This window comes from Tsukamurella sp. II2bb, assembly GCF_057815145.1.
Genome location: NZ_JBYPZI010000001.1, coordinates 889,126 through 1,000,484, shown reverse-complemented (window position 1 = coordinate 1,000,484; position 111,359 = coordinate 889,126). Strand labels below are relative to the sequence as shown.

The following is a 111,359-nucleotide window of genomic DNA, read 5'->3' as shown; positions in this document are numbered from 1 at the left end:
CCCTGGCGGTTCAAGGTGTTGACGCTGTCGACCTTGACGCCGAAGACCTTCTCCACGGCGATCTTGATCTGCGTCTTGTTCGCGTCCGGGTGCACCACGAAGGTGTACGTGTTCTCCTCGATCAGGCCGTAGGCCTTCTCGGAGATCACCGGCGCGAGCAGGATGTCCCGCGGGTCGGCGGGGATGGTTGCGGTAGCCATCAGGCGTTCGCCTCCTCGGTCTTCGTCGCGGACGCGATGAACGAACCCAGGGCCTCGCGGCTGAACACCAGGTCATCGGCGTCGAGGACGTCGTAGGTGTTGAGCTGGTCCGGGTAGATCCACTTCGCGTTCGGCAGGTTCTGGACGCTGCGCTGCGCGGTCAGGTCCTCACGGCCGACGACCACGAGGAACTTCTTGCGCTCCGACAGCGCGGCCAGGAACAGGCGGGCCGACTTCGTCGACGCGTCCTGGCCGGCCACCAGCTCGGTGACGACGTGGATGCGGTCCTCGCGAACCCGGTCGGTGAGGGCACCGCGCAGGGCGGCGGCCTTCATCTTCTTCGGGGTGCGCTGGCTGTAGTCGCGCGGCTGCGGGCCGTGGACGGTGCCACCGCCGGTGAACTGCGGAGCGCGGGTCGAGCCCTGGCGGGCGCGGCCGGTGCCCTTCTGGCGGTACGGCTTCCGTCCACCGCCGCGGACCTCGCCGCGGGTCTTGGTGGAGTGGGTGCCGGCGCGCGCAGCGGCGAGCTGCGCGACGACCACCTGATGCATCAGGGCGATGTTGGGCTCCACGTCGAAGATCTCGGCGGGGAGGTCGACGGTGCCGTCGACCTTGCCGTCGGCGGTCTTGACATCGAGAGTCAGCTTGCTCATGCGCGAGCACCACCCTTCACGGCGCTACGGACCATCACGAGGCCGCCCTTGCGACCGGGGATGGCGCCCTTGATCAGGATGACGCCGGCGTCGGCGTCCACCTTGAACACGGACAGGTTCTGCGTGGTCACCTTGTCGGAGCCCATACGGCCGGCCATGCGCACGCCCTTGAAGACGCGGCCGGGGGTGGCGCAGCCACCGATGGAACCGGGGGCACGGTGCACGGCCTGCGCGCCGTGGCTGGCGCCGAGACCGGCGAAGCCGTGGCGCTTCATGACGCCGGCGTAGCCCTTGCCCTTGCTGATGCCGGTGACGTCGACGAAGTTTCCGGCCTCGAAGACGTCGGCGCCCAGCTCCTGGCCCACCTCGTAGTCGGCGGCGGCCTCGGCGTCGGCGAGCCGCAGCTCGGCGATGTGGCGACGCGGGGTGACACCGGCCTTGGCGAACTGGCCCGAGACGGGCTTGTTCACCTTGCGGGGGTCGATCGCGCCGAAGGCGATCTGCACGGCGTCGTAGCCGTCGGTGGCCTGGGTACGGATCTGGGTGACCACGTTCGGCCCGGCCTTGACGACGGTGACCGGGACGACCCGGTTGTTCTCGTCGAAGACCTGGGTCATGCCGAGCTTGGTGCCCAGGATTCCCTTGATCTTGTTCTCAGTCATATCGATTCTCCGCAGCCGCTTACTGGATGTTCACGTCGACGCTGGCCGGCAGGTCGATGCGCATGAGCGCGTCGACCGTCTTCGGCGTCGGGTCCAGGATGTCGATCAGCCGCTTGTGCGTACGCATCTCGAAGTGCTCGCGCGAGTCCTTGTACTTGTGCGGCGAACGGATGACGCAGTACACGTTCTTCTCCGTCGGCAGCGGCACGGGACCGACCACACGGGCGCCGGTGCGGGTCACGGTCTCGACGATCTTCCGAGCAGACGCGTCGATCGCCTCATGGTCATAGGCCTTGAGCCTGATGCGGATCTTCTGTCCCGCCACGCTGTGTCCTCTTCCGTCAAGTGTTCAAACGTATTGCCAGACACACGGACAGCTGAAAAACCTGCGGGAACGCATCCCGCGTGAAGTCGATCGACGCTGTTCATGTATCAAATTGCTCCGGTCCACGCGGTCGGGCGTGTCGCGCTGGCGCTCATGCTCCGCCGGGTGATCCGGTGGCTCCCGCGAGGGGTGCCGGGCGATACCGTAGCCGGTGACCCGGTCCACAGGGGACCGCGCCGCCCGACAAGGCAACCCGACCAGTATGCACTGCTCCGACGTCTTCTTCAAATCGAACCGGTCCATCTGCTCCGTGCGATTCGCGTCACACCGGCCGCCGAGCCGCTCTGTAGCATTGGCGATCATGACCGAGCAGCGCGTCGCGCCGAAGCTGGGCGCGCTGATCCTGGTGGGGTCGTTGGGCGCCGGGCTCGTCGGCTGCACCGTCGACCCGGGTGGGGCGCCGCCGGCCCCCTCCCGCACGGCCGCCTCGTCGGCCCAGCCGGTTCCGCGCGCGGCAGCGGCGGTGCGCGACGACGCGGTCCGCTACCGCTACCCCGCGCCCGGCGCCGATCCCCGCCAGAACTACGGCAACCTCTACCTCCCCCGCGGCACCCACGCGCCGCACAGCGTGCCCGTGGTGGTGCTGATCCACGGCGGAGGCTGGAAGAACAGGTCCAGCGCCGGGTACATGTCGGACGTGGCGCGGGCGCTGCAGGCCGCGGGCCTCGCGGTGTGGAACATCGAGTACCGCCGCGTGGGTTCGGGCGGCGGCTGGCCGACGACCTTCACCGACGTGGGCCACGCGGTCGACTTCGTGCCGACGCTGGCGGAGTCCGCGCCGGCGCTCGACCCGTCGAACGTGATCCTGGTGGGGCACAGCGCCGGCGGACAGCTCGCCGCGTGGGCCGCGTCCCGGCGCACGCTGCCCACGGGCTCCCCCGGGGTGACGTGGCCCGCGGGCGGCGGCCCGGCGGTGGTCCCGCGGGCCTTCGTCTCGATGGCGGGCGTGCTCGACATGCGCACGTCCTCGCGGCTCAACGACCACGTGCGCCAGGCGCTCGGCGGCATGCCCGACCAGGTGCCGGAGCACTACGCACTGGCGAACCCGATCCAGCGGATCGATCCGCTCATGCCCTCGGTCGCGATCCACGGATCGAAGGACACGGTCGTGCCCGTCGCCGAGTCCGAGGAGTTCGTGGCCGCGGCGCGGGCGCTCGGCGCACCGTCGCTGCTGGTCGAGCTCGAGGGCGCGAATCACGGAACGCCCGTCACCGTCGGCTCGCCCTACTGGCCGACGATCCTCGACACCATCGTCCGGGTGTCCCGCAACGGCTTCGACGCGCTGGCCGCGAACCCGCCGCGCTGATCCGCGGGGTAGCTCCGCGGCGTAGCATCGGGCCATGTCCACCGGCCCGCAGCAGTTCACGGAGTTGATCTCGCTGGAGCAGTGGTGCGCCTTGGGGGAGGACGCGTCCGGCCGGTCGGAACTGCAGGAGGGGGTCCTGATCGTGTCGCCGAGGCCGAGACCCGCCCACCAGGACGCGATGTTCGCACTCGCCGTCCAGCTCACCCCGCAGATCCCTGAGGGTTTCCGCGTCTCGCTCGACGTCGACGTCGTGCTCGATCCCACGACGCCCGCAACGGTCCGGGCGCCGGATCTGGTGATCCGTCGGGACGCCCCGGCGCGGCTGCTGTATGCGGCCGATGTGCTCCTCGCCGTGGAGATCCTCTCCCCCGGGAGCCGCGGAACGGACCGTGTGATGAAGCGTTACGAGTACGCGGCGGCGGGGATCGAGCACTACTGGATCGTCGACGTGGACGAGGGGTCGCTCGAGGTCCTGACGCTCGGGGACCGCGGGTACACAGGCGTCATCCGCACCGGCCCGGTCCGGGTCTCCGCTCCGTTCGACCTGCAGGTCGACCCCGGGGCGCTGGGCTGATACCCGGCACAGCCTCCTTACGCCCACCCACCCGAGGACTCCGTCAGCGGTGCGCCGTCGAACTTACCGTGCAGTAAGATAGGCGTCATGACCGACACCACCACGTACAAGATGTGGCGCACGCTCAGCGACAAGCCGCTCGGCAAGCTGGCCTTCTCCGCCGCGGCGTCACTCAAGGCGCCGTACTTCGCCTCCGTGACGCCGTACATCTCCGAGATCGAGTACGGCCGCGCGGTGGTCCACGGGCCCAAGTGGTGGTTCGTGCAGAACCACATCGGCACCTTCCACGCCATCGCGGCCTGCAACCTCGCCGAGGTGGGCATGGGCATGGTGATGGAGGCGTCCACGCCGGGCACCCACCGCTGGCTGCCGAAGTCGATGACGGTGGACTACCTCGCCAAGGCGGAGTCCTCGCTCGTCGCCACCGCGACCCTCGCCGAGGAGATCGACTGGGACGCGATCACCACCGGCCGCGACGTGGTCGTGGACATCGCCGTCCGGGATAAGAAGGGCACCGAGGTGGTGCACGCGCGGATCACGACCTGGGTCACACCGAAGCCCTCGAAGTGAGAACATTCCGCAACTCACGTCTCATGCGCTAACCTGCGCATCATCGGCCACTCGGTTTACAGGCGCGGTGGGGTGTGGCACGCTACCGTCGCACAGTCTTGCGCCTACCCGAGGAGGACCATGCGCCGCATCATCACGTCGTTCCCGAAGGCTGCCGCGGCATCCGTGGCCGTCCTCGGCGGCGTCGCCGCGCTCCTCCCCGCCGCCGCGCAGGCGGAGCCCGTGACCACGGTCGTCCCCGGAACCTCGGTGCTCACCGTGACCAAGCTGGTCGGCAACGTGGCCGACGGCCGCGGCTGCACGGTCGGCTTCATCGGGCAGCGCCCCGACGGCACCCGCGTGGGCCTCTACGCCGGTCACTGCGGCTCGCAGGGCCAGCAGGTGGTCGTCGACGGCCGGATCGTCGGCGTGAACACCGGCTCGTCGGCGCCCCGGCTCACCAAGACCGACATGTTCGAGGTGCCCGATGCCCCCGACTGGGGCGTCTTCACCCTCGACCCCAAGCTCGCGCAGGCCGCCCCCGGCGGACGGATCCGGCCCAGCACCGTCGGCACCGCGCGCGCGGGCGACGCGGTCTGCAGCCAGGGCGTCTCGTCGGGATGGCGCTGCGGCTCCGTCGTCAGCGTCGACGGTGGCTACATCGCCACCACGATCCCCGTGCAGGTCGGCGACAGCGGCGGCCCGCTGATCCGCACCTCCGACAACGCCGCGCTGGGCATCGCCTCGCGCGCCGCCACCTTCGACGGTCCGCTGCGCCGCAGCGGCTCGCTGTTCTACGACCTCAGCTCCGTGCTGCGCGCGACCGGCACGTCGCTGGTCGTCGGCTGAGTCCTACTCGCTGAACCAGGCGCGCACCGAGCTCGGTCCCCAGAGCAGGATCGGGACCAGCACGGTCGCGATGAGGCCGGAGCAGGTGGCACCGAGGATCACCGCCGTCGCGGTCGCGACGATCAAGGCCGTCCGCGTCCGCGTGGCGAAGAGCAACCCGGCGCCGACCAGCGCGACCACGGAGCAGAACACCCAGAGCCCGCCGAGCGCGGGACCGACCCCGTCGTCGGAGAAGCCCGTGATGCCGAGCAGCAGGCCGAAAGCGCCGCCCAGGATCAGCAGTACCGCCGCGACGATCGCCTGCCAGGGCAGTTTCGACGGTGCGGTGCCCGCCTGCGCGGGTGCCGCACCGAAGGCGGGGAACGAGGGCTGCGAGCCGTAGGCCGGCGGCCCCTGCTGCGCCGCCGCGCCCTGCTGCGCGGCCGCGCCGTACGGGGCCGCACTGTGCTGAGCCGCCGTGCCGTACTGGGCCGCGGCGCCGTACTGGGCCGCCGGACCCTGCACGGTGTTGCCGTAGGGCGTCGACGTCTGAGCCGGGGGCGGGGTGTGCAGCGTGGGCGCGGACTGGTGTGGCGCCTGGGCGTGCCGCGGCAGCGCCCCTGAGCCGACCTGGCGCGCTTCCGCCTCGAGCGCACGGGCGAAATCCGTGCAGGTGCGGAACCGGCCCGCGGGCTGCGGCGACATCGCCGTCGACAGCACCCGGTCCAGCGGGGCGAGGCGCGGGTCGGCGTCGGCGGCCCGGGGCACCTCGCCGCGCATCTTCCGGCTGATCACCGCGCCGGGCGTGGTGCCCGCGAAGGGGCTGCGGCCCGTGAGCAGGGTCAGGGCCGTCGCCGCGAGGGCGTACTGGTCCGTGCGACCGTCGACGGTCTCGTCCGCCAGCTGCTCCGGCGCCGCGTAGGTCACGGTGCCGACCGCCGTGTTCGTGGCGGTGAGGCCGGCATCGTCGTCCATGCGGCGCGCGATGCCGAAATCGGCCAGCAGCACGCGGCCGCTCGCGTCCGCGCCCGACTCCGCGAGGAGGATGTTCGCCGGCTTCACGTCCCGGTGGATGAGCCCCTTGCCGTGGGCGTGGTCCAGCGCCGCGGCGACCTGCGTGATCACCGAGACGACGTCGGCGACGGGCAGCCCGTGCGGATGCCGGTCCCGGACCAGCTGGTCGAGGTCCACGCCGGCGACGTAGTCCATCGACAGCCACAGCTTGCCGTCGGCCTCGCCGCGGTCGTGCACGCCGACGATGTTCGGATGGAACAGCGTGGCCGCGAGGTCGGCCTCCCGGTTGAACCGGACGCGGTAGGACTCGTCGGTCGAGAGATCCTGCGGCAGGATCTTCAGCGCCTCCTGCCGCGGCAACCGCGGATGCGCCACCAGGTAGACCTCACCCATTCCGCCCGCGCCCAACCGGCGGACCACCCTGAACCCGGCGAACTCGTCGCCCCCCTGCATCGCCATGCGCGAATCCTAGCGCCCCCGCCGACCGGTCCCGGCGCGCTCAGTCGCGCCAGAGCGTGTCCGGATCGACCGGCTCGGCCGACGGTGCCGTGGGCGACGCAGCGGGAGTGCGGGAGAAGCGGGGAGCGGGCATCGGCGCCATAGCTCCCCCGACCTCCTGCAGGGTGCCGCGCGCCTTCATGTGCGGGTGGTTCGGCGCCTCCTCGAAGGTCAGGATCGGCGCCACGCAGGCGTCGGAGTCGAAGAAGATCTCCGCCCACTCGTCGCGGGTTTTCGTCTTCAGCGCGGCCTCGAGCGCGGCGCGCAGCTCGGGCCACCGGGCTTGGTCGAGCTGGTAGGGCAGGTCCTCCTGCTTGAGTCCCAGCTTGTGGAGCAGCTCGGCGAAGAACTGCGGCTCGATCGCGCCGACGCTGACATACTTGCCGTCGGCGGTCTCGTAGGTGTCGTAGTAGGGCGCGCCGCCGTCGAGGGGGTTCACGCCGCGCTCGTCGCTCCAGATCCCCTGGCCGCGGAAGTCCCACTGCATCTGCCCGATGAGGGAGGCACCGTCGACCATGGCGACGTCGATGACCTGCCCCTTGCCCGAGGTGTTGCGCTCGTAGAGCGCGGCGAGCACGCCGAAGACGAGGAACATCGAGCCGCCCGCGAAGTCGCCGACGAGGTTGAGCGGCGGCACCGGACGCTCGCCCTGGCGGCCGATCGCGTGCAGCAGGCCGGTCAGCGAGATGTAGTTCATGTCGTGACCCGCGCGCTGCGCGAACGGGCCGTCCTGGCCCCAGCCCGTCATCCGGGCGAAGACGATGCGGGGGTTGCGCTCGAGCACCACGTCGGGGCCGAGGCCGAGGCGCTCCATGACGCCCGGGCGGAAGCCCTCGACGATCACGTCGGCGCGGTCGATGAGCTCGAGGATCTTCTCGATGTCCTGCGGGTTCTTCAGATCCGCCTCGACGATCGTGCGGCCGCGCTTGACGCCCTGCGGCTTGCCCGTGAGCCCGGCGACGCCGATGCCCGGCCGCTGCACCGAGACGACGTCGGCGCCCTGGTCGGCGAGGAGCATGGCGGCGTGCGGGGCGGGCCCGAGACCGGCGAACTCGACCACCTTCAGTCCCGCGAGAGGACCCTGCTTCGTATCAGTCATGAATGCACGCTAACTTGCCCGTAACCTGGGGGCGTGACCTGGCTCTCGATTCACGACCCCGACGGTGACCTCCGCGCGACCCTGATCCTCGCGCACGGCGCCGGCGGCAACCGCGATCAGGCGATGCTGCGCCTGCTCGGCGAGGAGCTCGCGGGGCGCGGGGTCCGCACCATCCGCATCGACCTCCCGTTCCGGCGGGAGCGCCCGAAGGGGCCGCCGTCCCCGTCGGGCCAGGCCGCCGACCGGGCCGCTTTCGCCGAGACGGCCCGGCTCCTGGAGATCGACGGGCCGGTCCTGTGGGGCGGGCACAGCTATGGCGGGCGGATGGCCTCGATGGCGGTCGCGGAGGGCGCCTCCGAGCACCTGCCGGGGCCCGACGGGCTGGTGCTCCTGTCCTACCCCCTGCACCCGCCGGGACGGCCGGAGAAGGCGCGCACGGCGCACCTGCCGGGCATCACCGTTCCGACGGTGCTGGTGCACGGCAAGCGCGACCCCTTCGCCTCGCCGGAGGAGTTGGCGGAGGCCGCCGCGCTGATCGCCGGTCCGACCACGATCGTGGAGGTCGCCGCCGCGCACGACCTGGCACCCGCGAAATCCGGCGCCCCGGCCAAAGCCGCCGACGCGATCGTCGCGCTCCTCGATCAGCTGAAGGCGTAGTCGCTCAAGGGGAAGGTGCGGGCGTCGCGGCGGGCGCCGAGCACGGAGCTGGGCCGCAGGAGCGTGGCCTCACCGTGCGGGTCGAAGTAGTAGCTGCGACTGCCCTCGCACGCGCCGCGCTGGAAGACCGACCGCCCCAGCCGCCCGCTCATCCGCTCCAGGAAGCGCGCGTTCGCCTGCTCGGTCACCTCGACGGTGCGCGCTGCCCGACGGTCGATCTCGTCGAAGACGCGCCGCAGGTGCACCATCTGCGCCTCGATGGTCCAGAAGTAGCTCAGCCCGGTGTAGCTGTACGGGCTGTGCAGGCTGAAGAAGTTGGGGAACTTCGGCACCGCCATGCCCTCGTACGCCTGGAACCGTCCCTCGCGCCAGAACTCGCCGAGGTCGCGCCCGTCCCGGCCGGTCACCTCGATCGCGGGGAAGTTCTTCTCCCACAGCGAGAACCCGGTGGCGAGCACCAGCGCGTCGAGCTCGTGGACAGTGCCGTCGGCCATCTCGATGCCGTGCGACAGCACCCGGCGGATCGACCCGGTCTCCAGCGTCACGTTCGGGCGCGCGAAGGTCGGGAAGTAGGTGTTGGAGAAGGTGGGACGCTTGCAGCCGAAGGAGTACGACGGGGTGAGCGCGGCCCGGGTCTTCGCATCGCGGACCTGGGCGAACATGTGCGCCTTGGCGAGCAGCGCCGCGACGTCGTTGAACCGGTGGCCGTACTGGTAGTTGAGCACGCCCACCGTGTTGAGCACCTCGAGCGCCGTCGAGTTCGCCAGGCGCGCGGCGCGCTGGGTGAACGGCAACCGCCCGAACAGCGTCTTGACCGGCCCGGGCACCGGGAAATCGACCTTGGGCACCACCCAGATCGGCGTGCGCTGGAAGACGGTGAGGTGGCCCGCGATCTTCGCCAGCTCGGGCACCAGCTGCACGCCCGTGGCGCCGGTGCCGATGACGCCGATCCGCCGGCCGTCCAGGTCCGCGTCGTCGTCCCACTGCGCGCTGTGCACGACGGTGCCGGCGAACTCGCCGATGCCCTCGATATCGGGCAGCTTGGGCTGGCTGAGGAAGCCGGTCGCGGTGATCAGGTAGCGGCTGCGGAGCTTCTGCTCGAGCCCGCCGTCGCGGACGACGGTGACCTCCCACTCGCCGGCCTGCGCGTCCCACCGCGCGGCCGTCACGTCGACCCCGAATCGCATGTGCCGGCGCAGGCCGTACTTGTCGGCGACCCGGCTCGCGTAGGCCTTGAGCTCCGCGCCGGGCGCGTACAGGCGCGACCAGTCCGGATTGGGCTCGAAGGAGTACGAGTAGGTCACCGAGGCGATGTCGACGGCCAGGCCCGGATAGCGGTTGACGTGCCACGTCCCGCCCAGATCGTCCTCGCGCTCGAGGATGACGACGTCGCTGCGGCCGCGGCCGAGGAGTTCGATCGCGGCGCCCATTCCGCCGAATCCCGCGCCGACGATGATCACGTCGTGAGCCATGCCCACTCCCCTTCTCCGCACGTTCTCCTTCAAAATCTACACCAGTGTAGGACCGGGGCGGAGCGCGCGGCACCGTCGGGAAACACCGGGCCGCGCCGTGGCGATGAACCGGACAGAAGCCGACACAACGAGGAGAAAGCCATGCACCTCACCCGCATCGCCCTGTCCGCCGGCACTGCCGCCTTCCTCGCCGCTGCAGCCCTGGCGGCCCCCGCTTCCGCTGACGACCCCGTCCGGCAGGTCGAGATCTGCCGCGGCTATCCCGCCGCCGTGCTGGCCACCGCCGGGCAGGCGTGGCGCAGCGGCCCCGACCACATGCCCGTCGCCGTCCCCGGCCAGATGGCGATGTCGGTGAGCCGCTCCGCCACCCTCGTGCCGCCGCCTCCGGGCTCCAACCTCGACGTCACCGTCGACTGGCGCAACACGCGCACCGGGCAGTCCGGGACGGTGCATCAGGTGGGCGCGCTGGGCAGCGGCGGCGGGTCGGCCTACTTCCCGTTCGTGCCCACCGGCGCCGGAACGATCCAGCTCAAGGTCCGGGCCGTGGCGAACATCGGCTTCCCACTGCCGGGCGCGTGCCGGGGCTCGTACACCGTCCGCTGACCGCCTGTGCGGGATAGTGGCCGCTGGGCGAGCACTATCCCGCACAGGTCGGGCCGATAACCTGGACGCATGAGCCTGACCCCCCATTCGAGCCGCAGCCAGATCGTCACCGTCGCCGAGGTGATCGACGAGACCGCGCTCGCGAAGTCCTTCGTCTTCGATGCGGAGTGGGACTACCGGCCGGGGCAGTTCGTGACCGTCCGCGTGCCGTCGGAGCGGACGGGGCCCGACGGTGCAGTGGCGCGGTCGTATTCCCTCTACACGTCCCCGTTCGACGACGGTAAGCCGGGCGTGACGGTCAAGCGGACCGTCGACGGGTACGCCTCGAACTGGTTGTGCGACAACCTGACCGTCGGCTCCGAACTGGAGGTGCTGCCGCCTGCGGGGGTCTTCGTGCCGGAGAGCCTGGACGTGCCGCTGCTGCTGCTCGCGGCGGGGAGTGGGATCACGCCGATCATGTCGATCCTGTCGGCGGCACTGACGGCCGGGACGCAGCCGATCACGCTGCTGTACGCCAACGCCGACGCGGCCAATACCATCTTCCGGGAGGAGATCGCACGGCTCGAGGCCGAGCACGAGCGGCTCACGGTGATCTGGTGGATGGAGGACGAGCGCGGCATCCCCGACGCCGACATGCTGGCCGCGCTGCTCACGCCGTACCACTCGCGCAACACCTACCTGTGCGGCCGCGACGAGTTCATGGCGGCCTGCAAGGAGGCGTGCCGGGTGATCGGCACCCCGCGCGAGCAGGTGCATCAGGAGATCTACGCCTCGCTCACCGGCGACGCCTTCGCCGACATCGTGCCGCACGAGGTCGAGGTCACCGCGGACTCGCCGGAGGTCACCGTTCACAACCTGGGCGCGACCTTCACCGTCGCCTGGCCCGAGGGCGAGACGCTCGTCGACGTGCTCATCAACAACGGCCACGACGTGCCCTACTCCTGCCAGTCCGGCGAGTGCGCCACCTGCCTGTGCAAGCTGACGAAGGGCACCGTCGAGATGGCGGTGACCGACGGTCTGGACCCCGAGGACGCCGAGGACGGCTACATTCTGGGGTGCCAGGCGAAGCCGACGTCGCCGGAGTTGGAGGTCGAGTACTGATGCGGATCCGTGGAGCGGTGCTGGAGGAGATCGGGCGGGCGCGTCCGTATGCGCAGTCGTCGCCGATCTCGGTGGGCGAGCTCGAGCTGGCGCCGCCCGGGCCCGGCGAGCTGCTGGTGCGGATCGAGGCTGCGGGACTGTGCCACTCGGATCTATCGGTGGTCGACGGTAACCGCGTGCGGCCCGTGCCGATGCTGCTCGGTCACGAGGCGGCCGGCATCGTAGAATCGCTCGGTGCGGACGTGTCCGGGGTGGCAGTCGGCGATCGCGTGGTGATGGCCTTCCTCCCCCGCTGCGGGGAGTGCGCGAATTGCCGCACCGACGGCCAGCTTCCGTGCACGCCCGGCAGCGTGGCCAACAACGCCGGCGAGCTGCTGGGCGGGGGCCGGCGGCTCTCGCGGTCCGGCGGCGAGGTGCACCACCACCTGGGCGTGTCCGGCTTCGCCACGCACGCCGTGGTCGATGCACGGTCGGTAACGCGCGTGGATTCCGATGTGCCGCCGGAGATCGCGGCGGTCCTCGGCTGCGCCGTGCTGACCGGCGGCGGCGCCGTCCTCAACGCCGGCCGTCCCTCCGACGGCGACGATGTGATCGTCATCGGGCTCGGGGGCGTCGGCATGGCCGCCATCCTCACCGCCCTGTCCCTCCAGGCCGACGGTGCCGTCGGCCGCGTGATCGGCGTCGACGCCCAGCCCGCCAAGCTGGACGCCGTGCGCGCGCTGGGCGCCGATGCCGCTTACACGCCAGAGGAATTGGCCGCGGAGGGGGTTCGCGCTCCGGTGGTCATCGAGGCCGCCGGGCACCCGCGGGCGTTCGAGGCCGCCGTCGCGGCGACGGCCGTCGGCGGGCGGACGGTCACCGTCGGGCTGCCCAATCCCGCTGCGCGGTCCGAGATCAGCCCCCTCGTCCTCACCGCCGAGGCCCGCACGATCATCGGCAGCTACCTGGGTTCCGCAGTGCCGCAGCGCGATATCCCGCGGTACGTCGAGATGTGGCGCGCCGGAAGACTTCCGGTGGAGAAGCTGATCAGTGGCGTGATCACGTTGGACCAGATCAACGAGGGCATGGACTCCCTCGCCGACGGCACCGCCGTCCGCCAGGTGATCAAGTTCTGATCACCGCTCCGCGTGGCGGTGTGCGGAGCACCTTAGGGCCCGCACACCGCACCGAAAGCCGATTGAACATCGGGTCCGTGGAATCACGACACGTCGGCGCATCCTGAGCCTGCCTCAACGAAGGCGACGCGGGTTCCACCCTACTTCGTTCCGGCGCACACAAGACTTATGACGTTCGCGACACTGCCAGCAGATCGGCCCATCCTCGTCTCTTGATGCTCCAGATCAGCGCATCGGACGGATCGGCGGTCTGTAGCCAACCCCACACCGCCTGCCTTTGCACTTCCTCAGGACGGGAAGCCACCCCAAGTTTCGTCAACAGTCGCGCCACCGACCGGATCTGCGCAGACCCTGGCTCAACCCCGTGGGGGATATCCGAAAATCGGAAAGTCGATGCCATCAGCCCACCACCTCTGCGATCAGGACAGGCACGACGCCTGCTCGCTCGACACCTACATATCGTACAACCGGACTGTCCAGTAGGACCTCCTGCTGCTCGATCAGCTCACGCACGTCGGATCCGATCCCAGCGATCCATGCAGCGTTCGTGCCGACCGGAAGACGAAGACGGATGAGCACCGGTCCACCGCTTCCCGACGGCTTAACAAACTGCTGCTCGACGATCACTCGCTCCCCCGATGCCGCCGCAAAGCCAGGCCATTCGGATTCAGTACCCACGAGGTCTCGGAGCCGGTCCGCAGGCGTGCCGAGCGCCGACATGGAACTCCGATTCCCTCGCCAAACGTCGACCTCACGTGTGAGCTGCGACGAGGCGATGACGTTCGCAAGATCATCGTGGACACGGCGGACCTCAGGACTCGGATGCAGGTCAAGACCGCGCGCGAACCGCTGCAGCGAAGGCGGGACGAATCTCCGCAGCAGCTCTGGGGCTCGGCTCCATCCCGCCCTCCCTGGAGGGGCTCGGCCTGGTGTCGTGCCAGCGCATCATCCGGTCACATGTCGTGTCGTTCAGCGCTCTGCGCCAGCTGCGATTCGGAGCCGGTCCGGCCGGCGACGCCGCGTGCCGGGCTCTCCTCGCCGCGTTCGCCCTCGCCGGCCTAGCCCGGTCGAACGCCGAGCTCAACCTCCGCGCGAACTGCAACCTGCGCGAGGCCGCGGCGCCCGAGACCAAGCTCGATGCCCGCTACGGGAACACGGTCGACCTCTCTCCCATCGAGATCGACCTCGCCGACGCCCTCCTCACCGAGGCGATCGCCCACGCCCGCAAGGAGGCGGGGATCCGCTGGGAGGGGCAGGTTCTGGAGGTCACCGGCAACGAGCTCGTCGTGAACAACATCGACGCCGAGGCGGAGGCGTAACCGTGCGTGCTCCCGGTATCCGGGCACGGTTCCCGCTGGGGGTGTACATCGGCCATCGTCCGGACGGTTCCCCCGACCCGTTGCCCTCAACGCTGCGTCTCCATGCGGCCCTCGTCGCTTCCGCATGCACGGGCTCGACCGCGGTGTTCGACGGTGGCCGGCTCGTCCGGTCCGCCTCAGCGACGCGCGCGCTCGAATGGCTCGAGGACAACCCACCGGACTATGTCGAACTTCCGCCGTGTCTTGAGAACTCGCCCACCGACATCACCTTCCGTGACCAGGGTGTGATGGATGGCGTAGGCAAAGATCCGGACAGGAAGAAGGCGCCTCGAACGTTCGGATCGGGAACCGCGGTGTCCGCACCGATCGGCTGGGGGTGGAAGGAGTTGCCCGACGAGGTCGCGACCGCGCTCGGCGATCTCTGCGCGGACGTGCCGTGTCTCGGCGAGACGGATTCCGCGGCGATCCTCGAGGTCGGCGAGATCGCCCCCACACACCGCCGGGTCGAACGACCGTCGGCGTTCAACCGGGTCGCCACCCGCATCGCCAGCCCGATTCCGGGACGCCTCACCGAGCTCGACGAGCAGCATGAAACAGCACGCCCCACCAGGCGCCCCACCGCCGCGGGCGATCGGTGGACCAAGACGGAATCACCCGCTTCCGCCCTGCCGACCCACCACCGGTCTGTCGACATCGGCTACGACCTGATCGAAGCCGCGCCACCGCGCCCCGCCCCCTGGGATCGTGCCGTTCATATCGCCATCGACACCGAGATCGGCGGCCTGGAGCGCGTCGACTGGTCGGTGGCACTGCACCGCGCGATGGTCAAGGCCCTGGATACCGAGGCTGCGTCGATCGTGACCGGCAAGTACGTCCGCGGGGTGACCCCACCCGCCAACCGAGTGGCGATCCAACCCGTCGACGAGTCGATCATGGACCTGTCGACCTACGATCTCGGACCGGGACTCCTGGTTCTCGTTCCCGCCGGCGACGGCGCCCAGGGCCTCGACGATCCCATGGAGACAGTTCGCCGCGCGCTCAGCGGAGTCACCCGCCTGTATCGGCGCAACGGCGTCACGATCCGGCTCGGCCGGCAGACCGTCGTCGACGCGCGGACGTTCTGGAAGGAACCCGCACGGTCGACCGTCCGGGAGTGGGTGAGCGTGCCCGCGGTGGTACCGGAGACGCGGCGCCCCCGCCGCGGTGCGCGACAGTGGACGCTGGCCGATTCGGCAAGGCTGTCCCTCGGTTTCGTATTCCGGGATCACTTCAAGGTGCCCGACGATGTCCCTGCGGAAGCCCGGTACGCATCCCTCGCTGATCAGGTCGCGGCACAGGGCGTGGACGTCGTCACGACCGCGATCATCCCCGACGCAGATGTACATCGATACGCCCACAAGCTGCCCGACGGTGTCGTCGCGCAGCCCTATCGGCTCCGCCTCCGCGGCGGCGGCCTGGTTCCCGAGCAGGCGATCCTCGCCGTCGGACAGAGCCGGCACCTGGGCGGCGGCCTGCTGGTTCCGGTCGACGTGCCCGCTGCGGTCGCCGAGGCGTGGGGAGACGTTCGATGAGCCTCGAGCCGAGCGAGTTCGCTGCGTTCTTCGCGGCGGTGAACAACGGAAACTCTCCATTCGATTGGCAGCAAAGACTTTTCGACTTCCTCCTTGAGAACGGCCGATGGCCCGACGCGATCAATGCCCCGACGGGCACTGGCAAGTCGAACGTCGTCGACGTGCACATCTTCGCGAACGCCCTGCGTGGGTGGGGTTTTGACGTCCGCCTACCACGACGAATGGCGGTAGTGGTGAACCGGCGCGGCCTGGTCGACGCACACGAGCAACGTGCTGCGGAGATCATCGAGCAGCTGGACGCTGCGGATCCCGGATCGATCCTGGCACGCGTATCGGAAGGGCTGCGCCGCCTGCGCCGAGAATCGGAAAACGGGACGAACGTGGTACTCGCGCGAATCCGCGGTGGCACTGCACTGGACTCGACGTGGCTCGACGATCCGACCGCGTGTGCGGTCATCTGCGCGACGCCGGACATGTGGGGCAGCCGACTGCTGTTCCACGGCTACGGGACGTCCCGGCTCGCGCGGCCTCGTGAGGCGGGCATCCTCGCCTTCGACAGCGTGATGATCCTCGACGAGGCCCATCTCAACGAACAGTTGCACCTCACCGCTACGCGGACTTCGGAGCTGCTCGCCCGGTACCCGGTTCCCGTGCCGCCCTTGCAGGTGGTGTCGACCACCGCGACCCAGGAGACTGCGGACGCGATCGTGATCGGGGTCGATGACGCTGACGTCGAGAAGAATTCGCCCCTCCGGTCCCGCCTCACGACGCCGAAACAGGTGACCTACACAGCCTCCCCGAACTGGCATCCGAAACGCATCGTCGACAAGTACATCGACGACATCGTCGACGCAGTGGTAGCGATGACCGAGCACCCCGAGATCAACGGGACCGTCGGGTGTGTTGTGAATCGCGTCGAGACAGCGGTGAAGGTCGCGGCGAAGCTCGAGGGGTGCTTGAAGGGCAGGGACCGCGAAAAAGTGCTCAGCTGGGTCGGCCCGATGCGCCGGCTGGACCTGCGGCGGTACGAGGACGAGTACGAAGGCGTCTTCACCCCCTCGGGCAATGCGAAGGTCGGCGTCGTCGTCGCCACCCAGACGATCGAGGTGGGCGTCAACGTCGACTTCGTCGGCATGGTCACCGAATTGGCGCCGGGGGTCGCCCTCGCCCAGCGAGCAGGTCGCGTGAACCGGCTCGGTAGACGAAAGGCCGGTCCGGTCGTGGTCGTCGGACCTGAAGCGCCACCGATTGAGGACGCCCTCCCGTACTCCGCAGACGAATTGGCAGCGGCGCACGAGTGGGTGCTCAAGCGTGTCGAAACACCGGAAGGAATCAGCCCGTGGGCTATCCACGGCACACCGCCGCCGCCCGCACGCCGGCGACGCGATGTCTTCAGCCGGCTCGAATCGGGTGACGTCTACGCGCTGGCACCGACGAGTGAGATACGACCGGCCCGGCCCGAACTCGATCTGTGGCTGCACGACTCCCTCGAGAGCGACACTCCTCTGTGCGGAATCGTGCTACGCGGCGGACTTCCCCGCGACGGTGGTCGTCCACTTCCGGCCGATTCCTTGGACGCGCTCGCCGTCTTGCGAGCGACTCCTCCCGACCCCGTGGAGGTCTTCCCGACACCGGTCTACCGTGCGTTGAAGATCTGCGCGGCGCTCCGGGAGAACCCGCACAGCCACAGCCGCGCGTTCCGCTACCGCGACGGTGCCGTCGACGTGGTCGATGTGCTCGATCCGAAGACCGACAGCCCCGACATCGCCCCGGGGGACGTCCTGATTCTCGACGCCGATCACGACATCGTCCTCGCCAACACGATCGTCGATTATGGGCAAGGGAAACCGGAGCCATACACGGTCTGGGGCCGCTTCGACGACGAGGACGTCCGGGTACGCCTCGTCTGGCGCGACGACTCCCCGAGCCTGTTCGCCGAACTCGACGATATCGCGCACATCGTCGCCGAGACGGATGACGAGGACGAGATCGCGGACCTCGCGAATCGACAACAGGAGGTGCTCGCCGACCACGGCTACTCCGACTATCAACTGACCGTAGGCTCTCCGTTCGCGAGTGATGACGAACCGACCATCCCGTGGATCGTCCTCCGGCCCAACGAATTCGTGCGCGACAACGAAGAGATTAGGCAGACCTGGACGGGTCGTGGCGCCGTCCTGCTCGACGATCACGCGAAGTCGGTCGCGACGCGCGCACGCGAGATCGCTGAGAAGGTCGGCCTGCCGGCGCACCTGCAGCGTGTCCTCGAGTTCGCCGGACTTCATCATGACGACGGCAAGCGTGACTTGCGCTTCCAACACATGCTCGGCGGAACGCAATCCGTTCCTCTCGCGAAAAGCGGCGGGAGCTCCAGCCGCCGGACGACGACCGCGAAGACGCGCACCGGCCTGCCACCGGGCTGGCGCCACGAACAGCTGTCCGTCGCCTACACCCGGATCGCCGCACCCGATGTCGAGGACCCCGAGCTGCTCCTACGTCTGGTGGGAACCAGCCACGGCTGGGGGCGCGCCGGGTTCCCGCACAGCGGCGACGAACTCGTGCACCCTGAAGCCGACGATCCGCTACGGGTAGCCGCTCGCGAGCTGTTCACCGCCGGCGCGTGGGAGGAACTGATCGACGCCACCGACCGTGCCCACGGCCCGTGGGCGTGCGCCTACTACGAGGCCCTGCTCCGCGCCGCGGACTGCGGCGTGTCCAAGGAGGGATCATGACCGAATTCGTTCTCGCATCGGACTATCGAAGCGCGCTCAGCCATTTCGCCGGGTACGGGCTTGCGGCGATCCTCGAGGACAGTGGGGTGCGAGGCCTCCGGATGTTCTGGTCCGACGGCGACGTGCCTCGCCTCGTACTCACGGGAGCGGGTGACCCACTCGACGTGGCCAGCGCGGTCCGCGACCACGCCTCGGCACACTCAGTCCCCTCGTCGTGGGTGCAGCGCATTTTTCAGGTCCAGGGTGAGAACAAGCAGTCCGAAGTCGGCCTGTTCAGTCCTCGCATCGCCAGCCCGGCGAACGCCGTCGCGTGGAATGCTCTGTACGACAAGCGTCACGAGTCTCAGGATCTCCCGGAGAACTCCGGATGGCTGGATTCGCTGATGCTGCAGGCGCTAGGCGAACCGGCGCACTGGTTGGTGGGCACGGATCTGAACGAGCCCGATCGCGGTGCGTCGCGCTGGGAGATGAAGACCCGCAATCGCGGTGAGGACTTCACCAGGAATCGACTCGCGAAACTCGCAGCGACCGTATCTGCTCGCACCGCAGAAGCCGTCCTCGCGGGTCTCACCGGCGAATCCATCGTGGACGAGGCCGGCAAGAACTCGGATTCATCGCGTTCAGCCACGGGGCTCGCTCGGCCGGGCATCGTCGATAATGCGATCGCGTGGTGCGCGCTCTGGGGAATCTCATGGTTCCGATTGACGCCGCGCGTGAAAGTGCAGGCGTTCACGCCGGGCGCAGTTCCGCAGAATCGCGTGCATCCGCACAAGATGGCGTTGCCGTTGGTCACAGAGGCGACCTCTCCGGCGCGTCTCCGGCGAGTTCTCCGCTCGGCGGCGTTCGATACCTACGCGTTCGGCGAGGACGGGTCGACCGCACGGGCCGCCGCCGCGGAAGAACTGCGCCGATCCGGTGTGAACGGCTGCGTTGTGTTCCCGATCGAAGTAGCCGGCAGTAGCTCCGCACCCGAAAGGATCGTCTTGTCCGGAATGTACAACCCGATATAGGCTGCCTCATGGCCGACCACACGACTGAATTGCCGATCAGCTTCGTCGCTCACACGGTGTTCTGCGAGAGGCGAGCCTGGTTGGAAGCCGCTGGCGAGCGGGTCGTCCACTCGAATATCGAGGCCGGCTTGGCAGCTCATTCCGTGGTCGATCAGCCTTCCCATAACCGGCATCGGACGACTTCCGTCGATGTCTCCCTACCCGAACTCGGACTCACGGGCAAGTGCGACGTCGTACGAGCGTCCGATGCCGGCTCGGTCACTCTCGTCGAGTACAAGTCGACACCTGCGCGGCGCATCGCCCAGGTCACCGAAGCGAACGTCGTGCAACTGGCCCTGCAGCGGCTCTGCCTTGAGGCCGACGGCGTGTTGGTACTCGGACAAGAGGTGTACTTCACCAACCATCGTCGCGCGGTTCAGGTCGATCTCTCCCACTCGGATTTCGACGAGGCGCGGGCGTGGGTTGCGAGAACCCGGGAGATCGTTACTTCCGCGGAGGCACCCGAGCCGCTTGTGAACGATCCGCGGTGCGGATTCTGCTCGCACGTCTCGGTATGTCTACCCGACGAGCATGAAGGGCGATCCAAAGCTCGTCGGATCGCCGTCTCCAATCCACTGGGTGAGATTCTCCACCTCACCACGCCCGGTAGCCGCGCATTCCTCCGCACCGGCAGGTTGGTCGTGGAGAAGTCACGGGAGGAGCTTGCGAGTGTCCCGCTCGAACGAGTAGTCGGCCTGGTGGTGCACGGAAACGTGGACGTTTCGAGTGCGCTGATCAGAGAACTCCTCTGGCGCGGATACTCTGTAGTGTGGTGTTCGGGGTACGGCCGAGTCATCGGCGCGGCTCGCTCGGCCGAGTCCCCGAACGGACTGCCTCGAGTTCGCCAGCACGTCGCGTCAGAATCAGGGCACCTCGAACTCGCCCGGGAATTCGTCAGTGCGAAAGTCTCGAATCAGGCGACTCAGCTCCGCCGGAACGCTCGCGGTGACGTGCGCGACGCCGTCGCTGGGATTCGGGATCTCGCTCGGCGTAGCTCGTGCGCCGCGGACATCCCGCAGCTGTATGGCCTCGAAGGAGATGCTGCCGCGATCTACTTCGCACATTTCACGACGATGCTCGGCCCGGGCGCAGACCCGGATTTCGCAGACGGCTGGCGTGGCCGAACAGGGCGCTCTGCTACCGACCCCCTCAACGTCCTGCTGAACTATGCGTACGGCCTACTCCTGGGCGACGCGATCCGCGCGATCCACGCGTGCGGACTCGATACGCACGCCGGATTCCTGCACAGCGCCGTTCGAAACAAGCCCGCCCTGGCTCTTGACCTCCTCGAGGAATTTCGCGCACCAGTCGCAGACTCTGCGGTGCTCGGGGCGATCAACAACGGCGAACTGACAACAGAGGATCTCGCAGGGATCGTGGGGAAGCCGCGTATCACCGAGCGAGGGCGGAAGACGCTCACCTCGGCCTACAGGAGACGGGTCCAGCAAGAATTCACGCACCCGACGTTCGGATACACGATCAGCTGGCAACGAGCGCTGGAGGTCCAAGCACGGATGATACTTGGGGTCATCGACGGGACCGGCACCGCCTACAAAGGAATCCGCACGCGATGACGCGGCAGGACGTTCGGCGAACCCTCATCGCATACGACATCGCAGACGACCGTCGCCGCACCCGCCTGGCAGCGCTTCTCTCCACGTACGGAGATCGCGTGCAGTACAGCGTGTTCGTCGTCGATACAACGCCCGGCCACTTCATCCGGCTCAGGTCGGCGATGGCGAACCTCATCGTCCCCGCGGCAGACTCGCTTCTGTTCTGCGACCTCGGGCCCGTGAACTCCTTGTCCACCCGCCAGTTCGAGTTCGAGGGCCGGTATCGCCCCATTACCGGTGACGACAGCTTCGTCGTCTGAGATCACCGCAAGCGCTCCGATACTCCGCACCCACTCGGTGACGTCTCGCCGCGGATCGACGCTGGTCAGCGGTTCGCCAGCACAGCTGTCGCTCTGCGAGCGAAGTTGGATCGGCGTGTCAGTCCAGGCCTCTCGCCAACGACATGTAGTTCAGCAGGTCAAGGCGCTACTATCAGGGAGGCTCCGTCGGCGACCTCGGTCGCCGGCTCTTCGTTGAGGCGGATGCGCGAGTCGTCGACCATCTCGTGGTACTTCTCGGCCGTCGGCGACCTCGGTCGCCGGCTCTTCGTTGAGGCGCCGACCCGCCGCACTGGACGGAGACCGTCGGTGCGTGGCCGTCGGCGACCTCGGTCGCCGGCTCTTCGTTGAGGCTCGCAGATGCAGCCTAGAACGTCAGAATGCCCTCACGTCCGTCGGCGACCTCGGTCGCCGGCTCTTCGTTGAGGCCTCGTGCAGGACACCCACGAGTTCACCACCTACCTCCGTCGGCGACCTCGGTCGCCGGCTCTTCGTTGAGGCGCGATCCGGTACCGGCCCGGCACTGTGCTGGCCGCCCGCTCCGTCGGCGACCTCGGTCGCCGGCTCTTCGTTGAGGCGCAGAGACGAAGCGCCGCAACGGCAACGAGGTCTCCCGTCGGCGACCTCGGTCGCCGGCTCTTCGTTGAGGCTTCTTCGCGAACGTGGTGGGGTCGATGCCGTCGCCGCCCTCCGTCGGCGACCTCGGTCGCCGGCTCTTCGTTGAGGCACCCGAATAGCTGTGACGGGATGGCACGCCCTCGAATACCGTCGGCGACCTCGGTCGCCGGCTCTTCGTTGAGGCAGGAAATCCACGTACTGGCCGGACGTCAGGCGCCGGCCTCCGTCGGCGACCTCGGTCGCCGGCTCTTCGTTGAGGCGACGGCCTGAGGACCGCGAACGCGCAGCGCAGCAGCGTCGCCGTCGGCGACCTCGGTCGCCGGCTCTTCGTTGAGGCTTCCATCCGTCCACTGGCGCCTTTGTTATCCCTCATGCCGTCGGCGACCTCGGTCGCCGGCTCTTCGTTGAGGCGCCAGCGGGCAGGGCTACGAGGTCGTCGGCGCTGAGCCGTCGGCGACCTCGGTCGCCGGCTCTTCGTTGAGGCCACGCGGATGGTATCCGTCCACACCGCGTGCCTCCCAACCGTCGGCGACCTCGGTCGCCGGCTCTTCGTTGAGGCCACACCGATCACGAGGATGTGCTGGTCATCAAGCACACGGTCCGTCGGCGACCTCGGTCGCCGGCTCTTCGTTGAGGCTGGCCGTACGCGGTGTGCGGTACCTGCGGCCGGGAGAGCCGTCGGCGACCTCGGTCGCCGGCTCTTCGTTGAGGCGAGCTCGCGGCCTACTTCATGGCTCGGCACACGGCAACCGTCGGCGACCTCGGTCGCCGGCTCTTCGTTGAGGCCGAGCTCGGTGGAGCTAATCAGCCTGGCAGGCACGAGGCCGTCGGCGACCTCGGTCGCCGGCTCTTCGTTGAGGCGAGCTTGACTCGCTAGCTCCGGTCGTTACCGCTCGTGCCCGTCGGCGACCTCGGTCGCCGGCTCTTCGTTGAGGCGAAGACAACAGTGGCGTGGACGGCCCGACAGGCACCGTCCGTCGGCGACCTCGGTCGCCGGCTCTTCGTTGAGGCCAGGCATCGAATCATCATCGAAGCCCTTTTTGTGCCGTCGGCGACCTCGGTCGCCGGCTCTTCGTTGAGGCCGCCACCCTTCTTCGCGGCAGCCGCGTCCTGAGCGGCCTCCGTCGGCGACCTCGGTCGCCGGCTCTTCGTTGAGGCGAGACTCATCATCATACCCACTGTCGTGAAGACCTAGGCCGTCGGCGACCTCGGTCGCCGGCTCTTCGTTGAGGCGCGGTAGAGAAGCTGCTGACCGCGCCCCAGCACATCGAGGACCGTCGGCGACCTCGGTCGCCGGCTCTTCGTTGAGGCCAGGAATGAAGCCCTGAACTCATTTGAATAAGGCTCACCCCCGTCGGCGACCTCGGTCGCCGGCTCTTCGTTGAGGCAGCGCTGGGGACCAGCTCCTCGGGTCGCAGGTGATCGGCCGTCGGCGACCTCGGTCGCCGGCTCTTCGTTGAGGCGAGACTCAACCCTCCCAGTGACTTTCTGGCGTCACCAGCCGTCGGCGACCTCGGTCGCCGGCTCTTCGTTGAGGCAGCCGCAGGTTGTCCCGGCCGGCCCGCAAGAGCGCGGTCCGTCGGCGACCTCGGTCGCCGGCTCTTCGTTGAGGCACGGGATGAGCAGGTTCAGCACCGAGCGGATCGAAGCCACTCCGTCGGCGACCTCGGTCGCCGGCTCTTCGTTGAGGCGACAATCGCCGGGGTCAGCTCGCCGTGTCTGGCGTACGTGCCGTCGGCGACCTCGGTCGCCGGCTCTTCGTTGAGGCGTGGCGACGTGCCACCAGCCGCCCGTAGTGCGCTTCTCCCGTCGGCGACCTCGGTCGCCGGCTCTTCGTTGAGGCAGCTCGCTTCGCTCGCTCTGGTGCGCGCGGGCGCGCAGCCGTCGGCGACCTCGGTCGCCGGCTCTTCGTTGAGGCTCGGCGCGGGCCTTCTCGGCGGCGGCGATGGCCGTCTCGGCCGTCGGCGACCTCGGTCGCCGGCTCTTCGTTGAGGCGACTTCCCTCCGCCGCCGGAGGTGGTCGAGCCGCCGGTGCCGTCGGCGACCTCGGTCGCCGGCTCTTCGTTGAGGCAGGGAGCCGCAGACTCCAGACCCGCCGTGGGTGGCCGTCGGCGACCTCGGTCGCCGGCTCTTCGTTGAGGCCGCGACGGGGCCGCGTTCTACGAGGTGGTCCGCATGGATCCGTCGGCGACCTCGGTCGCCGGCTCTTCGTTGAGGCCTGACCCTGTCCGGGCACGGCGTGCAACCCGTGTGGGTGCCGTCGGCGACCTCGGTCGCCGGCTCTTCGTTGAGGCAAGAAGCAGGTCTGCGACTACCAGGCCAGCCTGGGCGCCGTCGGCGACCTCGGTCGCCGGCTCTTCGTTGAGGCACGGTGTTCGGGCCGGCGGGGGATTCGTTCTCCGGGGTGCCGTCGGCGACCTCGGTCGCCGGCTCTTCGTTGAGGCAAGAATCCGTTCCTACCTGCGGAAGTGCAGTGGCCCCGTCGGCGACCTCGGTCGCCGGCTCTTCGTTGAGGCATGACGAGCGCGGAAGCGGTGGCGGCGTCCTGGTGCTCCTGTCCGTCGGCGACCTCGGTCGCCGGCTCTTCGTTGAGGCCGGCAGATCTGCGCGATCGGCGTCGACGGCAGCTCGGGCCGTCGGCGACCTCGGTCGCCGGCTCTTCGTTGAGGCCAGCTCCACGTCGGCTGGGACGCCTGGCGCCGCCCCGTCCCGTCGGCGACCTCGGTCGCCGGCTCTTCGTTGAGGCGCGCTGCCGATGAGCTACGGCCGTTCGCGCACCGTCGGCCGTCGGCGACCTCGGTCGCCGGCTCTTCGTTGAGGCGTGCAGTACGTCGCGCGGCTCGCCGCGCAGAACGCGCTGAACCGTCGGCGACCTCGGTCGCCGGCTCTTCGTTGAGGCGAGCGCCGACGGCACCGTCTACAGCCGGGGCTTGGCTCCGTCGGCGACCTCGGTCGCCGGCTCTTCGTTGAGGCGACCTGCGCGGGTCACGACGGTGTGATGTTGACCTCCCCGTCGGCGACCTCGGTCGCCGGCTCTTCGTTGAGGCCCCGAGACGATCCGCGATCACGTAGTTCGAGAAATCCGTCGGCGACCTCGGTCGCCGGCTCTTCGTTGAGGCTGTCGGATCGCCACAACCCGAAGAAGGAGAAGAATGATGGCCGTCGGCGACCTCGGTCGCCGGCTCTTCGTTGAGGCCGCTTGCGACCGCCCAGGTCGCTACCCCGGTGTGCCGACCCGTCGGCGACCTCGGTCGCCGGCTCTTCGTTGAGGCTCAACCTTCGCGGTGATAGCTTCAGCGTCAGGTTTGTCCCGTCGGCGACCTCGGTCGCCGGCTCTTCGTTGAGGCAGGTCAGCGCCCACATGAGGTGCTGCGGGAAGCTGAACCCCGTCGGCGACCTCGGTCGCCGGCTCTTCGTTGAGGCATCGTCTTGACGATCGCGTCCATCAGCTCCTTGGGGTCGCCGTCGGCGACCTCGGTCGCCGGCTCTTCGTTGAGGCAACAACTACATCCGCACTGCAACAGTGGAGGACGCGTTCCGTCGGCGACCTCGGTCGCCGGCTCTTCGTTGAGGCAATCCGATTGCGCACCTCGGGCAGGACGGCGCTGGGGACCGTCGGCGACCTCGGTCGCCGGCTCTTCGTTGAGGCACGTCGCGCCAGGTATCGCCCTCGCCGAGGCCGTCGCCGCCGTCGGCGACCTCGGTCGCCGGCTCTTCGTTGAGGCCCCAACGGCAAGTCGGTCGAGTTCATCGAGCCGCAGGACCGCGCCGTCGGCGACCTCGGTCGCCGGCTCTTCGTTGAGGCTCAAAACCATCGTGTCCAGGTTGTGTTTGGACTAAGACCGTCGGCGACCTCGGTCGCCGGCTCTTCGTTGAGGCGAGTATGCGACGGTGGCACGGGAATTCGGGCTCGCACCGCCGTCGGCGACCTCGGTCGCCGGCTCTTCGTTGAGGCCAGACGCCGCAGTGGTACGCGCTCGGAGTCAAGGAGAGCCGTCGGCGACCTCGGTCGCCGGCTCTTCGTTGAGGCGACGACGCGCTGCACGGGTGGGAGCGCGTCGAGATCCAGACCGTCGGCGACCTCGGTCGCCGGCTCTTCGTTGAGGCGCGACCGATCCGGTGATTCGACGCCGACGCGCGCGGGCACCGTCGGCGACCTCGGTCGCCGGCTCTTCGTTGAGGCGGATCCACGCAGGCTGGCGTCGTCGTCACCACCGACCACGCCGTCGGCGACCTCGGTCGCCGGCTCTTCGTTGAGGCCAGATCACCTCGCCCTTCGGCCCGCGCAGCGGCGCGCCGCCGTCGGCGACCTCGGTCGCCGGCTCTTCGTTGAGGCCGGTGAGTGAGGCGGCTCATTGAGCACCGCCTGTCGGTGCGCCGTCGGCGACCTCGGTCGCCGGCTCTTCGTTGAGGCCTGTGCCCCACCTCCGCGACGGCTTCTACCTCGACGACCGTCGGCGACCTCGGTCGCCGGCTCTTCGTTGAGGCGACTCGAACTTGGATGATCCGGTTGAGTTCATGGCGTCCGTCGGCGACCTCGGTCGCCGGCTCTTCGTTGAGGCAGCACATGGCGTCCGATCCCGTGTGCGTCGGCTGGCGCCGTCGGCGACCTCGGTCGCCGGCTCTTCGTTGAGGCCGCTAATCGACGTCTCCTTGGAATGCCGAGCACGTGGCCGTCGGCGACCTCGGTCGCCGGCTCTTCGTTGAGGCATGCCAAAGCAAGGGATGAAGACATGAACGACACGATCACCCGTCGGCGACCTCGGTCGCCGGCTCTTCGTTGAGGCCTTGGCTTATGGCGCGCGTGCGGGAAGGTAGGTTGCCCGTCGGCGACCTCGGTCGCCGGCTCTTCGTTGAGGCGAAAAGACTCTGCCGGAGGAATACGGCCCATACGTGGCCGTCGGCGACCTCGGTCGCCGGCTCTTCGTTGAGGCCGATCGAGAAGCCGACGGCCGGGCCGCGCTCGCCCTGGAGCCGTCGGCGACCTCGGTCGCCGGCTCTTCGTTGAGGCCTGACGGAGTCGCTGGCGGTGTGGAACGCGGCGGCCACCGCCGTCGGCGACCTCGGTCGCCGGCTCTTCGTTGAGGCGCCGAAACCTTCGCTGAACGGTTCCGCGGCACCCCCGGCCGTCGGCGACCTCGGTCGCCGGCTCTTCGTTGAGGCCGAGGCAGTCAGCCCTATGCCCCCCTTCGAGATTTCAACCGTCGGCGACCTCGGTCGCCGGCTCTTCGTTGAGGCTGGAACGTTCGCCTGCGGCCCGAGGGGGTCGCGGGTGAGCCGTCGGCGACCCCGGTCGCCGGCTCTTCGTTGAGGCGACGCGTGGCAGGACGCCATCAAGGCCACGAGCAAGGCGCCCGTCGGCGACCTCGGTCGCCGGCTCTTCGTTGAGGCGGTAACGACCGGCGCGCACCGTCGCGGGGCGTCAGCGTGACCGTCGGCGACCTCGGTCGCCGGCTCTTCGTTGAGGCTTCTGGTAGATAGCTGGCTCGACGCGGGTGCCCCACTCGACCGTCGGCGACCTCGGTCGCCGGCTCTTCGTTGAGGCATCGACGAGCACGGCCGCCTCCACCTCACCGGCTACACACCGTCGGCGACCTCGGTCGCCGGCTCTTCGTTGAGGCTTTCCGCCAGCGGCCTGCTCGACGAAGTGCGGGAGCAGCCCGTCGGCGACCTCGGTCGCCGGCTCTTCGTTGAGGCATCGACGAGCACAGCCGCCTCCACCTCACCGGCTACACACCGTCGGCGACCTCGGTCGCCGGCTCTTCGTTGAGGCTTTCCGCCAGCGGCCTGCTCGACGAAGTGCGGGAGCAGCCCGTCGGCGACCTGGGTCGCCGGCTCTTCGTTGAGGCTGCCACCCACGGACGTAGGCCCGGGCGTAGGCCTGAGCCGTCGGCGACCTCGGTCGCCGGCTCTTCGTTGAGGCCGACGGTACTGCCGCGCAGGGCGGCGCGGTTGAGGAGCAGCCGTCGGCGACCTCGGTCGCCGGCTCTTCGTTGAGGCTCGCTCGGCGCCGTCGGCACCACGCGATGGCTGCGGCAGCCGTCGGCGACCTCGGTCGCCGGCTCTTCGTTGAGGCCTACGGGAGGCTACCGAGGGCGTACCGGTGTCCTGGGCCGTCGGCGACCTCGGTCGCCGGCTCTTCGTTGAGGCGCGATCGAGGGCTGCCCGCCCGGCCTGTGGGGCGGCCGCCCGTCGGCGACCTCGGTCGCCGGCTCTTCGTTGAGGCACTTGCTTTCCCCCGCCCTTCTTCAGGAGGACTGGGCTCAGCCGTCGGCGACCTCGGTCGCCGGCTCTTCGTTGAGGCTTTGGAACGCGATCCGCCACCGCCCCAACAGGAAGCAGCCGTCGGCGACCTCGGTCGCCGGCTCTTCGTTGAGGCTGGCTGACGACCGCGCTCGTGTGCGAGCTCGCCGCCAGCCGTCGGCGACCTCGGTCGCCGGCTCTTCGTTGAGGCATGCCGCCGTTGACCACCGTCAGGGTGCCGTCATCGGCCCGTCGGCGACCTCGGTCGCCGGCTCTTCATTGAGGCGCGCATCGGCTTCGCGGTGAGCGCGCTGATCCACTTCTCCCGTCGGCGACCTCGGTCGCCGGCTCTTCGTTGAGGCGGAGCGGGCGTCCCTGGCCGCACGCTGAGCAGCCCATCCGTCGGCGACCTCGGTCGCCGGCTCTTCGTTGAGGCAACATCTAGGACGCCATGAAGCACGACTCACACTTTGAGCCGTCGGCGACCTCGGTCGCCGGCTCTTCGTTGAGGCTCGGAATCGCATTCGTTGACTACCTCCGAAGCCTCGCGCCGTCGGCGACCTCGGTCGCCGGCTCTTCGTTGAGGCGGAAAGTGCATCGGCGCTATGGTCGCCATCGTGGTTCCGGCCGTCGGCGACCTCGGTCGCCGGCTCTTCGTTGAGGCGGCGTGCAGTGCATCGGAGGCGGCGAGGGCGGAGGCAAGCCGTCGGCGACCTCGGTCGCCGGCTCTTCGTTGAGGCGACGAGCGCCTAGGCATGTGGGCGAGGGGAGCAGGACACCGTCGGCGACCTCGGTCGTCGGCTCTTCGTTGAGGCCGGTCCCAACGCTAGTGGTTTCAGTCAGATTCGACAGTTCCGTCGGCGACCTCGGTCGCCGGCTCTTCGTTGAGGCCCCACCTAGGTGGCACCGGATCATGACCGGAGTAGGGCCTCGGTCGCCGGCTCTTCGTTGAGGCGCGAGGACTACGCGGCGCGCGTTGTTTCGCTGGTGCCCGTCGGCGACCTCGGTCGCCGGCTCTTCGTTGAGGCGCGGCGGGCCCCGTGCGCGCGGGTGGGGAGGGGCCCTCCCGTCGGCGACCTCGGTCGCCGGCTCTTCGTTGAGGCGTCCCGGTGTCCGCTGGTGCCGGTTCGGGGGTGCCCGTCGGCGACCTCGGTCGCCGGCTCTTCGTTGAGGCCGGTAGCGGGCCATCATCTCCTCGTAGAGGCCGCGGATCCGTCGGCGACCTCGGTCGCCCGCTCTTCGTTGAGGCTCTGAATATTCTCAACGAGCACAAGGGCCAGCTGATCCCGTCGGCGACCTCGGTCGCCGGCTCTTCGTTGAGGCCGGTAGCGGGCCATCATCTCCTCGTAGAGGCCGCGGATCCGTCGGCGACCTCGGTCGCCGGCTCTTCGTTGAGGCTCGACGCCGCGGATGATCGGCTCAACGGGCACGAGCGCCGTCGGCGACTTCGGTCGCCGGCTCTTCGTTGAGGCTTCGAGCAGTCGGTGCACGCGGTCACGAACATCGGGCCGTCGGCGACTTCGGTCGCCGACTCTTCGTTGAGGCGAGAAGCTGGAGCCCGGTGACGTGGCCGGCGGGAAGCCCGTCGGCGACTTCGGTCGCCGACCTTCGCTACCGCAGTCGAAGCAGGTCAAGCATTCAAGGTTATGCCCATAACCTTGAACACTGCCGGAATCGATTCAAGGTTAAGACCTCGTGATCACTCCGCCGGACGGGGCCAGTCGGTGGGACGTTGCTGGGCGTCGAGGCCACCGTCGGCGAAGAAGACGGAGCCGACGCAGTAGCTGGACTCCGGGCCCAACAGGAACGCCGCCAACGCGGCGATCTCGTAGGGCCTCCCGGCGCGGCCGGCGGGGATGAGGTCGAGGAAGGCGTCCATGGCGGCGCCGAGATGCGGGTCGTCGCGGCCGGCGCGGGTCATGGGGGTGTCGATGAGCCCGGGCGCGATGGCGTTGAGCCGGATGCCCTGCCGCACGTACTCGGCGGCGTGCGTGCGCACGAAGTACGCGAGCGCGGCCTTCGTCGCGGGGTAGGCGAGCACGGAGGCGTACTCGCCGTAGGAGTCGGCGAGGTCGGCGGCGGCGTGCTCGTCGCCGCGCAGGCACGCCTCGGCCAGCTCCAGGGGCCAGCCCGGCTGGGTGGTGGTCGAGTTCAAGCTCACCAGCAACGCCGCCGACGGCCCGCGCGCCAGCAGGGGCCGCAGGCCCACCAGCAGATCGACGGAGCCGAAGTAGTTGACCGCCACGAGCGACGAGCCCGCCCGCCCCGTCGCGGGGCCGAGCCCGGCGAACGCCGCGAAGCCCGTCAGCGGCGCCGACCCCACCAGTTCACCGATCCGGGCCACCGCCTCGAATCGGCCCCCGGGCGTCCCGAGGTCCGCCTCGACGTCGGTCCCGTGCAGGTCGACGCCGATCACCCCGTGCCCGGCGGCGTGCAGCCGCTCCGCCGTCGCCCGCCCGAGCCCCGATCCGGCTCCCGTGACCACGTACATGCCCATGAACCTCAATCCTTCCCCCGGCGAACGGTCCTGCGACAAATCGGATGACAGCCCTCCCCGACCGGTTTAGCGTGAAGCCACGCCGACGAGAGGAGAACACCATGACCGCCGACGGTATCGCCGACAAGTTCAAGGAAGCACTCGAACGCAAGAATGCGTCGAATCGTCAGGGCTCCGCCCACCTGGACGGGGCCGCCAAGCCGCAGACGCCGCACGGCTCCGAGAGCCACCAGCAGCAGTTCCGCCGCAAGAGCGGATAGCGCAGCTACACGGTTCCGAGCAGCCGCCGCCGGGCGTCCTGATACTCGGAATCATTGATCCGGCCCGCCGCACGCAGGCCGTCGAGCTCGTTCAGGCGCTCGGTCAGCGTGCGGCTGTCGGGGCCCTGCCCGGCCCCGGCCTCCGCGGCGCGGGCGTACTGCCGGACGATGCCCATCACCTCCTGCCGCAGGGCCGGGTCACCGCCACGCAGGTCGACGGTGCCGCGCGCCCCGATCCCGTTGCGCCGCAGCACCTCGAGGATCCGGATCAGGGGCTCCGGCTGTCCGCTCAGGTCGTAGGTGCGGCCGTCCTCCGTCGAGGAGAACTGCGCGGGCACCGAACCCGCCACCATCGCCGATGCGTCCCAGTCGATCTCGAACTCCTGCGTCACCGGGTCGACGAGGACCGCGAGCACCCGGCGGTGCAGCAGGCCCTGCGCCACGATGGGCACGGTCTTGCGCACCAGCGCGTCGAAGGTCGGAACCCCGTCGCCGTGGATCCGCAGCCCGATCCGCATCACCGGCTGGTCGTTGATCTCGACGCTGGTCTGCTCGATCGACGTGATGTCGGCCAGCGCCATCCGTCCCGTCGTCATCATGCGGGCGATCTTCTCGCGCCGGTTGTCCGCGTTGTAGGCGATCGCGAAGGCGATGAGCACGTTGAGGACGGTGACCCCGGCGCCCGTCCAGAACATCCACTGCAGCGAACGATCGCCGATCGCGAAGTAGACGACGAGAAAGATCGGCCCGACGATCCCGCACAGCATCATGAACGCGAGGGTCTTCAGGAACGTGACGACGAAGCCGTGATCGGCGCGCGCGTTGCTCATGGCGAGCAGGATACGGTCACGCGGTCACGGGTAGGTCTTGTATCGATCCCAATGGCGGGTGCACAGGTACTGCGCGGCGTAGAAGACGAACTGCTGGCGCTCCCACAGCGGGTACGCCCGCTCGTCGTTGTAGAGCGCGCGCGTGGCAGCGACGGTGCTCGTCGGGTACCGGTCCAGGGACGCGCAGGCGCGGTAGCCGAACCGGATCGTCTGCGCGTCGGTCGTCCGGTTCCCGAAGGGCTTGGTGAAATCGTGGAGGTTGCTCGTGACCACGAGGAATCGTCCCTCGTCGAGCCGGCCGTCCGCGTGTGCCGGCGCCTGCGCCAGCGCGGCGATCCCCACCGCCGCGATCCCCGCCGCCAGGGCCCTCGTCAGCTTCGGCATCCGTGGTCTCTCCTCGCCTCCGGTGGGACCGCGCCCCACGTGTAGACGGATTATCCCCCGATGTCCACCGTTCGCGCACGGACTCCCCCAATCAGGGTGCCGATGCCATGAGAATCTCCCGTGGAATCGATCTCGATTCGGCGTCGGACGCCGTCCCACGGTGGCGCGATCGTCGTTCGGCCGCCAGTCTGGGCAGACGACGAAAGGGGTCGATGACGATGATGCAATACCTGTCCGCGGGCGACACCTGGGGGATTCCGAGCGCCGACTTCCTCGTCGGCTACCTGCTGCTGTGCGTGCTCACGACGATCGCCGTGCTGGTCGCCCGCAACGGCCGCCGCGCGCCGCGGCACCGGATCGCGGTGCTGAGCCCCGTCGAGACGGGGATGCTGATCTCGGACGGGAACGCCGTGGTCGCGGCCCTCGCACAGCTCCGCGCGGCCGCCATCGTCGACGGTGCGGGACGCACCGTCCGGCCCCTCACCTACGCGGATCGGGCCCACCTCGACTGGTTCGTCCGGTGCGTCGCGGAGCGGATCGAGATGCGCTCGACCTCCCTGGTCCGGGACCTCGAGGCGCCGCTGCGGCAGCTCCGCTCGGGCCTCGTGCGCGATGGTCTGCTGCGCGCGCGGCCCCGGTCGGCGGGCCCGGCCCTGCTGCTCCTGCCGGTGATCGCGCTCGGCGTCGTCCGCATCGTCGCCGGCGCCGCCGACGGTAAGCCCGTCGGCTTCCTCGTGGCCGCCGTGGTGGCGATGACGGTGCTGTTCCTGGTCCTGGCGCTGCGCACTCGCAGGCTCACGCCCGCCGGGCGCCGCGAGCTCGCGGCGGCGCAGCACCGCCACGCCCACCTGCACCCGCGGCTGAAGCCGTCGATGCGGACCTACGGCGCCGCGGCCGCGGCGTACGCGGCGGCACTGTTCGGCGTCGCGGGCCTCGCTCAGCTCGATCCCACCCTGGCGGCCGGCGCCTACGCGGCGGAGGCCGGGGCCATGACGCCGTCGTTCACCATCGGCGGCGGCTCGCCCGGCTGCGCCTCGACGAGCTTCAGCGGCTGCGGCTCGTCGAGCTGCTCGTCCTCCTCCAGCAGCAGTAGCAGTTGCGGCGGCGGAGGCGGCTGCGGCGGGTGAGCCCGGCACCGTCGGGCCCGGGAAACCGCACCCGGATATGCGAAACGGCGCCCCTCCCTCGCGGGAGAGGCGCCGTTCGACGCAGCTACCTAGATCACTTGACGATCTTGGTGACGCGGCCGGCACCGACGGTGCGGCCACCCTCGCGGATCGCGAAGCGCAGGCCCTCGTCCATGGCGACCGGCTGGATGAGCTTGACGCTCATCTCGGTGTTGTCGCCGGGCATGACCATCTCGGTGCCCTCGGGTAGGGTCACGACGCCGGTCACGTCCGTGGTACGGAAGTAGAACTGCGGACGGTAGTTGTTGAAGAACGGGGTGTGGCGGCCGCCCTCGTCCTTCGACAGGATGTACGCCTGGCCCTCGAACTCCGTGTGCGGGGTGGTGGTGCCCGGCTTCACGACGACCTGGCCGCGCTCGACGTCCTCGCGCTTGAGGCCACGGACCAGCAGGCCGACGTTGTCGCCCGCCTGGCCCGAGTCGAGCAGCTTGCGGAACATCTCGATGCCCGTGACGGTGGTCTTGGTCGACTTCTCGCGGATGCCGACGATCTCCACCTCCTCGTTCACGTTGATGATGCCGCGCTCGACGCGACCGGTGACGACGGTGCCACGACCGGTGATCGTGAAGACGTCCTCGACCGGCATCAGGAAGGGCTTGTCGGTCTCACGCTCGGGGTCCGGGATGGACTCGTCGACGGCGTTCATCAGCTCGACGATCGACTCGGTCCACTTCGGATCGCCCTGCAGGGCCTGGTAGCCGGAGACGCGGACGACGGGGGCGTCCTCGTCGAACTCCTGCGAACCCAGCAGCTCGCGGACCTCCATCTCGACGAGCTCGAGGATCTCCTCGTCGTCGACCATGTCGCACTTGTTCAGGGCGACCAGGATGTAGGGCACGCCGACCTGGCGGGCGAGCAGCACGTGCTCACGCGTCTGGGGCATCGGGCCGTCGGTGGCGGCCACGACCAGGATCGCGCCGTCCATCTGCGCGGCACCGGTGATCATGTTCTTGATGTAGTCGGCGTGACCCGGCGCATCGACGTGAGCGTAGTGGCGCTTCTCGGTCTGGTACTCGACGTGCGAGATGTTGATCGTGATGCCACGAGCCTTCTCCTCGGGCGCCTTGTCGATCTGATCGAACGCCGAGGCCTCGTTGAGGTCCGGGTACTTCTCGGCCAGAACCTTGGTGATGGCAGCCGTCAGGGTGGTCTTGCCGTGGTCGACGTGACCGATGGTGCCGATGTTCACGTGCGGCTTGGTCCGCTCGAACTTCGCCTTCGCCACTTGATGTCCTCCTGGACTTGAGTGCTTGCCGGGCCGGTTGCCCTGCAAGGGTGATTTTCTTTCGGTTGGTTTCGACGCCGAGGCGCCAGGCCCACAAGGAGCCGCGCTCCGGAGAGCGGGGAGATTACTCCCCGTTCACCTTCGCGATGATCTCCTTCGACACGTTCGCCGGAACCTCGGCGTACGAGTCGAAGACCATGGAGTAGTTCGCCCGGCCCTGGGTCTTCGACCGGAGGTCGCCGATGTAGCCGAACATCTCCGACAGCGGGACCTGAGCCTTCACGAGGCGGGCACCGCTGCGTTCCTCCATGGCCTGGATCTGGCCACGGCGGGAGTTGAGGTCGCCGATCACGTCACCCATGTAATCCTCGGGGGTCGTGACCTCGACAGCCATGATGGGCTCGAGGATGACGGGACCGGCCTGGCGTGCAGCCTCCTTGAAGGCCTGCGCACCGGCGATCTTGAACGCCATCTCGGACGAGTCCACGTCGTGGTACGCGCCGTCGAGCAGCGTGACCTTGACGTTCACCAGCGGGTAGCCAGCGAGCACGCCGTACTGCATCGCGTCCTGAGCGCCGGCGTCGACCGAAGGGATGTACTCCTTCGGGACGCGGCCACCGGTCACGGCGTTGACGAACTCGTAGGTGGCGCCGTCCTCGGCGTCCTCCAGCGGCTCCAGCTTGATGATGACGCGCGCGAACTGGCCCGAGCCACCCGTCTGCTTCTTGTGGGTGTACTCGTGCTTCTCGACGGGGCGACGGATCGTCTCGCGGTAGGCCACCTGCGGCTTGCCGACGTTGGCCTCGACCTTGAACTCGCGACGCATGCGGTCGACGAGGATGTCGAGGTGCAGCTCGCCCATGCCGCCGATGACGGTCTGGCCGGTCTGCTCGTCGAGCTCGACGGAGAAGGTGGGGTCCTCCTCGGCGAGCTTCTGGATCGCGACGCCGAGCTTCTCCTGGTCGGACTTGGTCTTCGGCTCGATCGAGACGTTGATGACCGGGTCCGGGAAGGACATCGACTCGAGGACGATCGGGTTCGCCGGATCGCAGAGCGTGTCACCCGTGGTGGTGTCCTTGAGGCCGATCATCGCGTAGATGTGACCCGCGGTCGCATCCTCGACCGGCATCTCCTTGTTGGCGTGCATCTGGAAGAGCTTGCCGATGCGCTCCTTCTTGCCCTTGGTGGCGTTGAGCACACCGGTGCCCGAGTCGATGTGACCCGAGTACACGCGGACGAAGGTGAGCTTGCCGAAGAACGGGTGCGCGGCGATCTTGAACGCCAGGGCCGAGAAGGGCTCGTCCTTGCTCGGCTTGCGGGAGATGATCTTCTCCTCGTCGCCCACGGCGTGGCCCTCGATGGAGGGAACGTCGAGCGGGCTGGGGAGGTAGTCGATCACGGCGTCGAGCATGGGCTGCACGCCCTTGTTCTTGAACGCCGAACCGCACAGCACGGGGTACAGCTCGCGCGCGACGGTGAGCTTGCGGATCGCGGCCTTGATCTCCTCGATCGAGAGCTCTTCGCCGGCGAAGTACTTCTCCATCAGAGCCTCGTCGGACTCGGCGACGGTCTCGAGCAGCTTCTCGCGGTACTCGGCGGCCTTGTCGGCGAGGTCGGCGGGGATCTCCTCGATGGTCGGCTCAGCGCCGATCTCGACGACGCCGCGCCAGGTGATGGCCTTCATCTCGAGCAGGTCGACGACGCCGTCGAAGGCATCCTCGGCACCGATCGGCAGCTGCAGGACCAGCGGCTTCGCGCCGAGGCGCTCCTCGATGGTGCGCACGGTGAAGTAGAAGTCGGCGCCCAGCTTGTCCATCTTGTTGACGAAGCAGATACGCGGGACGTCGTACTTCTCGGCCTGGCGCCACACCTGCTCCGACTGGGGCTCGACGCCCTCCTTGCCGTCGAAGACGGCGACGGCACCGTCGAGCACGCGGAGCGAGCGCTCCACCTCGACCGTGAAGTCGACGTGCCCGGGGGTGTCGATGATGTTGATCTGGTTCTTCTTCCAGAAGCAGGTCACGGCGGCGGAGGTGATGGTGATACCCCGCTCCTTCTCCTGCTCCATCCAGTCGGTGGTCGAGGCACCGTCGTGGGTCTCACCGATCTTGTAGTTCACGCCGGTGTAGAAGAGGATGCGCTCGGTCGTGGTGGTCTTACCGGCATCGATATGCGCCATGATGCCGATGTTGCGGACCTTCGTGAGGTCGGTAAGCACTTCCTGTGCCACGGTGGTAAGCCTCGTTCTCGTAAAAGGATGGTTGGAACACCGCCGCGGAGCGGCAGCTGGAGCTCTGTCGCGAGCGGCAACGACTACTCCGGTGTCCCACGGGCCGGCCGGGCGGGGCCGGCCCGTGGGATCAGATCACCAGCGGTAGTGCGCGAACGCCCGGTTGGCCTCGGCCATCTTGTGGGTGTCCTCGCGACGCTTCACCGAAGCGCCCAGGCCGTTGCTCGCGTCGAGGATCTCGTTGGCGAGCCGCTCGATCATGGTCTTCTCGCGACGCTGCCGCGTGAAGGTCACCAGCCAGCGCAGCGCGAGGGTGTTGGCACGACCGGCCTTCACCTCGATCGGCACCTGGTAGGTGGCGCCACCGACGCGGCGGCTCTTGACCTCGAGCGACGGGCGCACGTTGTCGAGCGCCTTCTTCAGCGTGAGAACCGGATCGGTGCCGGTCTTCTCGCGGGTCGCCTCGAGGGCGCCGTAGACGATGCGCTCGGCGGTGGACTTCTTGCCGTCCAGGAGCACCTTGTTCACGAGCTGGGTGACCACGGGCGAGCCGTAGACGGGGTCGTTGACGACGGGGCGCTTGGGCGCCGGTCCCTTACGAGGCATCAGCCCTTCTCCTTCTTCGCGCCGTAGCGGCTCCGCGCCTGCTTGCGGTTCTTGACGCCCTGGGTATCGAGCGAGCCGCGGATGATCTTGTACCGAACACCCGGGAGGTCCTTCACACGACCGCCACGGACGAGCACCATCGAGTGCTCCTGAAGGTTGTGGCCTTCGCCGGGGATGTACGCGGTGACCTCGACCGAGCTGGTCAGGCGGACGCGGGCGACCTTACGAAGCGCCGAGTTCGGCTTCTTCGGGGTCGTGGTGTAGACGCGGGTGCAGACGCCACGACGCTGCGGCGAGCCCTTGAGGGCGGCCACCTTCGTCTTGGAGGCCTTGTCCCGGCGGCCCTTGCGGACCAGCTGGTTGATAGTTGGCATAGAAGCGCTGTTTCCTTCGTTTCGGCTGTCGCCGACCGTGCGGCCGACTTGTTCCTACTGCTGCGGTTGTAGCTCCGGGCAGCTCGACGTCTCTGGCGATGAGTCGGGCTCCGCAGCGCGGCCCCACCGGCGTTCATGGCTCACGCCGTTTCCGCTGGTCAGTCCCGTTTCCGGGAAGTAGCTACCCGCCTCGCACGTACCCCGAGGTCGGGCGTGTCGCGCGTCCGTGGGCGGTTCCGGTCACCCGGCCTAACGACGGACACGTGAGATCGTCCTGACGTTCGCCAGGCACGGCTCCCCAGCTTACCGTGCTGAACTCACCATGGTCAAAAAGGTTCGTCACAGCGCCCGGTAGTCCCGCACGGGCATCCGCGCGCCCCGCCTCTCCCGGTCCACGCCCGCCCGGACGAGCAGCCTGACCACCCGTCCGCGCTGGCCGCGGTAGGGCTCGAGCACCTCGAGCATCCCGGCATCGTCCAACGCCTCGCCGGCCAGGCCCATTCCCACGATCCGCGGGAGATGGTAGTCGCCGATGGGAACGGCGTCCGGATCGCCGCAGGCCCGGCCCAGCAGGTCCCCGACGGTCCACGGGCCGATCCCCGGGAGAGCGCCCAGCCGCGCCGGGCGGTGCTCGACCTCGACGGCGCTCGCGCCGATGATGGTGCGCATCCGGACCGGCTCCACCCCGGCGCGGTGCCACTCCCACGCGGGGATCGCGGCCCAGTCGATGCGCGGGGGCGGCACCCGCAGGTCCGGCGCTCCCGTCGGCCCCGGGGCGACGGTGCCGCACCGTCGAACCAGGTGACGCCAGGCCCGGAACGCCTCGGCGCCGACGACCTTCTGCTCCAGCACCGTCGGCACCAGGGTCTCCCAGACCCGGTGCGACCGGGTCAGGCGCAGGCCCGGCGATGCGGCGACGGCCCGTTCGACGACGGGGTGCCGCGGGACCAGGGCCTCGGGCTCGTCGTCCGCGCCGACCATCGCCGGCGCGTGCTCGAGCAACCAGTGCGCCCCACTCCCCCAGGCCTGCGCCGTCACCGTGCCGCCGGCCGACCGCAGACGCACGGTCCCGGGTCCGTCGGGGGTGTGCACGGCGCGCCAGAGCGCACCGTCGGGCGTCCGGGCGTAGGCGGGATCACCCGCGCCGCGGCGGAGCACGCCGACGGTGCCGTGCAGGTCGAGGACGTGCCCCGGGGCCCATGAGCGTTCTGCCGTCACCCGGCGAGGCTACGCCGCCCGGTGCCGGTACTTCGCCTCGTACACCGAGGCGCGGCGACGGTGCTCGGCGAGTTGCTTACCGCTCTCGATGTGCGGATCGAGGCCGTTGTCGACCAGGAGCTCCTGCAGATAGATCGTGCGCAGCCCGCCGACGAAGACGATGGCCGGGAGCGCCATCATCGCGATCAGGGCGAGCTTGACCCACAGGGGCGAGGGCAGGACGAGCGCGAGGACGAGGAAGGGCACGAACATCAGTGCCCCGCGGATGAAGAAGCGGCGGTTGTGGCCGGGGCCGGTGGCGTCGTTGATCACCCAGTCGCGCATGGAGTCGGGCAGGCGCATTCCCAGGAGGTACTTCACCCGCTCGAAGAGGTTCGGTGTGGTTCGAGTCGTGTGCGTGGACATACCTCGACGATACGCTCGTGTGATTCACCTCACAATCATGTGAAAGCCGCTCACCCGTCGGCGCTGCGCCGGTATGCGCCGAGCGGACATCGACTCTGTGATATGGGTCACTGGCGGAGTAGATTCACTGCCATGCGTGCGCGCTTCTCCCTCCCCCTCGCCGCGGCGTTCGCGCTGTTCGCGGCGGCCCCGGCCTTCGCGGCGACGCCCCCGCCGGGCGCGCTGCTCGGCGAGTTCGCGCAGAACCAGCTGGAGAACTGCGCCGCGATCTGCCCGTACGCGCTGCAGGGCGCGGTCGGCGTGCCGGCGGGCGTTCTGGCGGCGCCGGGCGCGGCACTGGCCGCTGCTCCGGGCGGCCCGCTCCGGGCTTTCGGGGCGGGCGCGGCGGCGGTGACCGGCCCCGCGGACGCGGCGATGACCGGCATCATCGGCAACGACCTCAACCAGGTGGTCCCGCGGTTCCAGAACGGTGTGGTCATCGGGCTGCTCGACCTGATGCGGATCGGCAACGGGTCCGGCTCGGTCGGGGCGCTGCGCACCGATCTGCTCGCCGCGCTGCAGCAGCCTCTGCCGCCGGCGGCACCGACGCCGCCTCCGCTCACGACGCCCCCGCCCTTCGGCATCACGCCGGTGCCGCAGGGCCCGGCGGAGACGGCGGTGGTACAGGGGGCGAACGCGTTCTTCGCGGCGGCGTTCTACGTTCCGGAGCTGTCGCTGCTCGGAGCGACGCAGACCGCGAACGCCGCGGCGACGACGCTCGCGCAGTCCGGCGATCCCGTCGCGGCGGTGCAGGCCGGGCTGAACGCCGCGGGGGCCGTGGCGGCGGAGAACGGGCGGATCCTCACGGGTGCCGTGGCGCCGCCCACGTCGAGCGGCTCCCCCGATCGCCCCTCCGCGACGGGGTCCGTCACGAACGAGCCGGCCGGGACCACGCCGGTCGCGCCCGACTCCTCCGGTTCCGGCGCGGCGGTCGCGGCCGGGTCAGAGGGGGCCGTTGAGCGCGCGGGCTCCACGGCCGCCGGCGGCGGGGACTGAGCGAACGCCGCCCGGACCCCGGAGGACTCAGGCTCCGGCTGCGGCTCTCGCCTCGATCCGCGCGCGGACCTCGGGGCGGCGCAGGGGTGGCACCGTCTTCGGCGGTTGCCGCCGTGCGGGCAGCGCGTCGAGCAGTTCCTCGGTGGCAGCGGTGACCTTGGCGACGGCCTTCTCGAAGGCGTCGCGATTGGCGTCGCTCACCTTCTGGATCCCCGAGACCTTGCGCACGTACTGCCGCGCGGCGGCCTCGATCTCCTCGTCGGTGGCGGCGGGTTCGAGTCCCCGCAGTTCAGTGATGTTCCGGCACATACACCGACGGTAGCCCCGCGCCGGGCCGCCGTCACCCCCGTAACTCCCCGCAGCACGCGCCGCGCAGGTAGCTACGCTCACCGTGGAAGCGGAGCAATCGCAGGGGGTGGGCCGGTGTCGGACACGAACGCCGTCCGGGTCCGGCTGGACGTACTGGTGCGGCTGCTCGCGGCCCGGCTGCAATCCGGCGAGCCGACCACCGCGGCGATACCGAGCGTGCAGAGCGCCGCGGCGGGGATGGGTCTGCCGGACGCGCTCATCACCGCCGCCGGACGCACCGTCTGGGTCGAGCACGTGGCGGACGACGGTGCCGCGCACTCCCGGATGGCCGTCTGCCGCGGCCTGGACGCCCTCGACTGCGATGCCTCCAAGCGACTGGATGAGGTCACCAAGGCGATCGCGACGGGCACCCTGTCCGCCGAGAACGCCGGTGCCGCGATCGACGCGGCGCAGCGGCAACGGAGAGGCTGGTGGTGGAACGCGGGCGGCCTCGCGGCGCTGTCGGTCTGCATCGTGCTGCAGGTCGGAGTACCGGCGAAGGCGGCGATCGTCACCGCGCTCGTCCAGTTCGCCGTCTCCGCGATGGGCGCGCTGTTCGGCGCGGTCGGCCTGAACCGGCTGTTCGCCGTCGTCGCGCAGTGCGTGACGGGAGGGGCCGTCGCGGCACTTCTGCACGCGGCGCACGCCCTGACCTGGTCCGAGGCGGCGGCCGCGGTGGCGGTCACCTGGACGCTTCTGGTGCCGCTCCCGCAGATCGTCGGCTGGGTGGCGGACGCCGCGGGTTCCGAACATCTCACGGCCCTCGCCCGGGCATCGTCGGTGCTGTTGGTGGTGAGCGGCATCGTGATCGGCGGTGCGCTGGTGATCGCCGGGGCCGACCGGATCGGCTTCGAACCGGCCCAGCACTGGGAGCTGCCCACGCTGGCCGTTCCACTCGGCCTGCTGTTCGCCGTGCTCGGTGCCATGGCGAACGCCGTCGCCAACGGCGGCGGGGCCGACCTGCTCGGTCCCGCCGCCGCGATCGGGTTGGCGACGGCGGTGTGCAATCAGGCGTTGATCCACGTCCTGAACGTGCCGCCGGCGTGGGCCGCGGCGGTCGCCGCCGCCCTGCTGGGGATCGGCGCCAGCCTGTGGTCCCGGCGGATCCCGTACCCCGCCACAGTGCTGGCGCTCATGGGGATCACCGGCGCGCTGCTCCCCGGTCTCACCGTGTACGAGGGCCTCGCCGCCGAGCTGGCGCACCGCAGCGGCGTCACCGCCTTCGCCACCGCCGGCGCCGTGTGCTTCGGTCTCGGCGTCGGCGTCACGTTCGGCATGACCCTCACCGACAGGGTCATGGCGGTCCGTCGCCGCTGACCGCCGGCGCACGCAGCGGCGGCACCGTCACCACGTCCGCGATCGCGACGACCGCCCGCCGCAGGGCGGGCACCGCGACCGCGACGAAGTCGAAGCCCACCCGGCACGTCGGAGCGGCGATCTCCACCGCCATCGGCGTCGGCACACCGGGCACGGCCATCGCCATGCCCCGCACTCCCTGCGCGTGGCCCTGGTCGTCCACCGCGTACCCCCGCGCCCGGATCTGCTCCAGTTCCGCGCGGATCGCGTCGGCACCGTCACCGTCGCCGACCGCCTCCGAGATCGCCGGCTCGCTCAGCGACGCCAGGACGGCCTTCCCCGCCGCGCCGACATGCAGCAGGCTCCGCTCCCCCACCTCGCGACTCAGCCGCAGGCTGTGCCGCGAGGTGACCTGGCAGGTGTAGGTGACCATCGCACCGTCGAGCACCCCCAACGCGACGGCCTCCCCCACCTCCTCCGACAGCGTCCGCAGGATCGGGGCCACGACCGACCCCAGTTGCCGGTCGGCCAGGTCGCTGAGCGCGATCAACCGGGGGCCCAGCGTGTACGTGCGGGTGTGCGATCGAACGACGTAGCCGAGTTCCGCCAGCGTGACCAGCATCCGGTGGATGGTGGGCGCCGGCAGCTCCGACCTGGTGGCCAGGTCGCTCAGTGTGCACGCCCCCTGCGCCGCTGCGGTCGCCTCCAGCACCGCGAAGGCACGCGAGACCGACCGGACCTCCTCCGACGTCGTCATCACGCCCCCTCGGTCCCCGGGGCCGACGGGGCCGACGGGACCGCCTGGGCCGACGGCTCGTCGACGCTCCGCAGCGAGGGCGTCACCCAGTCGGTCCGCTTCGCGAGGATCACGTAGGCGCCGAACGCCACGCCGCAGCCGATGAACCAGCTGTACTGCGCCGCGGTGTGCATGCCGTAGACACTCCCGCCCAGCAGGACCGGCGCCACGGCGAGGATCGCGCCGACGACGGTGGCGATCACGGCAGCGGGGTTGTAGCCCTTCGTGTACCAGTAGGAGGCCTTCCGATCGAGCGTGAACAGGTCGTCCACGACCACGCGCTGTTTACGCACCCGGTAGTAGTCCGCGATCAGCACGCCGAAGAGCGGACCGATGAAGGCGCCCAGCGTCTCCAGGGTGTAGTGGATCACCTCGGGATTGCTGTACAGGTTCCACGGGGTGATCAGGACCGATCCGACGGCGGCGATCATGCCGCCCGCGCGCCAGCTGATCCGCTGCGGATCGACATTGGAGAAGTCGAACGCGGGGCTGATGAAGTTGGCGACGATGTTGATGCCGATCGTGGCGATCGTGAAGGTCAGGGCCCCGAGGACGATGGCGAAGGTGCTGTCGATGCGGGCCACGGTGGCCACCGGATCGGTGATCAGCTCGCCGAAGACCGGCAGGGTCAGCGACGCCGTGACGACCACGAGGAGGGAGAAGACGAGGAAGTTCACCGGCAGGCCCAGGAAGTTCCCCTTCTTGACCGCGTCGAAGGACTTGCCGTAGCGCGAGAAGTCGCCGAAGTTGAGCAGGGGTCCGGAGAAGTACGAGACCACCAGCGCGATCGCGCCGAGCATCACCGGGATCGCGTCGAGGCCGTGGTACTTCACGTCGCCGAGGTTGAGATCGATGTTGCTCCAGCCGGCCTTGTAGATGAGGTACCCGCAGAGCAGGAACATGACCACGTAGACGGCGGGCCCGCAGAAGTCGATGAACTTGCGGATCGATTCCATGCCCCGCCAGAAGACGCACGCCTGGAGCACCCACAGCAGCAGGAAGCTGCACCAGCCCAGGAGCGGCAGGCCGAGGAAGCCGTAGGCCTGCACGTCCGCGTACGGCGCGAGGCCCGGGAACAGCTTGATCAGCACGACGTCCAGTGCCGCGGAGGCCAGGAAGGTCTGGATGCCGTACCAGGCCACCGCGATCAGGCCGCGGATGATGGCCGGGATGTTGGCCCCCAGGACGCCGAAGACACTGCGGCAGATCACCGGATACGGCACGCCCGTGACCTGGCTCGGCTTCGCGACCAGGTTGCACAGCACGTAGACGATCACGATGCCGACCAACAGGGCGATGAGCACCTGCCAGCTCGCCAGGCCGAGCGCGAACAGGCTGCCCGCGGTCACGTAGCCGCCGACGCTGTGCACGTCGGACATCCAGAAGGCGAAGATGTTGTACGAACCCCAGCTCTGCTTGCCGAGCGGCGCGAGGTCCTCGTTGGTCAGCCGGGGGTCGTATCCGGGCTTGATCACGCCACTGCCCGTGGGGTGACCGGCCGCCTCGACCATGTCGCCGACAGCGGTCTGTGCGCCGGGCGGGGGCACCGTCTTCTTGGTCAATGATTTCGTCATGAACCGACGGTAGAAAGGGCGGCGTTTCGCGGACGTTTCCGACGGTTATCCCGCCATTTCGATAAAGATATACCCTTTCCGAATACCGTGACCTGCGCGAACGACGGCCCGGCGGGCGGTCAGTGCAACAATCCCGATTCGGGGGAAATGGTCCCGATGACGCCGTTCAAGCGATCCGAGTGTTTTTTCGCTACCGACAATAATTTCTTCCGGTCCCCGGCGAGGAAGGCCTCCAGCATGATCCGGTGATCCTCGTGCAACGCACCCCGGTCGGCCCGGCTCGCGTGCACCATCGCCTGGACCGGCTCCGTCACGTTCCACGCCGACTCCAACAGGTGCAGCAACCGGTGCATGCGCGACGGTCCCGCCAGCGCCAGGTGGAAGGCGCGGCTGGCCCGGTGGTACGCCTGCGCGTCGTCGCGGCTGATCGCCTCCGCCGACCGGGCGTGCGCCGCCCGGACCGCAGCGCGGTCCTCCGCGGTGGCGAGCAGGACGGCCCGCGCCAATGCCGCGGCCTCCAGCGTCTCGCGCACCACGTACATCTCGTGGAGCTCGTCCGCGGTCAGGACGGCCACCGCGTAGCCGGAGTTCGCCCGCTGCACCACGAGCCCCTCCCCCACCAACGTCTTGAGGACCTCACGCACCGGGATACGACTGACGCCGAAGTGCCGCGCCACCGCGTCGAGGGGGATCGCCGCCCCCGGCGGGACGCCACCGGAGAGGATCGCCGCCCGCACGTCGCCGAGGATCTCGCTCTGCGATGGCCCGCCGCTGCGACCGGCGGCGAGCTGGGACAGGAGCGGCGAGCTCCGCGGAGGCGGCATCACCGCACCCTATGCCCGGCACGTGACGACGATGTTTCACCCGACTCGCGCCGCACCTGCAATAGGGTCGAGGCGTGAGCGACTACCGATTCCTGCAGGAAACGCCGCCCGGACCGTCCTTCGAGCGGACCTGGCCCGTCCGCACGGGCGACGTGGACCCCGAGCGCCGGGTCCGGCTGGACGGGATCGCGCGCTACCTGCAGGACATGGCGAACGACGAGATGTTCCACCGGGGCTTCGACGCGACCGACCCGTACTGGCTGGTGCGGCGCAGCATCATCGACGTGCTCGAGCCGCTGCACTGGCCGTCGGAGGTGACCCTGCTGCGCTGGTGCGAGTCGACCAGCTCGCGGTGGTGCAACATGCGGATCACGCTGCGCGGCAGCGCGGGCGGGCACATCGAGACCGAGGCCTTCTGGATCCGGTTCAGCGCGGAGACCGGGATGCCGACGCACATCAGCGACGGCGGCATGGAGTACCTGCAACAGCACGTCAGCGAAACCCGGCTGCGCTGGAAGGCCTTGAACACGGCCACGCCGCCCGAGCCCTCGTCGAGCGATTACACGGTGACGCTGCGCGCCACGGATTTCGACCCGTACCAGCACCTCAACAACGCCGCGTACCTGCAGCTCGTCGAGGACGACCTGAACGGCGACCCCCTGCTCACGGCGCCGCACCGCGCGATCATCGAGTACCTGGCGCCGATCCCGCTGGGCTCGAGCGTGCAGGTGCGGTCCGAGCGCGACGACGCCGGCTACCGCCAGTGGCTCTACCTCCTCGACGGTGACGGGGCGCCCGCCCGCAAGCCCGCCTCCGCGGTCTCGGTGACGGCCCTCCCGGGCGAGCCCTTCGCCCCGCCGGCGCCCTGGCCGCCGGAGCAGGTCGAGCGGATCGAGTGGCGTCCCTGACGCGCCGAGTCCGGGCGGAATCGGGCGAATACCCCCGTCCTCCGCCTCCCGTCTGGCGGCGGGCGTGATGTGCGCCTACGCTCCTGAAGGATAGGTAAGATCTTCTAACCTTAAGGACGCAACTGTGGCGCCGGCCCTGCTCGACTCCCGCGACTCGACGTCGCACAGCGACTCGTACAAGTGGATCGCACTGTCCAACACGACATTGGGCATGCTGATCGCCACGATCAACAGCTCGATCGTGCTGATCGCGCTCCCCGACATCTTCAAGGGCATCCACCTCAATCCCCTCGAGCCCGGCAACACCAGCTACCTGCTCTGGATGATGATGGGCTTCCTCGTCGTCACGGCCGTGCTGGTGGTCGCGTTCGGGCGGCTCGGCGACATGTTCGGCCGCGCCCGCATGTACAACATGGGCTTCTTCATCTTCTCGGTCTCGTCGATCTTCCTGGCCGTCACCTGGTTCGACGGGCACGCCGCCGCGATCTGGCTGATCGGCTGGCGCGTGGTGCAGGGCATCGGCGGCGCCTTCCTCATGGCGAACAGCTCGGCGATCCTCACGGACGCCTTCCCGGCCGACCAGCGCGGCCTCGCCCTCGGCATCAACAGCGTGGCCGCGATCGCGGGCTCCTTCCTCGGGCTGATCATCGGCGGAGTCCTGGCACCGATCAACTGGCACCTGATCTTCCTGGTCTCCGTCCCGTTCGGCCTCATCGGCACCGTCTGGGCGTATCTCAAGCTCGAGGACCGCGGCGCGCGGGTCCCCGCCACCATGGACTGGTGGGGCAACCTCACCTTCGCGATCGGCCTGATCGCGGTGCTCGTCGGCATCACCTACGGGATCCAGCCCTACGGTGGCCATGCGATGGGCTGGACCTCACCGTTCGTGCTCACCTGCCTCCTGGGCGGCGCGGCGGTGCTGGCGATCTTCTGCTACATCGAGCTCAAGGTCGGCTCGCCCCTGTTCGACCTGCACCTGTTCCAGAACCGGGCCTTCCTGTGGGGGAACGCCGCGAACCTCTGCGGTTCGCTGGGCCGCGGCGGCCTGCAGTTCATGCTCATCATCTGGTTGCAGGGGATCTGGCTGCCCCAGCACGGCTACGACTACACGCAGACCCCGCTCTGGGCCGGCATCTACATGGTGCCCATGACCGTCGGCTTCCTGCTCGCGGCGCCGATCTCCGGCGCCCTGTCCGACCGGATCGGCGGGCGCGTGCTGAGTTCCGCGGGCCTTGTGCTCACGGCGCTGACCTTCCTCGCGCTCATCGCGCTGCCCGTCGACTTCGCCTACGGGGCGTTCGCCGCGATCCTCTTCGTCAACGGCGTCGGCATGGGCATGTTCGGCTCGCCCAACCGCGCCGTCGTGATGAACTCCCTGCCGGCGACCTCCCGCGGGTCGGGCTCGGGCATGATGACGACCTTCCAGAACTCCGCGATGGTGCTCTCGATCGGCCTGTTCTTCTCCCTGATGATCGCGGGGCTGTCGGGGTCGCTGCCCGGCGCCATGTCGACGGGGCTCGAGGCGAACGGCGTTCCCGCGCAGTACGCCTCGGAGATCGCGGCGCTCCCGCCGGTGGCCGTGCTGTTCGCGGCCTTCCTCGGCTACAACCCCGTGCAGGAACTGCTCGGCCCGCACCTGGCGCAACTGCACCTGACGGCCGCGCAGAGCCAGCACCTCACGGGCCTGCAGTTCTTCCCGCACCTGATCTCCGAGCCCTTCCGCTCGGGGCTGGAACTCGCGTTCACGTTCGCTGCGGTCGTATGCCTGCTCGGGGCCGTCGCCTCGCTCCTGACCGGCAGGGGCGACGGTGCCCCCGCCGACGCCGAGACCCTCGAGGCCGAGGCCGACGAGGTGGAGACGATCGCCCGGTACTGACTCCTGTGATCCGCGCATCCCTCATATGATCCATCAGTCGCTCATGTGAGTGACTGATGGATCATATGAGTGATACCGTATGGCAGTGTTCACCAACGAGCCGTTCGGCGGAATCATCCCTGGCCCACAGGGAGCCGTCCTTTCCGCCCTTCTCAACACGGGCAAGCCCCTGACCGGCAGAGAGGTCCATCGCCTAGTCAGTGACAGGACGAGCCAACAGTCCGTACAACGGGCACTGCACACGCTCGTCCGCGTCGGCCTTGTGGAGTCGATGCCGGCAGGAAGAGCCAACCTGTACACCGTGAACGACTCACACGTCGCCGTCCCAGCTCTCCGCGAGATCGTGGCTCCTCTCCACCTGCTGCGTAGAGTCATCGCCGAGTCCGTCAAGGCGGACGACGAGGGGGTCCAGGCGGTGGTCCTGTTCGGATCGGCGGCTCGCGGCGAGGCGTTGCCCGACAGCGACATCGATCTCGCGATCATCGCGCGCGACGGTTGGGACGGCGCTCATGTCATCTGGGAAGCCGTCACTAGTCGGTACGGCGGCGAATGCGACATCCTGCAGTACACGCCCCGTGAATTCGCGGCGTGGACCCGAACCGAGGATGAGGCGGTTCTCCGCACGATTGCGCGCGATGGGATCACACTGTGGGGAGCGTTACCGCGCACGATGGTAGCTCGGTAGACACGCAGCGAGGGGGCCCGCAATGTCCGAACAGCGCAATGAAGCCCGTGCCCATGTCCGGCATGCGCACGACTTCCTCGATGGCGCGCGCACCAACCTCGAGTTCGGCAATCTGCGTGCTGCCGGCAGCGACGCGATCCTGGCCGGCGTTCGCGCGAAAGACGCGATCTGCATGGCGTTGACCGGATCGACGAGTAAGTCCGAGGATCACCGTCGCGCAGTGAGAGAGTTGACCACTGCGCTCGGCAAACGACCCGAGACTCCGAACGCCGAACGTGCGCTGACCGAACTGGTTGCGTTCAAAACCCCGATCCAGTACAGCAACCAGCGCATCGAGATCACGCGGATCACCGCGCTCGTGCGGCGCGCGGAGACATTGGTGCAACTCGCCGACGAGATCGTCTCGCAGACCTAGGCGCGCTACGCCGACTTCGTCAGCCGCACGGCGACGTTCTTCATCAGCGGCTGATCGCTCTGCGTGCTGTAGTCGTGGATACCGATGAGCGCGTTCATCTCGGGCATGTACCCGGCCGCACTGCCCACGGGCAAGTCGTAGCGCAGCGCGCGGAACCGGCGCACCGTGCGCTGCGAGCCGTCCCGTGAGGTGGCGGTGATGTCCACGAAGTCGCCCTCGGACAGGCCCCGCGCACGCATGTCGGCCTCGTTCAGGAAGATCAGCTCGCGCAGGTTCTTGATGCCGCGGTAGCGGTCGTTCGCCGAGTAGATGGTGGTGTTCCACTGGTCGTGCGAGCGCATGGTCTGCAGGATCAGCACGTCCTCGTCGGCGGGGATGACGTTCGGCATCGGCGCGAGCGAGAAGTTCGCCCGGCCGGAGGGGGTCTTGAAGACGCGCTCGCGAGCCGGCTGCGGGATGCGGAAGCCGCCCGGGGTCTTCAGCAGCTCGTTGAAGCCCTCGAAGCCGGGCAGCACCTTCGCCATGACATCGCGGATGCGGTCGTAGTCGTCGACGTACCACTGCCACGGCGTCGCACTGTCCGGCAACGTCGCCTTCGCGATGCCCGCGATGATCGCGGGCTCGGAGCGCAGCTCGGGCGACGCGGGCCGCCGCTTGCCGCGGGAGATGTGCACCATGCTCATCGCGTCCTCGACGGTCACGCCCTGCAGCCCGGCGATCTGCTCGTCCTTCTCGGTGCGGCCGAGGCAGGGCAGGATCAGGGCCCGCCGCCCGTGCACCAGGTGGCTGCGGTTGAGCTTGGTGCTCACCTGCACCGTCAGCTCCGTCTTGCGCAGGCCCGCGGCGGTGTACGCGGTGTCGGGCGCGGCGAGCACGAAGTTGCCGCCCATCCCGACGAAGACCTTGACCCGGCCGTCGTGCATGGCCTCCACGGAGTTCACGGTGTCCAGGCCGTGGCTGCGCGGGGAGACGATGCCGCACACCTCGTCCAGCTTGTCGGTCCACGGCGGCGGGCGGTGGTCGATGCCGCAGGTGCGGTTGCCCTGCACGTTGCTGTGACCGCGGACGGGCGAGGGCCCGGCGCCGGGGCGGCCGATGTTGCCGCGCAGCAGCAGCACGTTGGTGATCTCGCGGACGGTGTCGACGCCGTGCTCGTGCTGCGTGACGCCGAGGCACCACGAGATGATCGCGCGCTCGGCGCGCAGGTACATCTCGCCCACGCGGCGGATCTCGGCCTCGGGCAGGCCGGCCTGCGCGGTGATCTCGGCCCAGTCGGTCGCCGCGACCAGATCGCGGTAGGCCTCGAAGTCGGCGGTGCTCGCCTCGAGGAAGGCGCGGTCGAGCACCGTCGGGTCCGTCTCCGCGGCCTCGAAGACGACCTTGGCGATGCCGCGCATCAGCGCGAGGTCCCCGCCCGGGCGCACCTGCATGTTCAGGTCCGAGACGGACGTCGCCTTGAACAGCGCCATGTCGACCATCTCGTGCGGGACGATCGTCTTCGTCGCGCCCGCCTCCACGAGCGGGTTGATGTGCACGACCTGCGCGCCGCGCCGCGTGGCGTCGGCGAGGGCGGTGAGCATCCGCGGGGCGTTCGACGCGGCGTTGACGCCCATGACGATCAGGAGGTCCGCCTCCTCCCAGTCCTGCAGGTCACAGGTGCCCTTGCCGGTGCCGATGGCGGCCTGCAGTGCGCGGCCGGAGGCCTCGTGGCACATGTTGGAGCAGTCGGGCAGGTTGTTCGTGCCGTACTCGCGCGCCAGCAACTGGTACAGGAAGGTGGCCTCGTTGCTGAGCCGGCCGGAGGTGTAGAAGGACGCCTCGTCGGGGCTCGCGAGCCCGCGCAGGGTCTCGCCGACCAGGGCGAAGGCGTCGTCCCAGCTGATCGGGACATACTTGTCGGAGGCCTCGTCGTAGACCATCGGCTCGGTGAGCCGGCCCTCGTTCTCGAGGTCGAAGTCGGTCCAGTCGGCGAGCTCGGTGACGGTGTGCTGCGCGAAGAACTCCCGCTTCACCCGCTTCGGGGTCATCTCCCAGGTGACGTGCTTGACGCCGTTCTCGCAGAAGTCGAGGGTGAGCTTCTTGTCGTCCGGCCAGGCGCAGCCTGGGCAGTCGTAGCCGGTGGGGTGGTTCATCACGAACATCGAGTGGGTGCCGCGGATCAGCTCGCGCTGCTTGAGCAGGATGGTTCCCACGGACTTCGCGGCGCCCCACGAGGCGGCGGCGTGATGGTACGGCGAGCTGGACCAGGCACCGTCGGTGACGGGGCCGAAACCGCCCTGCCGCGGGACGTCGGGCAGGAGCCCCGGAACGCGGGCCGGGGCCTGGGGCTGATTGTCCGTGGTCATGTCCTGACTTCCTGTCGCACTCGCTGGGGCTGGGAGTAGATGTTCATGTGGTCGCCGCGGACGAAGCCGAGCAGGGTGAGGCCGGCATCGTCGGCCAGTTCGACCGCGAGGGACGACGGTGCCGACACCGCCGAGAGCACGGGGATACCGGCCATCACCGCCTTCTGGACCAGCTCGAAGCTGGCGCGGCCGGAGACCTGGAGCACGACGCCCCGCAGCGGCAGCCGGCCCTGGAGCAGCGCCCAGCCGATCACCTTGTCGACGGCGTTGTGCCGGCCCACGTCCTCGCGGAGCACGAGCAGTTCGCCGGTGCCGGCGTCGAACAGGGCGGCGGCGTGCAGGCCCCCGGTCTTGTCGAAGACGGCCTGCTCCGCGCGGAGCCGCTCGGGGTACCGGGTCACCTCCTCGGCGCCGACGGCGACCGGATCGGATCGCACGTCGAAGCGCGAGACCGTGCGGACGGCGTCGATGCTCGCCTTGCCGCACATCCCGCACGAGCTGGTGGTGTAGAAGTTGCGCGTCACGTCGGGCGTGGGCGGGCGGACGCCGGGGGCCAGCGCGACGTCGAGCACGTTGTACTCGTTGATCTCGCCGCCCGAGCCGGGGCCGCCGCAGTGGATCGCGGAGCGGAACTCCTCGGCGGCGCCGATCACTCCTTCGGAGACCAGGAAGCCGGCGGCGAGCTCGACGTCGTGCCCGGGCGTGCGCATCGTGACCGCGAGCGGCTTTCCCGCAACGCGGATCTCGAGGGGTTCCTCGACGGCGAGGGTGTCGATACGGCGCAGCGGATCCGCACCGACGGTGACCTTGACCACCGACCGACGCACCGTGATCCGACCCATGTCCTCGACGCTACACCCGCGACATCGCGTCGGCGCGACGTCTCGTGGGCACCAGCGCCGGCGCCCCGCCGATGAGTCGGCGCCCACGAAGATCACTGTCCCGGCCGACAGATCGACGGCTCAGCCGTGCGGTTTCGCGGGCTGGGCCGTGGCCGTGGCAGCACCGCCGAAGACCTGCGGCGGGACGTCCTTGTCCGGCGTCACCTTCCGTCCGGACAGGTGATAGGTGACGACGACGGGGCCGCCGGAGACGCCGGCCGTGCTGTCGCCGGGGTTGAGCCAGCGGTAGGAGACCGCGACGGAGTCGCGGGTGCTGCCGACGACGCTGGTGAAGGTGGTGTACCGGCTCGTGGCAGTGCCGAGGTAGCCCTGCCGGTCGAAGAAGAGGATCCACTCGGGCGAGCTCCCCGTTCCGCCCTTCAGCGAGGCCTGCACCCACAACAGGTCGGGGCAGTCCCCCTGCTTCGCGTCCGTGCCGCGGCCGGCGGTGTACCCGACGCCGTTGAACGGCGGCAGCTGGGCGACGGCGTCCCGCACGGCCGGCGAGGAGAGATCGACGCACAGGCTGTGCCCCGCGGTGACGGGGCGCGCGCCCGCGGTGGCGGACGGCGGCGTCGATGCGGCGGACGGCGGCGTGGAAGCGGGGCGGACGCCCGTGCTCCCGGTCCCGGGCCGCCCGCTCGGCGCCGCCGACGCCGAGGGGGTGTCCGCCGCGGGCGTGGCTGCCGGCCGTGCGTCCCCCGCCGGTGTGGCCCCGTGGCTGCACCCGGTGGTCGCAGCGAGCGCGGCAAGGACCGCGACGGCGGCCTTCGATGTCTTGATCATGTCTCCCCCGAACTGTCACCGCGCCCGGACGGGTGCGACTTGCTCGTTCGTTCGGAGCTCGCGGCGTGTTCGTTACGACAGATACAAGAAAACCCCCTGAGAACAGGGGGTTTTGCTTGTGGCCAGAGCCGGGATCGAACCGGCGACCTACCGCTTTTCAGGCGGTCGCTCGTACCAACTGAGCTACCTGGCCGTGCCGGTAAAACCGTCACCGCCGAGTCCTAAGACTCGGATGGCGACCCTGACGGGACTCGAACCCGCGACCTCCGCCGTGACAGGGCGGCGCGCTAACCAACTGCGCCACAGGGCCATATGCAATTTTTCGTCTTGCGACGTACCCCCTACGGGATTCGAACCCGCGCTACCGCCTTGAAAGGGCGGCGTCCTAGGCCACTAAACGAAGGGGGCTCGCATCGGGCGACTTGAAGCCGCTCTCCGCACCGCTTCCGTGTTCCGTTGGGAGCTGGGATAGCTTATGACACATTGCGCCCACGTCCCAAATCGCGAGGTCAGGGCCGGTAAATCGGTCAATATGCGGGCAGGTCCATCCGAGCCAGTCGCCGCGAATCCACGATCGAGTCCAGCGCGACGATCCGCCCGTCGGCCACCGTGCACGCCATCAGCGCCAGCGGCCGCCCCGACGGGGACGAGACCAGGATCCCCGGCTCGCCGTTCACGCTCACCCGCCGCGCCACGACCTCCGCTCCACTGCCGCGCCGGGCGAGGGCGAGCACCTCGTCCGCGCCGACGGTGACGACTCTCCCCCGTGCCGTGCGCCGCGTCCAGGTCACATCGGGGTCGAGCAGCCGCAGCAGCGCATCGAAGTCGCCGTCCTGCGCGGCCGCCAGGAAGGCGTCCACGACCTCCCTGCGCTGCCGCCGCGCCGTCGGCAAGGGCCGCTCCTGCACCCTGCGCCGAGCGCGGCTGGCGAGCATCTTCGCGGCATCCGGCGACTTCCCCACGATCGGCCCGATCTCCGCGAACGGGACCGCGAACAGGTCGTGCAGCACGAACGCGAGCCGCTCCTCGGGCCGCAGGGACTCGAGCACGACCATCAGCGCCAGCCCGACGGTGTCCGCCGCCACCGCCGCGTCCTCGGGCCCGTCCGCATCCTCGGTGACCACCGGATCCTCGTCGCCGAGAACCGATTCGGGATGTGCGGTGCGCCGGCGCAGGACGTCCACGCAGAGCCGCCCCACGACCCGCGTGAGCCACCCGCCCAGGTTCGCGATCGGCGCACCGTCGTACCCGGCGAGCCGCAGCCAGGCCTCCTGAACCACGTCCTCCGCGTCGGCGCGCGCCCCGAGGGCACGCGTGGCGACCGCGAGGAGCCGCGGCCGATGCTCCTCGAACTGCTCCGGCAGGCTGAGCCGATCCGGCTGATCCATCGTCGTTACCTTCCCACGTTCTCGTCCGTCATGACAGTGACGAGCCCGGACGGGCGAACGTAACGAGGAAGGGAACGATCATGAATCTCGCACTGTGGATCATCACCGGGGTACTGGCGACCGGGTTCACCGTGGCCGGCATCGCGCTGATGGCGATGCCCCGGGAGCGGTACCGCGCGCTGGGCGCGAATCAGCACTGGGTCGATGATTTCGGTGACGGGCACCTCAAGGCCATCGGGGCCATCAAGGCCGCGGGAGGCCTCGGCCTGGTGCTGCCGCCTCTCACCGGGGTGGCGACGGTGCTGTCCCCCATCGCCGCGTACTGCCTCGCCCTGTACATGGCCGGAGCCGCGACGACCCGCCTGCAGCGATCCGAGTGGGGCTACATGGCCGGTGACGTGCTGTTCATCGCGCTGTTCACGTTCGTCGCCTGGGGCCGATTCGTCCTGGTCCCGTACTCCTGACCGCTTCAGGATTTCGGGTTCCGGTCAGGTAGAGGTGTTCCTGCGCAGGTCTACGTGTCCTGCGACCGAATTCGTGAGGCGCTGAGGTCCGCGACGGCCCTGCCGATCAGGTCCGCGCGTCGCTGCGCGGAGCGGGCCTTGAGCAGCGGCAGGATCACGGCGTAGCGGTCGGACCGGCTCAGCGCCTCGAACGCCGCCGCTGCCAGCGGATCCCGTTCCAGCGCCGCGGCGAGGTCGGGCGGGGTCTCGGCGGTGCGCTGGGACTCGTACGCGGCGTCCCAGCGCCCGTCGGCCCGCGCGGCGTCGCGCTGCGCGTAGCCGGCGGGCCGCACCCGACCGGCCGCGGCGAGCGCTTCGAACTTGGCGACGTTGATCGCCGACCACGAGCTGGTCCGCCGGCGCGGCGAGTACCGCTGCAGGAACGAGTCGGCGTCATTCGACTTCCGCTGCCCGTCGATCCAGCCGAAGCACAGCGCCCCGTCGAGCGCGTCCTCGATCGTCAGGCCCGGAACCGTGGAGGAGCGCTTGCCGATCCGCAGCCATGCCTCCGCCGCGTCCGCATGATGCCGCTCGAGCCATGCCTCCCACTGTTCGACGGTGTGGAAGACATGCACTTCGCGGTCACCGGCGTCGCCGCGCACCAGATCACCAGCTGATTCCATAGGTCGTCCCTACCACGAGAACACCGAACACTCCGGCGGAACCACGGCCGACGTGCGATCCGGACGCACAGCCGAAACCTGTCAGTGGCTACCGCGACACTGAGAACGAGTACGAGTGCCCCCCGTGGGACTCGAACCCACAACCAGCCGATTAAAAGTCGGATGCTCTGCCAATTGAGCTAGGGGGGCGCGATGCGAGAGTACCAGTGCGGCCGGAGCGCACCGAGGAGACGACTCCCTCGTGAATGAGACCCAGGTCTGCATCGATTGTGGGCGCGAACTTCCGCTGTCGGACTTCTATCGGCGCAAGGACCGTGCCCGGCCGAACCGGTGCTGCCGAAGCTGCCAATCGGCGCGCAGCCGCGCCTACCGGCGGATCAAGCCCGACACCGGCTCCGCCGAACGTACACGTCGATCACGCGCGCGACATCCGGAGCGATCCGCGGAGCAGGACCGAATACGCGCCCAGTCCGACCGCTTCAAGGAACAGCGCCGGCGGCGGGCAGCCGCGCAGTCCACGTACTACAAGGCCTGGTACGCGGCCAATCGGGAGCGGGTGCTCGCGCTGCACCGGGCGTACCGCGACGATCCTGTCATGCGCGCGACCCTCGACGCCCGCAAACGCGCGTGGTATTCAGCGCATCCCGAGAATCGGAGGCGCGAGCGCCATCGTCGCGCGGCACGACTGAACGAGGCCGTATCGGTGCCGTTCACCGGCGAACTCCTCCATGCGCGGATGTCGTTGTGGTCCGGGTGCTGGATCTGTCGAGAACCGTTCACCACCGAACGCCCTCGAACCGTCGATCACGTGAAGCCGCTGTCCAAGGGCGGGCCGGACATGCTTTCGAATCTCCGCCCGCCTGCAAACCCTGCAATTCCCGCAAGGCCGACCGATGGCCGTACCCGCACGAGTCCGCAGGACTCCGCCGCGCCGTCAGCTCGACGCCGCGGCGTTGACCATCCAGTGCACGCCGAACCCGTCGACGCACATGCCGAAGGTGTCGCCCCATGGGGCCTTGACGAACGGGACGGTGACGGAGCCGCTGGCGGAGAGCTTCTCCCACCACCCGGTGAGCTTCGCCAGATCGTCGCCCGACAGGGAGATGGAGACGTCGTCACCGACGGTGCGCGGCATCCCGGCCGGCGTATCGGCGCACATGAGCGAGAACCCGTCCGGCGTGGACAGGTACCCGTGCATCACCTTGGTGGCGTCGTTCGGATCGGAGAGCATCTCGGGCGGCATGCCCTCGAACGTGGAGATCTCCAGCTCACCGCCGAAGACGTCCCGGTAGAACTCGAGCGCCTCGCGGGCGTTGTCGGAGAAGCTGATGTAGGGGTTCAGGCGTACGGTCATGCCTCGATTGTGCGCCCGCCCACCGACACGTTCGGACAGTTCGCCGAACATCCCCCGCACGTTCATCCCCGCGACCTCCCCTCCGGGCACGCTGGCGGCCATGCACATCGTCCAGCTGGCGAACTTCTACGGTCCGCGCTCGGGCGGACTGCGCACCGCCGTCGACCAGTTGGGCGCGGGCTACGTCGCGCACGGCCACGCCGTGACCCTGGTGGTCGCCGGCCGCGGGCACGACGACGAGGTCCTCGACACCGGCGTCCGCCGCATCACCGTCCCGGGCCGCAAGTTCTTCCGGGTCGAGGGGTACCGGGCGGCGAGCCCCGTCCTCATCCGGCGGCTCCTCCCCCGCCTCGGCGCCGACAGCCTCGAGGTCTCCGACCGCCTCACGCTGCGCGGGATGGGCCCGTGGGCGAAGGCGCACGGGATCGGCTCGATCATGATCAGCCACGAGCGCCTGGACCGGATGATCGAGCTCGGGGCACCGTCGGGCGTCGCGACCTGGGCCGCCGACGTCGCGAACCTGGGCACGGCCCGCAGCTACGACACCGTCGTCTGCACGACGCCCTTCGCCGGCGAGGAGTTCGCCCGCGTCCAGGCGCCCAACGTCGAGACGGTGCCGCTCGGCGTCGACCTCGCGACCTTCCGCCCGGACCGCGCCGCGGCGCAGGCGCGGGAGCGGTGGGCCGACGGTGCCGACGTCCTCCTCGTGCAGTCCTGTCGGCTGTCGATGGAGAAGCACCCGGCGCGGGGCATCGAGGTCGTGCGGGCCCTGCTGGCCGACGGTGTCCGAGCCCACCTGGTGATCGCCGGGGACGGTGCGATGGCCGGCGAACTCCGCAGGCAGGCACGAGGATTGCCGGTCACCTTCACCGGACACCTCGCCGACCGTGAGGCCCTGGCCGACCTCCTCGCCTGCGCGGACGTCGCGATCTGCCCCGGGCCGCACGAGACCTTCGGGCTCAGCGCGATGGAGGCCCTCGCCTCCGGCACCCCGATCGTGGTGTCCCGCAACAGCGCACTGGCGGAGGTCGTGCGCGCGGACTGCGGCCTCCCCGCTGCCGACACCGGCGCGGCCTTCGCCGCCGCGGTGCGTGCGGTGCTCGCCCGCGGCGACTACCGCGCCGCCGCCCGGGCCTGCGCCGAGCAGTACACCTGGGACCGCGCCGTGGAGACGATGCTCGGCCTGCACCGGGCGACGGCGAGCCGGCGGAGGTTCCTTCGCGACCGTCCCGCAGCACATCCCGCCGTCCTGCCGCTGGGCCCCAGGCGGCCGGCCGGCCCGTCATCGACGGATCGGCGCGAGCGAGCGCGCTGATCAGCGCAGGCGGTCACCCGACTCCGCGTGGAAGAACAGCGCCTGCCCCGCCGCCGGGATCAGGCCGGTCTCCTCGCCGGCCCGGAGCGTCGTCGCGCGATCGGCGCGCACCACGACCGGCTTGTCCTGCCCCTCGACGTGCACGTAGACGAGCGCCTCGGCGCCGAGCTCCTCCACCAGCGCGACGGTGCCGCGGGCCGCACCGTCGGTGCCCGGTGCGACCACCTCGAACCCCTCCGGGCGCAGGCCGACCGTCACCGTCGGACCGGAGTCGACGGTGCGCGGGACCGGGACGATCGCGCCGCCGAGGTCGGCGCCCGCGTCGGTGCGCGGCACCGTCAGCAGGTTCATCCCGGGCGATCCGAGGAAGCCCGCCACGAAGGTGTTGACGGGGTCGTCGTACAGCTCGCGCGGCGGCGCGACCTGTTGCAGCAGACCGTCCTTGAGCACCGCGACGCGGTCGCCCATGGTCATGGCCTCGACCTGGTCGTGCGTCACGTACAGCGTGGTCACGCCGAGCCGGCGCTGCAGCGCGGAGATCTGCGAGCGGGTCGAGACCCGCAGCCGCGCATCGAGGTTCGACAACGGCTCGTCCATCGCGAAGACCTTGGGATGCCGCACGATGGCGCGCCCCATGGCCACGCGTTGCCGCTGCCCGCCCGAGAGCCGCGCGGGCTTGCGGTCGAGCAGCGGTTCCAGCTCGAGCATCGCGGCGGCCTCCGCCACCTGCCGGGCCGTATCCGCCTTGGAGACACCGGCGTTGCGCAGCGCGAAGCCCATGTTCTGCGCCACCGTCATGTTCGGGTAGAGCGCGTAGTTCTGGAAGACCATGGCCACGTCGCGCTTCTTCGGCGAGACCGACGTGACGTCCACGCCGTCGATGAGGATCCGGCCGTCCGTCACGGCCTCCAGCCCCGCCAGCGCCCGGAGGCTGGTGGACTTGCCGCAGCCCGACGGGCCGACCAGCACCACGAACTCGCCGTCGGCGATGTCCAGGTCGAGCGAGCTGACCGAGGGCCGCTCGGCGCCCGGGTACTGGACGGTCGCACCGTCGAAACGCACCGTTGCCATGGTGTTCCTGACTCCTGATTCCTACGAAAGACTCGCAGCGGCTCTTACTTCGGCAGCTTCGGCTTGATCTGCGAGTCGATCTTGCCCTGGATGGTCTTCTGCAGCGCGCCGAGCACGGCCGCCGTGTCGCCGCCGGTCGCGATCTGCTGCAGCGCCCGCCCGATGTCCTCGCCGCCGCCCGGCACGAAGACGCGGGCGTTGTCCTGGCTGCGGGTCAGCGGCAGCTGCTTGACCGCGGTACCGAAGTTCGGGTTCTTCTCGATGAAGGCCTTCATCGAGGGCTCGTCGACGGCGGCCTTGCGCACCGGCATGTAGCCCGTGGCCTGCGAGAACTTCGACGTGTTCGCCGTGTTGGTGAGGAACTCGATGAACTTCACGGCCGCGGCCTTGCGCTCGGCCGAGATGCCCTCGGCCACCGCGACACCCGCGCCGCCGGTGGGGCACGACTTGCCGGCGGGGCCGGGCAGGAAGGCGGTGCCGAGGTCGAACTTGGCGGTGGTGGTGATCGTCTTGAGCGAGCCGGTGGACTGCAGGGTGACGGCGGCCAGGCCGGCGCCGAAGTCGTTCTCCGGGGTGGTGGCCAGGCGGCCCCACTTGCCGATGACGTCCTTGAGCTGGTTCGCCGCGGCGATCGACTCCGGGGTGGTGAACTTGAGGTCCCAGCCGTCGGAGTACGCGCCGCCCTTGGACCAGTTCCAGCCCTCGAAGACCCAGTCGATGTAGTTCTCGCCGTCGGCGATGACGATGGCCTTCTTGTCGCCGCCGATGGCGTCCTGGATGCGGGGCGCCCACTGCGCGAACTCGTCCCAGTCCTTGGGGCCGCGGTCCTCGAGGCCGGCCTTCTTCCAGACGTCCTTGTTGTAGTAGAACAGCGGCGTCGAGCGGGCGAAGGGCACCGCGTAGTGCTTGCCCTCGAACTTCGTGTCGGCGAACAGGGAGTCGACGTACTCCTCCGGCTTGAGGCCGGCTCCGGCGAACAGGTCGTCGAGCGGGGCGATCTGCTTGTTCAGCGCGAAGTTGAACCAGGTGACGTCGGAGACGACGATGATGTCGGCCTTCTCGCCGCCCGAGAGCGAGGTCTGGAACTTCTGGGCCACCTGCTCGTAGTTCTTGCCGCCGTCGAGCAGCTCCACCTTGATCCCGGGGTTGGCCTTCTGGAACTCCTCGATCAGCGCCTGCTCAGTGGCCTTGGAGCTGCCGGGGTGGTTGCTGAGGAAGCGCAGCGTGATGGTGCCGCCACCCCCGCCGCTCCCCGAGTTCGACGAGCCGCCGCCCGAACCCGAGCCCGCGCACGCCGCCGCCACCGCCGCGGTCGCCGCGAGGCCGGTGACGAGGAATCCGCGCCGTGTGAAGTCGCCCATGAACTCTCCCTTGAGTTTCCGTTGTGGTGTTCTGTGGTGGTCCCGGTCAGCCCTTGACGGCGCCGGAGGTCAGGCCCTTGATCATCTGCCGCTGCAGGATCAGGAAGACGATGAGCATCGGCAGGGCGGTGAGCAGGGTGGCCGCCATGACCGGCCCCCAGTTCACCCCCTGCTCAGTGTTCTGGAGCAGGGTGAGGCCGACGGGCAGCGGCGCGACGGCCGCGTTGTCCGACATCAGGAACGGCCACAGGTACTCGTTCCACTCGTTCACCAACGTGATCACCGCGAAGGCCACCATCGTGGGGATCGAGACGGGCAGGATCACCCGGAACAGCAGCCGCAGGTGGCCGGCCCCGTCCATGCGCGCCGCCTCCACGATCTCCTTGGGCAGCGAGAGGAAGTGGTTGCGCATCAGGAAGGTGCCGAAGGCCACGCCCGCGAGCGGCAGGATGATGCCGACGAAGGTGTTGCGGTAGTCCGCCATCAGCGCGTAGTTCGAGATCACCGTGATCTGGTTGGGCACCATGAGCGCCGCGATCACCACGAGGAAGAGCACCTTCTTGAACGGGAAGCGCAGGAAGACCAGCGCGTACGCGGTGCTCACGCCGAGGACGAACTTGATGGTGCCGGTGACGAGCGTGATGATCGCCGAGTTCCGCAGGTACTGCCAGTACGGGATCTCCTGCGTCACGTAGCTGTAGTTCTCCGGGTACCAGGTCGGCGGCCACCACGTCGCGGGCGAGACGAAGATGTCCGGCCGGTCCTTGAACGAGGTGATCACGATGAAGTAGACGGGCACGGCCACGAGCAGCAGCGTGGCCGCCATGCCGAGGTATCCGAGCACCTTCATTCCGGTACTGCCCGCGGGGGATCCGGTCACTTGTCGTCCCCCCGGTCCATCATCCGCACCTGCACCACGGTCACGATCAGGAGCACGAGGAACATGATCGTCGCGATGGTCGCGCCGTAGCCGGCGCGCTGGTTGCGGAAGGTCTGCCAGTAGATGTCGAAGACCATCGTCGTGGTGCCGCCCTGCGGGCCGCCCGCGGGGAACATGATGTTGATGATGTCGAAGACCTGGAGGCTGTTGAGCAGCACGGTGATCGACAGGAAGTACGTCGCCGGGCGCAGCTGCGGCAGCGTGACGCGCCAGAACTTGCGCCACGCCGGCGTCCCGTCGATCGCGGCTGCCTCGTCGAGGTCCTTGTTCAGGCCCTGCAGCGCCGCGAGATAGATGACGAAGGTGTAGCCCAGGTTCTTCCAGATGTAGGTGAAGGTCACCAGGAACAGCGCCCAGCCGGGGTTCTGATAGAAGTCCGGGCTCTCGATGCCGAACCACGCGAGGATCGAGGCGGCCGCGCCGAACTGCGGGTTGAAGACGAAGTAGAAGGCCGCGCCGATGGCGGCGCCGGAGATCACGAACGGCGCGAAGACCGCGGAGCGGACCAGGTTGCGGCCCTTGAGGTTCTGATCCAGCAGCATCGCCAGCGCCAGGCCCAGCACCATCGAGAAGAGCACCGCGCTCACGGTGAAGATCAGCGTGACGGTGACGACCTGCCAGCTCTCCGCCTTGGTGAAGAACTCCCGATAGTTGTCCAGGCCGATCCACTTCGCCGGCTCCGTGCTGGCGAGCGACCACTCGTGGAAGCTCAGCCGCACGTTGTCGATCAGCGGGCGATAGGTGAAGACGGCCAGCAGCACCAGGTTCGGCACCACGAACACCAGGAACAGCAGGTTGTCCTTGGGTACCAGGTTGGCGGCCGGCCCCGTCTTGGGTGATGGCTCCACCCGTTCGGTCGTGGCGGTCACCGCCGTAGCGTGCTGCACTTCTCCGTCCGGCGGACGAAAATCAGGAAAAGATTCGGTAACGAATCAATGAGCGCACGGGGCCCGCCCCTCGAGGGACATGACAGATGTCACCGGCGATCGGTGACAAGCCGCGGAAAGCCGCTGACTGCACGCACTACTGCGACGCCGGGGCCGGCGCGAGGCTGGATGCATGAACGCCAACGATCTCCACGCATCCCACCGCCCCGACCATCCGCCCGCGGCACCGTCGACCGGCGGACTGCACGACCTCCTCGTCGACGCCTGCCGGCTCGGCCCCGCCCCGACCCGCGCCCGGGAGGGCGCGGTCGTCGTGGCGACGGTCGTCCTGATCGCCCTCGTCGTGATCGTCGTGCAGCCCCCGGTGGTGCTCACCTCGATCGTCACCGCCCTCGCCGCTCTGCACCTCGCGGTGCGGTGGGTGCTCGGCACGCGGAAGTGGAACCGTCGATGAGTGCGGCACCCGACCTCGCCGACACCGTCATCAGCGCCACCGGGCTGCGCCGCACGTACGGCACCGGGGCGAGCGCCTTCGAGGCCGTGCGCGGCATCGATCTCACGGTCCGGCAGGGCGAGGTCTTCGCCCTGCTCGGCACGAACGGCGCCGGCAAGACGTCCACCCTCGACCTGCTCGAGGGCCTCGCCGAGCCGAGCGGCGGCGAGCTCACCGTCTTCGGTCTCGACCCGCGCCGGGACCGGCGCCGCGTGCGCCCGCTCTGCGGCATCATGCTGCAGTCCGGCGGCCTCCCCGCCGAGCTGACCGTCCGCGAGACCCTCGAGATGTGGCGCGGCACCTGCAGCAACCCCACCACCGCCGACGCCGTGCTCGAGCGCGTCCGGCTCACCGACCGCTCCGAGGTGCGCGTCCGCGCCCTCTCCGGCGGCGAGCAGCGCCGCCTCGACCTGGCCTGCGCCCTCATCGGCCGGCCGCGACTGCTCTTCCTCGACGAGCCGACCACCGGCCTCGACCCCGAGAGCCGGCACTCCACCTGGAAGCTGCTCGCCGACCTCAAACGCGACGGGGTCACGATGGTGCTCACCACGCACTACCTCGACGAGGCCGAGACCCTCGCCGACCGCATCGCGATCATGCACCGCGGCGCGATCGCCCGCCTCGGCACTCTCCGCGAGATCGTCGAGGGGCACCCCGCCGAGATCGTCCTCGACGATCCGGCCGTGCCGCTGCCCGGCCTTACGGGCACGTGGCGCGCCGACGGTGCCGGGCGCGTCGCGCTGCGCACCCACCGGCTGCAGGACGACCTGCACACGCTGCTCGACTGGGCCGCCGACCGGCACCTCGCGCTCACCGGCCTGTCCGCCCGGCACCCCTCCCTCGAATCGGTCTTCCTGGCGCTCGCGGACGATACCGGTGACGCCGACCGGTCCGACTCCACCCCGATCGGAGCCCCCGCATGACCACCGCCACCACGCCCGCCACGGCGCCGGCCACCGTCGGCTACGGGAAACACCCCCTGCGCGCCCTGGCGCGCGCCGAGTACCTCCAGTTCCGCCGGAACAAGACCCTGCTCTTCATGGGCACCGTCTTCCCGGTCGGGATGCCGCTGCTGATGTTCTTCCTCGCCCGCGGCGGTCAGGCGCCCAAGCCCCTGGGCGTGGCCCTCACCCTCGAGACCTTCGCGCTGCTGGCGCTGCTGATGGTGCAGTACTACTCGGTGCTGTCGATGGTCACCACCCGCCGATCCGAGGGCGTGCTCAAGCGACTGCGCACCGGGGAGTCCTCGGACCTGCAGATCCTGACCGCCCCCGCCGTCCCCGGCACGGCCCTGACCCTGTTGGGGGCCGTGATCGTGTGCGCCGCTATCTACGGGGCCGGCGGTCCCGCTCCCGTGAACGCGCTGCTCATGGTGCTCGCGCTCGTCGCCGGGCTGGTGATCTTCACCCTGCTCGCGCTCGCCACCAGCGCGATGACGAAGAACGCCGAGGCCGCGCAGATCACGTCCATGCCCGTCATGGTGATCTCCATGATCGGCATGGCGAGCATCCGGCAGGTCCTCCCCGACCGGCTCGCGCTGATCGCCGACTGGACGCCCTTCGCGGCGATCTCCGACCTGCTCCGGCTGGGGCAGGCCGGCCTCGCCCCCGGCGTCGTCGACGATGCCGCCCCGCTCGGATTCGCCGCCACCTTCGGCGAGACGGGCCGGCCCCTTGCGACACTGGCGGTATGGACCGTGATCGCACTCATTCTCGCGAGGAGGTGGTTCCGCTGGGACGACCGCGAGTGACGCCCGGAGTGGTCCCAGCCCCGGCGCTCCGGGCCCTCGACTGGTGGCATGCGAAGTCCAGTGCCGACAAGTTCCGCCTCTACACCCGCGCGGTGCTGCAGATCGTGATGATCGGCTTCGTGGTCATCATGGCCACGTCGGGCACCACCACCGGGCCCGTGATCGGCATCGTCATCGCCGGGCTCGCGTCCATCGCCGGAATCGAGGCACAGCCCGACCTGTCGATCCGCGCCACCGACCGCCAGCGCCGCATCGCCTGGCGGTTCGCGCTCGCCGGGATCGGTGCGGTGTGGGCGGCGGGAGTGGTCGGCGCGCACCTGGCCCCGCACGTCGGCACCGCTCCCGACGGCGCGCGGGTCATGGGCGCCGTCGCCTACGCGATGGCGACGTGCGCCGTCCTCCCCTTCATGCGGCACCGCTGGTCGCTGCTGCTCGTCGCCGCGCTCGCCACCGCCCTCCTCCTGCGCCCCACCGACGCCCCCGCCTTCTTCGCGCTCCTCCTGTTCATCGGCGTGCTGCTGATGTGGACCTCCCGCACCACGGTCTGGAGCCTGCAGATCCTCACCGAACTGGAGGAGGGCAAGCGGATCGCCGCCGAACTGGAGGTCGCCGAGGAGCGCCTGCGCTTCTCCCGCGACCTGCACGACGTGGTCGGCCGGGCCTTCTCCGCGATCGCCGTCAAGAGCGAGCTGGCCGCCACGCTCGCGCGGGCCGGCGCCACCGATCGGGCGGTCACCGAGATGGACGAGGTCAAATCCCTCGCGGTGACGTCCCTCGAGGACGCCCGGCACCTGGTCCGCGGCTACCGCGGCATCGACCTGGGCACCGAGGTCGCCGGAGCGCGCTCGCTGCTCTCCGCCGCCGGCTGCCGGCTCCGCGTGATCGGCGAACCCGAGACGGTCCCGCCCGCCTTCCACGAGGCCGCCGCCTGGGTCGTGCGGGAGGGGACCACGAACATCGTCAAGCACTCGACGGCCACGCAGGCCGTGCTCACACTGGCAGCGTCGGGCCTCGTCCTGCGCAACGACGGTGCGCCCGCCCCGGCCGGGCGCGAGGGGGCACCGTCGGGCATCGACGGGCTGCGCGGCCGGCTCCGGGCCGTGGGCGCGGACCTCGCGGCGCAGCGCGACGGCGAGGACTTCACCCTGACCGCGACCTGGGAGGCGGCGTGAGCGAGACACCGTCGATCGAGGTGATGATCGCGGACGACGAGCACATGATCCGCGCGGCGGTGGCCGCGCTGCTCGAGCTGGAGGCCGACATCACGGTGGCGGCGCAGGCGGCGTCCGGCACCGAACTGATCGCCCTGTGGGAGCGCCGCGCCGCCGACGGGCACGCGCCCGCCGTCGCGGTGATCGACCTGCAGATGCCCGGACCCGACGGCATCGACACGGCGGCCGAACTGCTCCGCCGCACGCCCGGCGCCGCGACCCTCATCGTCACCAGCCACGGCCGGCCCGGATACCTCAAGCGCGCGCTGGCCACGGGGGTCCGCGGCTTCCTTCCCAAGACGGCGCCCGCGGCCACATTGGCGCAGGTCATCCGTACCGTGCACGGGGGCGGGCGGTACGTCGATCCCGAGCTCGCCGCGGAGGCGATCAGCGCGGGCGACTCGCCGCTCACGGCCCGCGAGGCCGACGTCCTGGAGTTCGCCGTCGACGGGGCCTCGGTCGACGAGATCGCCCGGCGCGCGCACCTGAGCGCGGGCACCACGCGCAACTACCTCTCGTCGGCGATGGCCAAGCTGGGGACGGCCAACCGCTACGAGGCCGCGGTGCGCGCGCGGGAACTCGGGTGGATCCTGTGACCCCCGTCTCGGTGTAACGTACCCATGTCCTTGAGCGATGCACCCCGTGTGCCCCTGCTCGGAACACATCACTTTCCGGCAGGGACGTTGAGTACGAGACCCGGATTGCGTAGACTTTCGGGATAATCTGGAACTGATCCAAACGTCGAAAGAGGAATGATGTCGACCCGCCAACTGACCCAGCTTGAGCTTCTGAAGGAGCTCTCCGGTGTCGCCGAGGACAACGTCAACCGCCATCTCTCGATGACGAAGGACTGGAACCCGCACGACTACATCCCCTGGGCGGACGGCAGCAACTACGCCGCACTCGGCGGTCACGACTACGACCCCGAGGAGAGCCAGCTCGACGAGGTCGCCAAAGCGGCGATGATCACCAACCTCCTCACGGAGGACAACCTGCCGACCTACCACCGCGAGATCGCCGCGAACTTCTCCATGGACGACGCCTGGGGTCACTGGGTCGGTCGCTGGACCGCGGAGGAGAACCGCCACGGCATCGCCATGCGCGACTACCTCGTGGTCACCCGCGGCGTCGATCCGGTCAAACTCGAGCAGGCCCGCATGATCCACATGACCAACGGCTGGGATCCGCAGGGCAAGGTGGCGGCGCACACCGAGCAGAAGATGACGATGCTGCACTCGGTGGCGTACGTGACCTTCCAGGAGCTCGCGACCCGCGTGAGCCACCGCAACACCGGCAAGGTCTGCAAGGATCCGATCGCCGACAAGATGCTCCAGCGCATCGCGGCGGACGAGAACCTGCACATGATCTTCTACCGCAACATCTCGGCCGCGGGCCTGGACCTGTGCCCCGACCAGGCGATCCGCTCGATCACCGACACCATCAAGCACTTCGAGATGCCCGGCGCCGGCATGCCCGACTTCCGCCGCAACGGCGTGCTGATGGCGAAGCACGCCATCTACGACCTGCGCCAGCACAAGGACGAGGTCGTCATGCCCGTCCTGCGCAAGTGGAAGATCTTCGAGCGCGAGGACTTCGGCCCCGAGGGCGAGCGCACCCGCGAGGAGCTCGCGGCCTTCCTCGACGAGCTCGAGGCCTCGGCCGTGAAGTTCGAGGAGATGCGCGACCGCTCCCTGGCCCGCGAGGCCGCCAAGCGCGAGAAGGCCGGCCTGGCCGTCTGACACCGACGCGTACCGAACCCGCCGTGCCCGCAGGGACGGCGGGTTCCGTCGTTCCGCGCACGCGCCGCGTCCGCGGGTGGTTCCCGCGCACCGGGCGCGACTGTGCACACGTGCCACGTGCGCACAGCGGCGCCGCGTGCGCGGGAACGGCGTCGTGTGCTCGGGAACGACGCCGAGCACGTTTGCCCCAGCACGCCGGGGCCGCGATCATGGAGGGCGGCGATCGATCGCCGCACGACCACAGGAGAGTACTGATGACCGCACCCACCACCGCGCCGAAGCTGCGCATCGGCAGGTTCGAGCTCGACTCCCCCGTCGTGCTCGCGCCGATGGCCGGCGTCACCAACGTGGCCTTCCGCAGCCTGTGCCGCGAGCTGGAACGCGCGCGGACGGGCACCGTCGCCGGGCTGTACGTGTGCGAGATGGTGACGGCGCGCGCCCTCGTCGAACGGCACCCGGTCACCATGCACATGACCACCTTCGCGCCCGACGAGGACCCGCGCAGCCTGCAGCTGTACACCGTCGACGCGAAGTGGACCTACGAGGCCGCGCGGATGGTCGCCGAGGAGGGCCTCGCCGACCACCTCGACATGAACTTCGGCTGCCCGGTCCCCAAGGTCACCCGCCGCGGCGGCGGCTCGGCCCTGCCCTACAAGCGGAACCTGTTCGCGAGCATCGTCGACGCGGCGGTCCGCGGCATCGCCGACGGCTCCCCCGCCGGGGCGCCCGAGATCCCCGTCACCGTGAAGTTCCGCATCGGCATCGACGACGAGCACCACACCCACCTCGACGCCGGCCGGATCGCCGCCGAGCAGGGCGCGGTCGCCGTCGCGCTGCACGCCCGCACCGCCGCGCAGCGCTACTCGGGGCAGGCCGACTGGGACGAGATCGCCCGGCTCAAGGAGCACGTGCACCACCACTTCGGCGACACCGTCCCCGTCCTGGGCAACGGCGACATCTTCGCCGCGGAGGACGCGGTGACGATGATGGACCGCACCGGCTGCGACGGTGTGGTCGTCGGCCGCGGCTGCCTCGGCCGCCCCTGGCTGTTCTCCGAGCTCTCCGCCGCGATCAACGGCACCCCGATGCCGACGCCGCCGGACCTCGGCGAGGTCACCGACATCATGTACCGGCACGGCGAGCTGCTGGCCGCGCACCACGGCGAGGACAAGGGCATGCGGGAGATCCGCAAGCACGTGGCCTGGTACCTGCGGGGCTTCCCCGCCGGCGGCGAGTTGCGCACGCGGCTGGCCACCGTGAAAACTCTCGCCGACCTGCGCGCGCTCCTGGACACGCTGCCGCCCGACGTGCCCTTCCCCAAGGATGCCGAGGGCCCCCGCGGCCGGCAGGGCACCCCGGGCAAGGTGGTGCTCCCGGAGGGATGGCTCGACGATCCGTGGGAGTCGGACGCCGCCGCGATGCCCGGCGCCGAGGAGGAGACCAGCGGCGGTTAACCGTCGTTCACCCGGAGTTCATCGCGCGCTGCGGTGGTGTAGGAAAAGCCCTATAGACTGGGCACATGCGGAATGCGTACGTCCAGCAGATGGCTGCCTTCAACGATATCCTCGGCACCATCTGCGATAAATCGGGCATCGCCATGGAGAAGGCGACCAACTCGCTGCTCCAGGCCGACCTCGCCCTCGCCGAAGAAGTCATCACCGAGCACGACGAGATCGTCCGGCTGAGCCGCCGCGCCGAGGAGGAGGCCTTCTCCCTGCTCGCGCTGCAGGCGCCCGTCGCCAGCGACCTGCGCATCGTGGTCTCCGGCTTCCAGATCGTGGCCGATGTCGACCGGATGGGCGCGCTCGCCCTGCACGTCGCCAAGGTCACCCGGCGCCGCTTCCCGAACAAGACGCTCCCCGAGGAGGTCAACGGCTACTTCGCCGAGATGGGCCGCCTCGCGGTCGAGCTGGCGAACTCCGCCCGCGAGGTGCTGGTCACCCAGGATCCGAAGCAGGCCGCGGAGATCGAGGAGCAGGACGATGCGATGGACGACCTGCACCGCCACCTGTTCACCGTGCTGATGGACCGCGAGTGGAAGCACGGCGTGGCCGCCGCGGTCGACGTGACGCTGCTGGGCCGCTACTACGAGCGCTTCGCCGACCACGCCGTGGAGATCGGCCGCCGCGTGATCTTCCAGGCCACGGGCAACCCCGATCCCACCGCCGACGTCTCGCCGTAGACCCCGCTCCACCACGACGGCCGTCCCCGCGGGGGCGGCCGTCGTGCTGTCTCCGGTCAGACCCCGACCGCGTCCTGCAACTGCAGGATCCGGCCGCCCAGGTGGATGTCCGAGCCCACGCTCAGCGGCACCGGCTGCCCCGGCGGCAGCCGCAGGGGCTGCGCGGCGCCCGGCGGCCGCACCCAGGTGCCGTTCGCCGAGCCCACGTCCACCGCCAGCACCTGCCAGCCGTCGATCCGGATCTCCAGGTGCGCGCGCGAGAGCGCGCCCGTCCGGTCCGGCAGGACGACGGGGCCGAGCCGGCCCGCACCGTCGAAGCTGCGGCCCGAGCGCTGGGCGACGAACGCCGCCGGATCCCGTCCGATGATCAGATCGCCCTCCACCACGAAGGCTGCGCCGTCATCCGCGACGAGCAGCCCCAGCGGCGGCCGCGGGCCGCTCTCGAGCGGCGCCCGCCGGTCGACGAGGGCGCCGCATCGCGTGCAGTACGCGGCCACCGGGGCGTTGAGGTGCCCGAACGCGCAACGCCGCCCCTCGACCAGCGGGCCGGCGGCGGCCGCGGCCGCGCTCACGTCCCCGACCTCCACGTCGTACTCGGTGGCCGCGAACAGCGGGCTCACGCCCGTCGGCTCCTCGTTGGTGGGCGCGTCCGCGGGGAAGACGTCCGTCGCGATGTCCGCCTCACCCTCGGGCCGTACGGAGGCCTCGGACCACAGCACGACGCCCGCGCCGGGGACGGCGCCGCGGTCGAGCCGCAGGGCGGCGGGCCCGCACACGGGGGCCGGCGGGGGCGGCGGCCCGACGGTGACCGTCACCACCGCCCCGGCGGGCAGGGGCGCGATCCGCTCGGCGAACTCCGGTCCGGCGTGCAGCACGTGATCCGGCGCGGCGGCCGCGGCGGACGGGAAGATCGCGACGGTGACGGCGCGGCTCTCGGCGGCGCCCGAAGTATCGCGCAGCAGCGCGCGAACGGAGTCCTCGGCGACCTCGACCACCGCGTAGGCGGGGCCGGAGCGGCCGCGTAGGGCCTCGGCCCGGTCCCCGTCGGCCTCGACGGCGGCGACCAGGTCCGCGACCTCCGCCGGCCCGCCGACCGCGGGCGCATCGGCGAGGAGCACCGCATCCCCCACGCGGGCGACCACGCGGTCGCCGGGCAGCACGGTGCTGTACCGATCGGCGGCCGGGGACTGCGATGTCATTCTCGTAGGATACGGCGAGCCACCGACAGGTCCGTGTCCGTGTGACCGGTCAGCCGAAGCGGCCCGAGATGTAGTCCTCGGTCGCCTTCTCGTTCGGGTTGGAGAACATCTTCTCCGTCGGGTTGATCTCGATGAGCTGCCCGGGCTTGCCCGTGGCCTCCAGGTTGAAGAACGCGGTCTGATCGGAGACGCGGGCCGCCTGCTGCATGTTGTGGGTCACGATGACGATCGTGTACTTCTGCTTGAGCTCGCCGATCAGGTCCTCGATCGCCAGCGTCGAGATCGGGTCGAGCGCCGAGCAGGGCTCGTCCATGAGCAGCACGTCCGGGCTGACGGCGATCGCGCGGGCGATGCACAGGCGCTGCTGCTGGCCGCCCGACAGGCCGCCGCCGGGCTTGTTCAGCCGGTCCTTGACCTCGCCCCACAGGTTCGCGCCGCGCAGGGACTGCTCGGCCACGTCGTCGAGCGTGGACTTGCTCCGGATGCCCTGCAGCTTGAGCCCGGCCACCACGTTGTCGCGGATCGACATCGTCGGGAACGGATTGGGCCGCTGGAAGACCATGCCGATGGTCTTGCGGACGCCCACCGGGTCGACACCGGGGCCGTAGATGTCGGCACCGTCGAGGGTGATGTGGCCCTCGACGCGGGCACCGGGAGTCACCTCGTGCATCCGGTTGATCGAGCGGAGCACCGTCGACTTGCCGCAACCGGACGGCCCGATGAACGCCGTGACGGAGTTCGGCGGCACCGTCAGCGAGACGTCCTGCACCGCGTGGAAGGCGCCGTAGTAGATGTTCAGGTCCTTGATGTCCAGGCGCTTCGCCATGGGATCTCCTTGTTACTTCGTCTTCGGGGCGAGCAGCCGGGACATGAGCGCGGCGAGGCCACTGGCGATGGCGACGAGGATCACCAGGGTCAGGGCGGCGCCCCACGCCCGGTACTCGCCGACGGCGCCCGGATTGTTGCGGTACTGGTCGTAGATGAACAGCGGCAGCGACGACATGTTGCCGTGCAACAGGTCGTAGTTCATCCGGTCGCTGATGCCCACGAGGAGCAGCACGGGCGCGGTCTCGCCGACCACGCGGGCGATGGCGAGGAAGACGCCGGAGACCATGCCGGACGCGGCGGTCGGGAGCACGATCCGCACGATGGTCTTCCACTGGGGCACGCCGAGCGCGTAGGAGGCCTCGCGCAGCTCGTGGGGCACGAGCTTGAGCATCTCCTCGGTCGACCGCACCACGACGGGGACCATGAGCAGGATCAGCGCGAGGCTCACCGCGAACGCGGACTGCGGCATGCCGAAGGTGGTGATCCAGACGCCGAAGACGAACAGCGTCGCCACGATCGACGGGATCCCGGCGAGCACGTCGACCATGAACGTGGTGATCCTGCCCAGGCGGGTGCCCTCGGCGTACTCGACCAGGTAGATGCCGACCATCACGCCGATCGGCACGGAGATCAGCGTCGCGACGCCGGCCTGCACGAGGGTGCCGTAGAGGGCGTGCCGGATCCCGCCGCCGTACGAGTCGGGGGCCACCCGGACCATCGACTTGGTCCACCACTCGGCGTGCAGGATCGCCGGCAGGCCGTTGGCGATCACCATGTACAGCAACGAGACCAGCGGGGCGAGGGCCAGCAGGAAACAGGCGCCGAACAGGATCGCGGCGGCGTTGTTCTTGATCCGGCGCACGGTGGACGTGCGGTGGAAGACGGTGCCGCTCTTGGCGACGTCGTCGAGCTCGGTGGCGGTCATCCGTTCACCCGTCCCCCGCCGATCCACCGGGCGATCGCGTTCACCACGAAGGTGAGCAGGAACAGCACGAGACCAGCGGCGATGTAGGCGCCGCGCTGGTCGACGTTGTCGAACTCAGCGGCGGCGGAGGCGATCTTCGAAGCGAAGGTGTAGCCGCTGTCGAACAGCGACCAGATGGAGGTCTTGGTGGCGGCGAACAGGATGATGAGCACCGCGATGGTCTCGCCCAGGGCACGGCCTAGTGCCAGCATGGAGCCGGCGACGATGCCGGACCGTCCGTAGGGCAGGACCGTGAGCCGGATGACCTCCCACTTGGTGGCGCCCAGGGCCAGCGCGGCCTCCTGATGCGCGACCGGGGTCTGCCGGAGCGCCTCGCGCGTGATCGACGTGATGATCGGCAGGATCATGATCGCGAGCACGATGCCGGCGGTGAACACCGTCGACCCCAGCGAGAGCTGGACGTTGCCGGTCTTGAACAGGAAGAACCAGCCGAGGTTCTCGTTGAGCCACTCCTGCAGGGGCACCAGGAAGGGCGCGAGCACGAAGATGCCCCACAGGCCGTAGATGATCGACGGGACCGCGGCCAGCAGGTCGATCACGGCGCTGAGCGGCCGCGACAGGCGCTGCGGGACGTACTGCACGAGGAAGGTCGCGATGCCGACGGCGACCGGCACCGCGAGGACCAGCGCCATCACCGACGAGAGGACGGTGATCTTGAGCAGCTCGAGGATGCCGAAGCGCATGTTCGACGGGGTCGTCTGCCACTCGGAGCTCGTGAGGAAGCCGACGTTGTCCTTGGCGAGCGCCGGGATCGCCTGCACCACGAGCTGCAGGAAGATCAGCGCGATCACGACGACCAGGAGGATCCCCGAGGCGTAGCTCGCCCACTTGAAGATCTTCTCCATGCGGTCGCCGCCGTGGGCGAAGGTCGTGCGGCCGGAGCCGCCGGCGGCGGCCGCGGAGGCCTCCGCGGCCCCGTCGGACCCGTCGTCACGGTCCGTTGAGTCCTCTGTCGCCATGTCTCCTCGTCGATCGAGCACGCGAGTCGTCCCTTCCGGCTGGGCCGGGCGTCGTGCGACTGCCATTGTGCCTGGCCCCCGCACGACGCCCCGGCGCGTCAGCGTTCGACGTGGTTACTGGATGGAGTCGATCGACTCGGTCAGCGTGGTGCGGAAGGAGTCGGGGATCGGGGCGTAGCCCTGGTTCCCGAGCTGGTCCTGCGCCTGCTTGCTGGCGGCGACCTTGAGGAAGGTCTTGATGCCCTTGCCGATCCCGGCGTCCGCGTACTTCGAGCAGACGATCTCGTAGGTCGCGAGCACGATCGGGTACGCGCCGGCGGCCGACGGCTTGTAGAAGCCCGCGGTGTCGATCACCAGGTCCTTGCTGCCGGGGGTCTTGAACTTCGCCGACTCGATGGTCTTGGCGACCGACTCGCTCGAGAGCTTCACGGCCTCGGGGCCGGCCGACGTGATGATGTTCGCGACCTGCAGCTTCTGCGCCTTGGCGAAGCTCCACTCGGCGTAGGTGATCGTGCCCTCGGCCTTGTTCACCGTGGCGGCGACCGCGGCGTTACCGCTCGCGCCCTGGCCGGTGCCGCCCTTGAAGGCCTTGCCCTTCTTCTCGTTCGCGTCCCACTCCGCGGGAGCGGCGGAACCGAGGTACTTCTGGAAGTTCTCGGTGGTCCCCGACTCGTCGGAGCGGAAGACGACGGTGATCGGCAGGTCCGGGAGGGTCGTGCCCTTGTTCTCGCCGGCGATCTCCGGGTCGTTCCACTTCGTCAGCTTGCCGGAGAAGATCTTGGCGAGCGTCGGCGCGGACAGGTTGACCTGCGTGTTGTCCGGCAGCTTGTAGGCGACCGCGATCGGGCCGAAGACGAGCGGCAGGTTCAGCGCGGGGGCGCCGCACTTCTCCTCGGCCTTCTTGGCCTGATCGGCGTTCAGCGGCGAGTCGGAGCCGCCGAAGTTGGTCAGGCCCGAGGTGAACTCGGTGATGCCCTGACCCGAGCCGTTGCCGCTGTAGTCGACGTTCGCGCCGGAGCAGTCCTGCGCGAAGGTGTTCTTGAAGACGGTCATGGCGTTCGCCTGCGCCGTCGAGCCGCTGCCCTTGAGCTGCAGCTTGCCGTCGCACTGCACGCCCGAGCCGCCGCCGGCCGACGAGCTGCCACCGGCCTGGCTCGACTCCTCGCCGCCGCACGCGGTCAGGGTCAGGGACAGGGCGGCGGCCACCGCCAGGGCCGATACGGATCCACGCTTGAAGTTCACCGAGATTCCTCCGGGTCGAGTCAGGACTGAGCACCCCGGGCACGTCGCGGGTGTCAACCCGAACATAGGGAGGCCGGGTGTCCGACTCGGGTGCCCCGGGTGAACGGACGGCAAACTCGGATCGGCGGGTGGATTACCGTCGCGCGTACGCCACGTGTCTTTCGTTTTCCTTAAAACCTAGTCCGGCGTAGGTGCGCAGCGCCGCGGCGTTGTCGCCCTCGACGTACAGCTCCACCTCCGCGAGTCCCCGTCGGGCCAGGTACTCCAGCCCGACGGCCGTCAGCAGCCGCCCCAGACCCCGCCCCTGCCCGGCGGGCGCGACCGCGACGATGTAGACCTCGCCGACCCCCGACGCCGGGTCCGCGACCTTGGTCCAGTGGAAGCCGAGGAGCTTTCCGGCCTCGTCGACGGCGAGGAACAGTCCTGCGGGATCGAACCAGTCGGCGCCGGTGCGCTCGTCGATCTGGCGCCCGGTCCACCCGCCCTGTTCGGGATGCCAGGAGAACGCGGCGTTGTTCACCGCCAGGATCGCGGCATCGTCGGCCGGTCCGGCGTACGCCCGCACGGTCACGCCAGGGGGTGCCGACGGTGCCGGGTCCAGCCCGGCGAGGGGCCGGCGCAGGTTGAGCAGCGTCCGCACGGCAGCCAGGCCCAGGTCCGCGGCCAGCCCGCGGGCGGCGGGCAGGTCCCCGTGCGCCCAGACGGTGCCGCCCTCCCCGGCGAGATCCAGCGCGCCCGTCACCAGCGCGCGACCCAGACCCCGTCGGCGCCCGGACGGTGCCACGACCACCTCGGCCGCGCCCGCACCTCCCGCGGGCGGGACCACGACGCCCGCGTAGCCGGCCACGGCACGGTCCTCGCCCCGGACGAGCAGGTGCGGGCCGTCGCCCGTGAGGCCGAGCCGGAACTGCTCCGACAGCGGGCCGACACCGTCGGCGGCCTCGGCCGCGGCGGCGACGGCCAGCACGCCCTCCGGGTCGTCCACCGGCCCCCGCACCACCTCGACCATCAGACCTCCTCGAGATCCTCGTCCGTCGGCTCCATGTCCTCGACGGGGCGTTCACCCTTGCCGCGCACGGGCCGCACCGCCTTGTAGCCCACGTTACGGACCGTACCGATCATGCCCTCGTGCTCGGCGCCGAGCTTGGCGCGCAGGCGCCGGACGTGCACGTCGACGGTGCGCGTGCCGCCGAAGAAGTCGTAGCCCCACACCTCCTGCAGCAGCTGGGCGCGGGTGAAGACGCGCCCCACGTTCTGCGCGAGGAACTTGAGCAGCTCGAACTCCTTGTAGGTGAGGTCGAGCGGCTTGCCGCGCAGGCGGGCCGTGTAGGTGCCCTCGTCGATCACGAGCTCGCCGAGGGTGACCTTGTCGGCGACCTCCTCCTCGGCCCCGCTGTCCCGGCGGGCCGCGACGAGGCGCAGCCGGGCGTCGATCTCCGCCGGGCCGATCGTCGGCAGGAGGAAGTCGTCGATGCCCCAGTCCGCATTGGCGGCGACGAGCCCACCCTCGGTGAGCACCGCGACCACGGCGGTTCCACCGCCGGTACTGCCGAGCAGGCGACACAGGCCGCGCGCGGTGACGAGGTCGGTCCGGGCGTCGACCAGCGCGACCTCGGCGGGCCCGACCTCGAGCAGGGAGGAGACGTCGGCGGGCAGGGTCCGGACCGAATGCGGCAGCAGCGACAGTGCCGGCAGCACCGTGTCGGGTTCCCGGTCGGATGTGAGCAGGATCAGATCCACATACCCTCCCGCTGCGCGCCGGTCGATGAGAAAAGAACGAATGTCAGAATAGCGGTGGTCAGGGCACGGTGCGTGACGGCGCCGACGTGGAGCGAAGGGACGCAGTGTGACGCAGGGGCGAGGACGGGCATGGATCCGGCGGATTCTGATCGCCGTCGCGACGCTCCTCACGGTCGCGCTGCTCGCCGAACTCGGATCCGCGGCCGCCGCCGAGTACCGACTCTCGCGCGAGCTGCGGGCCGCCGCCGGCCTGGCGGACGACCCGGAGGTCACGGTCGGCGGCTTCCCCTATCTGACCTCGGGCGGAAGGCACTCGAAGCTGACGATCGCCGTGCCCGCGAAGGTGGACGGCAGGAACGCACGGCTCGAGGCCGAGTTCGCGGATGTGACCTTCCCGGGCGGCCTCGTCCCGACGTTCACACCGGACACGCCGATCCGGGCCGCGCACGTGCAGTCACGGATCCGGCTCGACCAGAAGACGGTGGGCCGGTACATGGACATCGTCGACCTGCAGGTGCACACGCCCGCCCCGAAACGCCCCGGCGCCGGGAGCCCCGCCGACGGCTACGTCAAGGCCTCGAAGGGCATCGTGCTGACGGGCACCGTCGCGCTGCCGACGCCCGCCGAACCGAAGCGCACCGTCCTGATCTCGGTGGCGGCCGACTTCGCCGCGGAGGGGAGCGCGATCGCCGTCCGCGCCACCGGGATCTACACCGGTCCCGAGGACCACGCCAAGGCCGACTTGGCGCCGGGCGAGGACCGGGCCGTGCTCGCGGCGTTCACCCGGACGCTGCCCCCGATGGCCCTGCCCTTCGGGATCGCGCCGACGGCGGCGCGGGCCGAGAACGCCGACGTCGTGCTGCTCGGCGAGGCCGACGGGGTGACCGTCGTCCCCGGTGCCTTCTACCGGCCGCTCCCGCAGACCCTGCCGTGACGGGTCCGCGCGGGTTGGGTATTCTGGGCGGCATGCGCAACCGCTGTGAGCTGCTGCTCACCCGCCGCTTGGCGGTCGATCTGTGCCGTATGGCCGGTTGTCGCTGTCTGGGCTAGTCCCGCCTCTCCGGGCCGGGTGCCCGATTCCCGGTGCATCCTCATGCCCTCCCAGCGCATCCGCGCACCCTCGAAGTAGCGTCCGCGCCTTCACTTCCGCACGTCATGGAATCAACGAAAGGGATCCTCATGGCTCGCTCCGACGTCCTGGTCTCCGCAGACTGGGCTGAGCAGAATCTCGATACTCCGGGTGTCGTCTTCGTCGAGGTCGACGAGGACACGTCGATCTACGACGACAACCACATCAAGGGTGCCGTGCGCCTCGACTGGCGCAAGGACCTGCAGGATCCGATCCGCCGCGACTTCCTCGACCAGGAGGGCTTCTCCAAGCTCCTGTCCGAGCGCGGCATCGGCAACGACGACACCGTCGTGCTCTACGGCGGCAACAACAACTGGTTCGCCGCGTACGCCTACTGGTACTTCAAGCTGTACGGCCACCAGGACGTGAAGCTGCTCGACGGTGGCCGCAAGAAGTGGGAGCTCGACGGCCGCCCGCTGTCGACCGACGCCGTCACCCGCCCGGCCACGAACTACCAGGCCAAGCCCGTCGACCTGTCGCTGCGCGCCTTCCGCGACGAGGTGATCGACTCGATCGGCAAGAAGAACCTCATCGACGTGCGCTCGCCCGACGAGTTCTCCGGCAAGATCTCCGCGCCCGCCCACCTCCCGCAGGAGCAGGCGCAGCAGCGCGGCCACGTCCCCGGCGCGATCAACATCCCCTGGTCGACCACCGCCAACGAGGACGGCACCTTCAAGTCCGACGAGGACCTCGCCGCGCTGTACGCGGAGAAGGGCTTCGACGACGCCAAGGAGACCATCGCCTACTGCCGCATCGGCGAGCGCAGCTCGCACACCTGGTTCGTGCTGCAGGAGCTCCTGGGCAAGAAGAACGTCAAGAACTACGACGGTTCGTGGGTCGAGTACGGCTCGCTCGTCGGCGCCCCGATCGAGAAGTAAGGAATTCATCATGTGTGGAGCTCCCAAGCAGGGTCAGGTCCTTCCGGCCGGCGTCGACACCGAGAAGGAGACGGTGCTGACCGGTTCCGTCCTCGACGCCGACGGTAACCCCGTCGCCGGCGCCTTCGTGCGCCTCCTCGACGGCACCGGCGAGTTCACCGCCGAGGTCGTGGCCTCGGGCACCGGCGACTACCGCTTCTTCGCCGCTCCGGGCACCTGGACGCTGCGCGCGCTGTCCTCCGTGGGCAACGGCGATATCCAGGTCTCGCCCGAGTCGAACGGCGTCTACAACCAGGACATCACCGTCTCGAAGTAGACCCCCGCAGCACCCGACGAGGCGCGTACCCACACCGGGTACGCGCCTCGTTCGCGTCCTGGTCGCGCTCTGGTGGTCTCGGCTCGCGGCAGGCAGGCAGGCAGGCAGATAGGCAGGTGCGGGCTACGGGATGTGCGGCAGCCGGACGCCCGACGGGTGCGAACGGTCGTGGTGGATCGTGATCCGCGCCGGGGTGAGCCGGGGGGCGGTGCCGCGGCTCGGGTCGGTGCCCGCGTTCCGGAGGTACTCGGGGTGCGAGCCGCTGGACACCTGCACCCGGATCCGGCGGCCGCGCGCGAAGCGCTGCGCCGTGGGGGCGAGGTCGATCACGTACGGCTGCGGCCCGGTGTCCCCGTCCTTCCGCTTGAGGCTGACGATGCCGTCGCAGACGTTGAACGACCGGCCCCGTTCGTCGACCTCGCACAGCCGCACGTAGATGTCGAAGTAGGGCACGTCCGCTTCGGCCCAGATCGTCGCCGACGGTTCCCCGATCACGTCGAGATCCGCGGCGAGCGGCCTGCTGGTGAAGACGAGGACGTCGCTGCGGCGCTCCCGCGGTCGCTGGTCGACGCGGCCGGAGCCCTTGAAGATCAGGCGACCGCCCACGGTGGGGGTGGGATCGGCCGGGTCGTAGCGGTAGCCGCTGCTCGCGCCGTCCACCCGGGGTTCCGCCTCCCACAGTCCTCCACCGGGCTGGAGGTACCACGTCGTCCTGGCCGCCGCGGGCGGCCAGCTGTCGAAGTCGCGCCACTCGTCGGTCCCCATGAGCAGCAGGCGCACCGCGGGCCGCTCGACGGCGGGCTGCAGGCCGGCGCGTTCCCGACTGAACTCCAGCGTCTCCCGCAGCTCCGCGGCCATGCCGGCGGGCGAGGTGTGCGTGAAGTCGCCGATCGTGAGGCGGGACTGCCGCCCGGCGGCCTGCATGGCGGCGAAATCGCGGAGCTGGTCGACGAGGAAGATGTCGTACCAGTTCGCGTAGAAGCTCGCCGGGATCGTCACATCGCCCACCGTTCCGCTGAAATCCCCTGCGTCCCAGTGCGGATCGGCCGCGGGTCGGCGGAGGATGTTCTGGACGAAGGGCCACGGCCGGCCGAAGGCGAGCACGTCCCCGTCGGTGGTCGGCACGGCGTCCATGGCACGCCGGACCCGCCGCGCGCCGGGCCCGGCGAGCAGCCCGGCGACCGCGGCGGGGTTCTCCTGCGTGTGGAGGGCGGCGCCCCAGTTGAAGGCCAGATCCGCCTGCGGCGCCCCGGCCACCACGCCGGTGCGGGCCACGCTCGCCGACGTGATGTGCGGGTTCATCGCGACGACGTCGTCCCCGGCCCGCGCCGCGACCGCCCACTGGGTGTATCCGACGTAGCTCACGCCCGCGAGCACGATCCGGCCCTGGTACCAGGGCTGTTTCCGGATCCAGTCGAGGACGGCGAGCCCGTCCTCGGCGTCGTACTGCGCCGGGGAGAAGGGACCACCCGCGGAACCGAAGTTGCCGCGCGCGCTGACCACGAGCACCTGGAAGCCGCGCTCGGCGAACACCCGGGACTGCGGGTTCTGGATCCCGCCGCGGTCGTACGGCGTGACGAACAGCATCACGGGCGTCCCCGGCGGGAGCGGGTCAGACGTCCATCGATCGGCCCGCAGGACGACGCCATCGCCGACCGGGACCGCGATGCCGCGTTCGACGGTGACCTCTCGGGTCTCGGGCCGCCCGAGGCCGAAGAAGCGCTGGTAGGCGCGGCTGGCGAGAGCAGAGGTACGCACGAGAGCGAGCATATTCCGCCGCAGTCGCCGCGGGCCTCCTTATCCCGAAGGCCACGGCCTTATCCCGAAGGCCACGGCGGCGGGGGCCCGGAGCTACTGCCCGTTCACGCCGGCTCGACGATGCGGTCCGCCCGGAGGGCGGTGGCCTCGATGAGCCGGGCGTTGGTCTCGTCGGTGCCGAGCGCCCGCTCGCGGGCCTCGTCCGGGGTGCGCCCGAACCGCATGTGCCGCTCGATCAGCCGCTCCCGGCGCAGCGCGGGATCGATGCGCAGGAACCAGACCTCGTCGAGCTCGGCGCGGGCCGCCGGCCACGCGCCGGTGTCGGCGAGCAGGTAGTTCCCCTCGGTGACCACCAGCGGGACGGACGCGGGGACCTCGATCGCGCAGCCGATCGACGCCTCGAGGTCGCGATCGAAGCGCGGCGCGTAGACGGTGCCGGCGGCGCGCCGCAGCCGGCGCAGCAGGTCGGCGAAGCCGGCACCGTCGAAGGTGTCGATGGCCCCCTTGCGCTCCCAGCTGCCGTGCCGGCGCAGGACCGGGTCGTCGAGGTGGAAGCCGTCCATGGGGACGAGCACCGCGTCGCCGCCGAGGGCGGCCACGAGTTCGGCGGCGAGCGTCGACTTGCCGGACGCGGGGGAACCGGCGATGCCGAGCAGCGCGCGGCCCGGCCGCGCGGCCAGCTCCCGCGCTGCCGCCACCAGGGCGTCGATCGAATCGGTCATGCGGTCCCCCTCACTCGTTCCAGCCATTCCCGCACGCCGGGGTACCGGCATTTATCCGAGGCGAGCTCCGCCGCGCGCCGCAGCGCCTCGGGCACGGGGACGCCCGCGGCGACGAAGTACGCGTACGCGCCGTGCAGCACGTCGCCCGCGCCGAGCGTATCGACCACCGGCACCGTCGGGACGCCGACGGTGCCCTCGTCCCGCCCAGCGCGGTACCGGATGGGCCCGCCACCGTCGGAGACGGCCCAGACGGACGGCAGCGCGACGTCTTCGGGAACGACGAAATCCGCGGAGCAGATCGCGTGGGCGGCGAGCGGCAGCAGTTCCGCGAAGACGGGCCGCCAGCGCCCGGCGTCGAGCACCACGGGCACCCCGGCGCGGGCGGCGCCGTCCGCCGCGGACCGCGCCGCCGCCGGACCGTGACCGTCGAGCAGCACCACGTCGAAGCCCTCGGCGTCGATCGGCGGCACCTCCTGCGGATAGCCGGTCCCGTCGAACGAGACGACCTGCCGCTCCCCCGTCGGGGCGTGCACGGTGACCGCCGAGACCGGCGGCCCGAAGCCCTGCGGCGCCAGGTCGACGAGCGACACCCCGCAGCGGCCGAGGTCGTCGGCCACGAGCCGGCCCAGGGCACCGTCGCCGACGGGGGCCGCGAGGACCGCGTGCCCGCCGAGCGCGGCGAAGGTCGCGGCGGCGTTGAGCGCGGGGCCGCCGCCGGCGACGTCCTGCCGGGTAGCGGTGACCTTGCCGTTGCGGGGCGGGAGCTCGGCGACGCGGGAGATCACGTCGACGGTGGCGAGCCCCACGAACAGCCCGGAAGGCTTACGGCCCACCCGCGGCCTCCTCGGCGGTCGGCTCGAGCGCGCCGGTCATCAGCGCGACGACCTCGGACATCGTGCGCTGCTTCGGGTCGACGACGGCGGCGCGCCGGCCCAGCCGGTGCACGTGAATCCGGTCGGCGACTTCGAAGACGTGCGGCATGTCGTGGCTGATCAGGATCACGGGGGTGCCGCGGTCGCGGATCTGCCGGATCAGGTCGATGACCTGCCCCGATTCCCGGACACCGAGGGCGGCGGTCGGCTCGTCCATGATGATCACCTTCTTGCCGAAGGCGGCGGCCCGGACCACGGCGACGCCCTGCCGCTGGCCGCCCGAGAGCGTCTCGACGGCCTGCGTCGGCGACTTGATGCCGATCTTGAGATCCGCGAGGTGACCCGCCGCCGCGTCGCGCATCGCCTTGCGGTCCAGCTGGCGGAAGACCGAACCGAGCACGCCGGGCTTGCGCAGCTCCCGGCCCAGGTAGACGTTCGCGGCGATGTCCAGCGCGGGGATCACCGCGAGGTCCTGGTAGACGGTCTCGATACCGGCGTTGCGGGCGTCGAGCGTGCTCTTGAAGTGGACCGGGGCACCGTCGAGCAGGATCTCGCCCTCGTTCGGGACCACCGCGCCCGACAGCGCCTTGATCAGGCTGGACTTGCCGGCCCCGTTGTCGCCGATGACGGCGAGCACCTCACCGGCGCGGAGCTCGAAGTCGGCGCCCGCGATGGCCTGGACCTGCCCGTACCTCTTGACCAGGCCCTTCGCCTGGAGAACCGGCGTGCTCATTGCAGCCTCCTGCGGGAGATCTGATCCAGCGCGACGGCGGCGATCACGAGGACGCCGGTCGCGATGTTCTGGTACAGGTTGTCGATCCCGACCAGGGTGAGGCCGTTGCGCAGCACCCCGACGATGAGCGCGCCGACCAGCGTCCCGAGCACCGATCCGCGGCCGCCGAACAGGCTCGTGCCGCCGATCACGACGGCGGTGATGGTGTCGAGGTTCGCCGTCTGGAAGGCGTTCGGGTCGGCGGTGGGGATGCGCCCGAGCGCGGCCCACGCGGCGATCGCCGCGATGACGCCGGACGCGAGGTACACCCCGAAGATCGTCTTCGACGTCTTGATGCCCGCCAGCGACGCCGACACGGGATTGCCGCCCACCGCGTACACGTGCCGCCCCGTGGCCGTGCGATTGAGCACGTACCAGGCGACCCCGTACACGACCAGCAGCACCAGCAGCCCCAGCGTGAGCGGGAACCCGGCGACGTCGAAGGATGTGCCGAGGGGGGTCAGCGGCCCCTCGGACACCCGGTACGTCTGCGACCCCGCGTACAGCTGCGTGGCCGCCGCGACGATGGTGAACATGCCGAGCGTCACGATGAACGGCGGCAGCTTGAGCATCGTCACCAGCGCACCGTTCACGACGCCGATCAGCATGCACACGCCCAGCGCGACGACCATGGCCAGGACGGGGCCGCTCCCCGCCACCTTCGCGAGGACGACGGTGCCGAGCACGCACGTCGCGCCGATCGACAGGTCGATGCCCGCGGTGAGGATGATCAGCGACTGCGCGACCGCGAGGATGCCGATCACCATCGACTGCTGCAGGATCAGCGAGACGTTGTAGCCCGTCGCGAACTGCGGCGTGAGGATGAAGAAGACCACGCACGCGACGATCAGCGCGGCGAGCGGCCCCGCGAGCGGCTCGCGCAGGAGCCGCTGCAGGGTCAGCGCATTCACGCCTGGCCCCAGCAGTTCTGCGCCCCCCACGCCGTGTCCTTCGACTCCACGCCGGCGACGGGCTTGTCGGTCACGAGCTGCGAGCCGGTGTTGTGGAAGCCCGACGGCTTCGTGCCGTCCTTGGCGTAAGCGACCACCGCATCGACGCCCTGCTCGGCCATCTTCGACGGGAACTGCAGCACCGTGGCGCCGATCATGCCCTTCTTGACGTTGGCGATGCCGGTGCAGCTGCCGTCGATCGAGCCGATGATGATCTGCCCGGCCTTGCCCGCCTTCTTCGCCGCCTCGTAGCCGCCGGCGGCCGCGGGCTCGTTGATCGTGTACAGCGAGTTGGCGTCCGGCACGCGCTGGAGCAGGTTCTCCATCGCCGTCTGCGCCTTGGTCTGGTCGCCGTTCGTGTTCTCCTTGCCGGCGATGTCGGGGCTGTTCTCCGGCAGGCCGATGCCCTCGAGGAAGCCCTGGTGCCGGAAGGTGTCGACGGTGCCGCCGGGCGTCCCGTCGAGCATCAGCAGCTTCGGCGTCCTCCCGGCGAGCGCACCCTTCACCCAGGCGCCCTGCAGCCGCCCGGCCTCCTTGTTATCGGTGGCGAAGGTCGCGTCGACGGCGTTCTCGGGGTCCGTGGCCGTGTCGAGCGCGATGACGACCACGCCCGCGTCCCGCACCTTCTTGATCGCCGCGAGGATGCCGCTCGACGAATTGGGGGTGATCAGGATGCCCTTGACGCCCTGGCTGACCAGGTTCTCGATCGCGGCCACCTGGCCCTCGTTGTCACCGTCGAACTTGCCGGCCAGCGCGACGAGGCTGGCGCCCTTGGCCTCGGCCTGCTTCTTGGCGGCCTCGCGGATCTTCACGAAGAACGGGTTGGTCTCCGTCTTGGTGATCAGGCCGACCTTCACCCCCGACGACGACGAGCCGCCGTCGCGGTTGCACGCGGCGACGGACGTGAGGCCGACGGTGAGCGCGCAGCAGGCGGCTGCCACACGCAGGCTCTTCCGAGTGATCATGAAGGACTCCGTTCCAGTGTGTCTCGCATCACAGCGGTGCGATGGATGACGACGGTATACCTCCAGCTGAAACCCGCGCAAGGGTTTGCGCAACCGCTTGCGCGGAATTCGGGCGAAGCGCACAATCATGCGATGGGAACCATGGCCGATGTCGCCGCCGCCGCCGGCGTGTCGATCACCACCGTGTCCCACGTGGTCAACCAGACCCGGCGCGTGGATCCGCGCACGCGGGACGCGGTGCTCTCCGCGATCGAGAGCACCGGATACCGGCGCAACGCCCTCGCCGCGGCGCTGGCCACCTCCCGGTCCGGCGTGCTCGCGCTCAGCATCTCGGCCTGGCAGAACCCCTATTTCACCCCGCTCGTGCGGGCGATCGAGTCCCGCGCCGCGGAGCTCGGCTACGCGCTGATGATGGGCGATTCGCACGACGATTCGGAGGTCGAGGCCTCCCTCGTCGGATCGCTGCTGGACCGCCGGGCCGACGGGGTGATCCTCGCTCCCGCGCCGCGCGCGGAGAAGACGACGATCCCCGCGATCGGCCGCGCCGGCACCCCGCTGGTGCTCATCGACCGGCTCTCGCCCGCCCCGGTCGACCAGCTGGCATCGGAGGGGACGGAGCCCGTGACGCAGATGACCTCGCACCTGATCGACCTCGGGCACCGGCACATCGGGGCGCTCACCGGGCACCGGGGCATCCAGTCCACGGCCGAGCGCGCCGACGCCTTCGTCGCGACGATGGCCGCCGCGGGACTGCGGGTCCCGCCCAAACACCTGCGCTGCGGGGACTCGACCGTCGAGCAGGCCTACGCCCAGACCCTCGCGATGTTCCGCGGCCGCCGTCCGCACCCCACCGCGCTCGTGGTGCTCAACAACGCGATGACGGTGGGCACGATGCGGGCCCTGCGTGAGCTGGACCTGCGGATACCGGAGGACGTCGCGCTCGTCTGCTACGACGACTTCGAGTGGTCCGACCTGTTCTCCCCACGCTTGACGGCGGCCGCGCAGGACGTGGAGACGATGGGGCGGCGGGCCGTCGACATGCTCGTCGAACGGATCGACGGGTTCGACGGTCCGCCGCGCGTCCAGCGGCTCCCCACCGCCTTCCACCATCGGGACTCGTGCGGTTGCGACGGCGCCGAGAGTGGGGTCTAGTATCGGGTCATGGTCATCTTCTTCGAGATCCTCATGGCGGTGGCGTCGGTCGCGATCTTCGGGTTCGCGATCTTCGTGATGTACCGCGTCCTCACCGACGGCCAGTAGTCCGCCGATGAGCGACGAGGCAACGCCCGCATCCGCCGGCGCCGGTCAGGAAGCCCTCGACGCCGCGATCGAGCGTGCCGAGACCACGTCGTCGCGCAACATCTCGAACCTTCCCGGGCTTCCGCTGGCCGACGACACGGCCAACCTGCGGCAGGGCCCCGACCTGCACCCCGGCCTCCTCGGCCTGCTCCCGCTCGTCGGCGTGTGGCGCGGCGAGGGCGAAGGCCACGACGAGTCGGGCGACTACCACTTCGGTCAGCAGATCGTGGTGAGTCACGACGGCCAGAACTTCCTCTCCTGGGAATCGCGGTCGTGGAAGCTCGACAGCGAGGGCGAGTTCTCCGAGCCCGACCTCCGGGAGGCCGGTTTCTGGCGGATCGGCGAGGACGACGAGATCGAGTTCGTCCTCACCCACGCCAGCGGCATCGTCGAGCTCTACTACGGCAAGCCCGTCTCGCAGACCGCGTGGGAGCTCGAAGCCGACGTGGTGATCCGCTCCAAGACCTCCCCCCTGGCCGGCGCCGCGAAGCGCCTGTACGGCCTCGTCGAGCAGGGTGGCGCGCTGGCCTACGTCGAGGAGCGCGTCGATGCCGACGGTGCCCTCATCCCCCGCCTGAGCGCCAAGCTCAACCGCTACGCCGGCTGAATCTCTCCGCCCCCGCCGGTGGGCGTGAGATTCATCTGAACGGACCACGCGAGCGCACGTGAGCCGTCGTTAGTGTCGCCGGTGGCCTCCGCTACCCCCTCCCGGTAGGCTCGGCCGCACGCCGCCACACCGATGATCGTCGATGTGGCGCTGATCCTCGCCGCAGTCCCCCTCGCCGTCCTCGACTACGGCTACGGCCGGTACCAGTCGATGACGGGGCCGACGATACAGACGCCCACGACCGGCGGCGTCTCGGTCATCCTGTCGTCCGCTGCGCTCGCATTGGCTGGTTGGCTCCTCGTGCGGCCGCGAGATCCGATCACATTCGTCCTCCTCATCCCCCTCGTGATCGTCCACATCGCGCAATGGCTCTCGACCGGCGCCCACTATGCGGGCGACCTTGCTGCGCTCACCCTGTCGATGGCCGCAGCGTGCGCTCTCGCCTGAGTCGTGGCCATCGACCGAGCGCGTAAACGCCCCCGAACGACACCCACTGCCGTCACCGCCGCGTCCGGCCCGTCCTGCTCGGACACACAGCAACCGGCGAGCCCGTGTACGGGAGCCAGGCCGCGCCGCCCGCGAGCGCCTCGACGAACACGATGGCGATCCTCGCCCTGTGCTTCGGCGTGCTGGGCGGGGTGCTGGGATCTTCCTCAACTCGCACTGATCCGGCTACACGGTCGATATTCGATCGAAGATGGCTGCATCGAAAACTTGTCAGTCACCCCTCGTACGATGAGGGCATGGATAGTTCATCGACAACCAGCATAAATGACGAGGTGTTCGCGCCTCCTGGTCCCTCCGTGGTCGATCGCCTCGGTTCGATAGAACGCGCGCGCTGTCGCATCGTGTTCGAAGAATACGAGCTCGCGGTCGAACTACTGCGGGAGCGGGTCACCGAACGGATCGCCGCCGGGGTCTCACAGGACAGGTGGGAGATCGGCATCGCAGCGGAGATCGCGCTGGCGCTGCGAATGTCGGTGTCGCGAGCGAAGTCCCTGCTCTCCCTGGCCCGCGAACTGCACACCAATCTTCCGCGCGCCAGGGAGCGGCTCCGTGCGGGAGAGCTGTCCCCCGAAGCTCTTCCCGTGATCGTCCACGGCCTCTCGCACCTGGACGCGGACCTGCGCCGCCAGGCCGACGAGCAACTGTGCGGCGATCCCACCACGCTCGAGGGAGTCGGACGGGGGCAGCTGAAGGACCTCGTGCAGAAGGTCGCGTACGAGCTCGATCAGCAGGCGACCCTCCAACGGCTCGCCGCCGCCGAGAAGGACCGTCGCGTCACCATCCGGCCCTGCCCCGAAGGGATGGCGCGGGTCTCGCTACTGCTACCCGTCGCCCAAGCCGTCGGTGTCTACGCCAGCCTGAAGAAGGCGGCGGATGCCGTGGTCGGCGTCGGCCGGGAGGTCCGCAATCGCGCCCAGCTCATGGCCGACACGGCCTTCGCCCGAATCACCGGTCGCGAGTCCGTGGCCGGCCAACCGGTGATGGTGAATCTGACGGTCCCCGCCGAGGTTCTCCTCGGCGGCCGGCCGGGCACCGCCCACCTCAGCGGCGGCGGCACGATGCCCGCTGAGATCGCGCGCAGGATCATCGGCAGGGCGACGGAAGCCGGCCTCGCCTGGGCGAAGCGGCTCTACGTGACCCCGGAGACCGGCGCCGTCGTCGGCCTCGACTCCCGTGCCCGACGGTTCCCGCAGGGCCTCGCCGATCTGATTGCAGCGAGAGACCAGTACTGCCGCACCCCGTACTGCGACGCGCCCATCGCACACATCGATCACGTCCGTCGTCACGCCGCCGGCGGTGCCACGGAGCTCGATAACGGCCAGGGGCTCTGCGCGGCATGCAATTACGCGAAGGAGGGGCTCGGCTGGCAGAGCCGCGAAGTGCCCGATCCGTCCGGTCGGCACACCGTCGAGACCCGCACCCCGTCCGGTCACGTCCACCGGTCCACCGCCCCGAGGCACGCGGCCTGACCACGAAATTCATCTGATCGAACGACGCGCGCCGGGCGCCCGGCCGACTACGGTCGATCGATGCGACCCACTCTCGCGATAACGGCTGCCCTCGTGCTGATCGCGGGATGCTCGGCGACCCCGCCCGTCCCAAAGAGCGCGCCCGCCACCCCCACCACGACGTCGGCAGCGCCGCCGTTCACGACCGATTCGGCCACGGCGCAGGTCGACGGGATGACTGTCAAGGCCACCATGCCCGACGGTGCCGCTCCCGCCGGCGCGAGACTCACGGTCGGCGCCGCACCCACCGACATCCCGGCGGCGAAGGCACAGGTGGCCGGCGCGAAGACGGTGCGGGTCCGTCTGGGCGATGACGGTGCCCAGCCCTCCGGACCGATGACCCTGACCTTCGACCTCGCCGGCAAGCCCGACCTGGCCGCGAAGTTCAGCGACACCGTGATCTCGCTGGTCGAATCCACCTCCGACGACGGCGCCTCCGACCTGACCCGCGCCTCGTGGGACCCCATGACCCGCACCGTCACCACGACGATCACCCACCTCAGTGACTTCCGCCTCGGCGCGATCGACCTGGGCAAGGTCGCCGACGGACTATCCGCCGCGTACCGCCAGATCCGCGGCGACTCGACATCGCCCTGCCGTGCGAAGAGTGAGCTGAAGATCAAGGAGACCGCCTACACCCTCACGGCGACAACGCCCGGCCCGGTGGCCGGGTGCCTGACGAACGTCGGCGGCGCCGCCGGAATCGACTTCACCAATGCCACCCAGCAGTTCTACGCGGTCACGTCGACCCCCAAGGCCGCGTGGTCGAGCGATATCCGGCCCGACGCTGCGAATCTCGCGGCACGACTGGCGAGCGCGGTGGGCAGTGCGAAGATCTCAGACCTCCTCGCTGGCCGCGGAACCGGCCGGCTCACCTTCACCCCGGGAGTGACTCAGGCGACGGTGCACCTTCGGGCCGACGCCGCCGCGCTCCATGCCGCGACGATCCTCACCGGCCTGGAGATGTTCACGGGCGCACGCGCGGTGGGCGGCGTCGTGAAGGCCGCGCCCGCCATCCTCGAATCCGGGACGAACCTCACCACCCTGTCGACGTGCCTCGGGCATGCCTTGGACTTCGCCGGTGCCAAGCCCGGCACGAAGGTCACACTCGACGAGTTCCGCCGGGCCATGTCAACGTCGGGCGGATGTGCGTCCGCAGCCGTCGAGGCCGGTGCGAAGAACTCGATCATCAAGCAGGCGTACAGCACTCTCGGTGTGGTCTTCGCGCTCACCGGCGACCTACCCAGCCAGCTCGCCGCCGGCGTGACCGGCGCGATCGGCGAGGTCGTCGGCGACAACTCGCTCGATTTCGCCCTCACGAGCACCGCGCCGACGACGACGAAGCCCGCCGTAGAGGGACCCACCACGATCGATCGGACCCAGGTCGACACGTGGGCGTACGACAGGACCAGCCCGGACACGTACCGGATCCCGCGCGGCGGCCCCGCCACGGTCTACTTCCAGTGGAAGGCCTTCGCCGGCGACAAGGAGGCCACGGGCGGATGCGAGAGCACCATCACGGTGACCGGCGGCGGCACGACGAAGACGAAGACCACCAGCAACTGCAGTTCCTACAACCCGGGAACCTACTTCGAGCTGCGCAACGCCGGCACGTACACGGCGACCATCTCCATCGCCCAGAAGAACGGGGGCTCGTTCACCGCGACCAAGACCGTCACTCTGGTGCCCTCATGAACCCGCCCGGCTCGGGCGGCAGCCCAACGTGGCGGAGCGTCTCGAACGCGGACGCGAGGTGCTCCTGCCAGTCGCCGGAAGCGCCCGCTTCGTACCAGTTCCGCAGCGCCGCAACGAGAGACCACAGGATCGAGTTCGCGATCACCCGCGACTGAAGCCTGTCGTAGACGCCGCCCTCCTCGATCGAGCTCGCCAGCGTCTCGGTGGCCTCGTCGATCCTCAGGAACGCGGCGGCCCGGACGGACGGGATCGAGAACCACAGACGCGCGCGGATCGCCGCCGTCGCATCCAGCTCCTCCCTCCCCTCCTCTGAGACGTCGAAGACCGCCGTCATCACGGCCTCCCAGGGCGGCACCCCCTGCGCCAGGAGGAAGCCCGCCCCGGCGAGCGACCGCGCGTCGAAGGCGTCGGTGAGGACCAGGCCCTCCTTGGTTCCGAAATACCGGTAGACGGTGCTGGGCGAGACCTCGGCCTCCGCCGCGATCTGCTCGATCGTCACCGCGTCGAAACCGCGCTCGTCGATCATCCGCAGCGCCACCCGCTGGATGTGCACCATCGCGGCCATCTTCTTGCGTTCCCGCAGCGTCGGTTCCGCCAGCTGATCCATGAGCCCTCCTTCCGCTCGCACCGAAGTATGGCAGTGACTCACTCTTCCCATCCATGTCCGAATTAGATACAGTCACTGTCATGAGACAGTCACTATCAGTTTACGCGAAAGGTATCCGCAAGTCGTTCGGCCGGGCCGTCGCCCTCGACGGGCTCGACCTGACGGTCCGCGAGGGCGAGGTGCACGGTTTCCTCGGTCCGAACGGCGCGGGGAAGTCGACCACGATCCGCGGGTTGCTCGGCCAGCTGCGGCTCGACGGTGGCGAGGCGGAGGTCTTCGGCCTCGACCCGCGCACCGACGCGGCGGCGGTCCACGACCGGCTCGCGTACGTGCCGGGAGACGTCTCGCTCTGGCCGGGCCTCAGCGGCGGCGAGTGCATCGACGTGCTCGGCGGCCTCCAGGGCCACCTCGACCCGCGCCGCCGCGACGACCTGATCGAACGCTTCGAGCTCGACCCCACCAAGCGCGCCCGCACCTACTCGAAGGGCAACCGGCAGAAGGTGGCACTCGTCGCGGCGCTGGCCTGCGACGCGGACCTCTACGTCCTCGACGAGCCCACGTCCGGCCTCGACCCGCTCATGGAGGCGCGGTTCCAGGACGCGGTCCGTGAGCGCAACGCCGAGGGCCGCACGGTGCTGCTCAGCAGCCACATCCTCGACGAGGTCGACGCCCTCTGCCATCGCGTCACCATCGTCCGCGCCGGCACGACGGTGTCCACGGGCACGCTCGCCGAGCTGCGCTCCGGTACGCGGACCACCGTCGAAGCGGTCACGCGCGACACCCTCCCGGGCCTCGCCGACCTCCCCGGCGTCGCCGACCTCTCCGAGACGCTCACGACCGCCGGCGTCCGCACGACGCTCACGGCCTCGCACGACGGCTTCGCCAAGGTCGTCGCGACGGTGGCCTCCGCCGACCCGTCCGAGCTGTCCGTGCACCCGCCCAGCCTGGAGCAGCTGTTCCTCGCGCACTACGGAGAAGAACGATGAGCGGCGTCGGCGCCCTCACGCGACTACGGTTCCGCACCGGCCGGTTCGGGCTGATCGGCGCTCCCGCGGCCATCGGCGCCCTGGTCGCGGTCACGGCCGCGAGCATCACGAGCCTCTACTCGGACCCTGCGGACCGGGCCGGCTACGCCACCTCGATCGGCGACTCCGCCTCCGGCGCCGCGCTCAACGGCCGCGGCTACGACCTGGACACGATCGGCGGGATCGCGGCGCTCGAGGTAGGGCTCACGGGCCAGATCCTCATCGCGGTCTGCGGCATCGCGCTCGCGATCCGGCACACCCGCCGCGAGGAGGAGGGCGGCCTCACCGAGCTCATCACCGCCACCCGGATCGCGCCCCTGGCGCCGCTGTTCTCGGCCTGCGTCGCGGTGGGCGGGGCCTGCCTGGCCTCCGGACTGCTCGCCGGCGCGGCCATGGCGTCGGCCGGCGGGGCCGCGGGCGGCGCCTGGTACGGCGCGGGGGTCGCGCTCCTCATGGCGGTCTTCGCGGGAGTCGGGCTGCTCGCGGGGCAGCTCGCGCAGTCGGCCCGCACGGCGTGGTCGATCTCGCTGGCCGTGCTGCTGGCGGCGTTCCTCACCCGCGCGGTGGTCGACGGCCGGCATCTGGCCGCCGTGTGGCTGAGCCCGCTGGGCTGGCCGGCGGAGATCCGCCCGTTCGACGGTACGCCCCACCTCCTCCCGCTCCTCGGCCTCGCCGTCCTCGCCTCCGCGCTGACCGCCGCAGCGGTGACGGTGGCGCACCGTCGGGACCTGGGAGCCGGGGTGGTCGCGCCCCGGCCCGGCCCGGCCCGGGCGAACGCGCGGCTGCCGCACCCGGCCGGCCTCGCGGCCCGGCTCGTGCGCGGCACGGCCCTCGGATGGGTGCTGCTCGCGGCACTCCTCGCCGCGGTGTTCGGGGTGCTGTCCACCGAGGTCACCGAACTGGTCGAGGCGAACCCGATGCTGCTCGAGGTGATGGGTGTGACCCGCGCGACGGACCTCGTCGGCAGCATCGCGACCCTGCTCGTGGCGCTGTGCGCCGCGGCAGCGGGCCTGCAGGTGCTCGGCCGGTTCGCGCAGGAGGAGTCGGCGGGTCGCCTCGGGCTGGTGGCATCCACCCGGGTCGGCGCGCGCACGTGGTGGCTCATCTGGGCGGGCGCCGCCCTGCTCGTCGCGGCGACGGTGCTCCTGGCCGGCTGCGCGGCGCTCGGCCTGTCCACCGCCGCGGCGACCGGCTCGAGCGCCGACATCGGCGTCTCGCTCGGCGCGGGCATCGGCTACCTGGTCCCGGTCGGATTCATCGTCGCGGCGGGGCTGCTGGCCCGGGTCGCGACGGCGCGCCCGCTCGCGGTCGGCTGGCTGGTGGTCGCGTGGGCCGCGGTGGTGGGGGTGCTCGCGGAGACGCTGCGCCTGCCCGGCTGGGCCCGCGACCTGTCGCCGCTGCACGCGGTCGGCACGCTGCCGATCGACACGGCGAGCGTCCCGGCCACCGTCGTGCTGGCCGGCGCGACGGCGCTCCTCGCGGGTGCCGCAGGCGCGCTCGCGCAACGGCGCGACATCGCCGCGGGCTGATGACGCAACAGGCCCCGGGGGCGTGAACATCACGCGCTCCCGGGGCCTGCCGTCATTCCAGGTGGGCGACCGCCGTCAGGCGGCGGCCACCTCCTCAGTCCTGAAATTCACCATTTCCTGGACCACCTCCTTTCCGTTGACGTCCTCGACGCTACGCCCGCGCGGCACCGTCGGCAACGGAATTAATCGGAGGGTGAACACACAGGTCAGGAGGCATTCCCTCCGTACCAGTCGGCCACCTGCTTCGACGACGCCCAGCGCGAGTAGGTGGGTCCCTGCGGCCACCCGTCGGGCACGTCCTGCCACTGCTCCTGCCTGCCGTAGGGCAGCACGTCGAGCAGCGCGAAGGTGTACGAGAGCTGCTCGGCGCCGCGGGCGGTGGTGTGCCACTGGCGGTAGACGGTGTCCCCGTCGCGGACGAAGGTGTTGTAGGCGAAACCCTCCCCCGGGCCGGCGCCCATATCGGCGCCGAAGCTCGATCCGGCACTGGAGTACCAGGTCATCGTGTTCCCGACGCGCTTCTTGTAGGCGAGCACCTCATCCATCGGGCCGTTGGTGATCACGACCATCCGGGCGTCCCAGTTCTCGAGGAAGTCGAGCCGGGACAGGTGCGCGGTACTGCCGGTGCAGCCGGGGCACTGCCACTCGTTGCCGTCGGTCCACATGTGGTGGTACGTGATGAGCTGGCTCTTGCCGTCGAAGACATCGGCGAGGGTCACCTCGGAGCCGTCCTCGGCGGTCAGCCGGTACTCGGGCAGCCGCACCGCGGGCAGCCGGCGGCGCTGGGCGGCGATCGCGTCCAGCTCGCGCGTGGCGGCCTTCTCACGGGCGCGCAGTTCGTCGATCTGCTGCTGCCAGGTCTCGCTGTCGACGACGGTCGGAATAGCGGTCATGATGTCTTCCTCTCCAGGGGTGGACTGTTTCGGCGGTCAGGGCCGGAAGCGGGTCTGCGCGAAGTGCTCTCCGCGGGCGAAGGCCAGGATCTTCGTCGGGCGGACACCGAAGACGGGCAGAGACTCCTCATCGGGGTTCGGGGCCCGCCCCTCCACGTGGTGCCGGAAGCCCTCGTCGTCGACGTCGTAGGGCCAGTCCAGTCGGGTCCGCCACATCCGGGCGAGGATCTCGAGCGTGGCACGGTCCGCGCACCGCTCGACCCGCCCCTCGACGGTGACGTCCAGCCCCGTCCGGTAGGCGTTGTTCCCCGTCGTGAGGACGCAGCGCGGATCGCGCACCAGGTTCCGCGTCTTCTGCTCCGCCCACCCCGTCACGAAGTACAGGCGGTCCTCGAGCCACATGGCCGGCAACGGGCACACGTGCGGGCTGCCGTCGCCGCGGACCGTGCTGAGCCAGAACATCTCGGCGCCGTCGAGCACCGCCACGACGTCGGCCCACGACGTGGCGACGGCGCCCGGGCTGCTGAACCCCGGATGCAGGACGGGTTCGGGCGTCGTACTCGTGGTCATGGCGACTCCTCTGCGATGTTCACGCCGTACACATCTGTTATGTTCACACCGTACACTTGACGAGCAGGAGGCACAAGGCCATGGCGTACCACCACGGCGACCTCGCACAGGCGCTCGTCGAGGCGGGACTGGAGGTCACGCGCAGCGGCGGACCCGCCGCGCTGACCATCCGCGAAGTGACCCGGCGGGTGGGGGTCAGCCCGAACGCGGCCTACCGCCACTTCCCCGACCGCCTCGCGCTGCTGCGCGCCGTGAGCACGGCGATCGAACAGCGCATGGCCGATGCCATGCCCGTCCACCCCGACCAGGGCCCGGTCGAGCGCCTGCGGGCTGTGGGCCTCGGCTACATCGCCTTCGCCCTGGCCGAGCCCGGCTGGTTCTCCGTCTGCTTCTTCGGCGACGAGGCGCCGGATCCGGAGTCCCTGAGCGGGATCCCGCCGTACATCGCGCTGTCGGAGGCACTGGACCTCATGGTGCACGCGGGCCTGCTCCGGCCCGAGGCCCGGCGGTCCGCCACCTGGTCCTGCTGGTCGATGGTCCACGGCTTCGCCGAGATGGCGCTGCGCGGCCCCCTGCACCACCTACCGGGGGATCAGCAGTGGCCGCTCGCCGAGGCGGCCGTCGAGGCCGCGATCCGGGGCGTCACCGCCCGAGCGCCTCAGAACCCGACATCGTGAACCGGCACGCCGTCCGGCGGGTCCGCATGCCCCGCGACGACGACGGTGCGGCCGGGGAACAGCCCGGCGGGGTCCAGGATCTCGGCGAGGAGGCGGCGCGCGTCGGCGTCGTCGAGGTGCTCGGTCGGCTCGTCCAGCAGGACGACGGTGGCGGGGCTGAGCAGCGCCCGTGCCAGCAACAACCGGCGGCGCTGTCCACCCGATAACGAATCGGCGCCGTCGTCCAGCGCGGTGTCCACACCGTCCGGGAGGCCCTCGACCCACTCCCCCAGCCCGACCCGGCGCAGGGCCGCGACGATCTCGGCGTCGGTCGCGTCGCCGCGGGCCACGCGGGCGTTCTCCGCCACCGTCGTCGCGAAGACGTGTGCCGCCTCGCCGAAGAAGGCCACGGACGCGGGGAGAGCCGCGCATTCTCGCGCGGGAACGCCGTCGACCAGCACCTCCCCGCCGCGATCGTCGAGCCCCGCGAGGGCGAGCAGGAGCGTCGTCTTGCCCGCCCCGGAGGGGCCACGCACCGCGAGCCGGTCGCCGGGCTCGAGCGTCAGCGGACCCAGCCGCAGCGTCGGGTGCGGGGGCACCGGCACACTCCCGGAGGGCACCGCGGGGAGCGTGAGCAAGGGCGCGATCCGGCCGGCGGCGTCGGCGGAGCGCACGTACTGCCGCGCCGCATCCGGCAGCGCGGAAACGGCCTCGAAGGCGCTGAGCGGCAGGAGGACCAGGATGCCCAGCGTGGTCGCGGCGGCCGAGTCCACCCGCGCGATCGCGACGAGCAGCGCGGCGATCACCGCCATCCCGACGGCGAGCGGGATCGCCGCGTCCGCGAGCGCGCCCGTGCGAGCGGCCCGGTCGACGGCGGACCGCCGGGCGTCCTCGGCGCGGGCCGCGCGGGCCCGCACCGCGTCGAGCCGCCCCGCGACCGCGAGCTCCCCGGCGTGGTCGAGCACCGCCGAGGCCGCGGCGCCGAAGGCCTCGCTCCCGGCGGCCTCCGCAGCGGCGCGGTCGCGGGTCGCGCGCGCGGTCAGCCAGGGCACGGCCACCCCGGCGACCAGCAGGCAGACGCCGAGCACGACACCCGCGCGCGGGTCGAGGAACCACATCCAGCCGGTGGCGGCGACCGAGATCGTCACTGCGACCGCGGCGGGGATCACCGTGCGCACCACGGCATCGCCGACCGCATCGACATCGGAGCCGGTGCGGGCCAGGAGTTCTCCGTCGGAGAGGCGAACCGATTCCGCGGGCGCGGCAGCGGCGAGCCGCAGGTACAGCGCGGCCCGCAGCTCCGTGAGTCCGCGCAGCGCGACCCGGTGCGAGGCGAGCCGCTCGACGTACCGCATCAGCCCGCGGGTGATGCCGAGCCCGCGCACCGACGTCACCGCCAGCGACAGCGCGAGCACCGGCGGCATCGTCCACGCCTTGGTGATGAGCCAGGCCGAGAGCCCCGCCAGCGCGAGGGCACTGCCGGCGGTCAGCACGCCCGCGCCGACGGCGCCGAGCACGGCGAGCGGCCGGGTCCGCATGGCCCGCAGGCAGATCAGCAGGTCACTCATGCGCCACCGCCAGCACCTCGTCGGCGGCGGCGAGCACCAGTGGATCGTGCGCGGCCACCACGACGATGGCCCCGGCGTCCGCGCGGGCCCGGAGCACGGCGAGCACCCGCGCGGCCAGATCCTCGTCGAGGTGCGCCGTCGGCTCGTCGAAGAGCAACACCGCGCGACCGAGCGCAAGGGTGCGGGCCAGTGCGAGCCGCTGTCGCTGCCCGGCGGAGAGCCCGGTCCCGCCGGTGCCCACCGGCCGCCCCCAGCCGCGCTCGGCGACCACCTCGTCGAGGCCCGTGGCGGCGAGCACGTCCGGCACGGAATCCGGTGCGGGAGCGCCCAGCAGGGTGAAGTTGTGTTCCAGGGTGCCGGGTTCGAGGTAGGGGTGCTGGGGGCACCACGCCACGTGCGCCCACCAGTCCGGACCGCCGGCGAGCGGCGCACCGTCGATGCGCACCTCCCCCGCATCCGGCACCGCGAGCCCCGCGAGGACCGTCAGCAGGGTCGACTTGCCGGAGCCGTTCGGACCGGTGAGCACGGTGAGCCGTCCGGGGGCGAAGGTCCCGTCGAAGCCCGACGGTGCCGCTCCGTCCCGCCCCTCGACGGTGACGCCCCGCGCGACGAGCACGCCGGGGTGCGCGGTGCCGCGGGGCGGTGCCGGACCGGGCGCGTCGAGCAGCGCGAAGACCCGGCCGGTGGCCTCGATCCCCTGCTCGGCGGCGTGGAAGCCCGCACCGACCGCGCGCAGCGGCCGGTACACCTCCGGGGCCAGGATCAACGCGAAAACACCCGCGAACAGAGTCATCTCGCCGTAGACCAGCCGTAGGCCGATGCTCACCGCGACGAGCGCGACGCACAGGGTGGCGAGCAGTTCCAGGGCGAAGGAGGAGAGGAAGGCGATCCGCAGCGCGCCCATGGTCTCGGTCTCGTTGCGCGCCCCGAGCTCCCGCACCGTGCGCTCGGGTCCGCGCTCGCGGCCCAGGGCCCGCAGGGTCGGCAGGCCGGCGACCAGGTCGAGCAGCCGCGCGGAGAGCTGCGCCATCGCCGCCAGGCGGCGACGGGTCCGGTCCCGGGTGAGCAGGCCGATCAGAATCATGAAGATCGGCAGCAGCGGCAGCGTGCCGAGCGCGATCGCCCCGGAGACCCAGTCCGCGAGGAACATCGCGAGGATCAGGACGGGCGTCGCGATCGCGCTCAGCGCCAGCGCGGGGACGTAGCCGGTGAGGTAGGGCGGCAGGTCGTCGAGACCGCGGGTGAGCGCGGTGCGCAGTTCCTCGCGGTCGACGGGGGTCCGTCCCGGCCCGACGGCGTCGAGTGCGGCGGCGCGCAGTTCGGAGACCACGCGATCCGCGGCGCGGCGCTCGATCCGGGATCGCAGATGGCTCACCGCGACCCGCACCGCGACCGCGCCCACAGCCAGGGCGACGGGGCCCGCCACGGCGGCGTTCCCGGCGACGAGGCGGGAGAGCGCCGCCGCGAGCGCGTACGCCAGCGCGATCACCGCGCCGGTCTCCAGAACGCCGCAGGCGATGACAGTCGCCATCAATCCGCGCGAGCTGCGCGCGTACCGCAGCAGCCGTGGATCGACCGGTGCCCGGGTGTCAGGCACGGGGCGTGAGGCCGATCGACGGTGGGATCTGGGCGACGGAGATCCGCTTGCGGAAGACCCAGTAGGTCCACGCCTGGTAGATCATCACCAAGGGCAGCAGAACGACGGTGCACCAGGACATCACGACCAGCGTGTAGTGCGAGGAAGCCGCGGCCTCGATGGTGATCGAGCGGGACGGATCGGTCGCATTGAGCACGTTGGGGAACAGCGATCCGAAGAGCAGCGCGCTCACGCCGATCACCGTCAGCGACGTGGCGAAGAAGGCGGCGAGCTCGCGCCCGGCTCGGATCAGCGGGCCCGCGGCGAGCAGCCCGGCGGCGGCCAGGGCGACCATCGCCCAGGTCCACGCCTTACCGTGGCCGAGCTGCGTCCAGACCGCGAAGACCGCGCCGATCACGGTGACGGGCAACCACATCCGCACGGCGAGGCGCCGGGCGTCGACCCGGACGTCACCGTCGGACTTGAGCGCCACGAAGATCGTGCCGTGCAGCAGGAACAGGCCCAGGGTCGCGATCCCGCCGAGCAGCCCGTAGGGGTTGAGCAGATCCCAGACCTCGCTGGTCATGCCGCCGCGCTCGTCGAGGTCGACGCCGTGCACGACGTTCGCGAAGAGCAGGCCCCACGCGAACGCGGGGATCCAGGAGCCGAGACCGATCCCGACATCGGCCCAGCCGCGCCACCGCGGTTCGTCGATCTTGCCGCGCCACTCGATCGCACACACGCGGGTGATCAGGCCCACGAGGATCGCGAGCAGGACGAGGTAGAAGCCGGAGAAGACCTCGGCGTACCAGACGGGGAAGGCCGCGAACATCGCAGCGCCGGCGGTGATCAGCCACACCTCGTTGCCGTCCCAGACGGGGCCGATGGTGTTCAGCAGGACGCGGCGCCGCTCCTCCGCGTCGGCGTGGGACCGCTTGCGCCCCAGGATCGGCATGAGCATGCCGACACCGAAGTCGAAGCCCTCCAGCACGAAGTAGCCGGTGAACAGGAAGCCGATGGCGAGGAACCAGTAGTCGGGGAGCGTCATGGCGGCCTCCTAGTACGCGAAGGAGAGGTGGTCCGACGGTGCCTTCCGGCCCTGCTCCGCGCCCTCGGGGGCGTCGCCGGGCGGATCGTCGTCGTGCGGCGGGTCGAGCGGGCTGTGCAGGTTCGGCCCCTTGATCACGTACCGCCGGAGCAGGAAGAACCACAGCAGGTAGAGCACGCCGTAGACCGCTGCGAAGGTCACGATGGAGAAGGCCATCATCGTGGCCGAGTGGCCGGAGACGGCCTGGCCGACGGTGAGCCGGATCGTCGGGTCGCCGTTCGGGTTCGGCGCCACCACCCACGGCTGGCGGCCCATCTCCGTGAACACCCAGCCGGAGGTGTTCGCCAGGAAGGGCGTGGGCAGCGCGATGAGACAGATCCTGCTGAACCACTTCTGATTCGGGACGCGACCGCGGCGAGTGACCCACAGGCCGGCCAGCGCCAGCACGCCCGAGCCGACGGACCAGCCCATCATGGCGCGGAAGGCCCAGTAGGAGACGAAGAGGTTGGGGCGGTAGTCGCCGGGACCGAACTTCTCGACGGCCTCGGCCTGCAGCTCGGTGACGCCCTTGAGCGTGGAGTTGAAGTCGCCGTTGGCGAGGAAGGAGGTCAGGTACGGCACTTCGAGGACGTGCGTCACCGATTCGCAGTTGTTGTGCGTACCGATGGTGAGCAACGAGAAGCTGGCCCCGGTCTCGGTGTGGCAGAGCGATTCCGCCGAGGCCATTTTCATCGGCTGCTGCTCGAACATGAGCTTGGCCTGGGCGTCGCCGGTGATGCCGAGGCCCACCGCCGAGGCGATCATGACCCCGAGCCCGAACCGGGTCACGGGGCGCATCGACTGCGCCAGCTCGATCGCGTCCGCCTCGCCCTTGCGCATGCCGCGCACCATCCACCAGCCGCCGATCGCGGCGACGAAGGTACCGGCGGTGAGCCAGGCGCCGAAGACGGTGTGCGGGAACGCGGCCAGGGTGGTCGAGTTGGTGAGCACCTCCCAGATGCTCGTGAGCTCCGCCCGGTTCTTCTCCGGGTTGAAGGTGGCGCCCACGGGGTGCTGCATCCACGAGTTCGCGGCGATGATGAAGTACGCGGAGGCGTTGACGCCGAGCGCGACCAGCCAGATACAGCCCAGGTGAACGACTCTGGGAAGCCTCGTCCAGCCGAAGATCCACAGGCCGAGGAAGGTCGACTCCATGAAGAAGGCGACGAGGCCCTCGAGCGCGAGCGGAGCGCCGAAGACGTCGCCGACGAACTTGCTGTACTCGCTCCAGGCCATGCCGAACTGGAACTCCTGCACGATGCCGGTGGCGACGCCGAGCGCGAAGTTGATGAGGAAGAGCTTGCCGAAGAAGTTGGTGGCCTTGAGCCACGCCGCCTTCCCGGTGATCAGCCAGATGGTCTGCATCGTGGCGACCATCGGCGCCAGGCCGATCGTCAGCGGGACCAGGATGAAATGCATCACCGTGGTCATGCCGAACTGCCACCGAGCTATGTCCAACGCGGTCATGCGTGCTCCCTGGGCCGAGGGGGTCGGCCCGGTCTCCCTGCCGACGTGGTACCACCTTAAGCGATATCTACTACTGATGGTAGTAGATATCGTTCTCCGATCCCACGTGGTGAGACAGGCATCACGGCGTGTTCTGGATCCCCACGTCGATGAGCTCGCGCACCGTCGAATCCATCGGCGCGTCGGGCAGGGGGCGGCCGTCGAGCGTGTGGACCCGCGCGCACAGCGTGATCGACGAGACCAGCCACACCCCGTCGTTCATCACGAGGTCCACGGGGAAGAGCGGCTCGACGGCGGTCGCCACGCCCTTGTCCTCGGCCGCGTCGAACAGCGCCCGCACCGTCGTGCCCGGCAGGATGCCCTGCTCCGGGGGCGGGGTGACCAGCGTGCGGCCGCGCGCGATCACGACGGTGGCGCGCGGCGCCTCGAGGACGCGGCCCTCGCTGGAGGTGAAGATCACGTCGTCGGCGCCGCGCTCGGCGGCGTACCGGGCGGCGGCCATGTTCACCGCGTAAGAGAGCGTCTTCGCGCCGAGGAGGAGCCACGGCGCGTCCGCGCCCAGCACCGTCGAGTAGCCGCGATTGAGCGTGAGGGCCGAGACGCCCTCGGCCCGCGCCCGCAGCGCCCGCTCGGGCACGGGTCCGACGCTCACGTACGCCGTGGGCGCGCCCGGGTCGGACTCCCGGCCCCGCGTGTAGACCAGGCGCAGGGCGCCCTCATCGCCGCCCGCCTCCTCGCCGTAGAGCATCGCAGCCCGCTGCATCGCCGCCCACCACGCGCCGTCGTTGGGCGCTGGCAGGCCGAGCGCGGCGGCCGAGCGGGCCAGACGGTCGAGATGCGCCCGCCCCTTCAGCGGCACGCCGTCGCGCACCAGCACCGTCTCGAAACAGCCGTCGCCGCGGACCGCGCCGAGGTCGTCCGCATAGAGCAGGGGCGCGTCGGAGGCGCGCACGGAACCGTCCAGGGTCACCACCACGGAAGCCATGGCGGCAACACTATTCGACGCCCCGGAGCTCCGCGCGGGCACCGCGCGTAGGCTGGGGTCGTGGCGATCGACGTTCATTCCGCGTCCGGCATCATGAACCCCGAGGGCACTCCCGACGCCGGCGTGATCTGGCATTTCGGGGATCCGTTCGGCGAGCAGCGGGCCGCGGAGCGCGGCGCCGCCGTCATCGACCGCTCGCATCGCCGCGTGATCACGCTCACCGGCCCCGAGCGCCTGTCCTGGCTGCACTCCATCACCAGCCAGCACCTCACCCACCTCCCCGACCGCACCGCCACGCAGAACCTCAATCTCGACGGCAGCGGCCGGGTGCTGGACCACTTCCACCTGATCGACGTGGACGGCACCACCTATCTCGACACCGAGCCCGCCGCGCTCGCCCCGGCGGAGGCGCCCCTCAGCCCGGACCTCGCGACCTATCTGCAGCGCATGGTCTTCCGGTCCGACGTGCAGGTTCAGGCGCGACCGGACCTGGCCGTGCTCACCGTCGTCGGGCCCGAGGCGGAGTCGGTCGCCGCGAAGGTCGACGGGGTGCGCCGCACCGAGGACGGCGAGGTGAACCTCATCGTGCCGCGCGAGGAGCTCCGCGCGACCTTCGACGCTCTCGTCGGGGCCGGGGCGCGCCCGGCGGGCACCTGGACGTACGAGGCCCGACGGGTCGCCGCAGCCCGCGCCCGGCAGGGCGTCGACACGGACGTCAAGACGATCCCGCACGAGGTGGACTGGATCGCCACGGCCGTGCACCTCGACAAGGGCTGCTACCGCGGACAGGAGACCGTCGCCCGGGTGCAGAACCTGGGCCGCCCCCCGCGCCGGCTCGTGCTCCTGCACCTCGACGGTTCCGCCGATGCACGCCCCGCGACGGGCGACCCCGTGACGCTGGACGGGCGCACCGTCGGGCGGCTCGGCACCGTCGTCGAGCACGCCGACTACGGCCCCATCGCCCTGGCGCTGATCAAGCGCTCGGTTCCCGACGATGCCGAGCTCGACGCCGGCGGCGCCGCCGCGGCGATCGACACCGAGGTCACCCCGTCGCGCGACGCGGGCGAACAGGCCGGACGGTCCGCCGTCGACCGCCTGCGCGGCCGGTGACGGCCGCGACCTCGCAGGTCCTCGCCGTCTGCGTCGTGGCGGGCGAGCGCAGTCTGGACCCGCGCAAGCCCGCCCAGCGGACGGCCATCGACAAGCGCCCGGCCGACGGCCCCGTCGAGGTGGGTCCCCTCGGCCTCGTGACGGACCACGTCTGCGACACCCGCCACCACGGCGGTGCCGAGCAGGCGGTCTACGCCTACTCCGAGCACGAGGCGCGCCGATGGGCGGCCGATCTCGGCCGCGACCTCCCCGCCGGCTGGTTCGGCGAGAACCTGCGGCTCGACGGCGACACCACCGACCTCGTCGTCGGCGCACGGCTGCGTGTGGGCGCGACGCTCGAACTCGAGGTGACCATCCCCCGCACCCCGTGCCGCACCTTCGCGCTGTGGGCCGGCGAGGAGCACTGGGTGAAGCGGTTCACCGAGCGGGGCGACAGCGGGGCGTACTTCCGCGTGCTCACCCCCGGCCCCGTCGCCGCCGGCGACGCGGTGACCGTCGTGCACGCCCCCGCGCACGGCGCGACCGTCCGGGACCTCTTCGCCGCGACGCGGCCGGACCGCCTGCGCGCCCTCCTCGACGCCCCTGACCTGCCCCCTAAGGTCCACCGGGACGCTGCGCGCGCCCTGCAACGCGCCGTCTGACACCCGGGCGGCAGCACCATCGACGGGAGCACGCTAAACTGGTCGTCAGGAAGAATTTTGTAAACGGAGAAAGGGGCCGCCACCCGCCGGGCAATCCGGTAGTTGGCCGCCCCTTCATTGCGCAAGGGGGTCCCCCATGGGCCGCGGCCGGGCAAAGGCGAAGCAGACCAAGGTTGCACGCGAGCTGAAGTACAGCACGCCGAGCACTGACCTGAAAAGGCTGCAGGACGAGCTGGCGGGTGGCGGGAACGACGAGGCCGATGCTCTCGCCTCGCACCCCGAATGGAGCGATATCGCGGGTGACCCGTACCGCGAGGACGAGTGGCGCCGCGCCTGACGCGCTGCGCCTGCTCCGTTTCACACCCCGCCGAGAGGCACCGTGACCACCGGTCACGGTGCCGACGGCGTTCCTAGAACTTCGGGTGTGAACCGCTCAGCACTGCGCCGGCGGAGGCACCGTCGGACTTCTTGATCGCACCCAGCACCCAGCTGTCGATGTGGCGTGCGGTGAGCACGGCGAGAGCGCGGTCCACGTCCTCGGGCGCGACGATCGCCACCATGCCGACACCCATGTTGAAGGTCTTCTCCATCTCGGCCTGCTCCACCCGGCCGCGCTGGGCGATCAGGGCGAAGACGGCCGACGGGCTCCACGTGTTGCGATCGAGCTCAGCGACGAGACCCTCGGGGATCACGCGGGCCAGGTTGGCGGCGAGCCCGCCACCGGTCACGTGGCAGAACGTGCGCACCTGCGTCTCCTGAGCCAGCCGCAGGCAGTCGAGGGCGTAGATGGCGGTGGGCTCGAGCAGCTCCTCGCCCAGGGTGCGGCCGAACTCCTCGACGTAGCCGCCGAGGTCCATGTGGCCCCAGTCGAGCAGGACCTTGCGGGCGAGGCTGTAGCCGTTGCTGTGCAGGCCCGAGCTCTTCATGGCGATCACCACGTCGCCGGCGCGCACGTTGTCCGGGCCGAGCACCTCGTCGGCCTCGACCACGCCGACGCCGGTCGCGGACAGGTCGTACTCCCCCTCGGCCATGAGGCCCGGGTGCTCGGCGGTCTCGCCGCCGAGCAGGGCGCAGCCGGCGCGGACACAGCCCTCGGCGATGCCGCCGACCAGCTCGGCGACGGTCTCGGGGACCACCTTGCCGACGGCGATGTAGTCCTGCAGGAAGAGCGGCTCGGCGCCGGTCACGACCAGATCGTCGACGACCATGGCGACCAGGTCGATGCCCACGGTGTCGTGCTTGCCCAGGGCCTGCGCCACGGCGATCTTGGTGCCGACGCCGTCGGTCGACGCGGCGAGCACGGGCTCGCGGTACTTCTTCAGCGCGAACAGGCCCGCGAAGCCGCCGAGGCCGCCGAGGACCTCGGGCCGCGTGGCGCGCTTGGCGTGCGGCTTGAACAGCTCGACGGCCCGGTCACCCGCCTCGATGTCGACTCCTGCTGCGGCGTACGAGGCACCCTGCGGCGGGTGGGTGTTGGAATCCGTCACGGATCCATAGGCTACCGGACCGGACGCCGCGGGGCGTCCGGCGGAGTGCGGACCGCTGTCAGGAACGACGGGGCGGGACCCCGCTCACGGACGACGGAGCGCCGAGGCGTTGTCGTTCTCGGCCTGCAGCGGGTCACCCGTACTGCGACCCGCCTTGAGCATGTTCTCCAGGACGGCCTTGCCCATCGACGTGGACTCGGGCAGCGGGATCGGGTAGACGCCGTCGAAGCAGGCACGGCACATCGAATCGCCGGCGTGCTCGGTGGCGGCGGTCATCTCCTCCAGCGAGATGTAGCCCAGCGAATCGGCGCCGATCGCGGCGCGCACCGACTCCACCATGGCCTCCATCGAGTCGGCCCCGCCGCCGTTGGCGATCAGCTCGGCCGGCGAGGCGAAGTCGATGCCGTAGAAGCACGGCCACTTCACCGGCGACGACGCGATCCGCACGTGGATCTCGGCGGCACCCGCCTCACGCAGCATCCGGATCAGGGCGCGCTGGGTGTTACCGCGGACGATCGAGTCGTCGACCACGACGAGCCGCTTACCGCGGATCACCTCACGCAGCGGGTTGAGCTTGAGCCGGATGCCGAGCTGGCGGATGGTCTGGCTGGGCTGGATGAAGGTGCGGCCCACATAGGCGTTCTTCATCAGGCCCTGGCCGTAGGGGATGCCCGATTCCTGGGCGTAGCCGACGGCCGCGGGGGTGCCGGACTCGGGCACCGGGATCACCAGGTCGCCCGCGGCCGGGTGCTCCCGGGCCAGGCGGCGGCCGATGTCGACCCGGGTCGAGTGCACGGACCGGCCGTGGATCACCGAGTCGGGGCGGGCCAGGTAGACGTACTCGAAGATGCAGGTCTTCGGGGTGGCCGCGGCGAACCGCGTCGAGCGGACGCCGTCCTCGTCGATCGCAAGCAGCTCGCCCGGCTCGATGTCGCGGACGAAGGACGCGCCGACGATGTCGAAGGCGGCGGTCTCGGAGGCGACGACCCAGCCGCGGTCCAGGCGGCCCAGCGACAGCGGGCGCACCCCGTGCGGGTCGCGCGCGGCGTACAGCGTGTGCTCGTCCATGAAGGTGAGGCAGAAGGCGCCCTTCACCGTGGGCAGGAGCTCCATCGCCGCCTGCTCGAGCGTGCGGTCCGCGGCGGCGTGCGCGAGGAGGGCGGTGAGCACGTCGGAGTCGGACGTCGCCGCGGCGCCGGAGCGCCCACCCGCGACCCCGAGGTCGGCCGCGCGCGCGGCCAGCTCGGCCGTGTTGACCAGGTTGCCGTTGTGCCCGAGGGCGACGCCGTTGCCCGCGCTGGTGGTGCGGAAGATCGGCTGGCTGTTCTCCCAGGTGGTGGAGCCGGTCGTGGAGTAGCGGCAGTGGCCGATGGCCACATGGCCGGGCATCGAGCTCAGCGTCTGCTCGTCGAAGACCTGGCTGACGAGGCCGAGGTCCTTGAAGACGAGCACCTGCTGGCCGTCTCCCACGGCGATGCCGGCCGCCTCCTGGCCGCGGTGCTGCAGCGCGTACAGGCCGTAGTACGTGAGCTTCGCCACGTCCTCCCCGGTGGCCCAGACGCCGAAGACGCCGCACTCCTCGCGGGGCTCGCGCTCCTGTCCGTCATCGAGCGGACCGTTGGTGGAATCGACGACGGTGAGCGGAAGCTGCTGCACGGCTACTCCTGGGGCTGGCTGGGGCGGGCCTCATTCGATTGTAGGACCGATTCATGGTCGGCAACGAATCGGCGAGTAGGTTTCTTCCCTGGAGGCGGGCGGCCCGACGGGGGCCGGGCCGGGGAGAACAGGGCTATATGACACGGAGACCGCGCACGACGACGGCGGTCGCGATGGCTGCGGCGACGACGGTGCTGCGCGGCACGGTCACCGCGCCGACGGCCGGTTGCACGACCTTCGAGGTCTTCCGGAAGGTGGACTGATGGCGAAGACGATCGATCCGGCGGAGATGCGCGCGTCAGTGCTCGCGGTCTCCGATTGGCTCACCGACGAGGACGCGCCCCCTCCCCCGCGCGCCGCGATCGCCGCCGCGGTCCGGTCGACGGCCCGCACGCTGGCGCAGGACGCCCCCGGCGGGTCGGTGGAGGTGCGGGTGCCGCCCTTCGTCGCCGTCCAGTGCATCGAGGGCCCGCGGCACACCCGCGGGACGCCCCCGAACGTCGTCGAGTGCGCGCCGCGCGTCTGGCTGCGGCTCGCGACCGGCCTGGTCACCGTCGACGAGGCGACGGACGCCGCCGACCTGGCGGCCAGCGGCTCCCGCGCGGGCGAGATCGCCCGCTACCTGCCGATCCTGCGGCTGTAGCGATCTACTTCGCGGTGCGCACCTTGTTCGTGGCCGCGGTGAGCGCCGCCGTGAAACCGGCCCGATCGGCCTGGGCGGTGTTGCTCGCGGTGGTGGCGACCAGGAGCACCGCGTAGCCGCGCACCTGCTCGCCGCCGATGATCTGCTCCTGCACGAAGGGCTCGTCCTTGCCGCTGACGGTGACGGTGCCCGTCGACCGGGTGAATACCGCCCGCGCGCCCCGGGGAGCGCCCGGCAGCGTGATCGGGGTCGACGTCATGTTCATGACGATCCGGCCGGCCGAGCCGGGCTCGTCCAGGTTCATCTCGATCCGGACCTTCTCGCAGCCGGGCTGGATCCGCACCGCGGAGTCCACGGTGCCCGCCGGCGACAGCGCCTCCGAGAGCGCGGACTTCTTGGCCTTGTCGACCGCCACCACGATGGGCACGCCGGCCGCACGGTTGAGCGCGCTCCGGTCGAAGCCCTGCATGCAGTGCGCAGGAGAGACGCGGGCGCCGCTGAGCCCGGTGCCGACGCTCGCGGTGATCTCCGAGAGCTCCTGCGGATTCACCTTCTGCACCTGGTAGCCCGCGGGGAACTCGGCCTGAGTGAGGAGCAGCTGCGCCGCCGGCGTCACCGGCTTGGCGGGTGCGGCGCCGGCGATTCCCGTCGGCACCGCGAGGGCGGAGGCGGCCACGAGGGCCAGGGCGGAACGACGGGCGGCGCGCATGGGGGCATCCTCCGAATCGGTGCGGGTTCGACGAGTGTCGAGGATAGTTCATCGCCGGTGCTGGACGACGAATACCCGGCAATGCCGTCCTCGGCGCGCTGCGCACACCCCTCGATGACTGAATCGGCCGCGCACGACACACCGCGTCTGCCAAGCTGCGAACCATGGGTGCCGATGTCGATGCCAGGGTGTTCACTCGCGAGGACCGCATGCGGTTCCGCCGCCAGGTCCAGCGCGGAACGGACGCCATCGCCCGCATGCTGGCCGAGGGGCTGTTCACGGACGACGGTGCCCCGCCGGAGCCGCTGCTCGGCATGGAGGTCGAGCTCAATCTCGTCGACGACGAGATGGAGCCGGCCATGGCCAACGCGGAGGCGCTGGAGGCGATCGCCGATCCGGACTTCCAGACCGAGCTGGGCCAGTTCAACATCGAGATCAACGTGGCGCCGCGGCCCTTCGTCGATCAGAGCACCGAGAACCTCGAGGACTCGCTGCGGGCATCGTTGAACCGGGCCGACGAGCGGGCGCGGGCGGCGGGCTCGAATCTCGTGATGATCGGCATGCTCCCGACGCTCGAGGAGGAGCACTTCGGCGAGCAGTGGTTCTCCGCGAATCCGCGCTACGACCTGCTCAACGAGCAGGTCTTCGCTGCCCGCGGCGAGGACATCGAGATCGACATCGAGGGCGCGCCGCTGCCCGGCGCCGTGGTGGGCGAGCGGCTGGACATCACCTCCGACACCATCCTGCCGGAGGCCGCCTGCACGTCGCTGCAGCTGCACCTGCGGGTGGCACCGGAGGACTTCGCGGCGCACTGGAACGCGGCGCAGGCCATCGCGGGGGTGCAGGTCGCGATCGCCGCGAACTCCCCCTTCCTGGCGGGGAAGGCGCTCTGGCACGAGACCCGTATTCCGCTCTTCGAGCAGGCCACCGACACCCGGCCCATGGAGCTGCGCAATCAGGGCGTGCGACCCCGGGTCTGGTTCGGCGAGCGGTGGATCACCTCCACCTTCGACCTGTTCGAGGAGAACACCCGCTACTTCCCCGCGCTGCTGCCGGTCTGCAGCGAGGTCGACCCGCTCGAGGTGGTCTCCCGCGGCGAGATCCCCGAGCTGCCCGAGCTGCGGATGCACAACGGCACCGTCTACCGGTGGAACCGCCCCGTCTACGACGTGGTCGACGGGCACGCGCACCTGCGCGTGGAGAACCGCGTGCTGCCGGCCGGACCCACGGTCGTGGACACGATGGCGAACGCCGCGTTCTACTACGGCGTGGTCCGCGCACTGGTGGAGGCGGACCGCCCGATCTGGACGCAGATGAGCTTCGACGCCGCCACCGAGAACCTGCACTCCGGTGCACGGGACGGCTTCGACGCCGGCCTGTACTGGCCGAACGTCGGCTGGATCCGGCCCGACGAGCTGGTGCTGCGCCGCCTGCTCCCCCTGATGGACCAGGGCCTGAAGGCCTACGGGGTCGGCTCGAAGTCGCGCGAGCGGTACCTGGAGGTCCTCGAGGGCCGGTGCGTGAACCGGCAGACCGGCTCGAGCTGGCAGCGCGCCGCCGTCGCCGCGCGCCAGGAGGCGGGCGAGGACCGCCACCGGGCGTTGCGCGGCATGCTCACCGACTACGTCCAGCTGATGCACGAGGGCAGGCCTGTCCACACCTGGGAGGTGTGAGCGAGTCGGGAGAAGCCGTCGACGGCGGAAGCCGTCGGGATCGCGCCGCTGCAGCCGCGCTGCACGCTACTGCACGCCGAGGGTAAAACAACTCGTTACATTCAGTAACTTCAAAATTACTTTACGTAAGCACTCGTTGCTCTAGCTTCGGAGGCACTGGGAGCCCTTCCAGTGATCCTCCGACAGATCGGGACAACGATGAGCGACCTCACTGCAACCCTCCGAAGTCTGTACGCCGACGAGCATCCGGCTACTGACGCCGACCTGTCCGCTCTCGACGACTCCGCGGCGGACAGCGTCCGCGCCGAGCGTGAGAGCGGTGACGATGCGCTTCAGGCCATCCTCACGCAGTTCGTGATGAACAACGCGACCGACGGCGAACAGGCTCGACGCCTGTCGAACTCGCTCGCGGGCATCAAGCAGTTCCTGGTTCACGAGATCATCAAGGAGTTCCCCACGACCTCGGTCGAGGCTCTCAGCGAGGCCGCGGAGGCGGCCGGTTACGAGATCGAAGTTCTCAGCTGACGCGTCGCCGTGGGGGGGGGGGAAGAGGCCCCGCGAAAAAAACCCCTATCCCCCCCCCCCCCCCCACCCCCCCCCCCCCC

The 111,359-nt window shown here is 70.2% G+C and carries 105 protein-coding genes, 4 tRNA genes, 1 pseudogene and 1 CRISPR repeat array (1 of these 111 running past the window's edge); of the genes and pseudogenes, 51 read left to right on the top strand and 59 right to left on the bottom strand.

Annotated features, from left to right (window positions below; all coding sequences use genetic code 11):
* The 4 genes in view from rplW to rpsJ are tightly spaced (at most 19 nt apart) and all read right to left on the bottom strand, a layout consistent with a single transcriptional unit that may run on beyond the window.
* Positions 1-200 carry the 5' portion of a 50S ribosomal protein L23 gene (rplW, locus tag AC21LY_RS05215; protein ID WP_068522672.1) on the bottom strand. Its footprint begins 112 nt before the window's first position, so the window shows 200 of its 312 coding nt (coding positions 1-200); it begins with the start codon at positions 198-200; its stop codon lies beyond the left edge, outside the window.
* Positions 200-853 (bottom strand): 50S ribosomal protein L4, encoded by a 654-nt coding sequence (gene rplD, locus AC21LY_RS05210; RefSeq protein WP_489045252.1) that lies wholly within the window; start codon positions 851-853, stop codon positions 200-202. The genes rplW and rplD overlap by 1 nt, the downstream gene beginning before the upstream one ends.
* Positions 850-1,515, bottom strand: coding sequence for a 50S ribosomal protein L3 (rplC, locus tag AC21LY_RS05205; protein ID WP_489045251.1), 666 nt, complete (start codon positions 1,513-1,515; stop codon positions 850-852). Before rplC ends, rplD begins: the two co-directional genes overlap by 4 nt.
* A 19-nt stretch (positions 1,516-1,534) precedes the next feature.
* Positions 1,535-1,840 carry a 30S ribosomal protein S10 gene (gene rpsJ, locus AC21LY_RS05200; RefSeq protein WP_003938093.1) on the bottom strand — a complete coding sequence of 102 codons (306 nt, stop codon included), beginning with the start codon at positions 1,838-1,840 and terminating at the stop codon, positions 1,535-1,537.
* Positions 1,841-2,201: 361 nt separating this feature from the next.
* Here rpsJ and AC21LY_RS05195 point away from each other — a divergent pair, with 361 nt between their 5' ends.
* From AC21LY_RS05195 to AC21LY_RS05180, 4 genes are all read left to right on the top strand, one after another.
* A complete protein-coding gene (locus tag AC21LY_RS05195) occupies positions 2,202-3,206 on the top strand; it encodes an alpha/beta hydrolase family protein (protein ID WP_489045250.1) in 1,005 nt (334 codons plus the stop codon).
* 34 nt (positions 3,207-3,240) lie between these two features.
* Positions 3,241-3,780, top strand: a complete 540-nt coding sequence (locus tag AC21LY_RS05190) for a Uma2 family endonuclease (protein ID WP_489045249.1) — start codon at positions 3,241-3,243, stop codon at positions 3,778-3,780.
* 87 nt (positions 3,781-3,867) lie between these two features.
* On the top strand, positions 3,868-4,350 hold the full coding sequence (locus AC21LY_RS05185; protein WP_489045248.1) for a hotdog fold domain-containing protein: 483 nt from the start codon (positions 3,868-3,870) through the stop codon (positions 4,348-4,350).
* A 120-nt stretch (positions 4,351-4,470) separates the two neighbouring features.
* On the top strand, positions 4,471-5,178 hold the full coding sequence (locus AC21LY_RS05180) for a chymotrypsin family serine protease (protein ID WP_489045247.1): 708 nt from the start codon (positions 4,471-4,473) through the stop codon (positions 5,176-5,178).
* A 3-nt stretch (positions 5,179-5,181) separates the two neighbouring features.
* Here AC21LY_RS05180 and AC21LY_RS05175 read toward each other — a convergent pair whose 3' ends face one another.
* The gene (locus tag AC21LY_RS05175) at positions 5,182-6,630 is read right to left on the bottom strand and encodes a serine/threonine-protein kinase (RefSeq protein ID WP_489045246.1); all 1,449 of its coding nucleotides are present in this window, start codon (positions 6,628-6,630) and stop codon (positions 5,182-5,184) included.
* 40 nt (positions 6,631-6,670) lie between these two features.
* Positions 6,671-7,768, bottom strand: coding sequence for a CaiB/BaiF CoA transferase family protein (locus AC21LY_RS05170; RefSeq protein WP_489045245.1), 1,098 nt, complete (start codon positions 7,766-7,768; stop codon positions 6,671-6,673).
* A gap of 33 nt (positions 7,769-7,801) precedes the next feature.
* On the opposite strand from AC21LY_RS05170, the gene AC21LY_RS05165 reads away from it, so the two are divergent.
* Positions 7,802-8,425 carry an alpha/beta hydrolase family protein gene (locus tag AC21LY_RS05165; protein ID WP_489045244.1) on the top strand — a complete coding sequence of 208 codons (624 nt, stop codon included), beginning with the start codon at positions 7,802-7,804 and terminating at the stop codon, positions 8,423-8,425.
* Here the strand turns inward: AC21LY_RS05165 and AC21LY_RS05160 are convergent.
* On the bottom strand, positions 8,410-9,897 hold the full coding sequence (locus AC21LY_RS05160) for a flavin-containing monooxygenase (protein ID WP_489045243.1): 1,488 nt from the start codon (positions 9,895-9,897) through the stop codon (positions 8,410-8,412). The two genes, AC21LY_RS05165 and AC21LY_RS05160, sit on opposite strands and share 16 nt — an antisense overlap.
* Before the next feature lie 141 nt (positions 9,898-10,038).
* On the opposite strand from AC21LY_RS05160, the gene AC21LY_RS05155 reads away from it, so the two are divergent.
* The 3 genes from AC21LY_RS05155 (at position 10,039) to AC21LY_RS05145 (ending at position 12,716) form a co-directional block, all read left to right on the top strand.
* The gene (locus tag AC21LY_RS05155) at positions 10,039-10,500 is read left to right on the top strand and encodes a hypothetical protein (RefSeq protein WP_489045242.1); all 462 of its coding nucleotides are present in this window, start codon (positions 10,039-10,041) and stop codon (positions 10,498-10,500) included.
* 69 nt (positions 10,501-10,569) lie between these two features.
* Complete coding sequence (locus tag AC21LY_RS05150; protein ID WP_489045241.1) at positions 10,570-11,601, top strand: 2Fe-2S iron-sulfur cluster-binding protein; 1,032 nt, start codon at positions 10,570-10,572, stop codon at positions 11,599-11,601.
* Positions 11,601-12,716 carry an alcohol dehydrogenase catalytic domain-containing protein gene (locus AC21LY_RS05145; RefSeq protein WP_489045240.1) on the top strand — a complete coding sequence of 372 codons (1,116 nt, stop codon included), beginning with the start codon at positions 11,601-11,603 and terminating at the stop codon, positions 12,714-12,716. The genes AC21LY_RS05150 and AC21LY_RS05145 overlap by 1 nt, the downstream gene beginning before the upstream one ends.
* Positions 12,717-13,115: 399 nt before the next feature.
* On the opposite strand, the gene AC21LY_RS05140 is transcribed toward AC21LY_RS05145, so the two are convergent.
* Complete coding sequence (locus AC21LY_RS05140; protein WP_489045239.1) at positions 13,116-13,436, bottom strand: hypothetical protein; 321 nt, start codon at positions 13,434-13,436, stop codon at positions 13,116-13,118.
* A 242-nt stretch (positions 13,437-13,678) separates the two neighbouring features.
* Between AC21LY_RS05140 and AC21LY_RS05135 the strand changes: the two genes are divergently transcribed.
* From AC21LY_RS05135 to cas2, 6 genes are read left to right on the top strand one after another with little or no spacing between them, the layout of a single operon-like run.
* Positions 13,679-14,035 carry a hypothetical protein gene (locus AC21LY_RS05135; RefSeq protein ID WP_489045238.1) on the top strand — a complete coding sequence of 119 codons (357 nt, stop codon included), beginning with the start codon at positions 13,679-13,681 and terminating at the stop codon, positions 14,033-14,035.
* Between the two features lie 2 nt (positions 14,036-14,037).
* Positions 14,038-15,606, top strand: a complete 1,569-nt coding sequence (csb2, locus tag AC21LY_RS05130) for a type I-G CRISPR-associated protein Csb2 (RefSeq protein ID WP_489045237.1) — start codon at positions 14,038-14,040, stop codon at positions 15,604-15,606.
* On the top strand, positions 15,603-18,338 hold the full coding sequence (cas3g, locus tag AC21LY_RS05125) for a type I-G CRISPR-associated helicase/endonuclease Cas3g (RefSeq protein ID WP_489045236.1): 2,736 nt from the start codon (positions 15,603-15,605) through the stop codon (positions 18,336-18,338). Before csb2 ends, cas3g begins: the two co-directional genes overlap by 4 nt.
* The gene (locus AC21LY_RS05120) at positions 18,335-19,348 is read left to right on the top strand and encodes a CRISPR-associated protein (protein WP_489045235.1); all 1,014 of its coding nucleotides are present in this window, start codon (positions 18,335-18,337) and stop codon (positions 19,346-19,348) included. Before cas3g ends, AC21LY_RS05120 begins: the two co-directional genes overlap by 4 nt.
* Before the next feature lie 8 nt (positions 19,349-19,356).
* A complete protein-coding gene (gene cas1, locus AC21LY_RS05115) occupies positions 19,357-20,961 on the top strand; it encodes a CRISPR-associated endonuclease Cas1 (RefSeq protein ID WP_489045234.1) in 1,605 nt (534 codons plus the stop codon).
* Complete coding sequence (gene cas2 / locus AC21LY_RS05110) at positions 20,958-21,260, top strand: CRISPR-associated endonuclease Cas2 (RefSeq protein WP_489045233.1); 303 nt, start codon at positions 20,958-20,960, stop codon at positions 21,258-21,260. The genes cas1 and cas2 overlap by 4 nt, the downstream gene beginning before the upstream one ends.
* Positions 21,261-21,443: 183 nt before the next feature.
* A CRISPR array of direct repeats spans positions 21,444-29,684; the repeat unit is 37 nt; unit sequence CCGTCGGCGACCTCGGTCGCCGGCTCTTCGTTGAGGC.
* Between the two features lie 154 nt (positions 29,685-29,838).
* Here the strand turns inward: cas2 and AC21LY_RS05105 are convergent.
* Positions 29,839-30,636 (bottom strand): SDR family oxidoreductase, encoded by a 798-nt coding sequence (locus tag AC21LY_RS05105; RefSeq protein WP_489045231.1) that lies wholly within the window; start codon positions 30,634-30,636, stop codon positions 29,839-29,841.
* Between the two features lie 101 nt (positions 30,637-30,737).
* Here AC21LY_RS05105 and AC21LY_RS05100 point away from each other — a divergent pair, with 101 nt between their 5' ends.
* Positions 30,738-30,896: a DUF5302 domain-containing protein gene (locus AC21LY_RS05100; protein ID WP_158645010.1), complete on the top strand. Its 159-nt coding sequence runs from the start codon at positions 30,738-30,740 to the stop codon at positions 30,894-30,896.
* Positions 30,897-30,901: 5 nt separating this feature from the next.
* Here the strand turns inward: AC21LY_RS05100 and AC21LY_RS05095 are convergent, their stop codons facing one another.
* Together AC21LY_RS05095 and AC21LY_RS05090 are read right to left on the bottom strand one after the other, a co-directional pair.
* Positions 30,902-31,726, bottom strand: a complete 825-nt coding sequence (locus AC21LY_RS05095; RefSeq protein ID WP_489045230.1) for an SHOCT domain-containing protein — start codon at positions 31,724-31,726, stop codon at positions 30,902-30,904.
* A 24-nt stretch (positions 31,727-31,750) separates the two neighbouring features.
* The gene (locus tag AC21LY_RS05090; RefSeq protein ID WP_489045228.1) at positions 31,751-32,110 is read right to left on the bottom strand and encodes a DUF732 domain-containing protein; all 360 of its coding nucleotides are present in this window, start codon (positions 32,108-32,110) and stop codon (positions 31,751-31,753) included.
* 212 nt (positions 32,111-32,322) lie between these two features.
* Between AC21LY_RS05090 and AC21LY_RS05085 the strand changes: the two genes are divergently transcribed.
* A complete protein-coding gene (locus AC21LY_RS05085) occupies positions 32,323-33,237 on the top strand; it encodes a TIGR04222 domain-containing membrane protein (protein ID WP_489045227.1) in 915 nt (304 codons plus the stop codon).
* A gap of 94 nt (positions 33,238-33,331) precedes the next feature.
* Here the strand turns inward: AC21LY_RS05085 and tuf are convergent, their stop codons facing one another.
* The 6 genes from tuf to AC21LY_RS05055 all read right to left on the bottom strand — a co-directional run bounded on the left by tuf (position 33,332) and on the right by AC21LY_RS05055 (position 39,355).
* Complete coding sequence (gene tuf / locus AC21LY_RS05080) at positions 33,332-34,522, bottom strand: elongation factor Tu (RefSeq protein WP_489045226.1); 1,191 nt, start codon at positions 34,520-34,522, stop codon at positions 33,332-33,334.
* 124 nt (positions 34,523-34,646) lie between these two features.
* Positions 34,647-36,752, bottom strand: coding sequence for an elongation factor G (fusA, locus tag AC21LY_RS05075; protein ID WP_489045225.1), 2,106 nt, complete (start codon positions 36,750-36,752; stop codon positions 34,647-34,649).
* A gap of 135 nt (positions 36,753-36,887) precedes the next feature.
* Positions 36,888-37,358 carry a 30S ribosomal protein S7 gene (gene rpsG / locus AC21LY_RS05070; RefSeq protein ID WP_068533086.1) on the bottom strand — a complete coding sequence of 157 codons (471 nt, stop codon included), beginning with the start codon at positions 37,356-37,358 and terminating at the stop codon, positions 36,888-36,890.
* Positions 37,358-37,732 (bottom strand): 30S ribosomal protein S12, encoded by a 375-nt coding sequence (rpsL, locus tag AC21LY_RS05065; protein WP_068522692.1) that lies wholly within the window; start codon positions 37,730-37,732, stop codon positions 37,358-37,360. Before rpsL ends, rpsG begins: the two co-directional genes overlap by 1 nt.
* A 339-nt stretch (positions 37,733-38,071) precedes the next feature.
* Positions 38,072-38,950 (bottom strand): DNA-3-methyladenine glycosylase family protein, encoded by an 879-nt coding sequence (locus AC21LY_RS05060; RefSeq protein ID WP_489045224.1) that lies wholly within the window; start codon positions 38,948-38,950, stop codon positions 38,072-38,074.
* Between the two features lie 9 nt (positions 38,951-38,959).
* On the bottom strand, positions 38,960-39,355 hold the full coding sequence (locus AC21LY_RS05055; RefSeq protein ID WP_489045223.1) for a DUF5313 family protein: 396 nt from the start codon (positions 39,353-39,355) through the stop codon (positions 38,960-38,962).
* A gap of 132 nt (positions 39,356-39,487) precedes the next feature.
* On the opposite strand from AC21LY_RS05055, the gene AC21LY_RS05050 reads away from it, so the two are divergent.
* The gene (locus AC21LY_RS05050; RefSeq protein ID WP_489045222.1) at positions 39,488-40,390 is read left to right on the top strand and encodes a hypothetical protein; all 903 of its coding nucleotides are present in this window, start codon (positions 39,488-39,490) and stop codon (positions 40,388-40,390) included.
* Positions 40,391-40,417: 27 nt separating this feature from the next.
* On the opposite strand, the gene AC21LY_RS05045 is transcribed toward AC21LY_RS05050, so the two are convergent.
* On the bottom strand, positions 40,418-40,699 hold the full coding sequence (locus AC21LY_RS05045) for a DUF2277 domain-containing protein (protein WP_489045221.1): 282 nt from the start codon (positions 40,697-40,699) through the stop codon (positions 40,418-40,420).
* A gap of 114 nt (positions 40,700-40,813) precedes the next feature.
* Between AC21LY_RS05045 and AC21LY_RS05040 the strand changes: the two genes are divergently transcribed.
* The gene (locus AC21LY_RS05040) at positions 40,814-42,055 is read left to right on the top strand and encodes a threonine/serine exporter family protein (protein ID WP_489045220.1); all 1,242 of its coding nucleotides are present in this window, start codon (positions 40,814-40,816) and stop codon (positions 42,053-42,055) included.
* Here AC21LY_RS05040 and AC21LY_RS05035 read toward each other — a convergent pair.
* From AC21LY_RS05035 to AC21LY_RS05025, 3 genes are all read right to left on the bottom strand, one after another.
* Positions 42,033-42,791, bottom strand: coding sequence for an IclR family transcriptional regulator (locus AC21LY_RS05035; RefSeq protein WP_489045219.1), 759 nt, complete (start codon positions 42,789-42,791; stop codon positions 42,033-42,035). The genes AC21LY_RS05040 and AC21LY_RS05035 overlap by 23 nt on opposite strands.
* Positions 42,791-44,404, bottom strand: coding sequence for an NCS1 family nucleobase:cation symporter-1 (locus tag AC21LY_RS05030; protein WP_489045218.1), 1,614 nt, complete (start codon positions 44,402-44,404; stop codon positions 42,791-42,793). Before AC21LY_RS05030 ends, AC21LY_RS05035 begins: the two co-directional genes overlap by 1 nt.
* A 119-nt stretch (positions 44,405-44,523) precedes the next feature.
* Positions 44,524-45,228, bottom strand: a complete 705-nt coding sequence (locus tag AC21LY_RS05025) for a GntR family transcriptional regulator (protein WP_489045217.1) — start codon at positions 45,226-45,228, stop codon at positions 44,524-44,526.
* A 74-nt stretch (positions 45,229-45,302) separates the two neighbouring features.
* On the opposite strand from AC21LY_RS05025, the gene AC21LY_RS05020 reads away from it, so the two are divergent.
* The 4 genes from AC21LY_RS05020 (at position 45,303) to AC21LY_RS05005 (ending at position 49,112) form a co-directional block, all read left to right on the top strand.
* A complete protein-coding gene (locus AC21LY_RS05020) occupies positions 45,303-46,136 on the top strand; it encodes an acyl-[acyl-carrier-protein] thioesterase (protein ID WP_489045216.1) in 834 nt (277 codons plus the stop codon).
* A 124-nt stretch (positions 46,137-46,260) separates the two neighbouring features.
* On the top strand, positions 46,261-48,012 hold the full coding sequence (locus AC21LY_RS05015) for an MFS transporter (RefSeq protein WP_489045215.1): 1,752 nt from the start codon (positions 46,261-46,263) through the stop codon (positions 48,010-48,012).
* Positions 48,013-48,097: 85 nt separating this feature from the next.
* On the top strand, positions 48,098-48,697 hold the full coding sequence (locus AC21LY_RS05010; protein ID WP_489045214.1) for a nucleotidyltransferase domain-containing protein: 600 nt from the start codon (positions 48,098-48,100) through the stop codon (positions 48,695-48,697).
* 22 nt (positions 48,698-48,719) lie between these two features.
* Positions 48,720-49,112 carry a hypothetical protein gene (locus AC21LY_RS05005; protein WP_489045213.1) on the top strand — a complete coding sequence of 131 codons (393 nt, stop codon included), beginning with the start codon at positions 48,720-48,722 and terminating at the stop codon, positions 49,110-49,112.
* A 5-nt stretch (positions 49,113-49,117) separates the two neighbouring features.
* On the opposite strand, the gene AC21LY_RS05000 is transcribed toward AC21LY_RS05005, so the two are convergent.
* The 7 genes from AC21LY_RS05000 to AC21LY_RS04970 all read right to left on the bottom strand — a co-directional run bounded on the left by AC21LY_RS05000 (position 49,118) and on the right by AC21LY_RS04970 (position 54,512).
* The gene (locus AC21LY_RS05000) at positions 49,118-51,457 is read right to left on the bottom strand and encodes an FdhF/YdeP family oxidoreductase (protein ID WP_489045212.1); all 2,340 of its coding nucleotides are present in this window, start codon (positions 51,455-51,457) and stop codon (positions 49,118-49,120) included.
* Complete coding sequence (fdhD, locus tag AC21LY_RS04995) at positions 51,454-52,299, bottom strand: formate dehydrogenase accessory sulfurtransferase FdhD (RefSeq protein WP_489045211.1); 846 nt, start codon at positions 52,297-52,299, stop codon at positions 51,454-51,456. The genes AC21LY_RS05000 and fdhD overlap by 4 nt, the downstream gene beginning before the upstream one ends.
* 120 nt (positions 52,300-52,419) lie before the next feature.
* Complete coding sequence (locus tag AC21LY_RS04990; protein ID WP_489045210.1) at positions 52,420-53,124, bottom strand: LppP/LprE family lipoprotein; 705 nt, start codon at positions 53,122-53,124, stop codon at positions 52,420-52,422.
* A gap of 119 nt (positions 53,125-53,243) precedes the next feature.
* Positions 53,244-53,317, bottom strand: a tRNA-Phe gene (locus tag AC21LY_RS04985).
* A gap of 40 nt (positions 53,318-53,357) precedes the next feature.
* A tRNA-Asp gene (locus AC21LY_RS04980) sits at positions 53,358-53,434 on the bottom strand.
* A gap of 25 nt (positions 53,435-53,459) precedes the next feature.
* Positions 53,460-53,532 (bottom strand) — tRNA-Glu (locus AC21LY_RS04975).
* 119 nt (positions 53,533-53,651) lie between these two features.
* Positions 53,652-54,512: a sigma-70 family RNA polymerase sigma factor gene (locus tag AC21LY_RS04970; RefSeq protein ID WP_489045209.1), complete on the bottom strand. Its 861-nt coding sequence runs from the start codon at positions 54,510-54,512 to the stop codon at positions 53,652-53,654.
* 80 nt (positions 54,513-54,592) lie between these two features.
* On the opposite strand from AC21LY_RS04970, the gene AC21LY_RS04965 reads away from it, so the two are divergent.
* Complete coding sequence (locus AC21LY_RS04965; RefSeq protein ID WP_489045208.1) at positions 54,593-54,976, top strand: DoxX family protein; 384 nt, start codon at positions 54,593-54,595, stop codon at positions 54,974-54,976.
* Between the two features lie 50 nt (positions 54,977-55,026).
* On the opposite strand, the gene AC21LY_RS04960 is transcribed toward AC21LY_RS04965, so the two are convergent.
* Both AC21LY_RS04960 and AC21LY_RS04955 read right to left on the bottom strand, forming a co-directional pair.
* Entirely contained in the window at positions 55,027-55,638 is a 612-nt protein-coding gene (locus AC21LY_RS04960) for a YdeI/OmpD-associated family protein (protein WP_489045207.1), read from the bottom strand.
* 116 nt (positions 55,639-55,754) lie between these two features.
* Positions 55,755-55,827, bottom strand: a tRNA-Lys gene (locus AC21LY_RS04955).
* Positions 55,828-56,233: 406 nt separating this feature from the next.
* Between AC21LY_RS04955 and AC21LY_RS04950 the strand changes: the two are divergent.
* A pseudogene (locus AC21LY_RS04950) lies at positions 56,234-56,482 on the top strand (HNH endonuclease); the annotation flags it as partial.
* A 90-nt stretch (positions 56,483-56,572) separates the two neighbouring features.
* Here AC21LY_RS04950 and AC21LY_RS04945 read toward each other — a convergent pair.
* A complete protein-coding gene (locus AC21LY_RS04945) occupies positions 56,573-56,992 on the bottom strand; it encodes a VOC family protein (RefSeq protein WP_489045206.1) in 420 nt (139 codons plus the stop codon).
* Positions 56,993-57,092: 100 nt separating this feature from the next.
* Here AC21LY_RS04945 and AC21LY_RS04940 point away from each other — a divergent pair, with 100 nt between their 5' ends.
* Positions 57,093-58,307, top strand: coding sequence for a glycosyltransferase (locus AC21LY_RS04940; RefSeq protein WP_489045205.1), 1,215 nt, complete (start codon positions 57,093-57,095; stop codon positions 58,305-58,307).
* Here AC21LY_RS04940 and AC21LY_RS04935 read toward each other — a convergent pair whose 3' ends face one another.
* Genes AC21LY_RS04935 through AC21LY_RS04920 form a run of 4 tightly spaced genes read right to left on the bottom strand, consistent with a single transcriptional unit; the run spans position 58,308 to position 62,548 of the window.
* Complete coding sequence (locus AC21LY_RS04935; RefSeq protein WP_489045204.1) at positions 58,308-59,378, bottom strand: ABC transporter ATP-binding protein; 1,071 nt, start codon at positions 59,376-59,378, stop codon at positions 58,308-58,310. It abuts the gene before it with no gap.
* A 44-nt stretch (positions 59,379-59,422) separates the two neighbouring features.
* Positions 59,423-60,739, bottom strand: a complete 1,317-nt coding sequence (locus AC21LY_RS04930) for an ABC transporter substrate-binding protein (RefSeq protein ID WP_489045203.1) — start codon at positions 60,737-60,739, stop codon at positions 59,423-59,425.
* A 46-nt stretch (positions 60,740-60,785) separates the two neighbouring features.
* Entirely contained in the window at positions 60,786-61,589 is an 804-nt protein-coding gene (locus AC21LY_RS04925; RefSeq protein WP_489045433.1) for a carbohydrate ABC transporter permease, read from the bottom strand.
* A 26-nt stretch (positions 61,590-61,615) separates the two neighbouring features.
* Positions 61,616-62,548: a carbohydrate ABC transporter permease gene (locus tag AC21LY_RS04920; RefSeq protein ID WP_489045202.1), complete on the bottom strand. Its 933-nt coding sequence runs from the start codon at positions 62,546-62,548 to the stop codon at positions 61,616-61,618.
* A gap of 190 nt (positions 62,549-62,738) precedes the next feature.
* Here AC21LY_RS04920 and AC21LY_RS04915 point away from each other — a divergent pair, with 190 nt between their 5' ends.
* The 8 genes from AC21LY_RS04915 (at position 62,739) to phoU (ending at position 69,941) form a co-directional block, all read left to right on the top strand.
* On the top strand, positions 62,739-63,020 hold the full coding sequence (locus tag AC21LY_RS04915) for a hypothetical protein (RefSeq protein WP_489045201.1): 282 nt from the start codon (positions 62,739-62,741) through the stop codon (positions 63,018-63,020).
* Positions 63,017-63,982, top strand: a complete 966-nt coding sequence (locus AC21LY_RS04910) for an ABC transporter ATP-binding protein (RefSeq protein WP_489045200.1) — start codon at positions 63,017-63,019, stop codon at positions 63,980-63,982. Before AC21LY_RS04915 ends, AC21LY_RS04910 begins: the two co-directional genes overlap by 4 nt.
* On the top strand, positions 63,979-64,809 hold the full coding sequence (locus AC21LY_RS04905; RefSeq protein WP_489045199.1) for an ABC transporter permease: 831 nt from the start codon (positions 63,979-63,981) through the stop codon (positions 64,807-64,809). Before AC21LY_RS04910 ends, AC21LY_RS04905 begins: the two co-directional genes overlap by 4 nt.
* A complete protein-coding gene (locus AC21LY_RS04900; RefSeq protein ID WP_489045198.1) occupies positions 64,806-65,981 on the top strand; it encodes a sensor histidine kinase in 1,176 nt (391 codons plus the stop codon). The genes AC21LY_RS04905 and AC21LY_RS04900 overlap by 4 nt, the downstream gene beginning before the upstream one ends.
* Positions 65,982-66,004: 23 nt before the next feature.
* The gene (locus AC21LY_RS04895) at positions 66,005-66,616 is read left to right on the top strand and encodes a response regulator (RefSeq protein ID WP_489045431.1); all 612 of its coding nucleotides are present in this window, start codon (positions 66,005-66,007) and stop codon (positions 66,614-66,616) included.
* Between the two features lie 156 nt (positions 66,617-66,772).
* Positions 66,773-67,759: an acyl-ACP desaturase gene (locus AC21LY_RS04890; protein ID WP_489045197.1), complete on the top strand. Its 987-nt coding sequence runs from the start codon at positions 66,773-66,775 to the stop codon at positions 67,757-67,759.
* Between the two features lie 254 nt (positions 67,760-68,013).
* Positions 68,014-69,213, top strand: a complete 1,200-nt coding sequence (dusB, locus tag AC21LY_RS04885) for a tRNA dihydrouridine synthase DusB (protein ID WP_489045196.1) — start codon at positions 68,014-68,016, stop codon at positions 69,211-69,213.
* Positions 69,214-69,278: 65 nt separating this feature from the next.
* Complete coding sequence (gene phoU / locus AC21LY_RS04880; protein ID WP_489045195.1) at positions 69,279-69,941, top strand: phosphate signaling complex protein PhoU; 663 nt, start codon at positions 69,279-69,281, stop codon at positions 69,939-69,941.
* Between the two features lie 56 nt (positions 69,942-69,997).
* On the opposite strand, the gene AC21LY_RS04875 is transcribed toward phoU, so the two are convergent.
* From AC21LY_RS04875 to AC21LY_RS04845, 7 genes are all read right to left on the bottom strand, one after another.
* A complete protein-coding gene (locus AC21LY_RS04875) occupies positions 69,998-71,140 on the bottom strand; it encodes an FHA domain-containing protein (RefSeq protein ID WP_489045194.1) in 1,143 nt (380 codons plus the stop codon).
* Between the two features lie 49 nt (positions 71,141-71,189).
* Positions 71,190-71,966 carry a phosphate ABC transporter ATP-binding protein PstB gene (pstB, locus tag AC21LY_RS04870; protein ID WP_489045193.1) on the bottom strand — a complete coding sequence of 259 codons (777 nt, stop codon included), beginning with the start codon at positions 71,964-71,966 and terminating at the stop codon, positions 71,190-71,192.
* Between the two features lie 12 nt (positions 71,967-71,978).
* Entirely contained in the window at positions 71,979-72,893 is a 915-nt protein-coding gene (gene pstA, locus AC21LY_RS04865; protein WP_489045192.1) for a phosphate ABC transporter permease PstA, read from the bottom strand.
* Positions 72,890-73,912 (bottom strand): phosphate ABC transporter permease subunit PstC, encoded by a 1,023-nt coding sequence (gene pstC / locus AC21LY_RS04860; protein ID WP_489045191.1) that lies wholly within the window; start codon positions 73,910-73,912, stop codon positions 72,890-72,892. Before pstC ends, pstA begins: the two co-directional genes overlap by 4 nt.
* A gap of 114 nt (positions 73,913-74,026) precedes the next feature.
* Complete coding sequence (gene pstS / locus AC21LY_RS04855; protein ID WP_489045430.1) at positions 74,027-75,160, bottom strand: phosphate ABC transporter substrate-binding protein PstS; 1,134 nt, start codon at positions 75,158-75,160, stop codon at positions 74,027-74,029.
* 127 nt (positions 75,161-75,287) lie between these two features.
* The gene (mshD, locus tag AC21LY_RS04850; protein ID WP_489045190.1) at positions 75,288-76,163 is read right to left on the bottom strand and encodes a mycothiol synthase; all 876 of its coding nucleotides are present in this window, start codon (positions 76,161-76,163) and stop codon (positions 75,288-75,290) included.
* Positions 76,163-76,894 carry a winged helix-turn-helix domain-containing protein gene (locus tag AC21LY_RS04845; RefSeq protein ID WP_489045189.1) on the bottom strand — a complete coding sequence of 244 codons (732 nt, stop codon included), beginning with the start codon at positions 76,892-76,894 and terminating at the stop codon, positions 76,163-76,165. The genes mshD and AC21LY_RS04845 overlap by 1 nt, the downstream gene beginning before the upstream one ends.
* Positions 76,895-77,000: 106 nt before the next feature.
* On the opposite strand from AC21LY_RS04845, the gene AC21LY_RS04840 reads away from it, so the two are divergent.
* The 3 genes from AC21LY_RS04840 to AC21LY_RS04830 all read left to right on the top strand — a co-directional run bounded on the left by AC21LY_RS04840 (position 77,001) and on the right by AC21LY_RS04830 (position 79,217).
* Positions 77,001-77,828 (top strand): LmeA family phospholipid-binding protein, encoded by an 828-nt coding sequence (locus tag AC21LY_RS04840; RefSeq protein WP_489045188.1) that lies wholly within the window; start codon positions 77,001-77,003, stop codon positions 77,826-77,828.
* 245 nt (positions 77,829-78,073) lie between these two features.
* Positions 78,074-78,901, top strand: coding sequence for a sulfurtransferase (locus AC21LY_RS04835; protein WP_489045187.1), 828 nt, complete (start codon positions 78,074-78,076; stop codon positions 78,899-78,901).
* A gap of 10 nt (positions 78,902-78,911) precedes the next feature.
* Positions 78,912-79,217, top strand: coding sequence for a DUF1416 domain-containing protein (locus tag AC21LY_RS04830; protein ID WP_489045186.1), 306 nt, complete (start codon positions 78,912-78,914; stop codon positions 79,215-79,217).
* A 123-nt stretch (positions 79,218-79,340) separates the two neighbouring features.
* On the opposite strand, the gene AC21LY_RS04825 is transcribed toward AC21LY_RS04830, so the two are convergent.
* The 6 genes from AC21LY_RS04825 to AC21LY_RS04800 all read right to left on the bottom strand — a co-directional run bounded on the left by AC21LY_RS04825 (position 79,341) and on the right by AC21LY_RS04800 (position 85,256).
* On the bottom strand, positions 79,341-80,975 hold the full coding sequence (locus AC21LY_RS04825; RefSeq protein ID WP_489045185.1) for a CocE/NonD family hydrolase: 1,635 nt from the start codon (positions 80,973-80,975) through the stop codon (positions 79,341-79,343).
* Between the two features lie 104 nt (positions 80,976-81,079).
* Positions 81,080-81,697 carry a nucleoside/nucleotide kinase family protein gene (locus AC21LY_RS04820; RefSeq protein WP_489045184.1) on the bottom strand — a complete coding sequence of 206 codons (618 nt, stop codon included), beginning with the start codon at positions 81,695-81,697 and terminating at the stop codon, positions 81,080-81,082.
* Positions 81,694-82,530, bottom strand: a complete 837-nt coding sequence (locus AC21LY_RS04815; protein WP_489045183.1) for a PfkB family carbohydrate kinase — start codon at positions 82,528-82,530, stop codon at positions 81,694-81,696. Before AC21LY_RS04815 ends, AC21LY_RS04820 begins: the two co-directional genes overlap by 4 nt.
* Positions 82,520-83,302 (bottom strand): ATP-binding cassette domain-containing protein, encoded by a 783-nt coding sequence (locus tag AC21LY_RS04810; RefSeq protein WP_489045182.1) that lies wholly within the window; start codon positions 83,300-83,302, stop codon positions 82,520-82,522. Before AC21LY_RS04810 ends, AC21LY_RS04815 begins: the two co-directional genes overlap by 11 nt.
* Entirely contained in the window at positions 83,299-84,282 is a 984-nt protein-coding gene (locus AC21LY_RS04805; protein WP_489045181.1) for an ABC transporter permease, read from the bottom strand. Before AC21LY_RS04805 ends, AC21LY_RS04810 begins: the two co-directional genes overlap by 4 nt.
* A complete protein-coding gene (locus tag AC21LY_RS04800; RefSeq protein WP_489045180.1) occupies positions 84,249-85,256 on the bottom strand; it encodes a substrate-binding domain-containing protein in 1,008 nt (335 codons plus the stop codon). The genes AC21LY_RS04805 and AC21LY_RS04800 overlap by 34 nt, the downstream gene beginning before the upstream one ends.
* Before the next feature lie 132 nt (positions 85,257-85,388).
* Here AC21LY_RS04800 and AC21LY_RS04795 point away from each other — a divergent pair, with 132 nt between their 5' ends.
* From AC21LY_RS04795 to AC21LY_RS04775, 5 genes are all read left to right on the top strand, one after another.
* On the top strand, positions 85,389-86,408 hold the full coding sequence (locus AC21LY_RS04795; protein ID WP_489045179.1) for a LacI family DNA-binding transcriptional regulator: 1,020 nt from the start codon (positions 85,389-85,391) through the stop codon (positions 86,406-86,408).
* A 115-nt stretch (positions 86,409-86,523) separates the two neighbouring features.
* Positions 86,524-87,162: a heme-binding beta-barrel domain-containing protein gene (locus AC21LY_RS04790; RefSeq protein ID WP_489045178.1), complete on the top strand. Its 639-nt coding sequence runs from the start codon at positions 86,524-86,526 to the stop codon at positions 87,160-87,162.
* A 144-nt stretch (positions 87,163-87,306) separates the two neighbouring features.
* Positions 87,307-87,609: a hypothetical protein gene (locus AC21LY_RS04785; protein ID WP_489045177.1), complete on the top strand. Its 303-nt coding sequence runs from the start codon at positions 87,307-87,309 to the stop codon at positions 87,607-87,609.
* A 401-nt stretch (positions 87,610-88,010) separates the two neighbouring features.
* Entirely contained in the window at positions 88,011-89,138 is a 1,128-nt protein-coding gene (locus AC21LY_RS04780) for an HNH endonuclease (RefSeq protein WP_489045176.1), read from the top strand.
* Positions 89,139-89,198: 60 nt separating this feature from the next.
* On the top strand, positions 89,199-90,872 hold the full coding sequence (locus AC21LY_RS04775; protein ID WP_489045174.1) for a hypothetical protein: 1,674 nt from the start codon (positions 89,199-89,201) through the stop codon (positions 90,870-90,872).
* Here AC21LY_RS04775 and AC21LY_RS04770 read toward each other — a convergent pair.
* Positions 90,853-91,479 (bottom strand): TetR/AcrR family transcriptional regulator, encoded by a 627-nt coding sequence (locus tag AC21LY_RS04770; protein ID WP_489045173.1) that lies wholly within the window; start codon positions 91,477-91,479, stop codon positions 90,853-90,855. The two genes, AC21LY_RS04775 and AC21LY_RS04770, sit on opposite strands and share 20 nt — an antisense overlap.
* Before the next feature lie 80 nt (positions 91,480-91,559).
* Here AC21LY_RS04770 and AC21LY_RS04765 point away from each other — a divergent pair, with 80 nt between their 5' ends.
* Together AC21LY_RS04765 and AC21LY_RS04760 are read left to right on the top strand one after the other, a co-directional pair.
* The gene (locus AC21LY_RS04765; RefSeq protein ID WP_489045172.1) at positions 91,560-92,465 is read left to right on the top strand and encodes an ABC transporter ATP-binding protein; all 906 of its coding nucleotides are present in this window, start codon (positions 91,560-91,562) and stop codon (positions 92,463-92,465) included.
* Positions 92,462-94,033 (top strand): hypothetical protein, encoded by a 1,572-nt coding sequence (locus AC21LY_RS04760; protein WP_489045171.1) that lies wholly within the window; start codon positions 92,462-92,464, stop codon positions 94,031-94,033. Before AC21LY_RS04765 ends, AC21LY_RS04760 begins: the two co-directional genes overlap by 4 nt.
* 206 nt (positions 94,034-94,239) lie before the next feature.
* On the opposite strand, the gene AC21LY_RS04755 is transcribed toward AC21LY_RS04760, so the two are convergent.
* Both AC21LY_RS04755 and AC21LY_RS04750 read right to left on the bottom strand, forming a co-directional pair.
* Positions 94,240-94,926: a DUF899 domain-containing protein gene (locus AC21LY_RS04755; RefSeq protein WP_489045170.1), complete on the bottom strand. Its 687-nt coding sequence runs from the start codon at positions 94,924-94,926 to the stop codon at positions 94,240-94,242.
* Positions 94,927-94,962: 36 nt separating this feature from the next.
* Positions 94,963-95,496, bottom strand: a complete 534-nt coding sequence (locus AC21LY_RS04750; RefSeq protein WP_489045169.1) for a pyridoxamine 5'-phosphate oxidase family protein — start codon at positions 95,494-95,496, stop codon at positions 94,963-94,965.
* An 80-nt stretch (positions 95,497-95,576) separates the two neighbouring features.
* Here AC21LY_RS04750 and AC21LY_RS04745 point away from each other — a divergent pair, with 80 nt between their 5' ends.
* A complete protein-coding gene (locus AC21LY_RS04745; protein ID WP_489045168.1) occupies positions 95,577-96,173 on the top strand; it encodes a TetR/AcrR family transcriptional regulator in 597 nt (198 codons plus the stop codon).
* Here the strand turns inward: AC21LY_RS04745 and cydC are convergent.
* From cydC to AC21LY_RS04720, 5 genes are all read right to left on the bottom strand, one after another.
* Positions 96,155-97,720: a thiol reductant ABC exporter subunit CydC gene (gene cydC / locus AC21LY_RS04740; RefSeq protein ID WP_489045167.1), complete on the bottom strand. Its 1,566-nt coding sequence runs from the start codon at positions 97,718-97,720 to the stop codon at positions 96,155-96,157. The two genes, AC21LY_RS04745 and cydC, sit on opposite strands and share 19 nt — an antisense overlap.
* A complete protein-coding gene (gene cydD / locus AC21LY_RS04735; RefSeq protein WP_489045166.1) occupies positions 97,713-99,317 on the bottom strand; it encodes a thiol reductant ABC exporter subunit CydD in 1,605 nt (534 codons plus the stop codon). Before cydD ends, cydC begins: the two co-directional genes overlap by 8 nt.
* Positions 99,310-100,344: a cytochrome d ubiquinol oxidase subunit II gene (cydB, locus tag AC21LY_RS04730; RefSeq protein ID WP_489045165.1), complete on the bottom strand. Its 1,035-nt coding sequence runs from the start codon at positions 100,342-100,344 to the stop codon at positions 99,310-99,312. The genes cydD and cydB overlap by 8 nt, the downstream gene beginning before the upstream one ends.
* A 9-nt stretch (positions 100,345-100,353) precedes the next feature.
* On the bottom strand, positions 100,354-101,850 hold the full coding sequence (locus AC21LY_RS04725) for a cytochrome ubiquinol oxidase subunit I (protein WP_489045164.1): 1,497 nt from the start codon (positions 101,848-101,850) through the stop codon (positions 100,354-100,356).
* Positions 101,851-101,971: 121 nt separating this feature from the next.
* Positions 101,972-102,835 carry an aminodeoxychorismate lyase gene (locus AC21LY_RS04720; protein ID WP_489045163.1) on the bottom strand — a complete coding sequence of 288 codons (864 nt, stop codon included), beginning with the start codon at positions 102,833-102,835 and terminating at the stop codon, positions 101,972-101,974.
* Between the two features lie 93 nt (positions 102,836-102,928).
* On the opposite strand from AC21LY_RS04720, the gene ygfZ reads away from it, so the two are divergent.
* The 3 genes from ygfZ (at position 102,929) to AC21LY_RS04705 (ending at position 104,923) form a co-directional block, all read left to right on the top strand.
* On the top strand, positions 102,929-103,945 hold the full coding sequence (ygfZ, locus tag AC21LY_RS04715) for a CAF17-like 4Fe-4S cluster assembly/insertion protein YgfZ (protein WP_489045429.1): 1,017 nt from the start codon (positions 102,929-102,931) through the stop codon (positions 103,943-103,945).
* On the top strand, positions 103,942-104,586 hold the full coding sequence (locus tag AC21LY_RS04710; protein WP_489045162.1) for an MOSC domain-containing protein: 645 nt from the start codon (positions 103,942-103,944) through the stop codon (positions 104,584-104,586). The genes ygfZ and AC21LY_RS04710 overlap by 4 nt, the downstream gene beginning before the upstream one ends.
* A gap of 136 nt (positions 104,587-104,722) precedes the next feature.
* Positions 104,723-104,923 (top strand): DUF3073 domain-containing protein, encoded by a 201-nt coding sequence (locus AC21LY_RS04705; protein ID WP_489045161.1) that lies wholly within the window; start codon positions 104,723-104,725, stop codon positions 104,921-104,923.
* Between the two features lie 73 nt (positions 104,924-104,996).
* Here the strand turns inward: AC21LY_RS04705 and purM are convergent, their stop codons facing one another.
* Both purM and purF read right to left on the bottom strand, forming a co-directional pair.
* A complete protein-coding gene (gene purM / locus AC21LY_RS04700; protein WP_489045160.1) occupies positions 104,997-106,073 on the bottom strand; it encodes a phosphoribosylformylglycinamidine cyclo-ligase in 1,077 nt (358 codons plus the stop codon).
* An 84-nt stretch (positions 106,074-106,157) separates the two neighbouring features.
* Complete coding sequence (gene purF / locus AC21LY_RS04695; protein WP_489045159.1) at positions 106,158-107,729, bottom strand: amidophosphoribosyltransferase; 1,572 nt, start codon at positions 107,727-107,729, stop codon at positions 106,158-106,160.
* Positions 107,730-107,866: 137 nt separating this feature from the next.
* Between purF and AC21LY_RS04690 the strand changes: the two genes are divergently transcribed.
* Together AC21LY_RS04690 and AC21LY_RS04685 are read left to right on the top strand one after the other, a co-directional pair.
* Entirely contained in the window at positions 107,867-107,992 is a 126-nt protein-coding gene (locus tag AC21LY_RS04690; protein ID WP_489045158.1) for a hypothetical protein, read from the top strand.
* Complete coding sequence (locus AC21LY_RS04685) at positions 107,992-108,372, top strand: sterol carrier family protein (RefSeq protein WP_489045157.1); 381 nt, start codon at positions 107,992-107,994, stop codon at positions 108,370-108,372. The genes AC21LY_RS04690 and AC21LY_RS04685 overlap by 1 nt, the downstream gene beginning before the upstream one ends.
* Positions 108,373-108,376: 4 nt before the next feature.
* On the opposite strand, the gene AC21LY_RS04680 is transcribed toward AC21LY_RS04685, so the two are convergent.
* On the bottom strand, positions 108,377-109,081 hold the full coding sequence (locus tag AC21LY_RS04680; RefSeq protein WP_489045155.1) for a hypothetical protein: 705 nt from the start codon (positions 109,079-109,081) through the stop codon (positions 108,377-108,379).
* Positions 109,082-109,245: 164 nt separating this feature from the next.
* Between AC21LY_RS04680 and AC21LY_RS04675 the strand changes: the two genes are divergently transcribed.
* The gene (locus tag AC21LY_RS04675) at positions 109,246-110,754 is read left to right on the top strand and encodes a glutamate-cysteine ligase family protein (protein WP_489045154.1); all 1,509 of its coding nucleotides are present in this window, start codon (positions 109,246-109,248) and stop codon (positions 110,752-110,754) included.
* 198 nt (positions 110,755-110,952) lie between these two features.
* Positions 110,953-111,279: a hypothetical protein gene (locus tag AC21LY_RS04670; RefSeq protein WP_489045153.1), complete on the top strand. Its 327-nt coding sequence runs from the start codon at positions 110,953-110,955 to the stop codon at positions 111,277-111,279.
* The last annotated feature ends 80 nt before the right edge of the window (positions 111,280-111,359 follow it).

Coding starts and splice junctions, on each gene's coding strand:
- AC21LY_RS05145 (WP_489045240.1), top strand. CDS start 11,601: ATGCGGATCCGTGGAGCGGTGCTGGAGGAGATCGGGCGGGCGCGTCCG.
- AC21LY_RS04675 (WP_489045154.1), top strand. CDS start 109,246: ATGGGTGCCGATGTCGATGCCAGGGTGTTCACTCGCGAGGACCGCATG.
- AC21LY_RS04960 (WP_489045207.1), bottom strand. CDS start 55,638: ATGGAATCAGCTGGTGATCTGGTGCGCGGCGACGCCGGTGACCGCGAA.
- phoU (WP_489045195.1), top strand. CDS start 69,279: ATGCGGAATGCGTACGTCCAGCAGATGGCTGCCTTCAACGATATCCTC.
- AC21LY_RS05050 (WP_489045222.1), top strand. CDS start 39,488: ATGCGTGCGCGCTTCTCCCTCCCCCTCGCCGCGGCGTTCGCGCTGTTC.
- AC21LY_RS05025 (WP_489045217.1), bottom strand. CDS start 45,228: ATGCCGCCTCCGCGGAGCTCGCCGCTCCTGTCCCAGCTCGCCGCCGGT.
- AC21LY_RS05085 (WP_489045227.1), top strand. CDS start 32,323: ATGACGATGATGCAATACCTGTCCGCGGGCGACACCTGGGGGATTCCG.
- rpsG (WP_068533086.1), bottom strand. CDS start 37,358: ATGCCTCGTAAGGGACCGGCGCCCAAGCGCCCCGTCGTCAACGACCCC.
- AC21LY_RS04925 (WP_489045433.1), bottom strand. CDS start 61,589: ATGAAGGTGCTCGGATACCTCGGCATGGCGGCCACGCTGCTGCTCGTG.
- AC21LY_RS05195 (WP_489045250.1), top strand. CDS start 2,202: ATGACCGAGCAGCGCGTCGCGCCGAAGCTGGGCGCGCTGATCCTGGTG.
- AC21LY_RS04720 (WP_489045163.1), bottom strand. CDS start 102,835: ATGGCTTCCGTGGTGGTGACCCTGGACGGTTCCGTGCGCGCCTCCGAC.
- AC21LY_RS05045 (WP_489045221.1), bottom strand. CDS start 40,699: ATGTGCCGGAACATCACTGAACTGCGGGGACTCGAACCCGCCGCCACC.
- AC21LY_RS04680 (WP_489045155.1), bottom strand. CDS start 109,081: ATGCGCGCCGCCCGTCGTTCCGCCCTGGCCCTCGTGGCCGCCTCCGCC.
- AC21LY_RS04690 (WP_489045158.1), top strand. CDS start 107,867: ATGACACGGAGACCGCGCACGACGACGGCGGTCGCGATGGCTGCGGCG.
- AC21LY_RS04685 (WP_489045157.1), top strand. CDS start 107,992: ATGGCGAAGACGATCGATCCGGCGGAGATGCGCGCGTCAGTGCTCGCG.
- fdhD (WP_489045211.1), bottom strand. CDS start 52,299: ATGGGTCGGATCACGGTGCGTCGGTCGGTGGTCAAGGTCACCGTCGGT.
- AC21LY_RS04725 (WP_489045164.1), bottom strand. CDS start 101,850: ATGACCGCGTTGGACATAGCTCGGTGGCAGTTCGGCATGACCACGGTG.
- AC21LY_RS04705 (WP_489045161.1), top strand. CDS start 104,723: ATGGGCCGCGGCCGGGCAAAGGCGAAGCAGACCAAGGTTGCACGCGAG.
- AC21LY_RS05000 (WP_489045212.1), bottom strand. CDS start 51,457: ATGACCACGGACAATCAGCCCCAGGCCCCGGCCCGCGTTCCGGGGCTC.
- AC21LY_RS04750 (WP_489045169.1), bottom strand. CDS start 95,496: ATGACCACGAGTACGACGCCCGAACCCGTCCTGCATCCGGGGTTCAGC.
- AC21LY_RS04775 (WP_489045174.1), top strand. CDS start 89,199: ATGCGACCCACTCTCGCGATAACGGCTGCCCTCGTGCTGATCGCGGGA.
- AC21LY_RS04670 (WP_489045153.1), top strand. CDS start 110,953: ATGAGCGACCTCACTGCAACCCTCCGAAGTCTGTACGCCGACGAGCAT.
- AC21LY_RS05035 (WP_489045219.1), bottom strand. CDS start 42,791: ATGACGACGTCGGAGGAGGTCCGGTCGGTCTCGCGTGCCTTCGCGGTG.
- AC21LY_RS05190 (WP_489045249.1), top strand. CDS start 3,241: ATGTCCACCGGCCCGCAGCAGTTCACGGAGTTGATCTCGCTGGAGCAG.
- AC21LY_RS05185 (WP_489045248.1), top strand. CDS start 3,868: ATGACCGACACCACCACGTACAAGATGTGGCGCACGCTCAGCGACAAG.
- AC21LY_RS05155 (WP_489045242.1), top strand. CDS start 10,039: ATGCACCTCACCCGCATCGCCCTGTCCGCCGGCACTGCCGCCTTCCTC.
- AC21LY_RS04835 (WP_489045187.1), top strand. CDS start 78,074: ATGGCTCGCTCCGACGTCCTGGTCTCCGCAGACTGGGCTGAGCAGAAT.
- pstA (WP_489045192.1), bottom strand. CDS start 72,893: ATGACCGCCACCGAGCTCGACGACGTCGCCAAGAGCGGCACCGTCTTC.
- AC21LY_RS05100 (WP_158645010.1), top strand. CDS start 30,738: ATGACCGCCGACGGTATCGCCGACAAGTTCAAGGAAGCACTCGAACGC.
- pstB (WP_489045193.1), bottom strand. CDS start 71,966: ATGGCGAAGCGCCTGGACATCAAGGACCTGAACATCTACTACGGCGCC.
- AC21LY_RS05090 (WP_489045228.1), bottom strand. CDS start 32,110: ATGCCGAAGCTGACGAGGGCCCTGGCGGCGGGGATCGCGGCGGTGGGG.
- AC21LY_RS04930 (WP_489045203.1), bottom strand. CDS start 60,739: ATGGGCGACTTCACACGGCGCGGATTCCTCGTCACCGGCCTCGCGGCG.
- AC21LY_RS05150 (WP_489045241.1), top strand. CDS start 10,570: ATGAGCCTGACCCCCCATTCGAGCCGCAGCCAGATCGTCACCGTCGCC.
- AC21LY_RS04895 (WP_489045431.1), top strand. CDS start 66,005: ATGATCGCGGACGACGAGCACATGATCCGCGCGGCGGTGGCCGCGCTG.
- AC21LY_RS05120 (WP_489045235.1), top strand. CDS start 18,335: ATGACCGAATTCGTTCTCGCATCGGACTATCGAAGCGCGCTCAGCCAT.
- AC21LY_RS04765 (WP_489045172.1), top strand. CDS start 91,560: ATGAGACAGTCACTATCAGTTTACGCGAAAGGTATCCGCAAGTCGTTC.
- AC21LY_RS05170 (WP_489045245.1), bottom strand. CDS start 7,768: ATGACTGATACGAAGCAGGGTCCTCTCGCGGGACTGAAGGTGGTCGAG.
- AC21LY_RS04810 (WP_489045182.1), bottom strand. CDS start 83,302: ATGAGCACGCCGGTTCTCCAGGCGAAGGGCCTGGTCAAGAGGTACGGG.
- cas1 (WP_489045234.1), top strand. CDS start 19,357: ATGGCCGACCACACGACTGAATTGCCGATCAGCTTCGTCGCTCACACG.
- AC21LY_RS05055 (WP_489045223.1), bottom strand. CDS start 39,355: ATGTCCACGCACACGACTCGAACCACACCGAACCTCTTCGAGCGGGTG.
- AC21LY_RS04945 (WP_489045206.1), bottom strand. CDS start 56,992: ATGACCGTACGCCTGAACCCCTACATCAGCTTCTCCGACAACGCCCGC.
- AC21LY_RS04970 (WP_489045209.1), bottom strand. CDS start 54,512: ATGGATCAGCCGGATCGGCTCAGCCTGCCGGAGCAGTTCGAGGAGCAT.
- AC21LY_RS05140 (WP_489045239.1), bottom strand. CDS start 13,436: ATGTCGGCGCTCGGCACGCCTGCGGACCGGCTCCGAGACCTCGTGGGT.
- AC21LY_RS05005 (WP_489045213.1), top strand. CDS start 48,720: ATGTCCGAACAGCGCAATGAAGCCCGTGCCCATGTCCGGCATGCGCAC.
- AC21LY_RS04820 (WP_489045184.1), bottom strand. CDS start 81,697: ATGACCGATTCGATCGACGCCCTGGTGGCGGCAGCGCGGGAGCTGGCC.
- AC21LY_RS04990 (WP_489045210.1), bottom strand. CDS start 53,124: ATGATCAAGACATCGAAGGCCGCCGTCGCGGTCCTTGCCGCGCTCGCT.
- AC21LY_RS04795 (WP_489045179.1), top strand. CDS start 85,389: ATGGGAACCATGGCCGATGTCGCCGCCGCCGCCGGCGTGTCGATCACC.
- AC21LY_RS05180 (WP_489045247.1), top strand. CDS start 4,471: ATGCGCCGCATCATCACGTCGTTCCCGAAGGCTGCCGCGGCATCCGTG.
- AC21LY_RS04915 (WP_489045201.1), top strand. CDS start 62,739: ATGAACGCCAACGATCTCCACGCATCCCACCGCCCCGACCATCCGCCC.
- AC21LY_RS04790 (WP_489045178.1), top strand. CDS start 86,524: ATGAGCGACGAGGCAACGCCCGCATCCGCCGGCGCCGGTCAGGAAGCC.
- mshD (WP_489045190.1), bottom strand. CDS start 76,163: ATGGTCGAGGTGGTGCGGGGGCCGGTGGACGACCCGGAGGGCGTGCTG.
- AC21LY_RS04935 (WP_489045204.1), bottom strand. CDS start 59,378: ATGGCAACGGTGCGTTTCGACGGTGCGACCGTCCAGTACCCGGGCGCC.
- AC21LY_RS05175 (WP_489045246.1), bottom strand. CDS start 6,630: ATGGCGATGCAGGGGGGCGACGAGTTCGCCGGGTTCAGGGTGGTCCGC.
- AC21LY_RS04910 (WP_489045200.1), top strand. CDS start 63,017: ATGAGTGCGGCACCCGACCTCGCCGACACCGTCATCAGCGCCACCGGG.
- ygfZ (WP_489045429.1), top strand. CDS start 102,929: ATGAACCCCGAGGGCACTCCCGACGCCGGCGTGATCTGGCATTTCGGG.
- cydB (WP_489045165.1), bottom strand. CDS start 100,344: ATGACGCTCCCCGACTACTGGTTCCTCGCCATCGGCTTCCTGTTCACC.
- AC21LY_RS05030 (WP_489045218.1), bottom strand. CDS start 44,404: ATGACGAAATCATTGACCAAGAAGACGGTGCCCCCGCCCGGCGCACAG.
- AC21LY_RS04875 (WP_489045194.1), bottom strand. CDS start 71,140: ATGACATCGCAGTCCCCGGCCGCCGATCGGTACAGCACCGTGCTGCCC.
- rplD (WP_489045252.1), bottom strand. CDS start 853: ATGAGCAAGCTGACTCTCGATGTCAAGACCGCCGACGGCAAGGTCGAC.
- cas3g (WP_489045236.1), top strand. CDS start 15,603: ATGAGCCTCGAGCCGAGCGAGTTCGCTGCGTTCTTCGCGGCGGTGAAC.
- AC21LY_RS04800 (WP_489045180.1), bottom strand. CDS start 85,256: ATGATCACTCGGAAGAGCCTGCGTGTGGCAGCCGCCTGCTGCGCGCTC.
- cydC (WP_489045167.1), bottom strand. CDS start 97,720: ATGAGTGACCTGCTGATCTGCCTGCGGGCCATGCGGACCCGGCCGCTC.
- pstC (WP_489045191.1), bottom strand. CDS start 73,912: ATGGCGACAGAGGACTCAACGGACCGTGACGACGGGTCCGACGGGGCC.
- AC21LY_RS04830 (WP_489045186.1), top strand. CDS start 78,912: ATGTGTGGAGCTCCCAAGCAGGGTCAGGTCCTTCCGGCCGGCGTCGAC.
- AC21LY_RS04755 (WP_489045170.1), bottom strand. CDS start 94,926: ATGACCGCTATTCCGACCGTCGTCGACAGCGAGACCTGGCAGCAGCAG.
- AC21LY_RS04745 (WP_489045168.1), top strand. CDS start 95,577: ATGGCGTACCACCACGGCGACCTCGCACAGGCGCTCGTCGAGGCGGGA.
- AC21LY_RS05105 (WP_489045231.1), bottom strand. CDS start 30,636: ATGGGCATGTACGTGGTCACGGGAGCCGGATCGGGGCTCGGGCGGGCG.
- AC21LY_RS04770 (WP_489045173.1), bottom strand. CDS start 91,479: ATGGATCAGCTGGCGGAACCGACGCTGCGGGAACGCAAGAAGATGGCC.
- AC21LY_RS05095 (WP_489045230.1), bottom strand. CDS start 31,726: ATGAGCAACGCGCGCGCCGATCACGGCTTCGTCGTCACGTTCCTGAAG.
- AC21LY_RS04890 (WP_489045197.1), top strand. CDS start 66,773: ATGATGTCGACCCGCCAACTGACCCAGCTTGAGCTTCTGAAGGAGCTC.
- rpsL (WP_068522692.1), bottom strand. CDS start 37,732: ATGCCAACTATCAACCAGCTGGTCCGCAAGGGCCGCCGGGACAAGGCC.
- AC21LY_RS04760 (WP_489045171.1), top strand. CDS start 92,462: ATGAGCGGCGTCGGCGCCCTCACGCGACTACGGTTCCGCACCGGCCGG.
- AC21LY_RS04905 (WP_489045199.1), top strand. CDS start 63,979: ATGACCACCGCCACCACGCCCGCCACGGCGCCGGCCACCGTCGGCTAC.
- rplC (WP_489045251.1), bottom strand. CDS start 1,515: ATGACTGAGAACAAGATCAAGGGAATCCTGGGCACCAAGCTCGGCATG.
- AC21LY_RS04965 (WP_489045208.1), top strand. CDS start 54,593: ATGAATCTCGCACTGTGGATCATCACCGGGGTACTGGCGACCGGGTTC.
- AC21LY_RS04940 (WP_489045205.1), top strand. CDS start 57,093: ATGCACATCGTCCAGCTGGCGAACTTCTACGGTCCGCGCTCGGGCGGA.
- AC21LY_RS05160 (WP_489045243.1), bottom strand. CDS start 9,897: ATGGCTCACGACGTGATCATCGTCGGCGCGGGATTCGGCGGAATGGGC.
- cas2 (WP_489045233.1), top strand. CDS start 20,958: ATGACGCGGCAGGACGTTCGGCGAACCCTCATCGCATACGACATCGCA.
- dusB (WP_489045196.1), top strand. CDS start 68,014: ATGACCGCACCCACCACCGCGCCGAAGCTGCGCATCGGCAGGTTCGAG.